Here is a 113,422-nt window from a genome sequence, read left to right on the forward strand (position 1 = left end):
CTCAGACCGCCTGCTGCTCTCCGGCACCAAGGTGCGCGAGATGCTCCGCCGCGGCGAGGCTCCCCCGCCAGAGTTCACCCGCCCCGAAATCGCCGCCATCCTCCTGCGCGCCATGCGCGACCCCGCCTAGATCCCCGCGGCAGACAAACGTGAGAGGTCTCAACAGGACCGGCAAGCTGGCCCTGTCGGCACTGGCGTTGCTGATACTGCTGGCGCCGCTGCCGGAGGGTTCTGCCTATCCGTGGGCGCTCGCGATTGTCGAAGCGTCTATCTTCGTAACGGCGGCGCTCTGCGGCGCGGCGCTCGCGCTCGGCAAAGGAAGGGCGGTGCCGCCATCGCACAGCGGCGTTGCGCTGGCGCTTGTATTCGTGGCGCTGGTCGCCATTCAGTTGGTGCCTCTGCCACCCGCGTTGCTCAAGGTTGTGTCGCCCAACACCTACCGGCTGTATGCGCTGAGCATGCCCGGATGGCCGCATGCGCGAGCCGGCGAGCTCCCCGCCGCATCGCGACCATCGCCGTCTGCATCGGGCGCGTGGACCGTACTGCCCACAATGGGCGAAATCGCGGCCGGCGCTGCGGTTGCGTTTGCGCCCTTGGCACGGGCCGCTGCTGCTCGCTCGGCGAACCACTCTCTGAACCTTGGCGCTGGGCGTGGCGGATGGCGTGGGATTTCGATCGCGCCCTCGATTACGCGGCCCGCGCTGCTCGAGATGGTGGCATACTTGACGCTGTTCCTGGTGGTTTTTCTCTGTCCGGTTGGGGCCGACGCTCAAAGCGAGCGGGCTGTCGCCAGGACGGTCATGTTAGCGGCGCTGATCAGCGGGCTGATTGTCGCTGTGGTCGGCGTGGTCGAATTTTTCGACTGGAACGGGAAAATCCTCTGGCTGTTCGTTCCCTATGACTGGGGCGCGCCGCAGCTCGGCGCTCCGGCGCGGGCGTTCGGGCCGTTCGTCAGCCCCGACCATTTCGGCGACTATCTCGTGCAGGTGCTGCCGCTGGCGGTCGGCGGCGCCATGTTTCGCTCGGACCTGTTCTCAAAGCTGCGGGCATTTCGCGTATTCAGCGCACTGACGGCGTTTTTCGTGGTATGCGCCCTGCTGCTGAGCCTCTCGCGCGGCGCATGGATCGCGGGTGCGATCGCGCTCGCCGCGTTATTTGTGCTCTCGGCGCGTATGCCTGCGCGCGCGAGGCCGCGCCTGCCGGGCTTCGCCCGTGCAGGGATGCCCTCCGCGGCCGGGGTCCTTGCCGCCGCGCTGGTCGTCTCCGCGTTCGTTTTCATCGGCGCGCCGGGGCGCCGGCAGATCGATCTCCGGCTGCAGGAAACGGTTTACGACGACAGCGGCTTCGGCGGCCGGCTGGGGCTGGCCGCCGACACGCTTGCGATGGCGCGCGACTATCCGGTGCTCGGCGTGGGCCTCGGATGCTGGCCGGAGCTGTTTCCGCACTATCGCCGTCCGCCATGGGCGCCGGTGATGTACCGCGAGGCGCACAACGACTATGCACAGCTGCTTGCCGAGACGGGCATTGCGGGCTTTGCGCTGGTTGCCTGCTTCTTCGCCGCGCTCGGGCGGCAGCTCTACCGGGGGCTCGCCAATGGAGCGCCGCTCTCACCGGAACTCGCGGCCGTATGCGCCGCGCTCGCGGCGGTCGCGTTCCACGAGTTTTTCGATTTCAGCCTGCGCACTCCGGCCAACGCGATACTGTTCACGACTCTGCTCGCGCTGGCTGCCCGGATGGCGGGCGGAGGACGCACCGCTGCAGGAGTTAATGCAGGGAATTGCCCGCGCTCGCGGCGGATTGCCGGCGCATGTGCGACGGCAGCGGCAGCGGGCTTGGCCTTGTGCGCTCTCGCTCAGGAGAAAACTCCGTATCCGTACAACATCGCGCGGCCGGCGTCGCAGCAACAGGCGCTAGCGCTGATTTCGGCGCATCCCGCCGAATCCACGCCACATCTGGAGCTGCTCGCGATGGCTGGCGCGCGGATGTCCCAGCGCCGGCGCCTTGAAGAGCTTGATACGGCGTTGTGGTTGGACCCGACCAATCCATATCCGCGCGACCTCCATGCGCAAGCGCTCTTGCGGCGGGGGATGGGCGCCCGGGCGCTCGACGATATTACTCGATCGGTTGCGGACTCGCCCTCGCTCTCGACGCATTCCTATCTCAACCGGAGGTTAATCCAGTGGCTCTCGGCCGCCGAGCGGGCTGCGGTGGAGCGGGGATTCAAGGAAGCCGTCGGGCGCGGGTATGACGGCGCCGTCCCGGCAATGGCGGATTTCTACGGAGCGCTCGACCGCTTTGGCGACGCCGCGCAGCTCTACCGCAAGGCGGCGGACCGGCAGCACGATCCGGACGTGCGCGAGAGCTACCTGCTCGGCGCGGGCGTTTCGTACGCTCGCGCCGGCAATCCGCAGGCGGCCCGGGAATCCCTCGCGGCGGCAATCCGCGTCGATCCCGCCGACACCCGGCCGTACGAGTATTTGGTGACGATGGTTTACGGGCCGCGCGATCAGCTGGGAGCGGCGCGCAACGTTGTCGCGAAAGGCATCCGCGCCGGGGCCGACGGCGGGGTGCTCTACCAGGCGCTGGCGGACGCGGCACAGCACGAGGGCAACACGCGGATGGTGGAGATTGCGCTGCGCGGCGCCGTCGATTCGCGGCCGACTTACAATGCGCTTCTGCGGCTCGGCATCTTCTATCTCAATCAAAAAAAATACGACCGCGCGGCCCTCAACCTGCGCCGCGCAACCGAAGTTAGGTCCGCGGCGGCGGAGGCGCACTTTTACCTGGGCCTCGCCGAGGAAAGCGACTATCGATTTTCGGATGCTGAGCGCGATCTCGCTCGCGCGCTGCAGCTGGCGCCCGCCAACCCCGGCTATCGGGCGCACTATCTGGATTTTCAGCGCAGGGTGGCCCAAGGGCTGGGGCGCCCACTTTCAACGGATCGCTAGTTCGGCGTCTTTAAGCCGCGAACGGCTCGGCCCGCGCGACAAATTAATTTTCGGACTGTGGGATGCTGGTAGCGCGCAGAAAGCTGATGCGCAGCGCACTCGCGCTGCTCGACGCGGCGACCCTAGCCGCCAGCTTCGCCGCCGCCTACTTTGCTATCGGTACAATTTTCGGCCGCGCGTTCGTTGCCTTTTCGCCGTATCTGTGGGTGCTCGCGCTGAGCGTCGGAATCTGGCTGATATGCCTGCGCGCCTGCGGCCTCTATCGCTCGGCGACCTACACTGCGGCCGGGCGCCTGCTGGCGCGTCTGCTCCAGTGCCATTTCGTCGCCGGCCTCGCGCTGCTCAGCGCGATGTACCTCAGCAAGTCAGCCGGCATAAGCAGGCTGCTCCTTCAGACCTTCATCGCGCTGAGTTTCGTCGCGCTGGCGGCGCAGAAATTCGCCCTGCGCAGCTGGCTCGAACGGATGCGCAGGTGCCCCGGTCCCGGTCGGCGCAAGCTGCTCTTGGTGGCATCGCCTGCCGAAGCCCGGCGTTGGCTGGAACTCATCGCCGGCCATGCGTCGATGCTCGCCGACATCGTTGGAATCGTCGCTCCTGCGGAGGGCGCGGCGCCCGCTGCGCCGACGCTGCCAGACATGCCGCCGCTGCTCGGCGGGCTCGACGACGTGTCGGCGCTGATGCGCACGCACGTGATCGACGAAGTGATGGTTGCCGCGACGCTCGATGGCCGCGCGCTCGAGCGGCTCGGCCGACTGTGCGCGATGCGCGGGGTGGTGATGCGAGTGCTGGTCGAGACGCCGCGGCCACCACTCGGCGTTTGGACGGCCGAGCACTTTGGCGACGGCGCGTTCGTGCTTTCGCTGGCCGCTGTGCCGCAGAACCCGCTCCATCTGGCGGCCAAGCGCGCGCTCGACATAACCGGTGCCGTGCCCGGGCTGCTCGCCTGCGGATGCGCCTGGCTGTGGTACGGGCGGCGGCTGAGCCGGGAGAGCGGTGGCTCGACGCTCTTTCGCCAGCAGCGCGTCGGCTGCAACGGGCGGCGCTTTACGCTGTTCAAGTTCCGCACGATGCACACCCGTGCCGAGGAGCTGAAGCTCGGGCTTAGCGCATACAACGAGATGCGCGGGCCGATCTTCAAGCTCAGCAACGACCCACGCGTCACCCCGACCGGGCAGAAGCTACGCCGCCGCCATCTCGACGAACTGCCGCAGTTCTGGAACGTCTTGCGCGGCGAGATGAGCCTGGTCGGCACGCGTCCGCCGACCGAGGACGAGGTCTCAGCCTACGACGAGCATCACCATCGCCGGCTCAGCATGAGGCCCGGGCTGACCGGGCTCTGGCAGCTCAATGGCAACGGCGCGGTCAAGGATTTCGAAGAGGTCGTGAAGCTCGACTGCGAGTACCTCGACAACTGGTCGCTGTGGCTGGACCTCAAGATCATGGCGCGCACGATGGCCAAGGTGATGCGCGGCGACGGCTGGTAGCGGGTAGGCCGCGCCTGCTGAGCGGGGCAAAGCGTCGCAGCCCACGACGAAGGTTCGAAACCCGCGGCTAACTGGGATGCAGACCGAGCGGACGTTGCACGAGAATGCGTGCGCGGGCGTCCGCGCGCGCCAGCTCTCGTTCTACGACGAGGGGTGCGATGCGGAGTTCGAGATCACGCGGCCGCACGGATGCGGGCGGCTGTACGAATTCCTCATCGAGTACCGGTTCCGCGCCGGGATGCGGGTGCTCGGGCTGCCACTTGGTGGGCGCTCCGTGCTCGAGGTCTGTTGCGGGTCGGGCATGATGGCTGAGAAGCTCGCCCGCGCCGGCGCCGCCGTCACCGGCGTCGACTTCTCATCCGCGGCCGTCGCGCGCGCGCGCGAACGCGCGCGCCGCTACGGCTTTGCGGCGAAATTCTTCGTCGGCGACGCCGAAAACCTGGCCCTTGCCGACGGCGCTTTCGACGTCGTCGCGGTCCACGACGGCTTGCACCATCTCGATCGCCCGCAGCGCGCGATCCGAGAGATGGCGCGGGTCGCCCGCGAGGCGGTGCTGATTCTGGACCCTGCGCGCGCGGCGCTGACCCGGCTCGCGGTCCGGCTCGGAATCGCGGTGGACGTCGAGCAAGCTGGAAACAAGGTCAAGCGGCTGGTTCCGCGCGAGGTGGCGGGGATCCTGCGCGGCGCCGGCTACCGTGAACTGCGCTGGGAGCGCACGCTGATGTACTACCCGCATCAGCCGCCCGCATGGTGGCGGCGGTTCGACCGTGCGCCGGCCTTTGCCGGCTGCCGCGCGGCGTTCTGGGCCGCCAACCTCGCATGCGGGCACTGGGGGAACAAGCTGGCGCTGGCCGCGCGGCGCTGCTAACGCAAGTGCCTCGCGCCTGCCCGCCGAGGCGTCCCAAAATCCGGGAAACGTTCAGCCCGACGCATAAAGCCCTTCCGCGAGAAGGGCTTTATGCTGTCGGGCGCTTCGCTTTGCCGGCCGCCGCGGCGCTACTGAAGCAGCATCGGCGATCCGCTGCCAAAGCTGCCGCCGCTGGAGGGGATATCGTCCAGGGAGATGGTGCCCAGGAAGACGGCGTTGAGCGTCTTCTGCGACCCCTGGCTGGTATAGGAGTCGATCCACATGATCGCCATCTTAACGACCGGCACCGTGACCGAGGAGCCGGTGACGCCGGTGAAATCTATCATCGGCACTGCCACCAGCCGCGGATCGTAGGCCGGCGCGTCGCTGAGCGAGGTCGGTGGGGTGGTCACCTGAGGGTTGATCGCCTGGCCCATCGCGACCCGGTAGCCGACGCCGGTGGCGGTGGGGCCGTTGACCTGTCCGGTCTCGACATCGATCGCGCTCAGATTGAGCGCTCCCTGATAGCCATTTTCGAGGTTGTTCAGAAACTGGTTCGCTCCAGAGCTGCCGAGCGCAAGCCGGCCCCAGTTGCCGGGTCCAACATTCCAGCTGCCGCCGTTGCCGTTGGCTCCAGCCTGCACCAGCTGGTATTCGGTGCCCTCAGTGTAGTTGCACGAAGTGGTGGAGCAAGGCAGCCCCACGGGAATCAAACCGCGCGTGCCCCAGGTGTTCTGCTTGATTCCCGCCTTTGCAAACGCGGTCGCTGTGCCCGAGCTCAGCCCGACCATCGGCAGAAAGTAGTAGGGCACCCGGCGCGTGGTGCTCATGCTGATCGACATGTTGTCGGCGGCGACCGAGGTCGATGCGATCTCGGCATTCTTGACGCCGTCGGTATTGGCGTAGGTGTTGGCGGTAGATTGCGCCCGGGACGGGTTGCCAGGCAAGTAGCCGGCGCCGGCGAGCACTGCGGCGTCCGAGGCCTTCTGCAGCTGGCCCCAGTTGAAGTAGAGCAGCGCAATGTCGGAGGCGAGGCCACCGACACCAATGAGCGTGCCAATCACAAGGGTCGTGACCACGATCATCTGGCCGCGACTTAGACGCTTTTGGCTCATAAGACCCCTTTCGACATCTTTATTAATTCATTTTCACCTTTAGATAGCAGATCTGGGTGACAGCATCAAGCATGCCATTTGATTTTAAACGATAAATCTTATGTTTTTTCGTCTTGTACTATCTAAACACAGCTTTAGACGTGGCAGAGGCACAACGCAGCTTGGGCGCCGCTGCCACGTAAGGGGTTCCGACCCGCTTGAGCAGACTTCTAAAAGCACCGCGAAAACAAAGCCATTTTTTCGCTCGTAACCTTCGGCAGGAGCTCCCTGGGGAGCGGCTACCTCAAAGGTGGGCAGGCCGCTGGTCATCGCTCATGAACCAATAGACCGAAGCATAGGCCATCGCGAGCGAGACGAAGCCGCCCTCGGCAGCCGCGATGAAAATGGCGCTGGTCGAGTGCGGTCCGAAGCGTCCTCTGAGGTCCATCGAAGCCGCGATCATCAGATAGCTCCCCGCCGCCATCCACAGCGCCCGGCCGCTTGCGCTTCTGCGCTGGGCGGCCGCGACCATCCCGGCGAACGGGAGCAGCATCAGAACGAAGTAGTGCACCCAGGCCGTCGGCGCCAGCATCACCGACGCCACCACCCACAGATCGAATGCCCCCAACTCGGGGTCACCCTCTGCGGCGCGCCGCGCCGTCGCGCCGACGGTGGCGGCGAGCAAGCCGAGCTCCGCCAGCCCAATTGCGCACAGGCGCAACGCCTCGAAGCCCGTGCCCGCAGTCAGATTCAGAGCAAGCGCGCCGTACCACAAAATCTGGGAGACGAAGGCGGACAGTGCCAGATTGATCGGCTCGGCCATAAAGCGCTGCAAGGTGGCCTCGCGCAGGCCCATGGAGAGGAAACCCACTGACGCCGGCACACCCGCTATCGCGACCGTCACCACCGCGCCCGCCGCAGTACCTGCCATCGCGAAGCCGAGCGCGCGCCATCGCCGGCCCAACACGAGGTAGCCGACGAGAATGAACGGGAAGCCGCGCCAGAGTCCCGCTACCGCCAGAGTGAGCCCCGCCGCCGCGTCGCGCCGCTGCTGCATCCATCGCGCCATCAGAACCAGCAAGAGCAGCACGAGCAACTTGTTCTGCGCCCAGAAAAAATGGTCGCCCACCGGCGGGTAGAGCAAGGCCAGCGCCCCCAACGCCAATCCGAGCCGCGAATCGATGCCCGACGGCGCCCCGAGCAGCAGCCGGAGCGCGGCGAGCAGCGCTGCCAAATTCAGCGCGATCCACACCCAGTACGCCGCACGCACGGGCAGCAACGTCAGCGGCTCGAAGCAAACCAGGAATGCTGGCGGGTCGGTCGCATGTTCGATTGGCGCCGTCTCCAGGCCGAGCGGCGCTCCGATCCGTGCCAGGTTGATCCGGTAGGGATTGAGATTTTGGCGCAGCGCGAGCGCCGAAGCGTAGTAGATGCTGAAGTCGAAACGCCCGGCGCGTGCGGGAAGCTCGGCGGCGGTCAGCCCAACGTGGACAAGTGCCGCCGCCCACAGGATCGCGATCATGCTCGGGCGCCTGAGCGTGGCCCCCAGGCCCGCGCCCGAAACCCATGCCTGCGGCGCGCCAGCCGCAGCTATCTGAATACTGTCGACGCCGTTCATGTTGCGCCGACGGGCGGCGTATCTCCCCGCCATCCGTCGACTGCGAACCAGTAGCCGGCGGCGTACGCGGCGAGCATCGATACCGAGCCGAGTTCCTCCAGACCCAGCCTGAGCCACGCCGAAGTCCCGTCCGGCAGCACCGAGACCGCCGCCATCGCGCCCGCGATCGTCAGGTAACTCGCAACGGCCACCGGCGCCGCGTGCGACACGTTCTCGCCGCGCGCGGCCGCCGCGGCGATAAGCGCGAACGGGACGAGCAGCAGCACCATGTAATGGAGCCAAGCGGTCGGCGCGAGGAGGATCGCCGCCGAGATCCATAGCGCAACGGCGCGGCCAACGCCGACGCCGCCGCCGCCGCAGTGATGCGAGCGCAGTGTCGCCCGCACGGTCAACGCGAGCAGCCCGATCTCGGCGAGGATCGCGGCCGGTAGCCGGAGCGTGAGAAAGCCTTCTCCAAATCCGACCGCCCACCCGTACCAGCAAAGACGCGAGACAAATGATCCCAGCGCGACGTTCGCCGGCACCGCGACGAATTGCGCGCTGGTGATGAGCTTGATCGCGCGGGTAAAGCCGACAGCGCGCGCCAGGCCGAACGCAATCGCGGTTGCAAAAGCGCCGATGGCAAACGCGCCCATGGCGTATCCCAGCGCGCGCCATCGTTTCAGCGTAACCAGGCATCCTGCCATGATCAGCGGAAACCCGCGCAGCAGGCCGGCCAGCGCAAGCGCGAGCCCCGCCGTCGCGTCGCGCCCGCGCTCCAGCGCGCGCAGCATCAGCACCAGCAGCGCAAGCACGACGATCTGGCTCTGGGCGTATTGGAAATGCACCTCCAACGGAGGATAGAGAAGCGCCAGCGCCGCCATCGCCGAGCGGCTCCGCCAGCCCAGCCCGCGCTCGGCGCCGATCAGCGTCACAAGCGCGGCTACGAGAAGGAAAAAGTTGATGCCGGTCCACGCCCGATACGCCGCCTGCGGCGAGAGCAGAGTCAGTGGCTCAAAGCATAGAATGAAGCTGGGCGTCCCGGTGGCGCTTACGGTGCGGCCGACGTCGAGACTGCGGGCGGCGGCGAAGCGCTTCAAATCGATCGTGTAAGGATCGAGCCCCTTGCGCGCGGCGAGCGCCGCGGCGTAATAGTGGCTGAAATCGGGGCGTCCGGCGCCGCCGCCGAGCTTTGCGCCGACGGCCAGCAGATGCAGCAGCACCGCGACCCAGATTGCTGCCACAACCGCGGGACGAAGCGCGGCGCGTGCAAGCCCCTCGAGCGAGAGGCGACCGCAGACGACGGCAGGCGGCGCGACAACGGGCAGACCGCGCGCGGGCGGACGACCGCCGCGCGGCGGTGCGGCGGCAATTTGTTGTCCTTCCAACGAGCGCACGCGCGCGTCGGCCGGGGCGATGAATCAGGTCATCGTGGCGCTTGAGATGCTGGTCTCGGTCAGATGCGCCATGACCCAGTCGATCACTTCCCTGACCGCCAACTCATTGGAGTTCGTGAAGACAAGTTTGCAGCCGACACTGGCGCCCTTGGGCGAATCGAAGACGTGCGTAACCAAATCGCTGTTTGCCCATACGGTTGCGCCGGTCGCCTGTTCGGTAAGCCTTAGCCACATCGCGGTTGCGTCCTCATTTCTTTGCCTGCCTCGGGCCGCAAGCATCAGGTCGCATCAGTTGTGCCAACCGCGTGTGCAACGGCGCCATGTGTGACCAGAGGCATCGAGCTGGCGCCAATGGAACCAGTGATGGCGCCGGCGGGCGAGCAGCACGTCGATATCCGCCAGAATCCGACCGTGCAGCGCCGGCGCGAGGCGCTGGGATCAGCGGTGCGGCGCGGGCGGTTTGCCGGTGCGCAGGAAGTGCAGATAGTCGGCGAGGATCTCGGCGTGGTCGAAGGCGAGCGGCGCGGGAGGCGCGTCGGGAGCGAAAAGGGCGACGCCCTTGGCGTCGTCGGCAGCGCGCGGGATGCCGCGTGCGCGTCCGACATACACCACGCTTATCGTGTGTCCGCGCGGGTCGCGGTCGGGCCGCGAATAGACGCCGAGCAGCGCGCGCAGTTCGACCTCCAGCGACGTCTCCTCGCGCGCCTCGCGAATAGCGGCCTCCTCAACCCGCTCGCCGACCTCGACGAAGCCGCCCGGAATCGCCCATCCGAGGGGAAAGTTGCGCCGCTCGATCAGCACGATCCGGTCGCCGATCTCGGCGATCACGTCGGCGGCGATTGGCGGGCACACGGGCCGCGGCATGCCGTGAGCCTAACACTTCGTCCGCGCCCGCGCACCCGCGCGGCGCGCGCGCCGGCGGGATTTGACATCGCGCGCCGCGGGAAACAAAGTCTCATCCTGACATGCAAGTTGCACGGCTCTACGATTTTGGCGATATCCGCGTCGAGGAGGATCCGCGCCCGGCGCCCGGCCCCGACGAGATTCTGGTGCGCGCGCGTGCCTGCGGCATCTGCTCGGGCGACATCATGCCCTGGTACATCCGGCGCAAGGCGCCGCTGGTGCTCGGCCACGAGCCGGTCGGCGTGGTCGAGGAAGTCGGCGCCGCCGTCACCGCGTTTCGTCCGGGCGAGCGCGTCTTCGTTCACCATCACGCGCCGTGCTTCGAATGCGCGGCGTGCCGGCGCGGCGAGTTCGTGCAGTGCGCAACCTGGCGCGCAACCAAGCTGCTGCCGGGCGGGATGGCCGAATATTTCGTGGTCGGCGCGCACAACCAGCGCGACACACTGCGCCTGCCGCGCGGCGTCGATGACGCGGCGGGAGTGCTGATCGAGCCGGCGGCCTGCGTGGTCAAGTCGCTGCGCCGCTCGGGGCTCAAGCCGGGCGAGACCGTTTTGATAATCGGTCTCGGGATCATGGGTATGATGCACGTCATGCTCGCGCGCCATCTCGGCGCCGGCCGGATCATCGGCGCCGACCTGTTCGAGGCGCGCGCGCGCCGTGCGGTCGAACTCGGCGCCGACACCGGCGTGGTGGTCGCCGGTGACAACCTCGCCGAACAAGTGCGCGCGGCGACTGGTGGCGCGATGGCCGACGTCGTGATCGTCGGGCCCGGCACGAGCAAGGCGATCGCCCAGGGCCTGGCCGCGGCGGGTAAGGGAGCGACCGTGGTGCAGTTCACCGCAACCCCGCCGGAGGACGAGCTGATGCTGCGGCCACACGATCTGTACTTCAATGAGACGCGTCTGGTGCCGAGCTACTCGTGCGGACCGGACGACACCCGCCAGGCGCTCGAGCTGGTCGAGCGCGGCGTGCTGCGCGCGACCGACCTGATCACGCATCGTTTTCCGTTGCGCCGTGTGGCCGAGGCGTATGCGGCCGCGCAGAAGCCCGAATCGCTCAAGGTGATCGTAACATTCGGCGAGTAGCGCCCAGCGGACCGATAGAGCCATCCGGTCACTGACGCCTCGCGAGGTTTAGGCGAATGCGTGGCGCACGCATCAGCGGCAGGCGAAGCAGGCGGGCACGGCGCGCGAGCACAAGCGTGTTCAAGCCTGGTTCACGAAAACGGCGGGCGCCGCGCGGGCGCAGCTCGCGCGCGGGCGGCGGATCGATGCCCACCGAGCATGTGCAGGGCCGTATTCCCGTCCTGCGGCGGTTCATCGCGGGCTATCGATGGGACGGAATCGAAGTGGAGCCGTACAAGCTGCGCACGTATCGCGGCGGCGAGTTTCGCGGCGCGTCGCGCCAGGTGCTGGTCGGCAAGCGCGGCGAGCGCGTGCGTTTCCACGTGCGCTACTTCGAGCTCGAGCCGCGCGGATTCACCAGCTTCGAACTCCATCGTCACTCGCACGTAGTAATCGCGTTGCGCGGGCGCGGACGCGTGCGCGTGGGAGAGAGGCAGTACCAAATGAGGCGGCTCGACACGATCTACATCGGGCCCGAACAGCCTCATCAGTTGGCCGCGCTGGGGCGCGGGCCGTTTGGCTTCCTGTGTATAGTCGATGCACGCCGCGACCGGCCCCGTGCGGTGATCGAATAGTCAGTCGCAGGCGAGCTCCCTATACACAGGAGCCAACACAAAGAAAAGGGCGACTATCAACAAGCCGCCCTTTCCCTGTGTCCGTCGCGAAAAACTACGGAGTGCCCGCGGGCGCCGGAGCCGCAGGGGCCGCCGGAGCCGCAGGCGCGGCCGCCGCCGGCGCGCCCTCGGCCGCCTTCTTCATCGCGCGATGATGCGCGCGGTGATGGCGGACCATGCGATGGTACCGCCGCTTCATGGTCGTGGTCTTGGCGGCGATCGCCTCAGCACGATCCGCAGCCGCCTTCGCGTCGGAAGCGGCCTGCTCAGTGCGGGTCGCGGCAGCCTGTGCCGCGGCCGCCGACTGCTGTGCCGAATTGGCGGCGGCCTCCGCGCTCTGCGCTGAGGAGGCAGCCTGCTGTGCCGCCTGCTGTGCACGCTGAGCGGCGTCCTGGCCGGTGCATCCGGCGAGCAGCGTAAGCGCCAGTGCAGCCCCGGCAAGTCCGACGAGCTTCGAAGTCCTTGTTAACCCTTCCATCCTGATGTTCCTTCCTCCTTCAAGGCTTGCGGCGCCGTTGAAGAATCTCACCGCATTCTGGATCCGGAGCGAAACTGATTTCCGGGGCCGAGAAAAACTCTACACAAGTTGGAAAGCCCTCGCAATCAAAAGTTCTTATATCTGAATAATCAAGGCGCAATGAAAATTTACTTACGCCACGGCGCTTCAACTAGCTAGAGTATGCCAGTTAAAAGTCATCTTCGCCGCCAAGGTCGTCCATGCCGCCCATGCCGCCCATGCCGCCCATGCCGCCACCCATTCCCGGCGCACCCATCCCTGGCATCCCACCGCCCGCGCCGGCCGGTAGCGTCGGGGACACTGGCTTGCGCGGCCGTTCAGCGATCGCGGCTTCGGTAGTAATCATCATCGCCGCCGCGCTCGCCGCATTCTCGAGCGCCGCGCGCACGACTTTGGCCGGGTCGATGACGCCCGCCTTGACCAGATCCTCGAATTCCTCGGTGAACGCGTTGAAACCCCAGTCGCCCTTGCCGTCGAGCACCTGGTGATAAACTATCGCCGGCTCGCGGCCGGCGTTGGCGACGATCTGGCGCAGCGGCTCGCTCATCGCGCGCGCGATGATGTCGGCGCCAGCCTTGCGCTCTTCGCTCAACTTGAGCGCCTGCACATCCTTAATCGCGCGCACCAGCGCGACGCCGCCGCCCGCCACCACGCCCTCCTCGACCGCCGCGCGCAGCGCGTGGACCGCGTCATCGACGCGCGCCTTGCGCTCCTTGAGCTCGACCTCGGTGGCCGCGCCGACCTTGATCACGGCGACGCCGCCGGCAAGCTTGGCCAGGCGCTCTTCGAGCTTTTCGCGATCGTAGTCGGAGGTGGTTTCGGCGATCTGCTTGCGCAGCTGCTCCATGCGGCCGTGGATCTCGGACTTCTTGCCCGCACCGCCGACCAGCGTGGTGTTGTCCTTGTCGATGATTACGCGGCGGCATCGGCCGAGCGCGCTCAGCTGGACGTTTTCCAGCTTCAGCCCCATCTCCTCGGCGATCGCCTGGCCGCCGGTGAGAATCGCCATGTCCGTCAGCATCTCCTTGCGCCGATCGCCGAAGCCCGGCGCCTTGACCGCGGCGACGCGCAGCGTGCCGCGCAGCTTGTTGACCACCAGCGTGGCGAGCGCTTCGCCCTCGACATCTTCGGCGATAATCAGCAGCGGGCGGCCGGCGTGAACCACGCGCTCGAGCACCGGCAGCAACTCGCGCATGTTGGAGATCTTCTTTTCGTGAAAGAGCACCAGCGGCTCCTCGAGCTCGACCGTCATCCGCTCGGGGTTGGTGATGAAGTAGGGCGAGAGATAGCCGCGGTCGAAGCGCATTCCCTCGACCAGGTCGAGCGTGGTGTCCAGCCCGCGCGCCTCCTCGACCGTGATCACGCCCTCCTTGCCGACTTTATCCATGGCGTCGGCGATGATCTTGCCCATCGCGCGGTCGCCGTTGGCGGCGATCGTGGCCACCTGCACCATCCGCTCATAATCCCTTACCGGCTTGGCCATCGCCTTGATCGTCGCGACAGCCTTGGCCACCGCGGCCTCGATTCCGCGCTTGAGTTCCATCGGCGCGATGCCCGCGGCGAGCAGGCGCATGCCCTCGCGCACAATCGCGCGTGCGAGGACGGTAGCGGTGGTGGTGCCGTCGCCGGCGACGTCGGAGGTTTTCTGGGCGACCTCGCGGATGAGCTTAGCGCCCATGTTCTCGAATTTGTCCTCGAGCTCGATCTCCTTGACCACGGTGACGCCGTCCTTGGTGATGACGGGGGCGGCGAAGCTCTTCTGGAGCATGACGTGGCGGCCCTTCGGTCCGAGGGTGACGCGTGCGGCGTCGGCGACCAGGCAGGCGCCGGCGACGATTCCGGCACGCGCCTTCTCGTGTAACTCAACGACTTTGGCTGGCATCGATCAAATTCTCCGTACGGGATAGTTGAATTGGCCACACACTGCTCCGCCGAGTCACGGGCGGGCGACCGCAACCAAGATAAGCACGCCCGCCGCCATTGCAACAGCCGCCGTCGCTTTGTGCGGCGCGGCGCGCCGTGCAAGGATACCCGCAGTGGGGAGTGCGCGATGAACAAGCCGACAGGACTGCGCGGGATGGCCGCACTCGCCGCCGCGGCTTGCGCCGGGGCGGCCTATCTCGCGCTGGCGAGCGCGGCAGCGGCAACGCTCGGCGCCGCGCTTGACGGCGCGCCGTCCTCGGCCGCGGCGCGCCGCGCGCTTGCGCCCTCAGCCGTGCTCGCACAGAACGACCAGGACGTATCGTCCGCCGACATCGAAAAGTACGTCGCGGTGTATCGGGCGATGCAGCACAACCACAGCCTCGATGTCGAGCAGGCGGCCGCCGCCCAAGGGCTTAAGCTGCACGCCTTTCGTGAGCTCGAGGAGCGGATCGAACGCAACGACGCAGCCCGCGAACAGGCGCGCCGCGAACTGGCGCATGGCGCTGAGCGATCGGAGCCGTCAACACACGGCTCCGGCACGGCCCCGCAGCCCTAGGCGCCGCGCACTATTCGCTAAGCGGCGGGTGGAAAAGCGGCGGAAGCGGCTCAGCCACCGCTTCCGCCGGTACAGAATTCCTACTTGGTGACCGAGGTCGAGAAGGCCGCTTCGAGGCGGGCAACCGCATCGTTGGCGCGCTTGAGCGAATCCTGCGCGCCAGAGGCCGCTTCCTCAGCCTTCTTAGCTGCCTCGGACGCCTGATTCGCTGAATTCTGCGCGTTGGTCGCCGCAGTGGCCGCCGACTGCGCACTACCTTCAGCCTGCTGAGTCGACTGGTCGATTTGGCTCTGGTAACTGCACGCCGCCATGAAGAGCGCGAGTGTCAGGATTCCGAGCGCGCTGGCCAACTTCTTCATCCGAAACCACCTCCTGCTAGAACCGGTTCACTATGTGGCAGCAATCAAACAGCTTCAGACAGCGGCGGAAAAGACCATGCGCCGCGCAAACCGAGACCATCGTTACAAATCAATTCCGGTCAGGCAAGCAAAAGTAGCAGCGCGTATCGGATCGCCGCCCGTCAGTAGATAATCGTCTCGAGCCAGGGACAGCGCGATTGACATCCAAAACTCGGCGCCGCTATGGTCAGGCGGGCTCAGTACTCAGTATTCGGCTTCTTTGAGTCCAGATCGAGGACAGCGTTTTGCCAGTCGCGCGCAATGATTACCAATACTGTGCTGGATGTGTCTAAGTCGAGCGGAATCGCGGATTCGACCGCCACCGAAACCGCCGCTCCGTCAGCCGCTGGTAGCGCGCCAGACTCTTTGCGGGCAAGCGCACCCGCGCGCGGGCCGGTGGCGATGACGGCGCTTCCCCCCGGCCTCGACCACGCGCTGCCCGGGCCGCTGCCCGAGAAGCACTTCGCCGGCGAGATGGAGTGCGACTTCGACTCCGCGCTCAGAATGGTGCGCGCGGCCGACGCCGCGCCGACCCGGAGCGCCACTAGCGCGCGGTCGTGGCTCAAGCGGCTGTTCGGCGGCGCTCGCGACGGCAGGATAACGACCCGCCAGGACCGTCACGTCGCGTTCGACGGCTTTCGCAACCCGCTCCACGATGAGAAAACCGAGCGCGACCGCCGCTACGGTACCGTTTACACCGTTGTCGAGCACGGCAACGCGTACCTCGTCAGTCTCGAGTTGCCGCGACGTATTCCGGCGTCGTCGCTCAAAGAGCTCTGGCATCTGCCCGACGAGATGCCCGATTACGATTACAGCATCACGCTGCATTGCAACGTACTCGGGATACGCGCAGGCGTGAGAGGCGAGGCGATGCGGCGACTGTCCTACATCTCAGCATCATTCCCCGCCGATTTCCTGACCCGGATCGAGTTCGAACGTCCCGTCACGGCCTTCAAGCATCGCCTGCGCAACAAGGTGCTGGAGATCGTGGTGATGAAGGCCGGGGCGGAATCCGCCAGCGGAGTTGCCTGAGTACGTTTGACGAGTTGCCAGCGCGGTTTGGGCATGCGCCGACCGGCGCAGGGACTCGGGGGCAGGGATGATGCGGGTCAGGGAGGCGACGGAGCGCGACCTCCCACGTATCCTTGAGATCGAGCGGCTGTGTTTTGCGCAGCCTTGGACGCTGGAGTCGTTCAGGCGCGAGCTGCTGCTTCCCTTCTCGCGTATCCTGGTGGCGGTCGAAAACGGCGCAGGCGGTCAGCCCGTCGGATTCCTTTGCCGATGGCTGGTGGCCGACGAATGCCATATCCTCAACGTGGCGGTCCACCCCGACTATCGCCGCAGTGGCATCGCAACGATGCTTTTGAACGAGTCAATTGGCGAAGCAAAGACGAAACACAGCCATTTTGTGACTCTCGAGGTTCGGCGTTCAAATCTTGCCGCGCGTAGTCTCTATCGGAAGCTGCACTTTGAAGAACAGCGTTTGAGGCGGAACTACTACGGACCCGGCGAGGATGCGATAGTGATGGAGCTAAGCCTCGAAAAGAGGCGCTGAGGCCTCCCCCGTAGCAGTTTTCGTTCCTCGTGCCCCAGTTACAAAGGACGCCCGGATGTGCCATAATGTGCGCAGGAGCCGGCGCAAATCGGGTGGCAGTGAACTGCGGTCACCAACCGTCCGAAATCCCCGCGCCTGAGAGCTCGAGCGGAAGCACAGATGGTGAATCAGCCGTTCAAGAAGGGCGAGAAGGTGGTATATCCGGCCCACGGAGTGGCCGTAATCGAGGATATTCAGAGTCGCGTCATTTCCGGAACCGAACGCCGGTTCTACATGCTCAAGATTCTCGGCACCGAGAAGATGACGATCATGATCCCGACCGAGAACGTCACTCAGGTCGGCCTGCGCCGGGTGATCGGCAAGGACGTGGTCGACAAGATCTATCGCATTTTGCGCCAGCGCAAGGTTGACGGCGACACCCAGACCTGGAACCGCCGCTATCGCGAATACACTGAGAAGATCAAGACCGGATCGCCGCTGGAGATCGCCAAGGTGCTGCGCGATCTGCTGGTGCTCAAGGGCGACAAGGAGCTGTCGTTCGGCGAGCGCAAGATGCTCGACACCGCGCGCAGCTTGCTGGTTAAGGAGCTCTCCATCGCCAAGGCCCATCCCGAGGAGAAGATCATGGAAGAGCTCAAGACGATCTTCGCCAACTGAACGTTCGCTTTTGCTGACGCGCATAAAGTCGGGGGATCGGAAGTAATTCCGGTCCCCCGACTTGCATTTGCCGCGAGCGCTTTGCGCTCCGGGCGTGTCGCCCGATAAGCTGGCCGCCATCGCCGATGCGCGCTTCATCCATCATCGTCGCCGCCGGCAGCGGCACGCGCCTGGGGATGAGCGTTCCCAAGGCGTTCGTGCCGCTTGGGGGCCGCTGCCTCCTTTACTACTCGTTGCGCGCGGTCACCTCGGTCGAGGAGATAGGTGAGGCGGTCGTGACCGTGCCCGCAGGCGGTGAAGCCCAGGCGCGCGCCGAGGCCTCGCGCGCCGGCCTGGCGATTCCGCTCAAGGTCGTGACGGGCGGCGCGGAGCGCCAGGACTCGGTACGAATCGGCCTTGCGCTGACCAGCGCGGAGGCGGAGGTCGTAATCGTGCACGACGCGGCGCGCCCGTTCGCACCGCCCGCGCTCTTCGCGGTCTGCATCGAAACGGCGCGGCGGTCGGGCGGAGCGATCGCGGCGATTCCGGTCGCCGACACGCTCAAACGCATGCAGGACCGCACGATCGTTGCGACGATTCCGCGCACCGGGCTATGGCAGGCGCAGACGCCGCAGGCCTTTCGCCGCGATCTGCTCGTCGCCGCGCACGAGCGCGCGACGCGCGAGCGATGGGCCGCGACCGACGACGCCGAGCTGGTAGAGCGATGCGGCGGGCGGGTCGAAGTCGTCGATGGCTCGCCGGCGAACCTCAAGATCACGACGACGGCCGACCTTGAGATCGCCGAACTCCTGGCGAGGCGCTCTTCAACGCAAGGGTGAAACGAAGCCGCGCGTCACGGGCGGACACGTGGGCGCGCAGCGCCTGATTCGGCCGCGGCGAGGCCCTCATTGAGCGAGCCAGAGCGGAAGCCGCGCAGATCGACGGTCACGAAACGAAAGCCGAGCTTGCGCAGCTCGCGATCGACGGCCTCGCGCGTTGCCGGCTCGAGCAGGCGCGCGATCTCGTTCGCCTCGACCTCCAGCCGCGCGACGTCGCCGTGATGGCGCACGCGAACGATCCGGAAGCCCATCTCGTGCAGCGCGTGCTCGCCGCGCTCGACCTGGCTCAGACCCTCCGGTGTGATGCGCGCGCCGTAGGGAAAGCGCGAGGAGAGACAGGGCGAAGCCGGCCGGTCCCAGGTTGGCAGCCCCAGCGCGCGCGACAACTCGCGCACCGCGGCCTTGCCCATCTCGGCTTCGACCAGCGGATGGCGCACGCGCTTTTCCGAGGCCGCCTTCATCCCGGGACGGTAGTCGTGCAGGTCGTCGAGGTTGAGCCCGTCAACGATTTCGTCGATCCCGAGCTCGGCCGCCTTGGCCTCGCATACGCTGAACAGGTTGTGTTTGCACAGGTAGCACCGGTTGAGCGGATTCTGCGCGTAGCCGGGAATGTCCAATTCGTTGGAATCGATCACCAGATGGCGCGCGCCAATCGCGCGGGCCATCGCCAACGCCGAGCGACGGTCGTCCTCGGGCATCGTCGGCGAGGTGGTCGTGAGCGCGAGCACGCGCTCGCCCAGGGTGTCGTGGGCGACGCGCAGGACCAGAGTCGAATCCACGCCGCCCGAAAAGGCGACCATCACCGAGCGCATCGGCGCGAAGATCGCCCGCAGCCGTTCGAGCCCGAGCGCGCTCTCGCCGCTCGTCACCGTCGCGCTCATCGTTCAGATCCCTTCGGCCTGGAAAAGATCGGTGGTCAGGTAACGCTCGCCGGTGTCGCAGAAGATCGTCGCCACCAGCTTGCCTCGCCCGAGCCGTTTGGCGATCTGGAGCGCCGCACAGCATGCCGCGCCCGACGAGATCCCGACCAGCAGTCCCTCTTCGCGCGCCAGGCGACGCGAATGGATCGTGGCCTCCTCGTCGCTGACCGCGATCACCTCGTCGTAAACGCGGGTGTCAAGGTTCTCGGGCACGAAGCCCGCGCCGATGCCCTGGATCTTGTGAAATCCCGGCTCGCCGCCCGAGAGCACCGGCGAGCTTTTCGGCTCGACCGCCACAATCAGCGGCCGGTTGCCCAGATGCTCGCGCAGATAGCGGCCGACGCCGGTTATCGTGCCGCCGGTGCCGACGCCGGCGACGAAGGCGTCTATCCGTTCAAGCTGTTTGAGCAGTTCGGGCCCGGTGGTCCGGTAATGGACCTCGGGGTTGGCGTGGTTATTGAACTGCTGCGGCATGAAGAAGCCTGGGTTGTCGCGCACCAGCTCCTGCGCCTTGGCGATCGCCCCGTGCATCCCGCGCGTGTCCGGCGTCAGCACTAGGCGCGCACCATAGGCGGCCAGCAACGAGCGCCGCTCCTCGCTCATCGTGTCGGGCATCGTGAGGATCAGCCGGTAGCCCTTGACCGCGGCGACCAGCGCAAGCCCGATCCCGGTGTTGCCGGAGGTGGGTTCGATAATCGTGTCGCCGGGACGCAGCCGGCCCTCACGCTCAGCCGCCTCGACCATCGCAAGACAGATGCGGTCCTTGACGCTGCCGCCTGGATTGAAGCTTTCCAGCTTCGCCCAGACCTCGGCGTCGTCACGGCCGGGCAGCCGATTGAGCCGCACTACCGGGGTGTGACCGATCAGATCGAGCGGCGAGTGCGCTACGCTATTGGGCATAGCGCGATATTAGCGGGATTCGCGTCCGTTTTGCGACTGTTTTTGAAGCCGGGCCTGCACCGTGCCATCCGAGGCTCAGCGGCGGTGCGCGCGCGGCGATGTTAAAGTGGTGGGGCGATGGCCGCCGATGCTTCGGATGAACGCGCGCGGGTACTGGTGATCTTTCCGGGCGCGCTCGGCGATTTAATCTGCCTTCTGCCGACGCTGCGCGCGCTGGCCCGGCGTCATCGCGGCACCGCGCTGGAATTGATGGCGCGTGAGGAGCTGGCGCGCCTTGCGATTGGCCGGATCGGGGTCGCGCGCGCGCACTCGATCGACCGCCGCGAAATCGCGGCGCTGTTCGCCGGCGGCACGCTTGCCGAGTCCGCCGCGCAATTCTTCCGCGGCTTCGCACGTATCTATTCGTTCTTCGCGTCGGGCGACGAACGTTTTCGGCGCGCGCTCGAAGAGGCGGCGGCGCCGGCCGCGGTCAGCTTCCATGCCTTCAGGCCGGCGCGGCCGGGACATGTTGCGGCGGCCTACCTCGAAGAAATCGGTGAGTACGCCGGGCCCGACGCATCGCTCGAAGCGCGAATCGACCTGCTTGACACCGACGCCACCGAGGCGCAGCAGGCGCTTGCGCGATGCGGCCTCGACCCGGCCCGCGCGTTGCTGCTTTTTCCGGGTAGCGGCGGTGCACATAAGAACTGGCCGTTGGAAAAATTCGTCGCCCTGGCCACGGCCCTGCCGGCGGGTTTGCGTCCCCTCGCCGTGCTCGGCCCGGCCGAGACGGGGATGGCGCCGCTGTTTGCCACGCGCCGAGTCGCGATGGTGAGCGGCCTCGCGCTTGGCGCGGTGGCCGGGCTCGCGTCGATGGCGTCCGGATTCGTGGGCAACGATTCCGGCGTTTCGCATCTGGCGGCTGCCGCGGGCGCTCGCGGGGTAGCGATCTTCGGGCCGACCGAGCCCGGGCGATGGCGTCCGCTCGGGCGCGTGAGGGTCCTGCGCGCCGATTCCCTCGACCGCCTCGGTGTGGAGAGCGTGGCGTCGGCGCTCGCCGAGCATATCGGCCAGGTCGAATTTTGCCCCGCTCCGTCCGTCTCTCATTGGAGGGCGCCGACGGGCGCACACGGAGATGGCCGAGGGCGATGAATTCGGTTCGAGTGATGGTTAGCTTATGAGAAAAGCAAGGGCAAAAAAGGCGCCGCGTTGACTACCGGAAATGCCTGGCGTAGCTTCAAACTGTCCCCGCAGCCGGCTCCTCGGCAGTGGAAATGCCGCCAAAATCCTTGCATTTTCCGGCTTCGTGAAGGAGGTCATCGGAGGGCACGCTGTTTGCCTGAAGGTTGAATCATGAGCGCAATCAAAACCACGCTGCTGTTGGGTGCGATGACCGGGCTGCTGCTTCTGATCGGTGGCACGCTCGGCGGCGCCAGCGGCCTTGAAATCGCCTTCATTTTGGCGCTGGTGATGAACTTCACCAGCTACTGGTTTTCCGACAAGCTGGTCCTGCGCGCGTACGGGGCGCAGGAGCTCGAGGCCACCTCGGCACCCGAGCTTTACTCGATCGTCAGCGAGCTCGCCCACGACGCGCATATTCCGGTGCCGCGGATGTACCTGATTGACACCGACACCCCCAACGCGTTCGCGACCGGACGCAACCCGAGCCACGCGGCCGTCGCGGTGACGCGCGGAATTCTGCGCATTTGCAGCCGCGACGAGCTCAAGGGCGTGCTCGGCCACGAGCTTTCGCACGTGATCAACCGCGATATCCTGACCAGCTCGATCGCGGCGACGCTGGCGGGGGCGATCATGATGATCTCCTCGATGATTAGGTGGGGCGCAATTTTCGGCGGTTTCGGCGGCCGCGACGGCGAAGATCGCGGCAGCTTCTTCGATCTGCTGGTGATGGCGATTATCGCGCCGGTCGCGGCGACGCTGATTCAGCTCGCGGTCTCGCGCACGCGCGAGTACCAGGCCGACGCCAGCGGCGCGCAGCTCACGCACAACCCGCTCTACCTCGCCAGCGCGCTGCGCAAGCTGGAGGCGGCCAACCAACGGCTGCCGATGGACGCGGGTCCGGCGACCGCGCACCTGTTCATCGTCAACCCGCTCAGCGCGCAAGGACTCGCGCGCCTGTTCTCGACCCATCCGCCGATCGAGGAGCGTATCCGGCGCCTGGAGCGGATGGCGGTGAGCGGACAAGTGGCCTGAGCCATGAGCCGATCGGAAGAGGAACAACCCGCCAAGGGGTTCAAGGTCGAAGACCGCCGCCGCTTCTCGGCCGAGGGCGAGCTTAAACCCGAGTTCAGCGGCACCGAGGAGCCGTCGGCGCCGCCGCCCGGCGTCAAGGGTGCCGGGGCCGCGGCGTCGGCTCCGCGAACTGCGCAGCCCCCTGGCGACGGCGGCGCGGCGGCGCGTTCGGCGCCCCGCGCCGCGGAAGAGATGCGCTCCGGCGCCGGCGCCCGGCAGGCGGGCGCGGTTGCGGAGATCAACTTCTCCGCCTTTCTGATGAGCCTTTCGACCGAGGCGCTGGTGCACCTGGGCGAGATGCCCGACCCGTCCAGCGGCGAGCAACGGCGCGATCTGGCGATGGCGCAGCAGATGATCGATATCCTGGGGATGCTGCGCGACAAGACGCGCGGCAATCTGGATCACGACGAACAGGCGCTGCTCGACGCCGTTCTCTTTGATCTCAGAATGAAATACGTTGAGATCGCACGCCGGGTCGGCTGAGCAGCGGGCCCGGCTCAGCCAGCGCGGATGTTCGTCAGGTTCTGGAACCTCGCTGTCATCGGCCTCGCCGCCGCCGGCCTGTTGTGCGGGACACCGGCTTCGCGCGCCCGCGCCGATCAGCTATGGGGCGAGCGGCCGGCCTCAGCGCGTCCGTCCAAGGCCGAAACTCTGCCCGACTTCGTTGGGCTTGCCGCTCAGCTCGGCCCCGCCGTCGTCAACATTTCGACCGAGCAGCGCGGCGCCCCGTCGCAGAGCGCGGAAGGCGAGGGCGGCGGCGCCGGCAGCGAGCCGTTCGGCGAATTCGGCGAGCCGTTCAGTGAGCCGCACGGGCGCAGCCTCGGCTCCGGCTTCATCATCCATCCCGCCGGCTACATTCTGACCAATGACCACGTGATCGAGAACGGGCGCAAGATCATCGTCACCACCAAGGACGGCAACCAGTACAAGGCGGCGGTGGTCGGGCGCGATCCCAAGAGCGACGTCGCGCTGCTCAAGATCGACGCGCGTCATGACCTGCCGACAGCGCCGCTGGGCAATTCCGACGAAGTCAAGGTCGGGCAATGGGTGATGGCGATCGGCGATCCGTTCGGCTTTGATCACACGGTGACCGCGGGAATCGTCAGCGCGCGCGGCCGCTTTATCCCCGGCAACTACGACGACTTCCTTCAGACCGACGCTTCGATAAATCCGGGCAACTCCGGAGGACCGCTGATCAACCTGCAGGGCGAGGTGGTCGGCGTCAACACCGCGATCTTCACCCGCACCGGCTCGAACACCGGGATCGGATTTGCGATCCCAATAAACCTGGTCAAGCAGGAGCTGCCGCAGCTCAAGGAGCACGGCAAGGTGGTGCGCGGATGGCTCGGCATCTACGTCCAGCGGGTCACGCCGGCGATTGCCGAGTCGATGGGGCTGCCCGGACCACGCGGCGCGTTGGTCGCCGAGGTCCTGCCCAACGGGCCGGCCAAGAGCGCCGGGCTCAAACGCGGCGACGTTATCGTGGCCTACGACGGCCGTCCGATCGGCGACTCGCGCGAGCTTCCGCTGATGGTTGGGCGGACGACGCTCGGCCGCAGCGCTACGCTCAGCGTGGTCCGCGACCGCAAGCAGATCGAGGTCGCGGTGACGATCACCGAGTCACACGAAACCCAGATCGCCGCGACCAGCGGTCGGCCGCTCAAGGCGGGCGCTTCCTTCGGACTCACGGTCAAGGATCTCAACCCCAAGCTTGCGCACGAGATGGGCCTGGACGAAACCCGGGGCGTGGTCGTGTACTCGGTCGATCCCGGCAGCATGGCGGAAGAGGCCGGAGTGCAGGCGCGCGACGTAATCCTTGAGGTCAATCGCCAGGCGGTGAGCGACGTTGACTCCTACAACCGCGCGCTGCGCGCGGGCGGCGCGGGCAAGGCAGTTCTGCTCCTCATCAAGCGCCGCAACAGCACCGTCTTCGTGCCGCTCGCGCCGGAGGGCTAGCCGATGAGCCGCGGCGGGCGGGGCTGGGATGCAGGGTCCAGAGCGGGCGTGGCGGCTGGGGACGGACGGGCCAGGCGGTGAAGCGCGCGATCAAAATAGCCCTGTTCAGCGTGGCGGCGCTCATCCTCTTCGCGGTGCCTCCGGCGATCTACCGGTTCGTCGGCTACTACCATGCGCTGGAGAACGAAGTCGTCGCCCGCTTTTCGGGCAAGCGATGGAATATCCCCTCGCGCATCTATTCAGACTCCTGCTTCGTCTATCCCGGGCAGAGCCTCGATGACCTCGGTTTCTTCCAGCGCCTGGCACGCCTCAACTACCATCAGGTGGCCCCGGGCAAGGTCGCCGCGCGCGGCGAGTACAGCCTCGACCCGGCCAAGCATCGCCTGACGGTCTTCCTGCATAGCTTCGCCTATCCCTACAGCCAGTTCCCTGGCGAACTCGTGCGGCTCACCCTGGGGCCGCACGATACGGTGCTTGCGATGCGCGATCTGGGCACCGGCAAGCCGCTCTATTCGATCGAGCTGGAACCCGAGCTTATCAGCGGAATCTTCGAAGGAAGCTGGCAGCAGCGCCGGCTGGTGCCGCTCTCGCAGGTGCCGCCCGCGCTAATCGACGCGATCCTCGCCGCCGAGGACCATCGCTTCTACGAGCATCACGGGATCGACCTGGTGCGCATCATCAAGGCCGCCTGGGTCGATTTGACCTCCCATCAGATTCGCCAGGGCGGCTCGACCTTGACCCAGCAGCTGATGAAGAACTTCTTCTTAACCAGCAAGCGCGACTGGCGGCGCAAGGCCAAGGAGGCGCTGATGGCGTACATCGCCGAGCAGCGCTACCCCAAGGACCAGATCCTGGAGAACTACATCAACGATATCTACCTCGGCCAGCGCGGACAGGAAGGCATTTACGGCGTGTGGGAGGCGTCCGAGTATTACTTCTCCAAGGAGCCGCGCGATCTCACGATCGGCGAGATGGCGACGATCGCGGGGATGATCCGCTCGCCCAACGCGCTCAACCCGCTGCGCCATCCCCGCCAGGCCGAACGGCGGCGCAACGAGGTGCTGGGCCAGATGCTCGCCGACGGTTACATCAGCAAGGCCGCCTACGACCAGGCGGTTATCGAGCCGCTTCATCCGCGGGAAACCTTCACCGAGAACAACGACTCGCCCTACTTCGTCGATTACGTCAAGCACGAGCTGGCCGAACGCTATCCGCCCGAAGTTCTGACCGGCGAAGGGCTCAGAATCTTCACCACCCTCGACGTTCATACGCAGAAGCTGGCCGAGCAGGCGGTGCATAACAACCTCGACTACCTCGAGAAGCGCTACCCCGCACTGCGCCGCAAGGAGAAGAAGGATCAGCTTGAGGAGGCGCTGGTAGCGCTCGAGCCCCAGAACGGCAAGATTCGCGCGATGGTGGGCGGGCGCTACTACCGCGAAAGCCAGTTTAACCGGATCACCCAGGCCAAGCGGCAGCCCGGCTCGGCCTTCAAGCCCGTCACCTATCTGGCCGCACTCCAGGAGACGCTCGACGGCGGTCCGGAGCGCTTTTTGCCGACCAGCTACCTGGACGACGAGCCGTTCACGTGGACCTACGGCGACATGAGCTGGAGCCCCAAGAACTACAAGGATCGCTACTTCGGGCGCGTGACTTTGGAGTTCGCGCTTCAGGAGTCGCTCAACTCGGCGACCTCGCGCCTGGCCAACCAGATCGGCCTCGACCGCATCCGGGCGATGGCCGAGAAGCTCGGCTTCGGCGACCTGCCGCCCTATCCGTCGATCATCCTGGGCGGTATCGAAGTCAGCCCGATGCAGATCGCGCGCGCCTACTCGATCATGGCCGACTACGGACTCGAAGTGCAGCCCTACGCGGTCACCGCCGTCGTGGACCAAAGCGGCAAGGTTATCGAGGGCCACGAGCTCCAGGCGCAGCAAGTGCTCTCGCCGCAGCTCGCCTATCTTATCGATTTCATGCTCGAGCAGGTGGTCAATCATGGCACCGGCTTCGGCGCCCGCCAGCACGGCTTTCTGCGCCCCGCCGCGGGCAAGACCGGCACCACCAACGACTCCAAAGACGCCTGGTTCGCGGGCTTCACGCCCAACCTGCTGGCCGTGGTATGGACCGGCTTCGACCAGAAAGAGGCGCTGGGCCTGACTGGCGCGGAAGCCTCACTGCCGGCGTGGACCGACTTCATGAAGGGCGCGACCGCCTCGCGGCCGACGCTGGACTTCGCGCCGCCGCCGGGTATCGTGGTGGAGAAGGTCGATCCGCTGACCGGCTACCTGGCGGGGCCGTATTGTCCGGTCGTGATGGAGGGCGCGTTCCCCAAGGAGCTGGCGCCAACCCAGACCTGCCCGTTCCATACGCATCCGGGAGTCACCTCGGTCGCGCCGGGTCCGGTTAATGCCCCCGATCACTCGGGAGTCGCGATTCAGCCGGGAGCGTCGGACAGACAGGCACCGCCGGCGGCAGCGACCGGATGGGAGCGGGTGCCAAGCGGCGACAGCGACTGATGCTTGTTTTTCGATGGAGCTCGACCGCCTCTGCGGGTATGCGCGCCGGGGCGCTTGTGGCGCTGGCTGGCGCGTTGGCGCTGGCGCCGGGCGCGAGCGCCAACGCGCTTGGCGTGCCACCGCTGAACGCGGCGCGGCACTGGACTGTCGGCGGCGGCGCGCCGGTCAGCATGGCTATCGGCGCCGATGTTCAACTGGCCGAGCTCTCCGAGGAGGACCTGCCGGCGGAGGAGATGCCCTCGCCGTCGGCAACGCCCGACGCCACGCCTGCGGCGGCTGGCGCTCCGCAGGCGCCTGCGCAAGGCGAAGGCGGCGGTGGAGAATGGACGCGCGTGCCGGCAGATAGTAATGGCGAATCGGCCAACGCAACGTCGGATGCGCCGCCATCGCAGGAGAGCGGCGCACCCGCGAGCAGCGCTGGTGGGGGGCCGCAGACGGTAGTGGTGCCCGGCGCGGAGCCCTCGGCGGGGGTGGTGCCTGCCCAGGCGGGCGCCAGCGCCTTGGCGGCTGGCGCCGCTACGCCTGAGCCCAGTGCGGCGGCGCTGCCGCCGCCGTACGACATAGGCTCCGTGCAGCCGGCGCCGCCGGTCAGCGACCAGCCGCTTACGCCACTTATCGACGCGGCGGCCAAGGACCAACCCGCGCTGAGTGCGTCGCTGCGCCTGGTCGAAAGTGCGCGCGGCGAGATCGAAAAGTCCAGGGCTGACGACGCGATTCGCTCGCTCGGCCGCGCGGTCTCGATCGATCCGACGGACCCGTACGCGTACTTCTATCTCGGCCGTGCCTACATGGCGAAAAACGATTATCCGCAGGCGCTCGCGTTCTTCGGTCGCTCCGAGGTCGGACTGCGCGCGACCCCTGTGTGGCTCGGCGAGGTCAAAAGCTTCGAGGGCGCCTGTTTGGAGCAGCAGGGCAAATTCGCCCAGGCCGCGCAGGCCTACAGGGACGCGTTGGAGGCGGCGCCCAACAATTTAATGGCGCGCGTGGGCTACGGCCGGCTGACTACCATCGCCGCCGACGCCAATGCCGGCAACGCGCCGCCGCCACCCGCGCCCGCCGTCGGGGCGGCGCTGCCGGCGCCCGACGCGGGCGCCACTGCCCCGCCGCCCGAGGACGGAAGCGCGGTTGCCGAGCCGCCTGACGAGCCACCGCCAGCGCCTGCGGGGTCCGCCACGTCGGGCAAAAGTTTCGATCAATCCGGCGGCAACTGAAGCGCCCGCGGAGAAGGCTGTTGAAGAAGGATGCTTGTTCTCGGAATTGAATCGTCATGCGACGACGCCGCCGCGGCGGTGCTGGAAACCGCAACCCCCGGCGTTGCGACGATCCGCTCAAGTATCATCGCGAACCAGGACGCGATCCATCGCCGCTACGGCGGAATCGTGCCCGAACTCGCTTCGCGCAACCACGTCGTCACGATCCTGCCGGTCATCGAGCAGGCGCTGGAGGCCGCGGGATGCGGCCTCGGCCAGATTGACAGCATCGCGGTAACCCGCGGCCCCGGGCTGGTCGGCTCGCTGCTGGTCGGCCTGATGTGCGCCAAGGGACTAGCGCAGAGCCTGAATGTTCCGATGGTCGGCGTGAATCATATCGAGGGCCATCTGCTCGCCCCGCTGCTCGAACACCGGCCGGCGATGCCGTTCCTTGCCCTGGTGGTTTCCGGGGGGCATACGGAGCTCTTCGTGGTCGAGGACTTTGGACGCTACCGTCGCCTGGGCCGCACGCGCGACGACGCGGCGGGCGAGGCTTTCGACAAGGTGGCCAAGCTGATGGGACTGGGCTATCCGGGCGGCAAAGTGATCGACGACCTCGCCCGGCGCGGCAATCGCAGGGCGGTACGGATTCCGCTCGCCCACGTGCGCGGCGCGCCCCTCGACTTCAGCTTCAGCGGGGTCAAGACCGCGGTGGCCGGGCTGTTGCGCACCGCCGACGGCGCTGCGCCGGCGCCCGAGGATCTCGCCGCGAGCTTCCAGGAGGCGGTCGTCGAGATGCTTATCCGGCCGACGCTGGCCGCGGCGCGCGATGTCGGCGCCGACGAGATCGTGCTCACCGGAGGCGTGGCCGCCAACTCGCGTCTGCGCGAGCGGCTGGCCGAGGTAGCCGCCGCCGAAGGGCGCAAGGTGATTGCGCCGTCGCTCAAGTACTGCACCGACAATGCGGCGATGATCGCAATGGCGGGGAGCTGGCGGCTGTTGCGCGGCGAGCGCGACGCGCTCACGATCGACGCGCAAGCCGCGCTCTCGCTGTAGAGGTTGCGAAAATCACCGGTTTCCCTCCCTTGGTCCAAGGGGAGGGTCAGGGAGAGGTCAAGCGCCCGCATGCAATCCGCGGCCCGCGGCCTGCCGCAAGCGCAATGAGACCCGCGACGCGCCGCCCGATACCAACCCGCGGGCGCAATCGCCGACCCGGCGGCCCGCGGGATGCGGAAATCCGCATCGCGCCGCTTGCCGTCGCTGACCAACTGGCGGCCGCCGGCGTGCGGCCGCGCAAGTCGCGCGGCCAGAACTTTCTCATCCAGCCTGCCGTCGCCGACCAGATCGTCGCCGCCGCGGAGCTCAGGCCCAACGACGAGGTGGTCGAAATCGGCCCCGGACTCGGCATCCTGAGCGACCGTATCGCGCGCGCGGGCGTGCGCCGGCTGTGGCTCGTCGAGCTCGACGCGGGCCTCGCGCGCCGGCTGGAAAGCGCCTTTGCGGGCCATCCCGCGGTGCGCGTCGTATGCCGCGACTTTCTTGACGTCGATCTCGCGGCGCTCGCTGAGCGACCGCCAGTCAAGGTCATCGGCAACCTGCCGTTCAGCGCGGCCGCCGCGATCCTGCGCCGGCTCGACGCAGCGCACGCGCTGATCGGGCGGATGGTCCTGATGTTTCAGCGCGAGGTCGCCGAGCGGATCCGCGCGCGCCCGGGCGAGCGCACCTGGTCGGCGCTCAGCGCGTTCACCGCGCTGTACTGGGAAACCGCGCTCCATTTTCGGGTCGCCGCAGGCAACTTCCGCCCAAAGCCCAAGGTGGACGCCGAAGTCATCGTTTTCTCGCCATCGTCCCGCATGCCTTTCGCCCCCGAGCATGAGAGGGCGGTCCTGAGCACGATTCGCGCGGCATTTTCGGCGCCGCGCAAAACCTTGCGCAATGCACTGGCGACGCTGCGCGCGCCGCAAGCAACCGTCGCGGCCGCGCTGGCCGAGGCCGGTATCGACCCAAGCGCGCGCCCCGCAACGTTGGGCGTGACGGACTTCGTGCGTCTTGCCCGGGAGCTCGCCGCGCGCGGCGCGCTGCCGTCCGCAGGGACGCCCAACGAGCCCGCCTTTCGGTCGGTCGAGGGGCCGCACGATGCCTGAGCTGCCGGAGGTCGAGTCGCTGCGCAGGATACTTGAGCGATCGCTGGTCGGGCGTACGATCGTCCGCGCGCGCGTCGCCGAGAAGCGGCTGCGGCGGACCGTCGCGGCCGACTTCGCTTCCCGCGTCGCCTTGCATCGGATCGTGCGCCTTTCGCGGCGCGCCAAGTACCTGATAATCGAGCTCGAAAGCACCCACGCCGGCGACGGTGCCGCGATGATCGTCCATCTCGGGATGAGCGGCAGCCTGACCCATCGCCAGAACGGCTTCAACGCGGCCGACTTCGACCCGCGCCACGACCACGTCGAGTTCCAGCTCGACGACCGCAGCCGGCTGGTGTACAACGACCCGCGCCGCTTCGGGCTGATCAGGCTGGTCGAGGCGGACGCGCTAGCCACGACGGTCGAGCTGCAACAACTCGGCCCCGAACCGCTGAGCGCGGACTTCAACGCCGACTACCTCGCACGAGTTGCGCGCGGGCGGCGCACCGCGATCAAGAATGTGATCATGGACCAGGCGGTGGTTGCGGGCATCGGCAACATCTACGCCTCCGAAATTCTCTTTCGCGCCGGAATCAGGCCGACGCGCCGCGCCGAGCGCGTCACCCGGCGCGAGATCGAGCGGATCGTCGCGGCGACCGCGCCCATCTTGCGCGCTGCGATCGGCAACCGCGGCACCACGTTTCGCAGCTATCGCGACTCGCGCGGCCGGCCGGGTCGTTTTGCCGAGCGCCTGATGGTTTACGGGCGTGAGGGCAAGCCGTGCCTCGTATGCGGGAGCCCGATCCGCGCGATTGTGGTCGGCCAGCGCGCGAGCTTCTACTGCCCGCACTGCCAGCGGTAGCCAGGCATCACGCCTGCCCCGCCAGTTCGCTAGAGATGACAGCGCGCGCGGTACGCCTGGCGGATCTGAGCGAGCACCGCTCGTCAGACCACGCAAATGGCGCGCTGCTACTAATTGCCGTGGCGGCGGGGGGCGATAGTGGGGGGAGCGAACGGGCCGCCGGGCTGTTCGGATATCGCGCCGATGTGGCGTGGATGCGGTGGGTTGGTGTCGAGATAGGCGCGCAGCGTTTCAAGGCCCCAGTCGCCAGCCACCGTCTGCCATCCGCCGGGTTCTTTCCGCTGCGCCAGCCAATGGGCGCTGTCAAGGCGTACGAACAGAAACCTGCCGTCGCCCATCGCAGCGCCGCCGCGGTTGCCCCAGTGCAGCAGGCGGATGCCGTACTCGCCGACCAGCCGGCGCCAATGGACCCACAGCGCGCTGACGACCGCCGTCAAATGCGTCGCGTTCTCGAGTTCGGACGGCGAGGCGGCGACTTCCGGCCGAACCCTCAGCATCTCCACCCTGAGCAAGGCGTCTTCGAGCTTCATCGGCCGGCCACTTTCCCTACTTGCGCGTCAACGAATACAGCCGCGGCCCGCTCTGCATCAGATACGCGCGCAGCGCTTCCACACCGTGGTCGCTCTTGATCGTTTCCCATCCGCTCGGCGACGTCCGCTGCACCTGCCATTGGCCCGAGTCGAGCCGGATAAAGACCAGCCGGCCGTCGCCGAGCGAGGCGTTGCCGCGCTTGCCAAAGTGGCGCAGCTTGATTCCGAAGTCCGCCATCAGATGCTGCCAGTACACCCAGCTCAGCCGCCGGCGCGACGCGGTTTCCGGATGGGTGTCGCCATTAGCGAGCGCGTAGCGCTCGATAATCGCATTGGCCAGACGCGCGGCGTTGTCGGCTTCGGCTGGGGAGGCGCCGTTCTCCAACCTGACCCGGCGCAACAGGCGTACCTTGCGCAGGGCGTCCTCGATTCTCATCGCCTTGCCTTACCTCCACCCGGCCGACGGGAGGATGCCTCCGCCGACAGATGACAGCAAAGGCGATGCCAAGTCGATATTTGATGTTTTTAGGCGAAATCTGATAGCCAGTGGCTAAGCGCCTTTAGCATCATGTTGCATAGTTGCTAAGGCAAATTAGCGGATTTGCGACGTCAGGCGATGGGGCTGATAGTGCGCCGGTAAAATTCCAGCGCATCCTCAAGCCGGTCGTTGCCCCAGAAGAGCTCGTTGCCGATGATGAATGTCGGCGCGCCAAAGATGCCCAGCGCCGCGGCCCAGCCGGTTTGTTCGCGCAGCCGCTGCTTGTTCTCTGACGACTCCGCGCGCGCGACCATCTCGCGCGGGTTTTGCCCGACTGAGGCGAGAATCTCGGCGACGGTTTCGAGGCGCGAGATGTCGCGGTCCTCGGCGAAGTTGGCGCGGTAGACGGCGCGCACGAAGCGCGGGCACCACGGCTCGGCTTCGGCGGCCAAGGCGACGCGCGCCGCGAGCAGGCCGCTTCGCGGGAACTTGCCCGGGCGGCGGAACGGTAGCCGATACTTCTCGCAGATCCGTTGCATGTCCCGCCACATGTAGCGGCCCTTGGCCGGGTAAAGGTTGAACGGCGAGTCGCCCCATCCCTGCGAAGCGAAGATCGGGCCGAGCAGGAACGGGCGCCATTTGAGCGGCACGCCAGCGGCGCCCGCCGCCTCCTCGATCCGCATCGCGGCTGGATAGGAGTAGGTGCTCGCAAATTCGAACCAGAATTCCAACCGTCCCTGTTCCATCGCAGTCCCCGCCGGGGAGCGCACGAAGCGGAATTGATGCCCCGCGGCCTGCGCTCGCCTGACACCATATCCGCTCGTGTCTGTCGGTGAAATGCCGAACGCTGGTCCGTCGCGGCGCACGGCTGCACGTGCTGGCAGTGCAACGCCAGCCGCCGTAAGATGGTCGGCGTGATGACGGATCTGGTGGTTCGGACTCACGCGCGCGTCGAGCTGGTCGATATCACGGACGAGGTTGCCCGCCTCGTCGCGCAAAGCGGCGTGCGCATGGGGCTGTGCAACCTGTTCGTGACGCATACGACGGCCGCTGTGATCGTTTCCGAGAATTGGGACCCGGACGTAACTTCCGACCTGCTGCGACAGCTCGAGCGGATGGTCCCGCGCGACGGCGGCTACCGCCATGCCGAGGGCAACGCGCAAGCGCATATCCTGTCTGTGATGCTGGGGACGTCGGTCAATCTCCCGGTGCGCGAGGCGCGGCTTGCACTGGGGCGATGGCAGGGCGTGATGCTTGCGGAGTTCGATGGTCCGCGCGAGCGCATGGTGGTGGTGAGCGTGGCGCCGCTTGGGCAATAGCTGCGCCGGCGCAGGCGGGGCGGACGGGGCAGGCGACGTGGATCAGGTTCCGGCGATAATCGGGGGGGCGCTGGCGCTCGCCGTCGGCGCCTGCCTGAGCAGTTTCGCAGTGACCGCCGCCTACCGTTTGCCGCGCGACATCTCACTGATCACTCCTGGCTCGTTCTGTGAGAGTTGCCAGCGGCCGGTCCCCTGGTGGGCCAATGTTCCGATCTTTGCGTACCTCGCCCTGCGCGGCCGCTGCCTCATGTGCGGCGCACCGATAGCGGCGCGCCATCTGGGCGCCGAGCTTCTGCTGGCGCTGGTCGCGCTGTACCTTTACGTCAGCTTTCCGCTCGCCGACGCGGTTGCGCGTCTGGTCTTTGTCACCGCCCTGGTTATCTGTTCGCTCGTCGATTACGACTGGCGGCTGATCCCTAACCTCGTGACTTTCGCCGGGGTGCCGGTGGGCTTTGCGTTTGCGTGGTTGGCGATGCCGGAGGTGGGATGGCGCGGCTCGCTAATCGGGATCGCGCTCGGCGGCGGTTTCCTGTACGTGACCGGCTTCGTCTATCAGCTGGTGCGTCATCAGGAGGGCGTCGGCTTGGGCGACGTTTTCCTGCTCGCGATGATCGGCGCGTTCATCGGATGGCCCGGCGTGCTGTTCACGCTGTTTTTCGGCGCGTTGCTTGGCTCGCTCGGCGGGCTTGCGGTCGGCCTGTTCGGCACGCCACGGGACGCACCCGAACCTCCTCCCGCGGCGCGCGAGTTCGCACGGGCGCCGCAGACGGCGGCCGCAAGCGGCGCGGACGTCCGCAGCGCCGCCGCCGAGCCTGCCGCTGCCGAGGCTGCCGCAGCGTCGGCGGAGCTTCAGGCCGCGGACACCGAGCGGAGCGTGTCGCTGCTGATGACTGCGGTGCCGTTCGGGCCGTTTTTGTCGATCGCGGCCGGCGTCTATGCCGTCTTTCAGCCGGTCCTTACAACTTGGTATTTTTCCCGTTGATGGGCGCCGGCATTTTCATCACGCTCGAAGGCGTCGAGGGCTCGGGCAAGACCACCCAGGCGGCGCTGCTCGCCGACGAGCTGCGCCGGCGCGGACGGCGCGTGACGCTTACCCGCGAGCCCGGGGGGACCCGCGCGGGCGAAGCGATCCGCGCGATCTTTCTCGATCCCACGATATCGCTGGGTATCGCGGCCGAGCTTCTGCTGGTGCTGGCCGACCGCGCCCAGCACGTGCGCGAGAAGCTGCGTCCCGCACTTGCGGCAGGCGAGATCGTGATCTCCGACCGCTACTCCGATTCGACCATCGCCTACCAGGGTTACGGCCGCGGTTTCGACCTCGAGCTGCTGGCCGAACTCAACCATCTCGCCAGCAACGGCGCGCAGCCCGACCTTACGATCGTGCTCGACTGTCCCGCGGAGATGGGGCTTGCGCGCGCGCGCACCCGGGTGCGCGGCGACGCGCGCGGCTACGACCGTTTCGAGGGCGAGGACATCGACTTCCACCGCCGGGTCCGCCAGGGTTTCCTGGCGATCGCGCACTCCGAGCCGGAGCGGGTCAAGCTGATTGACTCGACGCGCGAACTCTCGGTGGTCACCACCGAGATCCTGCTCGCGGTGGAAAGCCTGGTGGGTCACTGATGGGGCTGGGCGGCGTTCGCGGCAATCGCGAGACCATCGCGCAGCTTGAAACCGAGCTTCTGACGCGACCCGCACACGCATACCTGCTGGCCGGCCCACGCGGCGTCGGCAAGGGGCTGATCGCGCGCGGTCTGGCGCACGCGACGCTGTGCGAGCGCGCGCCCGGCGCCGAGTTCTGCTGCACGCCCGAGGCTTGCCCGGTGCGTCTATCGCCGCCGGTGACCGGGCGCGGCGCAGGGCGAAGCGCCACGCGCGCCGGCGCCGCGCGTGGGGCGGCTTCGGCTCCGCGATGCGAGTGCTGCGCGGGGTGCGTACAGGTCGCCTCGGGAGTCCATCCAGACTTCACCTGCGTGGTGCGCGCAGAGGGCCGCACCGAAGTGCTGATCGAGCAGGTGCGTGAGCTCATCGCGGGCTTGGGTATCCGGCCGGGCCGTGCCCCGCGGCGGGTCGCGATTATCGACGACGCCGAGACGCTCGGAGCGCCGGCCCAGAACGCGCTGCTCAAAACGCTCGAAGAGCCGCCCGGCCATGCGCTGATCTTCATGGTCGCCGAGAGCGAGCGCGCGCTGCTCGATACCGTGCGCTCGCGCCTGCGCCTGGTGCGCTTCGCGCCGCTGGAGACGGCGGACGTCGAGGCGGTCCTGCGCGCGCGCGCCGCGGTCGAGCCCGAACGTGCGGCCGCCCTTGCGCGGCTTGCCCGGGGCAGCGCCGGGCGCGCGCTTAGGCTGGCGGCGGGCGCTGAGCCGCCGATCCGCGAGCTGCTCGGTGCGCTGGCGGACGCGCGGCGTATCGACTTCGCCCGCGCGCAGGCGCTCGCGCAAGAGTTTTTCGCCGGCCGCGAGCAGGCGGCGGAGAACTTCGAGTTGATCGCGCGCCTGCTGGAAGAAATACTATGCCTCAAGCTCTTGCGGACGCCGCCTGCGGAAGCGGTGCCCGAAGTCGCGCAGGCGATGGTGAAAATGGCCGACAGCTTCGAACTCGACGCGCTGCTCAGCAGCCTCGGCGGCGTGGTCGAGGCCGGGGCGGCGGTTGACGCGATGGCCAATCCGCGGCTGCAGGCCGAGCAGTGGTGGATGGCGCTGGGCGCTGCGATGGGGAGCGGGTAGTGGCGGGCGAGATCGATCCTTTCCAGGGCGCGCCGGAGCCGCCGCGGATCGTCGCGGTCAGCTTCCTGCCCGTCGGCCATCTCCACAACTATCTCGCCGGCGAGCTTGCGCTCAAGCGCGGCGACCGCGTGGTGGTCGAGGGCGAGTCGGGGCTGCGGATCGGTACGGTCGAGATCGAACCGCATGAGCCAGCGCGGACGCTCGATCCCGCTTCAATACCGCCGGTGCTGCGTCTGGCGCGCGACGACGACCTCGATTTCGAGGCCGAGAACCTCGAGCGCGAGGCGGCCGCGCGCCGCATCTGCTTCCATCGTATCCGCGAGCGCAACCTGCCGATGAAGCTGGTTAGCGTCGAGTACGTCCTCGACGGGCGCAAGGCGGTCTTCTATTTCGCGGCCGAGAGCCGCGTCGATTTCCGCGAGCTGGTGCGCGACCTCGCCACCACGCTGCGCGTGCGGGTCGAGATGAAGCAGATTGGCGCGCGCGACGAGACCAAGGTGGTGGGCGCGGTGGGCCCGTGCGGCCGTGAGCTGTGCTGCTCGTCGTGGTTGCGCGACTTCGAGGCGGTGACGGTCAAGATGGCGCGTGAGCAGGGGCTGGCGCTCAACCCCTCGCGGCTGGCCGGGATGTGCGGGCGGCTGAAGTGCTGCCTGCGCTACGAATACGCGACCTACGTCGAGCTGCGGCGCGGGCTGCCCAACGTCGGCAAGCGCGTGCAGTCGGTCAAGGGCGACGGCAAGGTGGTCCGCCAGAACATCCTCAAGCAGACCGTGCTGATCCAGCGCGACGAGGACGGTGGCGTGGTCGAGGCGGCGATGGAAGACCTGGTCGCCGCCCGCCCGCAGGCTTGAGCGGCCAGGCGCGCGCAAGTAGCATCGGAGCGCCAACCCGCACGCTGGCGCCGATGCGCGTATCGCAGGGCGCGCGGGCGCGGCCCCCACGATGGCCGACCGAATCCACATCACCACCGCGATTTTCTATTGCAATGGCACGCCGCACGTCGGCAGCGCGTACGAGGCGCTCGCCGCCGACGTCTTCGCCCGTCATCAGCGCCGCCGGCTCGGGCGCGACAACGTCAGCTTCCTGAGCGGCACCGACGAGCACGGCGACAAGATCCGCCGGGCGGCGCTCGCCGAGGGCCTTGCGCCCAAGGCCTACACCGATCGGATGAGCGCGCTGTTCGACGACGCCTTTCGCGGGCTCGGCGTGAGCTACGACTACTGGGTGCGCACCACCGACGAGGTCCACGAGCGCTGGGTGCAGGAGATGCTGCGGCGCACGCACGCCCGCGGCGACATCTACTTCAGAGACTACGAGGGCCTGTACTGCGTCGATTGCGAGCGCTTCTATACCGACAAGGAGCTGCTGCCGGGCAACCTCTGCCCGTCGCATAACCGCGCGGTCGAGCTGATCAGCGAGGGCAACTACTTCCTGCGGATCGAGAAGTACCGCGAGCAGGTCTTGCGCCACATCCGCGACCACCCCGACTTCATCCGCCCCGAGCGCTACCGCAACGAGGCGCTCAACATGCTGGCAGAGCCGCTCGCCGACCTCTGCATCTCGCGCCCCAAGGCGCGGCTGGACTGGGGAATCGAGCTGCCGTTCGATTCCAACTACGTCACCTACGTGTGGTATGACGCGTTCTGGGCCTACGTCAGCCATCCGGCGACGCGCGATCCCGCTTTCCTCGAACAGGCCTGGCCCAACACCGAGCACTTCATCGGCAAAGACATCTTGAAGACCCACGCGGTGTACTGGCCGCCGATCCTGCTCGCCGCCGGGCTGCCGCTGTTCCGCCATCTCAACGTCCACGGATGGCTCAACTTCGGCGGCGCGCGGATGTCGAAGAGCTCGGGCAACGTGCGCGACCCGCTCTCCTACGAGCGGGCGTTCGGCGCCGACGTCCTGCGCTATTTCGTGATGCGCGAGGTGGTGTACGGGCTCGACGGCGACTTTTCCGAAGAGCGGCTGGTCGAGCGCTACAACGCCGAGCTCGCCAACGACCTGGGCAACCTGGCGAGCCGAGTGCTCGCGATGGCGGCGCGGTACTTCGAGGGCGAGGTCCGTGCGGCGCCGGGAGCGGGCGCCCACGAGGCGGACCGCGCGCTGTGCGAGACGCTCGCTGCGGCGCCGGCGCGCGCAGGCAAGTTGGTTGATGAGCTCGCGTTCAATCGCGCGCTCGAAGCGATCTGGCAGGCGCTCGACGCCGCGAACAAGTATATCGTAGCGACCTCTCCGTTTTCGCTGGCCAAGGACAAGGACAAGCTACCGCGTGTCGCAGAGATTCTCGCCAACCTGCTAGAGGGGCTGCGCGTGATCGCGGCCGGGGTGGAGCCGTTCATGCCGCGCCAGGCGCAGAAGCTGTTCGACCTGCTCAACGTTGACGAGGCTGTGACGTCCGCGCCGTTCGGCGCCGGTCTCAGGCCGGGCCATCGCGTCAAGCCGCCGACGCCGCTCTTCCCCCGCATCGAAAAGAAAGACCGCGCGTAGTCGCAGGCCGCGCCCCAGGGCGGTTGCCCGGGCGCCGGGGGCGTGTAAATTGCGATCGGCGCGCCGACGGCGGCGCGCTGCGGCTGAGCGATGCAGGCCAGGGTGATTCCAATCGGCGCGGCGCGCGGCGTCGGCGAGCTGACCTACGCGATCCCGGCCGCGCTCGAGGGGCGCGTCGGACGCGGCCATCGCGTGATCGTCCCGCTGCGCGCGCGCCGGCTGACAGGAATCGTCACCGCAGTCGGCGAGGCGCTCGACAGCGGGGGCGCCGCGCCCAAGCCGATTCTGGAGCTGCCCGAGGCGCTCCCGCTCTACGACGATGCCCACCTGCGCCTGATCGAGTTCATGGCGTCGTACTACATGGCGCCGATCGGCGAGGCGATGCGCAGCGTGATCCCGGCGCTCGCCCGGATCGAGTCGCGCAAGGTCTATCGGCTTGCAGCGCCGCCCGATCCGCTCAGGCGCGCGACGATGTCGGCGGTCGAGCGCGCGATCGTCAATGCGCTGGCGCGCCGCGCGATGACGGCGCGCGAGCTCGCGCGGCTTGGCGAGCGGCGCGAGATCTCCGCCCTCCTCGGCCGCCTCGTCGCGGAGGGGATGGTCGAGGCGGCGGACGCCACCCGTGGACGCCATCGCGAGGCCCTTGCGGTGCGTCTTGCGCCAGACGCCGTCGGAGCGGCCGCGAACTTGCGCGGCGCACGGCAGCGCGCCGTGCTTGAAGCGCTTAACGAAGTGGCGCCGGAGCCGCTCGCCCTCGACGAACTGGAAGAGCGGATAGCCGGTGCGCGTGCGATCGTGCACGCGCTCAGGCGCCGCGGCCTCGTGGCGATCGAATCGGCCTCCGCGGCGGGCGCTTTGGCGCGAACGGACAGCGCGAAAGAGAGCGCTGTCGTCTCGGGAAGCAGCGAGCAGGCGTACGAACTGACGCCCGAACAGGCGCTCGTGCTGGAAACGATCACGCCGGCCGTCACACAGCGGCGTTTCGCAACCTATCTGCTGTGGGGCGTCACCGCGAGCGGCAAGACCGAGGTCTATCTGAAGCTCGCGGCGGCGGCGCTGGAGGCCGGGCGGCAGGTGCTGGTGCTGGTGCCCGAGATCGCGCTCGCCGATCAGATCGTCCGATCGTTCCGCGCCCGTTTCGGCCCGCTGGTCGCGGTCGCGCACAGTGCGCAGAACCTGTCCGAGCGATGGGCGAGCTGGATGGCGGCGCTTGGCGGGCAGGCGCGGCTCATGATCGGCCCGCGCTCGGCGATCTTCGCGCCGCTGAGCGGGCTTGGCCTTATCATCGTCGATGAAGAGCACGACCCCGCCTACAAGCAGGAGGAGGGAATCCGCTACCACGCGCGCGACCTCGCGGTGATGCTCGGACAGCTAGCCGGATGCCCGGTCGTGCTGGGTTCGGCCACGCCGTCAGCGGAGTCGTTCTTCAACGCGCGGCGCGGCCGCTACCGGCTGGTGCGGATGACACGGCGGGTGATGGAGCGCGCGATGGCCGAGGTCGAGATCGTTGATCTGCGCCAGGAATTCGCGCGCAGGGAGGCGGCCGAGGCGCGCGGCAAAAAGGACGGCACGGGCGAGGCGCGCGGACCCCAGGCGGTGCCGCTTTCCACTCCGCTGCTCAATGCGCTGCGCGCCAATCTGGCCGCTGGCGGACAGAGCGTCGTCTTTCTCAACCGGCGCGGCTTCCACAATTTCCTCCAATGCCATCTCTGCGGGGTGGTCCTGTCCTGCGCGAATTGCAGCGTCAGCATGACCTTCCATCTGCGCGACCGTTCGCTCAGATGCCATTGGTGCGGCGCGCGCCAGCCCGCGCCGGAGAGATGTCCCGAATGCGGCGGCTGGGGCCTCGTTGGCCAGGGCTTTGGCACCGAGCGTCTGGCGGCCGCGCTCAGCGAGGCGCTCGAAGGGGCGCGGATTGAGCGGATGGACAGCGACACCAGCGGGCGGCGCGGGGTGCGGCTGAGCATGGTCGAGCGGCTGCGCCGCGGTGAGATCGACGTGATGGTCGGCACGCAGATGATCACCAAGGGTTTCGACCTGCCCGGAGTGACGCTCGTCGGCGTGGTGCTCGCCGACTTGGGCCTCAATTTGCCCGACTTCCGCTCGGCCGAGCGGACGTTCCAGTTGCTGACCCAGGTGGCAGGGCGGGCCGGGCGCGGCGAGCGACCGGGCCGCGTGCTGATACAGACCTACGCGCCGCATCATTACAGCATCCGCGCCGCGCGCGACCAGGATTACGAGCGCTTCATCCGGCGTGAGCTGCGCCTGCGGCAAGAATTGGGATGGCCGCCGTTTGCGCGGATGGCACTGGTGCGAATCGAGGGGGCGGAGGCGGCAGCGGTGGCCGCGACGGCGCAACGGGCGGCGGCCGCGCTGCGGGCGCAGGTTAAGGACGACGCGATGCGCGTGCTGGGGCCCGCGCCGGCGCCGATCGAACGGCTGCGCGCGCGCTACCGATGGCAGGTCGTGGTGAAATCGCAGGAGCAGGCCGCGATGCGCGCGGCGCTCGGCGCGATGCTTGCGCGGCTGGGCCCACGCGAAGCACGCGCGGGCATCCTCGTCGGCGTCGACATCGACCCGGTCAATATGCTGTAAGGCGCGCCGTGCTCCTCAGGGCACGCGATGCGGCGCCGCGCGCTCTAGAGCTTCTCGATCCGGACCGCTGTGCCGTAGGCGGCGATCTCGCTCATGATGTTGCCGATCTCGTTGCAGTCGAAGCGCATCGCGACCACCGCGTTGGCGCCCTTCTCCAGCGCCGCCAGGCGCAGCCGCTCAATCGCCTGGACCCGGCTGTCCGAAAGCAGCTGGGTATAGGCGCCGACCTCGCCGCCGAAGAGCGTGCGCAATCCGGCGCCGACGTTGGAGAAGACATTGCGCGCCCGGCAGATGAGGCCGAAGACTTCGCCGTAAACGGCGACGATCCTGTAGCCGGGAGCGTCGTTGGTGGTGGTGACCAAGACCGCGTCGTTGTCCATTGAACGAGGGTAATCATGCGCGCTCGGCGCGGCAATGCGGAGGGATGCGCGGGCTGTGGGCCGGCCAATCCAACGTGAAGCCCCGCGCAAAAGCTGCTAAGTTCGGGCGCGATGGTTGCTCAAGAGCGGGCGGCGATTCCGCAGCCGAATACGGTGGTCGATGCCGTGATGGACGACGGCGCGGTAATTCGCCTGCGCCGCTACGGCGTGGCGGAGGGGCCGCGGCTTGCGCTCAGCCACGGCAACGGGCTGGCGATCGACGGCTACTTCCCTTTTTGGCGGCTGCTGCTCGACCGCTACGACCTCATCCTTTACGATTTTCGCAACCACGGCCGGAATCCCGTTCACGACCCGCCCAACCATCACTGGCGCCAATTCATTCGCGACGACGAGCGCGTCTGGGATACGATCCGCGACCGCTTTGGCGCCCGGCCGGTTGCCGGCGTCTTTCACTCGCTGTCGGCGGTCACCGCCGTGATGCATACGCTGGAAATGGGCCGGCGGTGGGATCCGCTGGTGCTCTTCGATCCGCCGATCCATCCACGCGAGGGCCACCCCTTGCAGCCGATTCAGAAGGAGCACGAGGACGATATCGCCGAACGCGCGCGCCGCCGCACCGAACGCTACGGCGATCCCTCCGAGCTCGCGGCCACCTTCGCCCGCCTGCCGCAGTTCCGGCTATGGCGGCCGGAAGCGTACGAGCTGATGGCGCGTGCGACGCTCAGGCGCGACGAGCGCGCGGGTGACTGGACCCTGGCGTGCCCGCGCGAGTTGGAGGCGCACGTCTTCTCGAGTAACCGCGACCCCACGATCTGGCCGCGGATGGCGAATTTGCCCGTGCCGTGCAAGCTCATCTGCGGCGACCCCGAAAGCGATTTCAAGCAACCGCCGGCGCTTATCGGGCGCGCGATTGCCGGCGAGACGCCGTGCGAGTACGAGGCGATCCCCGGCACCACGCACTTTCTGCAAATCGAACGTCCTGAGGAATGCGTGCGCGCGATGGAGTCGTTTTTGCGCAAGCATCGGTTTGTTGACTAGCGCGGCTGCCTCGCCTTCGCGCGCTCGGGATTGGCGCGGCGCGGCTGCCGTACTTTTGGCGCGGCGGCCCCTCTGATAGATTTTTTTCTGGACCCTATGGCGCTGCTCAAGATCCTCAAGTTTCCGGACCCGGCGCTCAAGGAGCCTGCGCGGGCGGTGGAAAACATCGACGGCGGGCTCGCCGGCTTTATCGACAGCATGGTGCAGACCATGTACGCGGCGCCTGGGGTGGGTCTTGCCGCGCCTCAGGTCGGTGACCATCGCCGCTTGATCGTGCTCGACACCGATCACGACAACCCCGGCAAGCATCTGCTCAAACTTATCAACCCGCGAATCGTCGAGGCCGAAGGTTCGATCACCTGGGAAGAGGGATGCCTGTCGGTGATCGATTTCACCGCCGACGTCAAACGCGCGGCGCGCGTGCTGGTGCGCGCATGGACGCCGGAGGAGAAGGAGATCGAAGTCGAAGGCTCCGACCTGCTCGCGGTCGCGCTCCAGCACGAGCTCGACCATCTCGACGGCAAGCTCTTCATCGACCGCATCAGCCGCCTCAAGCGCGAACTGTACCGGCGCAAGCTGGCCAAGCTGATAAAGGAGGGCAAGGCCGATGGCCAGCGGCCCTCCAGCCTCCGGATCTGACATCGGCGCGCCGCTGAGAATCGTTTTCATGGGCACGCCTGCGCTGGCGGCCCATATCCTCAAGCGCCTGGCCGCCGAAGCCGCGCGCGGATTCGAGATCGTCGGCGTCGTTACGCGTCCCGATCAGCCGCGCGGACGGGGACTCAAGCTGGAACCGAGCGAGGTCGGAGCGGCGGCCGAGCATCTCGGTCTGACCATCCTGAAGCCGGCGAAGATCCGTTCGCCGGAATTCCTCGCCGAACTGCGTGGCCTCGATCCAGACCTGCTCGTGGTGGCTGCCTACGGACGCATTCTTCCCGATGCCGTGCTCGAAGCGGCGCGAATCATGCCGATCAACGTGCACGCCTCACTCCTGCCGCGCCATCGCGGCGCCGCGCCGATCGAGGGCGCGATCCTGGCGGGCGATGCGGAGACCGGCGTCACGATCATGCGGATCACTGCGCGCATGGATGCGGGTCCGATACTGCTCAAGCGGGCGATTCCGATAGCGCCCGATGAAACCCAGGGTACGCTCAAGGACAAGCTGGCGGAACTCGGCGCGCAGGCGCTGCTCGAAGCGCTCGAGAAGCTGCGACGCGGCGAGCTGACCGAAACGCCGCAGGACGAGAACCTTGCGACCTATACCGCTCCGGTCACCAAGCAGGACGCGGTGATTGACTGGAACGCCGATGCCGCGCGGATCGAGCGGATGGTGCGGGCGTACGATCCGTGGCCGGTTGCACGCACGCGTCTGGGCGCGGACGAGCTTCTGATCTGGCGCGTCGCCATCGATAGCGTGGACGCCTCAGGCCAAGCGCCTGGCACGATCGTGCGGGTCCGCCCTGATGTCGCAGTACAATGCGGGCGCGGACGAGTGCTGCTGGTCGAGGTGCAGGCGCCGGGTCGCAAGCGGATGAGTGCGGTGGAGTACATGCGCGGGCGACGAGTCGTCGCGGGCCAGCGGCTGGGATGAAGCGGCGGGGGCCTCGCCGAGCGCCCGGGCGCGGCGGCGCGCAGGCGCCGCAGGCGCGAGCGCCGACCCGGAGCGGGCAATCCGGCGCATTGGCGGCCGCAGGCGGCGCGGCCGGCCTTGCGGCCCGCCGCGCTGCCTGCGACATCCTCGTCGCCGTCGAGACCCGCCGCGCCTTCGCTGACGTCCTGCTCGGTCGCCGACTCGGCGCGCTCGCGCCGGTCGACCGGCGGCTGGTGACTCGGCTCGTGCTCGGCACGCTCGCCTGGCGCGGCCGGCTGGATTACGAGTTGGCGCACATTTGCGCCCTGCCGTTGGACCGGCTCGATCCGACACTCCTTGCCGTTCTTCGGCTCGGGCTTTTTCAGATGCGCCAGCTTTCGCGCGTGCCCGCGCATGCCGCGGTGGATACCGCCGTTACGCTTGCGCGCGGGGCGCGCGGACGCGGGGCCGCTGGACTCGTCAACGCGGTGCTGCGACGCGCCGCGCGCGGTGCGCTCGCGATGCCGGAACGGGCGCGTGATGAGGGCGCCTACCTCAGCGTCGCCTGCTCGCATCCGCGATGGCTCGTCGGACGCTTCATCGAATGGTTCGGCGTCGCGCGCGCCGAGGCGCTCATGGCGGCCAACAACGAGGCTGCACCCAATGTCGTGCGCCTCAACCTCGCGCGCGGAACGCGCGAGGAGGTTATCGCGCGGATGGCGGCCGACGGTGTGGAGGTCGTGCCTGGCGGCTGCCTGCCCGAGACAGCGATCCTCGCGGCGACGCCGGATTTTGACGCCGCGTCGTATCGCGAGGGATGGTTCCATCCGCAATCGGAGGCATCACAGATGGTCGCCCGGATGCTGTCGCCCGCGCCGGGGGCGACCGTCATCGATTGCGCTGCCGCGCCCGGCGGCAAGGCGACTCATCTCGCGGAGCTGGTCGGCCCGCACGGGCGCATCGTCGCCTTCGACCTCAATCTGCGCGGGCTTTGCGCGGCGCGCGCCGTAGCCCAAACCCTCGGCCATCGCAACCTCGACTTCGCTCGCGCCGATGTCGCGGCGGCTGCGCCGGTGCGGCCGGAGGCCGCCCAATTCGTTCTTCTCGACGCACCGTGCACGGGAACCGGCACGCTGCGCGAGCATCCAGAGATACGATGGCGCCTGGACCCGGACGACTTCCGGCGGATGGCCCTCGTTCAGCGCCGAATGCTGGAAAGCGCCGCGACGCTCGTCCGCCCGGGCGGGGTTATTGTCTATGCGGTGTGCAGCCTCGCACACGACGAGGGGCCGGGCGCACTGCGCGATTTTCTCCAAGCCCATCCGGAGTTCGCGCTCGAACGTCCGCCGGTAGCAGAGCTCGCGCCCTGGCTTGCCTCGGACGGGACGCTTGCTACCAGCCCCGAGCGCGGCGGGCTTGACGGCTTTTACGCCGCCCGGATGCGCCGTTGTCCCAAGGGGTGACGCTGCAAGTTGGTCCCTCCGTCGGGCCACGGCCGCGCCAGCGGCTTTTGCCGCGCTTCACACAAGGCGGTAGTGTTGAGCCATGGCCTTCGAACACAAGATTGCGCCGTCGATCCTGTCGGCCGATTTCGCGCGGCTGGGCGAGGAGATCCGCCGCGTCGAGGAGGCCGGCGCGGACCTGATCCACTTCGACGTGATGGACGGCCATTTCGTGCCCAACCTGTCGATCGGCGTGCCGGTGCTAAAGTCGGTGCGCAAGATTACCCGGCTCCCGCTCGACGCCCATCTGATGATCTCCGATCCCGCCCGCTACCTCGACGCTTTCGTCGAGGCCGGCGCCAACTTGATCTCGGTGCATGCCGAGGTCTGCGAAGACCTGGGCGAAATCGCCGGCCGGATCCGCGCCCTCGGCGCGCGCGCTTCGGTCGCGATCAATCCCGAGACGCCGCCCGATCGCGTGCTCGCGGCCGCCGCGCATCTGGACATGATTCTCGTGATGAGCGTGCATCCGGGCTTCGGTGGCCAAGGCTTCATCCCCGATAGCCTCGAGAAGCTGCGCACGGTGCGGCGCGAGATTGAGCGCCGCCGGCTCGAGGTGGACATTGAGGTTGACGGCGGGATCAAGGTCGACAATATTGCGGCGGTGGCCCAAGCGGGAGCCAACGTTTTCGTCTCCGGCTCGGGGATTTTCGGCCGCGGCGACTACCGCAGGATAATCGCGGACATGCGCGAGCGCGCGGCGCGCGCCTGAGGCCGGCGGGTATCTCGCAATCGTCCGCGCGGCGATGCTATAAGTGTTGGCCGGTTCGGAACCGTAGCGTACGGGGTGTAGCTCAGCCTGGCTAGAGCACTGCGTTCGGGACGCAGGAGTCGCTGGTTCAAATCCAGTCACCCCGACCAACTTTAGCGCGCGAAAGGCCCACCCTTGCTGAGCGTCGCGCTCGTTCTTCTCGCCGCTTACCTGATCGGATCGATCCCCGTCGGCGTGCTGGTTGGACGGGCGCGCGGCTTCGACCCGCGCACGGTCGGCTCGGGCAATATCGGGATGACCAACGTGGCCCGCGCCGGCGGCAAGGGCGCCGCCGCGCTGACTTTCGCCGGCGACCTGCTCAAGGGGCTGATTCCGGTTGAGGCGGCACGGATTGCAGGGTTCGCTCCCGAAGTCGTCGCGCTCACCGGACTGCTCGCCTTTGTCGGCGCGATCTGCTCGGTTTTCCTTGGGTTTAGGGGCGGCAAGGGGGTCGCGGCGTCGCTCGGAGTTTGGCTTGCGATCGCGCCCGTGCCGGTGCTGATCGCGCTTGGCGTCTTCGTCGCCGTCTTCGCGGCCTGGCGCACCGTCTCGCTCGCCTCGATATGCGCATCGATCGCGCTGCCGCCGGCCGTCGCGGCACTCGGCCTGCCGCGCCCGTACGTTGGGCTGGCGATCGTGATGACGGCGCTTGTCATCCTACGCCATCGGGAGAACATCGCGCGCCTGCTGAGAGGCGAGGAGCCAAGCGCCGCTAAGGCGCAGCTTCGACCTGAATGACCCGCAACGCCAACGCCGCCGGCGATGCTGCCTCAACAGGCAGCGGTACGGACATCGCACGGAGCGCCGGCTTGATTAGCGGCGGGCAAAATCGGCCTTGTTACGGGAGCCATCGGGCACGCGGCATGCTAGCCGACAGTCAGGCGATCGAGACCGCCGGGGGTCCGGCCAAACCCAGGGGCTTGCGCATGGCGACGCTTATCTGGAACAGATAAGCTTAAACCAACGGGGAAAATTCCGTCCGGCGCGCGCGCCGGGAGGAGCCATATGAAGAAGGTCGAGGCGATCATCAAGCCGTTCAAACTCGACGAGGTCAAGGAAGCTCTGTCGAGCATCGGGGTGCAGGGGCTGACGGTCAGCGAAGTGAAGGGCTTCGGTCGCCAGAAGGGCCATACGGAGCTCTACCGCGGGGCGGAATATGTGGTCGATTTTCTGCCCAAAGTGAAGTTGGAAATAATTGTGTCAGACGAATTGACGGCGCAGGTGGTCGAGACGATCGAGCGCGCGGCGCGCACCGGCCGGATCGGCGACGGCAAGATCTTCGTTATGCCGATGGAAGAGGTGGTGCGGATCCGCACCGGAGAGCGCGGCGCGGCGGCGCTGTAGAACTTTGCGACACCCGTCGGGTAGGCGCTTATCGCGCGCCGCGTCCCGCGACCGCCTCAGTTAACGTTCTGGCGCGGTACAAACCCCTTCAGCCCCTTGAACGGACCGTCGATGACCTCGATTTCAGAGCCCTCGTCGTTACTCGATACGATCCGTACGGGCGTGCGGTCATCGACTTCCTTGGCCGCGATGTTCTGACCGATCCCGCCCAACATCCCCATCGCGCCGCCCTCCGCCTTGAGCTTGGCCAGCTTGTCGAAGGTCGCCTGGTCAGGATAGACCTTGACCGTGTGCTCGCCGGCGTTGGCGACCAGCTTATGGCCGCATCCGGCAAGTATCAGCGCCGCCGTGAGCGCAAGTCCCAGCATCTTTAGCCGCGCGCCGCCGTTCGTTTCTGCCGTCCGATTTTTCATAGCGCTCCGAATTCCTCTTCGCCTCGCATCGATCCGCCGCAGCCGAAGCCTATGGGCGCAATATATCCCACTTTCAATCTGATCGTCAGGGTTTGCGATACAGGCCGATCGCCGGCCCCGAACTTGTGCTTACAATTGGGGCAAATTTGCCGATCCCGACAGGGCGTGGTACGTTTCTAGGCTCACGCTGAACGGATTTTACGGCGATACGCCGCCGAGGGTGGCGAGCGCCGGCGCCAGCGACGATGCGAATCGGGCTAATCTCCGACACCCATATTCCCGAGGCATGCGAACATCTGCCCGCCGCGGTGTTTGAAGCATTCAGCGGCGTCGACCTCGTGATGCATGCGGGCGACGTTTACGTCAGCCGCGTCCTCGATGAACTGGCCCGCATCGCGCCGGTCCTTGCGGCACTTGGCAACGGCGACGAGGGCCAGGGCGGCCATCGCTTCCGGCTGGAGCCCGACGAGCGCGTGCGCCTCGCGCACGTGCTCGAAGTCGAGGGCGTGCGGGTGGGGCTTGCGCATGCCTTGCCGACGCCGGACGAGACCTCGCAGTCGGTTTTCGAGCGGGCGATGCGCGAGTATTTCGGCGGCCCGGTGGACGTCCTGGTGATGGGTCACAGCCATATTGAAGGTGTCGTGCGCTTCGGTGCGACCCTGGTGGTCAACCCGGGCAGCGCGACGTTGCCGCACAATCTGGTCGACGTCCCGGGCACCGTCGGCGTGCTCGAGATCGGCCCGGGCGGCGCGCTCTCGGCCAAAATCATCCGGCTCGGCGGGAAGAGCGCATAGCTGTTGCGAGGCGGCCGCCGACGTTTTGGGCCGCGGCGCTTCGCGGGAGGTATTTTCGTTTGTCCGGACAGAATCCACAGCAGGCGCCGGCCGCAAGCGCGGAGCGCGCGGTCACGATGGAGAAGCTGGTTAATCTCTGCAAACGGCGCGGCATCGTCTTCCCCGCCAGCGACATCTACGGCGGGCTCGGCTCGACCTGGGACTACGGCCCGCTCGGCGTCGAGCTCAAGCGCAACGTCAAGGAGGCGTGGTGGCGCGCGATGGTGATCGGGCGCAGCGACATTGTCGGCCTCGACAGCGCCATCCTCCAGCATCCGCGCACCTGGGAAGCGTCGGGCCATCTGCAAAGCTTTACCGACCCGCTGGTCGACTGCAAAAGCTGCAAGCAGCGCTTTCGCGCCGATCACGTGGGCGGCAGTCGCTGTCCCGAATGCGGCGGCGAACTGACCGAGGCGCGGCAGTTCAACCTCATGTTCAAGACCTTCATCGGTCCGGTCGAGGACAGCGCGAGCACGGTGTACCTGCGGCCGGAGACCGCGCAGGGCATCTTTCTCAACTTCGCCAATATCGTCGATACCCAGCGGGTCAAGCTACCCTTCGGCGTCGCCCAGATAGGCAAATCGTTCCGCAACGAAATCACTCCTGGCAACTTCATCTTCCGCACCCGCGAGTTCGAGCAGATGGAGATGGAGTTCTTCTTCAAGCCCGATCCGCAAGAGGAGAAGCGATGGTTCGACTACTGGGTCGAGCAGCGCTTCAACTGGTACACGGAGTACGGTGTGCGCCGCGAGCATCTGCGCCTGCGGCCCCATTCGACCGAAGAACTCTCGCACTACTCGCGCGGAACCACCGACGTCGAGTATCTCTACCCGTTCGGCTGGGGCGAGCTGGAGGGCATTGCCAAGCGCGGCAGCTTCGATCTCGACCAGCACGCGCAGTACAGCGGCAGGGACCTGACCTATTTCGACGAGGAGGCCAGGGCACGCTACCGGCCGTGGGTAATCGAGCCCGCCGCCGGTGTCGACCGCGCGATGCTCGCCTTTCTGCTCGATGCCTATGACGAGGATGTCGTCGAGGGCGAGGAGCGGATCGTGTTGCGGCTGGACCCGCGGCTCGCGCCGATCAAGGTCGCGGTGCTGCCGCTGCTGCGCAAAGGCGGGCAGCCGGAGAAGGCGCAGGAGGTATTGCGGATGCTCCAGCGCCATTTCCCGGCGACGTACGATCAGGCCGGCTCGATTGGCCGGCGCTACCGGCGCCAGGACGAGGTTGGCACGCCCTACGGCGTGACGATCGATCATCAGACGATGGAAGACGACACGGTAACGCTGCGCGATCGCGATTCGACCGGGCAGGTGCGCTTCAAGATCGGCGCGCTCGCGGCCGAGCTGACCGCACGCATCGGCTGGCACCGCTAAGCCCCACGGCTGGCGCGGCGTAAAATGTGATTTTCAGGCCCCGCCATGGGCGGGTAGGGGAGCATCGGTTCCGAGATGGCGCGAGTTCATCCTGAAATCTACTTTTTCGGCGCGGGCGTGGCCGAGGGACGCGCCGGGATGCGCGAGCTGCTGGGCGGCAAGGGTGCCGGCCTGCACGAGATGGCGTCGCTCAAGCTGCCGGTGCCGCCTGGCTTCACCATCTCGACCCGCGTATGCACCTATTTCTACGCGCACGGCCGCAAGTATCCGTCCGGTCTCAAGGAGGGCGTGGCGAGGAGCGTCGCGCGGATCGAAAGGGCGCTCGGCAAGCGCTTCGGCGATCCGCACAATCCGCTGCTGGTCTCGGTCCGCTCGGGCGCGCGGGTCTCGATGCCGGGGATGATGGACACCGTCCTCAACCTCGGGCTGACAGACGAGAGCGTCAAGGGGCTGGAGGCGGCGAGCAAGAATGCGCGCTTCGCGTGGGATTCCTACCGCCGGTTCTGCCAGATGTACGGCGACGTGGTACTCGGGCTCAAGCCCGAGGACAAGAACGCGCGCGATCCGTTCGAGGAGCTGATCGACCGCAAGAAGGCGCTGCGCGGCGTGGTCCAGGACGTCGATCTCACCGCCGACGATTTGAAGGAGCTGGTCGGCGAGTTCCGCGACCTGATTCGCGCGCGCACGGGCCGCGACCTGCCGCAGGATCCGTGGGAACAGCTATGGGCCGCGATCGGCGCGGTGTTCGAGTCGTGGAACAACGAGCGCGCGATCGTGTACCGCCGGATCAACAACATCCCGGGCGACTGGGGCACTGCGGTCAACGTGCAGTCGATGGTCTTCGGCAACCTCGGCCCCGATTGCGCGACCGGCGTCGCCTTTACCCGTAATCCGGCCACCGGCGAGAAGGGCATCTACGGCGAGTTCCTGCCCAACGCTCAGGGCGAGGACGTCGTCGCAGGCATCCGCACTCCGCGCCAGATAAGCCTCGCCGCCGGACGCGTGTGGGCCGCCCGCAATGGCGTCAGCGAGGCGGAGCGCCGCGCGAAGCACGCCACGCTCGAGGAGAGCTTCCCGGCCGTCTATCGCGAGCTGCTGCGGGTCGCCCAGCGCCTGGAGCGCCACTTCCGCGACATGCAGGACCTCGAGTTCACCGTCGAGCGCGGCAAGCTCTACATGCTCCAGACCCGCACCGGCAAACGCACGGCCGAGGCCGCGGTGCGGGTGGCGGTCGAGATGGCCGGCGAGCGGCTGATCGACCGCGCCACCGCGCTCCTCCGCGTTGAGCCGGTCCAGCTCGAGCAGCTGCTCCATCCGCGGCTCGACCCCAACGCGCCCAAGCGCGTGCTCGCGCGCGGACTGCCGGCGTCGCCGGGCGCGGTGGCGGGGGAGGCCGTGTTCTCGGCCGACGAGGCGCTCGCCGTGACCGCCGCCGGACGCAAGGTGATCCTGGTGCGCCAGGAGACTTCGCCGGAGGACATCCACGGGATGCAGGTGGCGGAGGGGATCCTGACCGCGCGGGGCGGGATGACCAGCCATGCGGCGGTCGTTGCGCGCGGGATGGGCAAGTGCTGCGTGGCCGGATGCTCGGAGATCGAAATCGACTACGCCGGCGGCACGCTCAGCGCCAACGGCACGGTGATCCACCGCGGCGAGTACCTGACGCTCGACGGCACCACCGGCGAGGTTATCGAGGGGCGCGTGCCGACGGTCGAGCCGGTGATGTCGCCGTTCTTCAAGAAGTTTCTCGCGTGGGCCGACGCCGAGCGCCGCCTCGGCGTGCGCGCCAATGCCGACACCCCACACGACGCGCAGGTGGCGCGCGAGTTCGGCGCCGAGGGGATCGGGCTCTGCCGTACCGAACACATGTTCTTCGCGCCCGACCGGATCGATGCCATGCGCGAGATGATCCTGGCGAGCAACGCCGAGCAGCGCGCACGCGCGCTGGCCAAGATTGTGCCGATGCAGCGCGCCGACTTCGTCGCCATCCTGCGCGAGATGAAGGGCCTGCCGGTGACGATCCGCCTGCTCGACCCGCCGCTGCATGAGTTCCTGCCGCACCAGGACTCCGAGCTGCGCGAGTTGGCGTCCAAGATGGGCGTCAGCGCCGAGCAGCTGCGCCAGGTGCGCGACAGCCTGTTCGAGTTCAATCCGATGCTCGGCCATCGCGGCTCCCGCCTCGGCATCAGCTACCCCGAGATCTACAAGGCGCAGGCGCAGGCAATCCTGGAAGCCGCCGCCGAGCTGCGCGCGAAGGGCGTGCGTGCGATTCCCGAGATCATGCTGCCGCTCATCGGCGAACGCCGCGAGTTCGAGGTTCTGGCCTCCGAAATCCGCGAGGTGGCGCAGCATCTGGCAAGCACCAACGGAACGCGCCTGACCTTTTCAATCGGCACCATGATCGAGGTACCCCGCGCCTGCATCCAGGCCGACCAGATCGCCGCGGTCGCCGATTTCTTCTCCTTCGGCACCAACGATCTGACGCAGATGACCTACGGGCTGTCGCGTGACGATTCGGCCAAGTTTCTCGGCGACTACCTCGAACGCCACATCTACCCCGTCGATCCCTTCGCCCAGCTCGACCCCGACGGGGTCGGCGGCCTGATGAAGATCGCGATCGAGCGCGGACGCAGGGCGAACCGCAAGCTCAAGCTCGGAATCTGCGGCGAGCACGGCGGCGATCCGGCAAGCGTCAAGCTCTGCCACCGATTGGGCCTGGATTACGTCTCATGCTCACCGTACCGCATTCCGGTCGCGCGCCTCGCCGCGGCCCAGGCTGCGATCGAGGAGCGCCGCAGCAGACGCGATTTCAAGGACGTGTGAGGCGAATCAGGCTAGCCCAGGTAGTCCTCAACCCGGATCGCGGTAACCGGGATCGAGCGGACCTGGTTGTTGCGCAGGATCTTGAGCGTAACGGTTTCGCCCGGACGATGGCGGTTGACGGCTTCGTAGAGGGTGCGGCGGTCGCGGATCTCGCGCTCGTCGGCGGCCAGCACCACGTCGCCCTGCCGCAGCCCGGCCTTGGCGCCCGGGCTGCCCGGCACCACGTCGGCGATCACGACGTGCTCGCGCAGCGTGTAGGAGAGCACCCCCAGCCATAACCGCGACGGCACGCTGACCCGTTTGCCGTGGCGTAACAGCTCGTCGCGGCTGCTGATAAAGCACTCGCCCGGGATCGCCAGGACCGCGCGGTTGAGATCGGCGAAGTTGAGGTACGAGACCCCAACTATCTGTCCGCGCGAGTTGCAGATCGGGCCGCCGTTGAGCCCGATGTTGAGCGCCGAGGCGGTGACGCAGATGCAGCGCTCGAGCACGAACTCCCACGCGGCGTCGAACGGCCCGAGATAGGTGATGTGCCCCACGTCGGCGCATCGCCGCTCTCCGCCCAGGCTCGATACCATGAAGATCTGCTGGCCGAGCGAACACTCGAGCGACGAAACCGCCTGGAGGAAGGGCAGGTCGTGGCCGTCGATCTTGAGCAGCGCCAGGTTGGTCGTGAAGTCCTGCGCCACGATCGCCGCCGGCAGCTCCTGGCCGCTGGTCAGCGTGACCGACACCTGCTGCGCCCCCATCAGCATGTAGTTGACCGTGATGATGAGGCCGTCGGAGCTGACTAGGGTGCCGGTGCCGCGGCGGTCGGTACCCAGCCCGATACCGGCCGACGGATGCGAAGAGGGCACGGCCGAATGGATACCCACCGTCGCGTGCGCAACCTTCTCCAGCAAGAACAGCGTCGCGTTCACAACTCCGCTCCGTCCGACTGCGTCTGATCGTACGCGTTATGCGCGGGACGCGCTCACACCCGGCGCGCCTGAGAGAATTTGAGCATTGTGACGGCCCGATTCAAGCCTCGGCTCCCCCGCCGATTCACATCAAGCGGCGCCCGCTTCGGCCTCTGCTGCGCCACCCGCGCTTGACTTTTGACGTACGGCGGGCCTACCCAACAATCCAGACGGAGCGCGCGCGGAGGTAGCGATGCCCCACGACCTGCTCATCAAAGGCGGCGCCATCGTTGACGGCACCGGCGCGCCGCGTTTCACCGCCGACCTCGCGGTTTCCCGCGGCCGCATCACGGCTATCGGCAGGCTCGAGGGCGCCGCGCGGCGTACGATCGACGCCGACGGGCTGGTCGTCGCGCCCGGCTTTATCGATCCGCATACCCATTACGACGCGCAGATATGCTGGGACCCGCTGGTCACGTGCTCGTCATGGCACGGCGTGACCACGGTGATCATGGGCAACTGCGGCGTGGGGCTCGCTCCGTGCAAGCCCGACGAGCACGAGGTCGCAACCTGGAACCTGGTCCACGTCGAGGCAATCCCGTACGAGGTTCTGAGCCGCGGTCTCACCTGGGATTGGGCGAGTTTTCCCGACTATATGGAGGCGGCGCGGCGGCGCGGATGCGGAATCAATCTGGGATTCCTCGCCGCGCTGAGCCCGTTTCGCCATTTCGTGATGGGCGACGAGGCGATGAGCCGCGCGGCCAGCGAGGAGGAAACGCGCGCGATTCGCGAGTTGCTGCGCGAGGCGATGGCGGCCGGCGCCTTTGGCTTCTCGCTGACCGTGATGCCGCAGCATCTGGGCTACCAGAGCCAGCCGCTGGCCTGCCGGCTTGCCGGCGACGACGAGTTGCGCGCGTATGCCGGAGTGCTCAAAGAGGCCGGCCGCGGCGCGATCGAGATCGCGCTCACTCGCCAGCCGAGCACAGTTTCCGAGCGTGAGGCCGCGCTGCTCGATCTGCTGCTCGACGCGAGCGGCCGCCCGGTGACATGGCTCAATCTGCGCGACCGCAGCGACGATCCCACCGCCTGCATGGAGACGCTGCGCAAGCTGGAGCCGCTGCTTAGGCGCGGCGCCCGTCCGCAGGTCGCGGTGCGCCCGCTCATCGTCGAGTTCCATCTGCGCAACCCTTTCCTGTTCGGCAGCATGCCGTCGGTCAAGCCGATTTTCGGCCAGCCGGTCGAGGCGCAGAAGAAGATGTACGCCGACCCCGCCTTCCGGCGCGCGTTCGCCGCCGAACTGCAACGGCGCACCGTGTTCGCCAACATCTGGGAGCGCGCGCAAATCAAGGAAGCGGTGAGCCCGGCGCTGCAATCACTGATATGGAAGACGGTGGCCGAGGCCGCGCGCGAGCGCGGGCGTGCGCACGCGGCGCTGGAGGTCTTCTTCGACCTCGCGATCGAGGACAATCTCGACATCGTTTACATGATGCCGCTGCTCGATATGGACGAGGAGCGGGTGGCGGCGAAGTTCGCCGACCCGCGCACAATGATCGGGATCTCAGACGGCGGCGCGCACGTGGATATGCTGTGCAACGCTGGCTATCCCACCTACCTGCTCGGGACCTTCGTGCGCGAGAAGCGGGCGCTAACGGTCGAGCACGCGATCAAGCGCATCACCTCGGAACCGGCTGACTTCTTCGGAATCGCCGGCCGCGGCCGGCTCGCGCCGGGGATGGCGGCCGACGTCGTGATCTTCGATCCCGACACCGTCGCGTCCGCCATCCGGCCTGAGATTCGTCGCGACCTGCCCGGCGGCGGCCGCCGTCTCGTCACCCAGGCGGAGGGAATCCATTGCACGATTGTGAACGGCCAGATTCTGTTCGAAGCGGGACAACATAGCGGCGCCTTGCCGGGACGGGTATTGCGCTGCGCTGAGCTCGAACCGCAAGGCTGAGGAGGAAGTTGCCAGCAATGGAAGCGATGAAGGTCGTATCTGCCGACTCGCACATGACTGAACCCGCCGACCTGTGGGTCGAGCGGCTGGATAAAAAGTATCGCGACGACGCGCCGCGCGTGATCAGGAATCCCAGGTCCACCGGCCCGGCCTACCTGTTCGTCGGCCCGGGAATCCATCCGCTCGCCGTCGCCGCGGCGTTCGCCGCTGGCAAGGGCGGCGAGGCGCTGCGCGAGCACATGAAGCACGGCTACGAGGCCGCGCGGCCAAGCGGATGGGATCCGGTGGAGCGGCTGAAGGACCAGGACCTCGACGGCGTGAAGGCCGAAGTCCTGTACTCGACGCTCGGGATTGCGGTCTTCAACATGCCCGACGTCGAGCTTCAACAAGCCTGCCTGCGCGCATACAACGACTGGCTGGCCGAGTTCTGCCGGCACGATCCGCACCGGCTGATCGGCATCGGACTCTACTCGCTCAAGGCGCTGCCCGACGTCTCCGAGATCGAGCGCTGCGCGAAGATGGGGCTCAAGGGGATCCTGATCCTCGCTTCGGACAGCAATGACAAGCCGTACAGCGCGCCGGGGTTCGATCCGCTATGGCGAGCGTGCTCGGAAGCCGGGCTGCCGATTTCGCTGCACAAGCCGCTGGTGTCGGGGATGCCGCTTACGTCGGCGATGCCGACGATGGCGGACTTGCAGATCCACGTGATCCACGTCGTCGAGCAGTGCATCACGCGCCTTGTCTATGGCGGCGTGTTCGAGCGGTTTCCGAAGCTGAAGATCGTGTCGGCGGAGAACGACGTGGGATGGATTCCCAACTGGGTGCATCGCCTCGACCACGTCTTCTCCAAGGTCGCCAACGCGGCGCAGCTGCCGCTTAAGCCCAGCGACTACGTGCGGCGCAACGTGTGGGCGACCTTCCAGGACGATCCGCTGGGGCCGCGGACCTGGGAGTTCTTCGGCGCCAACAATTACATGTGGGCCTCCGACTTCCCCCACGCCGACTCGACTTTCCCCAACTCGCAGCAGGTGATCCGCGAGAACTTCGCCGGCGTGCCCGAGCAGATCACTCACGCGATCGTTTTCGAGAACGCCAACCGGCTGTATAACATGGGGCTGAATTAACCCGGCGGCGGCGCGCAGCCCTCGGCTTTGCGCCGCCGCCGGATCACGCTCCCGAGCGCGGGGTTCGCCGCCTCAGCTCACGTAGCGCTGCTCCAGCTCGCGGATCTTGCCCAGGCCGAGCACGGCGAAGAAGTCGTTGACGAAGTCGTAGGTGCGGTTGCGCACCGCACCGACCATGCCCGATGCCTTCAGCTCCGTCATCGACGATTGCAGCGTGCGGAACATCACTTCGAGGATCGTCGCGTTGACATTGAGCCGGAAGGGATAGCGCGCCAGTTCGGGCACTGGCAGCAACTGGCCGTTGTACAGCAGCGGAAGGTCGCCAAGCCGCCGGGCGTAGGCGTCGAGGTCGTCACGCGTCTTGATCCCGTCAACAAAGAGCAGGTCGGCGCCGGCGGCGCGATAGGCGCGGCATCGCCGCTCCGTCTCGTCCCATCCGGCGACCGCCAGCGCGTCGCAGCGCGCGATGATTACCAGATTGGGATCGCGCCGCGCGTCGCATGCCGCCCGCACCTTGGCGATCATCTCGGCTTGCGGGATCACCTGCTTGCCGGCGAGGAAGCCGCAACGTTTGGGGAAGACCTGGTCCTCGATGTGGAGCGCCGCGGCGCCCGCGTCCTCGTACTCGCGCACGGTGCGCCAGACGTTGAGCGGGTTGCCATAGCCGGTGTCGGCGTCGGAAACCACCGGAACGTCCACCGCCGCCGCGATGTAGCGCAGGTTGGCGACCATCTCGCTCATCGTGATCAGCCCGACGTCGGGATAGCCGCGCGCGGCGGCGGTTCCTGCCCCCGACATGTAAACCAGCGGGAAGCCCGCCGCCTCGGCGATCTTTGCCTGCAAGCCATCGTACAGCAGCGGTCCGACCGCCATCGCGCCGCCGCCCAGCAGCTCGCGCAGCCGCGCTCTCATCTTCGCCCCGTCGCCCATCGCGAATAATCCTCCGGGCGCGACCTGGATCGCGCCGCCATGAAGATTGCACGCCGCGCGCAAAGGTCAAGCGGCGCGGCCGCCCGCAGCCTTGCCCACAGCGCACAACTGGCGATAACGTCCGCATCGTGGACCGGGTCAATCGAAACGCTGCCGCCGGCGCGGCGTGAGGCGACGGGGGACCGACGCGATGGGCGTTGAGCTGCACGCGATCGAGCGCTTCCTTTACCGCGAGGCACGCCTGATGGACAGCCATCGGTACGAAGACTGGCTGGGCTTGTGGGCCGAGGAGGGGCCGATTACCTACTGGGTGCCGTGCAACGACGACGACATCGATCCCAGGGTCAACGTGTCGATCATCTACGATACGCGCACGCCGCTGCGTAACCGGATCATCCGGCTGCGCGAGACCTTGTGGCTGCGCGAGCAGGCGCCGCGCCTGCGCCGACTCATCTCGAATGTCGAGATCGAAAACGAGACGCTGAGCGAGGTCACGGTCAGCTCCAATTTCATCCTCGCCGAGCTGCATCGGCACAACCAGTACCTGTGGGCGGGGACCTCGCTGCACAAGCTGGAGCCGGCAGGCGACGGCTTCAGGATCCGCTCGAAGAAGGTCGTCCTGATCAACAACAATGAACCGCTGCCAAACCTGATGTTTCTGATTTGATGATGACGGACAACACCAATCATGCGGCCGGCGCGGTACTTCGGCTCGCCAGCGAGTTCGCCGCCGTCGACGTGGCGCGCGACGATCGCGGCAACGGCCCGCGCCTGATGATCCGCGACGCCCGCAGCGGGCGCTGCGTATTTCTCGATCCGCTCGAACTGGCGGCGCTTGCATGGGCGCGCCACGAGGAGCTCGCGCCATTCCTCGACCCGTCACGGATGGAACGTCGCGGCTGAGCGCGCGGCCGGTACGGCGATGACGAAGGTTGGCTTCATCGGACTCGGCGAGCAGGGCAAACCGCTCGCAATAAATGTCGCGAAGGGCGGCTTGGATCTGATGGTCTACGACCTGCGGCCCGAGCCGGTCGAAGAACTGAGCCTCGCGCTCGAACTGGGCGGCGAGTTGGAGATGGAGCTGCCGGCGGCGGCGCTCACCCGGCGGATGATCGTTCAGATGCTGGGCGAGCGCGGGGAAAAGGCGAGGGATAGCACGGGATTGCGGATTGATCGGAGTCGCCGTATATGAGGTCATAAGATAACGAGCGGCGGCGAAGATCGGAGAATTTCAGGAGGTCAAGCGGAGAGTATGGCGACGATGCTTTCGACGCGGACCGACTACAGCGAACTCGTCCAGGACGACCGCGTGAGCGGACGCCTGTACTACGATTGTGCGATCTTCGAGGAAGAGCTCGCGAAGATCTGGTATCGGGACTGGATATACGTTGCGCACGAAAGTGAGATTCCGGAGCCCGGCGACTATGTAACACGGCAGATCGGACTCCAGCCCGTAATCGTCTCGCGCGACGAAGACCACCGAATACACCTGCTGCTCAACCGCTGCACCCATCGCGGCAACACCGTATGTCAGGGCGAGCGCGGCAACGCGCACGCCTTCCGTTGCGCCTATCACGGATGGACCTTCAACAATCGCGGCGCGCTGGTCGGGGTGCCATACGCCGCCGGCTACGACGGCTCGTTCCGCCGCGAGGAGTACGCGCTCGCATGCGTGCCCCGGATGGCGACCTATCGCGGGCTCATCTTCGGCAGCATGAGCGCGGCCGGGCCGAGCCTGGAAGAGAAGCTGGGCAACGCCGCCCGCCTTATCGACCAGTTCTGCGACCTTTCGCCCGAGGGCGAGGTCGTGCTTCGCTCGGGCGTGCTCAAGCATTCGTACAAGGGCAACTGGAAGATGGCGCTGGAGAATTCGGTCGACGGCTACCATCCGAATATCCTGCATCACGCCGCGATGACGCTGATCACCAAGGGGCGCAAGGTTGACATGGATGCGGTCTTCGGCGAGCGCACCGACGCGCTCGCGCGCGACCTCGGCGGCGGCAGCGCCCAACTGGATCTCACTACGATCAACCGCAAGCACGGCGGACGCACGGTGCCGCACGGATGGAGCCCCGAGGCATGGCGCGAATACCTTGAAGGGATGGAGCGACGCTACGGCGCAGAACGCGCGCAAGAGGTAATCGCCAACGGGCCCCCGCACTTCTGCATATTCCCGAATATCATTTTCATCCTTAATCAGTTTCGCGTGATCCAGCCGGTGAGCGTCAACGAGACGAACATCTATTACTATCCGACAATGCTCAAGGGCGCGCCGCAGGAGATGAACCAGCGGCGGCTCGCCGAGACCTACCTGATTCACGGACCTGCCGGGCGCGTTGCGCCAGACGATTTCGAAGCCTACGAGCGCAACCAGGTCGGCTTCCAGGCGCGGGTCAACGAATGGTTGGTGCTGCGCCGCGGGCTCCATCGCGAGCATCGCGAGGACGGCGGCACGCGCGCCGGCCATGAGACCGACGAAACCACCCAGCGCGGCATCTGGCGCCACTATCGCGAGATGATGAGCGCGTAGCGCACGGGGTAGGAAGGAGCTGCTCGGCCAGGAAGGTCGCTTCCCTCGATCTCAATTCCGTCCCCAGGCTCACTTCGCTCAGGATGGAATTGGCTTTCGCTGTCATTGTGAGCGAAGCGAAGATGTACGCCAAGCGATTTACCCCTTCTGGCTGAACAGGCAACGCTCCAGGGCGCGTTGCGTCGGAAGAGCGCGATCAGCGCGACGCGCGATGCAGGATTGCAGCGCGTTCGAGTTCGCGCACGCGCTCGCGCGGGTAGCCGAGGTAGCGGCCGAGGACGTCCTCGTTGTGCTCGCCCAAAAGCGGCGCGCCGCCGCCGGCCGGCTCGGGGAAATTCGAGAAGTGCAGCGGAAAGCCGGGCAACTCGAACTCGCCCAGGATCGGATCGTTGACCGTCGTCAGCGTTCCGCGCTCGCGCAGATGCGGCAGCGCCATCGCTTCGTCGGGCGAGAGCACCGGCGCGACCGGCACGCGGTATTCGGCAAGCCGCGCGATCGCCGCTTCGTCGTCCGGCATCTCGGCGATCCACCCCTCGATGATGCGCACCAGCTCGGAGAGGTTCTCGGTCCGCCGTTGATTGTTCGCGAAGCGCTCGTCGCTCTTGAGCTCCGGCCGGCCCATCGCGTCGCACAGCTGGTTCCATTGATGGTCCACGCCGGCGACGATTATCAGGTAGCGGCGATGACCTTTGAACATCCCGCACGGCGCGCCGTAGGAGATGTGATGGCCGGTGCGGCGCGGCTTAATCCTGCCGCCGCTCAAGCTGTACATCTGGATCGCCGTGTGATGGCAGTGGAAGTAGGCGTCGAGCAGCGCGACGTCGAGATGCTGGCCCTCGCCGGTGCGTTCGCGATGGAGCAGCGCGGCGACCACCGCCAGCGCGCCGTGCACGCCGGTGCTGACGTCGCCGAGCGCCGCGGTCGGGAAGTAGGGCGGGCCGTCCTCTTCGCCGATCATGTGGGTGATGCCGGAATAGGCCTGGGCGATGAAGTCGTAGCCAGGCAGATGGGCGAGCGGGCCCTGCTGACCGAAGGTTGACACCGAGCACATCACCGCGCGCGGATTGAGCGCGCGGACGACCTCATAGCCGAGACCCATCCGCGCGATGACTCCCGGCGCGAAATTCTCCACCACCACGTCCACCTTGGGCACCAGCTCCTTTACGATCGCGAGCCCGGCGGAGTTTTTGAGGTCGACGCAGAGGCTCAGCTTGCCGAGGTTCTGCTGGACGAAGTAGCCGCTGCGGCCGTCGCGGACCAGGGGCAGCTCGCGCGTGCGATCGCCGCCGGGAGCGATCTCGACCTTGATCACCTCGGCGCCCATCTGCGCCATCATCCGCGTGACCGTGGGGCCGGCGATAAACTGGGTGAAATCGAGGATTTTGTAGCCGTCGAGAACGTGCGTCGGATGGCTCGTGCCCATGCGATGACCCGGAGCCGATGGGCGCTGCCGCGCGCCGCTGCCAGTCAGCAGTAAGACAAGCGCGTTCGGGTTGTCAAGTTTGGCCGCTTTGATCCACGCTCCCATCGGCGCGTCGCTCCGCGGCGGTGTGCAGTCCGAGGCGGCGCCCGCGCGGGAGAAACGTCATGGCGAATTTCAGGCTCGAAAAGGACGGCCGGGTGGGAAGAACCCGGTCGCGGTGATGGGCGCGAAGGCGACGGTTGACGCGCTGCGCGGCGGCGGCCGTGCGCTCAGGCTCGATTTGCTGCTCGACCGGAGTTGAGCGCGCGGCGCGTCGGCGCCTCACTCAAAAGGTATTTGCCCTCACCCGCGGATAGCCGGACGAGTTGGCGGCGAAGCTGTCGATGAAGCCGGCGTTGATCGCCAGCGTATCCGGCGCCATCGCGTCGTAGTCGCCCATGTAATTGGTGACGAGCAGCACGTCCTGGGCAACCACGGAGGAGAAGTTGCGCGCGGTTATTCGGGTATTGGTCCAGGTTGCACCGCCGTCGGTCGAATTGGCGCAGTAGCGGTCGATCAGGAAGTTGAGCGGATCGTTGCGCCGGTCGTAGAAACAGACCGCGATCCTGCCGCTGCCGACCGCGACCGTCGGTTCGAAGTGGTCCCTGAAGGAAGATGCCGGGTTGGTGTTTACCCGAACCGGGCTGGACCAGGTCCCGCCGCCGTCGTTCGACCTGGAGAACTTGATGTCGGTGAAGCCGTAGCTGCTCGATAAGCCACCGCTGGTCAATGGTGCCAGGGCGTCGGGCACCTGAAAGTCGCCGTCATTCCAGACCATGAACAGTTTGCCCTTGGTGTTCACGGCAAGGCTCGGAAATTCATTGGTCCGAATCATCCCCTGGAGCTGGGAACAGTCGCCCGCGCATCCGACACCGGCAACCTTGACCGGCGCGCCGAACGAAATGCCCCCGTCGCTCGATTTGGCGACATCGATTTCGCGCGTGACGCCGTCAACCGCGATTTTCTCCCAGGCGACGTAAATCGTTCCATCGGGCGCCACCACCACCTGCGAACCTTGCAGCGTCTCATTGCACTGGCCGACCGCCACTTCGACGGGTGTCGCGGTTGCAAAACCGGAAAGGCCGGTGGTGGAAGCGAGCAGTTTGATTGAAACCAGGACGTCGAACGGATTGCTGCATCCCTGGTTCGACTCGGTGACGTCGAAATCCGTATAAGTAACGAAGATGTTGTTGGGATTTTTCGGATCGACTGTCATCCAGTCCTTGTCCACGATATGTTGAGTCATATCCTGGCTGACGGCCTCAACCGGAGTCCCGAAAGAAGCCCCACCATCGCTGGAGGCCCATACGGTGACGCCGTTGGTGGCGGTCAGGCAGAACGCGTCGGCGCAATCCTGGAAGATCGACGAGAGCAGGAAGTCACGCCTGCTGGTGCATTTGACCACCGGATCGCCGATGACCATGCTCAGGGTATCGCTAAGCGGCGGCGGAGTGCCTAAATCGTTGAATGAGGTTCCCGCGTCCGTCGAACGCGAATATCCAACGAGGCTCGCGCCTTCGGAGAGTGTGGTTTCGAGCAGGCTTCCGCTGTCGTTGAACGCGACTACTGCGTTGCTGCCGCACCATGCGGTTGAAGTCTCACTCGTGCTGAAAGTCGAAAAGCGCGTAACTCCGAGATCGGGCGGCGACGAGACCGGGCCGAAGTGGCCGGCCGGCGCCGAGACTGCTGGAGCGGCTATCTCGGCCAGGCTCGGCTTGAGCCCCAGCGCCGTGAGCTGATCGAAGCGGTTGGAGACGCCGATTGCGGTCTGCCATGCGGCCGACAGGTAGCGCACGCGCGGCCCCATCGCGCGCTTGACGCGGGCGCCGACCGCGTTCATCCGCTCCAGCCGCGTAAGCTGCGGCTGCGCATGCCCCGGCCGTGACACCGCCAACCCCAGCGACGCGGTCAGAGCAGCGGCCGCGACGGTCCCCCAGGCGATTGCCCTTGTCCTCATCAGTGTGATTCTCCCTTGGGACGACTAAACTTTGGGAAATCATCCCACACGGCGCGGCTAGCTCAAGCGTGTTTTTTAAAGAGAAGGCTGTGTGAGATGGTGCCGCTTTTGAAATGCATACTTTTTCCAGGTGTCCCATGAAGTTCGGCCTGTTCGGAGTCAACATGCATCCGTGCACGACGCCCGAGGCGATCGCGCGTGCCGCGCATGCGGCGGAGGCGGCCGGCTTCGACAGCTTGTGGGGCGGCGAGCACATCGTGCTCGCCGACCCGCAGGCGCCGCCGTCGCCGATGCCGCCGCGCACGCAGTTCGTCGATCTGTGCGCGGCGATGGCGTACGCCGCCGCCCATACGCGCGCCCTGCGCCTCGCCACCGGCATCATCATCCTGCCTCTGCGCAACCCGGTCGTACTTGCCAAGCAGCTCGCCTCGGTTGACGTCGTTTCGAACGGGCGCCTGATGTTCGGGGTCGGAATCGGCAACCTGCGCTTCGAGTTCGACGCGGTCGGGATGCCTTTCGATCGCAAGGGGCTGCGCGCCGAGGAGGCGCTGGGCGTGATCAAGGCGCTGTGGACGATGGAACGCCCGCGCTATGCGGGCCGTTTCTTCCGCCTCGACGGGGTGCGCGCCGAGCCGCGTCCGCTCCAGCGGCCGCATCCGCCGATTATCTTCGGCGGCAAGACCACGCACGCGTTCAGCCGCACCGCGCGGCTGGGCGACGGGTGGTTCGGCTATGGGCTTGGCCTCGAGGCTGCCGCGCAATGTATCGAGGGGATCCGGCGCGCCTGTGCCGAGCACGGCCGCGAGTTCGAGCGGATCGAGATCAGCGTAACGCCCAGGGACAGACCAGACCGCGAACTCGTGCGGCGCTACGCCGAGCTCGGGGTGAGTCGAATCGTCGTAGCCCCGCGCGTACGCGGCATCGATGAGTTTGTTCGCGCAATCGAGGAGGCGGCGGACGAACTGGTCCGCTGAGCCAAGCCGCTATCCACCGCCGAACAGTGGGCGCGTGCCGATGATCTTATCCGCTTCCAAGCGCGCGATCTCGCCGTCGCCGAGCCCGAGAATCTGCGAGAGCACGTAGCGGTTGTCCTGCCCGAGCATCGGTCCGACCCGTTTGATCGGCGGATACTCGCCGTCGAAACGCGCCGGGTAGGACGGGTACGGATGGCGTCCGGCGACCGGATGGTCCACGTGCTGGAAGAAGCCCGCCGCCTCAAGCTGCGGATCCTTGATCAGGTCAGCCGGGGCGAGCACCGGCGCCGCCGGCACGCCGCGCGCCTGGAGGTCGCGCGCAAGCTCGTGGCGGTCGAAGCGCACGGTCCATTGCGCGAGCAGCGCGTTGAGCGCCTCGCGATTGTGGCGGCGCGCAAGCGCTGTCGCGAAGCGCGCCTCGCGCGTCCACGCCGGAGCGCCCATCGCCGCGCCGAGCGCACGCCATTGTTCGTCCGTCGCGACGCTTATCGTTATCCAGGCGTCGTCGCCGCGCGCCGGAAATGCTCCGTGCGGCGCCATCGCGGGATCGTCGTTGGCGGCGCGCTCGCGCACGCCTCCGGTGAACTCGCACTCGATGAGCGCGTCCGCGATGTACTGCATGCTCGCCTCAAGCTGCGAGACGTCAACGTGCTGTCCCTGCCCGGTCGCGCGCGCGTGATGGACGGCGGCGAGCGTCGCGAAGGCCGCGAGATAGCCCGCGAACGGGTCGGAGACGCCGACGCCGTGGATCAGCGCCCCCTCGCCGTCATAGCCGCTCAGTCCCGAGATGCCCGAGAGCGCCTCGCCGATGGCGGCGAACGAGACGTAGTCGCGCCACGGCCCCTCCTGGCCGAAGCCCGACACCGAGGTCAGCACGATCGCCGGATTAGCCTCGCGCAGACGTTCGTAGGAGAGCCCGAGCTGCGGCATCACGCGCGGCGAGTAATTCTGCACCACTGCGTCGCTGCGCCGCACCAGCGCGAGGAACAGGCGCACCCCCTCGGCGCGCGTCAAGTCGAGGGTCAGCCCGAGCTTGTTGCGGTTGGTTGCGTTGAACGGCGCCGAACGCTCGTAGACCTCGGCCGGGTCGCCGGCCACTGCGACGATCCGGAACTGATCGGGGCGCTGGATCGACTCGACCTTGATAACTTCCGCGCCGAGGTCGGCCATGATCGCGCTCGGTAGCGGCCCCGCCCAGTAGGCGGTGAAGTCGATCACTCGGATTCCCTCAAGCGGCATCGCCAGCGCGTTCATATAACACCCATCGCGGCGAGCGCCGCCACGTCCTCGCCCGAGCATCCGAGCTCGCCGCGCAGGATTTCCGCCGTATGCTCACCAAGTATCGGTGGGCGCCGCACGCGCGGCCACTCGCCGCCGAACTTCGCCGGGCCGCCAGGCATTCGCCGGCGCCCCGCGACCGGATGCTCGACTTGTTCGAAAAAGCCGCGCGCTTTGACCTGCTCCATCTCGGGCACTTCGTCCACGCGGCTGACCTTGCCCATCGGGACGCGGTTCTCCTGGCAGACCTTGAAGACGTGCTCGCGGCTGTGCGCCGCGATCCACTTTCCGACGGCGACGCCGAACTCGTCGATGCGCGACTCGCGGTCCTTGCGCGTGGCGAAGCGCGGATCGCCGGCGACGCCCGCCAGCTCCATCAGCTTTTCGATTTGCGCGTCGGTGGCGGCGGCCGCGGTGACGTCGCCGTCGGCGGCTTTGAACGTGCGATAGGCGGCCCATCCCGTGAAGCGGTCGCCAGCGCGTTTGATCTCGATCCCGGTCGAGGAGAGGAAGGTTTCGTTGAAGCGCGTGGTGAAGAGCAGCGCCTCCTGCGCGGCAACGTCAATCCGCCGGCCGCGCCCGCCTGCGCGCGCGCCGCGCACTGCCGCCAGCGCCGCGATCGCGCCGACCACGCCCGGCACGAACGCGGTCATCGTGCGGCTGTTGCTGACCAGCGGTGTGCGCCGCGGTTCGCCTAGCTGCGCCATCCATCCGCCGAGCGCGGCGAGCTGAAGCTCGCCCGCAAGCCACTTTTCGTAAGGGCCGCCGGGCGTGAAGTTGCGGAAGACGAGATGAACGAGCCGCGGGTTGGCCTTCGCCGGGGACCCGGTGTCGGCAGCAGCGCCGCGGTCGTCGATCAGGACGTCGGCGCGTTCGAGCAGGCGGCCGAGAAGCGTTGCGCCGTCGGGATGCGAGGTGTCGAGCGTCATGCTGCGCTTGCCGGCGGCGGTGAACATGAAGAGCCCGCCGCGCTCGGTGCCCGGTTGGTCGTCGAGAAACGGCGGTTCCCAGCGCACCGCGCTGCCGCCGCGCGGGCGTTCGACCAGCACTACGTCGGCGCCGCATCGCGCGAACAGCCTTCCGCAGAAAGCGGCCGCGCATCCGTCGCTCAGCTCAACCACGCGGATGTCTCTCAGCAGATCGGTCATGGTGTAGCAAACTATACGCGCAAGCGTCCTCGCGTGCGCAACCTTGCCCCTATTCCGGGCGGGGGCCGGGCATCCCGGTCCACGCGGTGGCGCCGCCGTCGGCGACCACGATGCTCCCGGTCATAAACGACGAGTCGTCGCTCGCGAGGAACAGCACCACCCTGGCGATTTCCTCGGGCTTGCCCAGGCGACCGATAGGATGATGCTCCTCGGCGATGCGCCGGGCGCGCTCGGGGTCGGGCGCGGCGGCGAGTGCGCCGAGCACCGGCGGCGTCTCGATTCCGCCCGGGCATACGGCGTTGATCCGGATATTCTTGCGCGCGTACTCGATGGCCGCGGCCCGCGTCAGGTTGACCACGCCGCCTTTGGCTGCGTTGTAGGCGGCCAGACGATAGTCGCCGTAGAGTCCCGAGATCGACGCGGTGTTGACGATCACGCCGCCGCCCTGTGCGATCATCCGCGGGATCGCGAAGCGCATCCCGTAGAATGTGCCCGAAAGCGTGACCGCGAGCGTGGTCAGCCAGCCCTCGATCGAGGTTTCGCCGACCGCGCCCCAGGTCGCGTAGAAGGCGTTGTTGTGCAGGATGTCGAGGCGGCCGAAATGCTCGACCGCGTATTTCACCATCGCATCGACCTCGCGCGGATTGCGCACGTCGGTGCGCAGGAAGGTGGCGGCGGCGCCGATCTCGCCGGCGACGTGGCGCCCGCTGCCCTCGTTGATGTCGGCGATAATCACGCGCGCGCCCTCGGCGGCGAACAGGCGCGCGGTGGCGGCGCCGATCCCCGACGCGGCGCCGGTGATGCACGCGATCTTGCCCTCCAGCTTGCCCATCGATGCGGCTTCTCCTTTAGGCAACGAGCGGGTTTTGCCTGCGGCCGGCGCGGCTCAACAGCGGCCGCAGCGCAACACCATTCCCGGCCGCGCCTCGCTGGGGCGGCCGTCGCGGTAGAGCACCCGCCCGTTGACGATCGTGCAGTACACTCCGTGCGCTTCCATCACCAGCCGCCGTCCGCCGCCCGGCAGGTCGTCGCGCATTGTGCCGCGCAGCGCCGAGCCGACGGTATTGGGGTCGAAGATCGAGACGTCGGCCGCCAGTCCGGGCTTGAGCCGGCCGCGGCCGCGGATGCCGAAGAAGTCGGCGGGTTCGGACGTGATGCGCTGGACCGCGCGCTCGAGCGTCAGCGCCTGGCGCTCGCGGACCCAGGTCCCGAGCAGGTAGGTCGGGTAGCCAGCGTCGATCAGCATGTCAACGTGGGCCCCGCCGTCGGAGAGCCCGATCATCGTGCGCGGGTCGCGCAGCAGTTCTGGAATCCGTGCTTCGTCGGCGTTGAACAGCGGACAAGTGAACTCCGTGCGCAGGCCGTCCGCGATCCCGATATCGAGGAAGGTATCCATCCCGTCGCAGCCGCGTGCGCGCGCGATCTCACCGACCGTGCGGCCTTCAAGCGTGCGCATCGCGGGATCGCCCACGGCCTTGATCTCCAGCCGGTCCCATCGCGCGCAAAAGATCCCCGGGCGCGCAAGGTCGGCGCGGAACGCCGCGCGGAAGTCGCGATTGCGATAGAGCTCAATCTGTACCTCGGGCGGCTGGTTGAAGACCGGATTGGTGCTGCGCAGGTTGGCGAAGATGAACGGCTCGCGCAGGTTGAACTGCACGATCAGCGGGCGGCAGGTCACCTGCGGGACCGCGCCGCGGCGGACCAGCGGCTCGGCGCGATCGAGCGACCTCATACAGGCGTCAGGATCGTCGTCGCGTCCGAGCAGGGCGAGCCATGTCACCGGGCGTCCGCCCGCGCGCAGCAAAAGATCGAGAAATTCGTACTCGTCGTCAGCGAGGATCCCGGGCGCCTTGGTCAGCGCGACCTCTATCGCGCCCGTCTGCAGTTCGCCGAGCACGCCGGCGTAGGTCTTCAGCTCCTCGCGGCTCGCGTTGCGGCATGCGAGCGGCCGCCCCTTGTAGCCGATATGCTGGGGCACGGCGGTGGTTGAAAAGCCCATCGCGCCCGCGCCCACCGCCTCGCGCAGCAGCGCTGCGATTTGCGCGGTTTCCTCTGCGGTCGCCGCCCGTTCCATCGATTCCTCGCCCATCACGAAATGGCGAAACGGCGTGAGCGGGGCGAGGAAGCCCACGTTGATTCCGACGCCGCGCCGTTCGGCCGCATCCATGAACTCGGGAAAACTGACCCAGTCCCAGGTGATTCCGCGGCTGAGCACCGCGAACGGGATCGCCTCCACGTTGACCAGATCCCATGCTGCGATCTCGCGCACCGCGGGCTTGCACGGCGCGATTCCCACCCCGCAGTTGCCCATCACGACCGAGGTCACGCCGTGCCAGGAGGACGACGTGAGGAGCGGGTCCCAGCAGATCTGGGCATCGTAGTGGGTATGCGGATCGACAAAGCCGGGCGCGACGACGAGGCCGCCCGCGTCGATGGTGTCACGTGCGCCGTCGGTGACGCGCCCGACCTCGGCGATCTTCCCAGCCGCGATCGCAACGTCCGCGCGGAACCCCGGCGCACCGGTGCCGTCGACGATCGTGCCGCCCTTGATAACGATGTCGTAAGCCATCGATGGTCTCCCTCGGCCACGGCGATGCGCGCCCTTCCAGCTAATCGCACGGCGCGGCGCATCCCGACAAGAGCCGCGGCGCCGTCGCTTGACAGGCGATGGCATGCGCCGCTACGGTCGGCGGCGAATCATCGCTCGGCTGAAACGGCGCCCGATGGGCGCGGGAGTACCATGGGAGCATGGAACGTTCAGCCCTCAAGCCTCCGCATTTTCCCTGGTACGACTACTCGCGCTACACGTTCTCGCTCGGACTGAACGTCGGCAGACGCACACTGCTCTCGGGACATTCGGCCTCCGAGCACGACCCGGCGACGCGCGCGATGGAGGTGCGCGGCGGAATGCGCGAGCAGGCGCGCACCGCATGGGCCAAGATTGCCGCAATTCTCGAAGCCGGCGGCCGCAGTCTCGCCGACGTCGTCCGCGTGGTCGAGTACGTCACGCCCGCGGGAATCGAGCGCTACGCCGAGGCGGCCGCGGTGCGCGGCGAGTTGTTCGGCGCCAACCGCCCGGCCGTCAACACCGTGGTTGTGAACAGCCTGCTCCGCCCGCAGGCGTTAATCGAAGTCGAAATCGAAGCCGAGCCCGACGCGCCGGGATCGAGCGGCGATCGGGGATGGCCGCCGGCGTGGGCGCCGGCGCGCGCGGTTGACGGCTTCGTCTATCTATCGTCGATTCTGCCGCTCGACGATACGGGCGCTCTGATCGCGCCCGGCGACCCCGTCGCGCAGACCCGCGCGGTCTACGAGCGCGCTGCCCGGGTGCTCGAAGCGTTTGGCCTCGGGCTCCATCGCGTGGTCAAGACGGTCGATTACCTGACGCCCGCCGCGTTGCCCGATTACAGGCACACCGGGCGCGTGCGCCGCGAGATGCTCGGCCCGGTCTTTCCCGCCGCGACCGGGATCATCATGCGCCGTATCGCAGATCCGCGGGCGCTAATCCAGATCGATCTGATCGCCTCGCGGCATCAGCCGCGCCCGGTCAATCCCGGATGGGGCCGCTACGCGGAGCTGACCTACAACCCCGCTGTGGGCGCGGGCGACCTGCTGTTCCTCGCCGGGCAGGCCGCACTTGATCCGGCAAGCGCCAGGGCGGTGTATCCGGGCGACGTCGCCGCCCAGGCTGCACACATTTACGAGAACATCCTGCGCGTGGTCGCGGCAGCGGGCGGCGGGCCGGAGAACCTGGTGAAGACGGTTGAGTACGTTACGCCGGCCGCGCTCGAGCGCTATCGCGAAGTCGCTGGTGTGCGCTCGCGGATGTTCCAGGCGCCGTTTCCGGTTTCCACCGGATGCGTATGCGAGACGCTGCTGCGTCCCGAGTTCATGATCGAAGTCGATTCGCTCGCGATCATCCCTTCGGAGTAAGCCCCATCGCCACGCTTCTGAATGACGAGCTCAGGCATTGGATCGGGCGCGAGTTCCACTACACCGCGCCCGAGGAGATCGGCCGCGCCTCGCTCCGCTACTTCGCGCTTGCGATCGGCGACGACAACCCGCTCTACGTGGACGACGAATACGCGCGGGCGGTCGGCTATCCGTCGGTGATCGCGCCGCCGACCCTGGTGTGCGAAACCAACCAGTATGCGCGTCGCACACCCGACACTGACGGCTATATCGGGCATGCGTGGGAGTTGCCGATAAGCGGATGCCGGATGATCCGCGGTGGCCACGAGTACGAATTCTTCCGGCCGCTCCTGCCTACCGACCGGCTAAGCGTCACTTGGCGGCTCGAGGATATCTCGGAGCACGTCTCGCCGCGCAGCGGGCCGTTACTGGTAGCGATCGCGACCGCGACTTACACCAACCAGCGCGGCGAGCTGCTCGCGCGCAATCGCGAGACGCTCATCTACCAGCCGCTGGAGGAGTCGCGATGAGCTCCGAAAAGCGGTTCGGCGACGCCGCGGCGCGGGTTGGCGACGAAGTCCCGCCGCTCGAGCGCACGCTCGACCAGGTGCGGATGGTTGCCTACGCGGGCGCGACCTGGGATTGGCATCGCCTGCACTACGAACCGGCGTACGCCGCCGCGCGCAACTTCAAGGCGCCGGTGGTTGACGGCCAGATGCTCGGTGCGCTGCTCGCCGAGGCGTTGCTCGACTGGCTCGGCCCGCGTGCATTCATCCGCCGGATGAACTTTCGGCTGCGCGGGATGGTGTTTGCCGGTGACACCGTGCGATGCGAGGGCGAGGTTGTTGCGGTTGTGGCGGAAAGGGATTGTCACGTTATCCGCGTCGCCCAGCGCGTGCGCGTCGGCGAGCTCGTCGTGGTCGAGCCCGCCGGCGCCGAGATTGCGGTGCCGTGCGCCAGCACCGCGCCACCATCCGCTTCCTAAGCCGCGCGGCGGCGTTCCCTAAAGCCTTATCCGAAGCGTGATGCGGCTGAATTGCCGCCGGGCGCAAAACGTTTTGGCTCTGCGGACACACCCGTTCACGATGGAACAGGAGGAGCGCGCCCTGAACATCTTCAACATAGCGCCAGGCGACAAGCTCGAAAGGCCCGCGCCTGCCGAGCGCCGTAGCCATCTGCGGCTGTGGGAGTACGGCGCGCTCGTAATGGCGGGCTTCGTTGGATGGACGTTGTGCTCGCCGATTCTGCCGATTCCGCCGGACAAGCATCTGCGCGCCGTTACGATCGCTCTCATCGAGACCGCGATCGTTGCGGGACTGGGATGCCTGGCGGCGCGCCGGCTCGACTTCGCCCCCACGGCGACGCGGCGGCGATGGGCCGCCGGCGATGCGGAGGCAGGCCTGCGCACGGTCATGTTCGCGGGAATCGCGGCCGGTGTAGTCAGCGTCGGCGGTACCGAGTTGGTGGGAACCATTATCGTCAAGTTGCTGTGGTCGCCGGCGGCCGCCGCTGCCCACGCCAGCGCCAAGCAGGCGGGCAGGGAGGTCGTGGGCCTGCTCAAGACCCATCCGCTGGCCGTCGGCGTCGGCTTTCCGATTATTGAGGAGCTCCACTTCCGACTGCTCGTCGTGACCGCGCTCGCGTGGCTCGCCGCAAAGCTGATGCGTGGGCCGGCGGTCTGGTGGACGGCGATCGTAATCCAGGCGCTGATGTTCGGCGCGATGCACGCGCTATCGGGCGAGAGCCCGCTGTGGTGGGAGCCGCGCTCGGTGCAGGTGATGCTTGATCCGCGGATCGTCGCCGGCGCGGTGCTCGGCTATGCGTACTGGCGCTGGGGCGTCGAAAGTTCGCTAATCGCGCACATCCTGACCAACCTATCCGTTCTGCTGCTTGCGCTCATTCGCGGCCACTGAACGCGAACGTCCGCCGCCCGGCGTCGCTCAGCGGTCACCGCGCATCAGAACCCCCGCCTGCTCGAGTTCGCGGACGCGGGCCTGCGGGTAGCCGAGCCCGGCGAGGATCTCGCCGTTATGCTCGCCGAGAAGCGGCGCTTGCAGGTCGAGGTCCGTCGGAAAATCCGAGAAGCGCAGCGGGACGCCCGGGATGTCGTACTCGCCGAGTATACGGTCGCGGATCTTGCGCACGGTGCGGCGCTCGCGCAGGTGCGGATGGTTGACCGCCTCCTCGATCGAGAGGATCGGCGCACATGGGATCCGATTCTGCTCCAGCTTGCGGATAACCGTGGCGTCGTCGGGCTGCGAATCGACCCACGCCTGAACGACATTGGTGATCTCGGCGAGGTTGGCGGCGCGCGCGACGACCGTCGAAAAGCGCGGGTCCTGCGCGAGCTCCGGCCGCCCCATAGTGCGGCACAGCGCAGCGAACTGGTGGTCCACGGGCGCCATGATGAACAGGTAGCTGTCGGGCGCGCGCCCCTTGAAAATTCCGATGATCGGCACCGAGGTGTGATGTGAGCCGGGGCGCTTGGGTTTAATCTGGCCGCGGCTCATGCTGTAGATCTGCACGTTGAGCTCGTGGCAGTGGAAGTAGCTGTCGAGCAGCGAGATGTCGAGGTGCTGCCCGCGCCCGGACTTGTCGCGGTACAGCAATGCACAGGCGATCGCGGCCAGCGCATGGACGCCGGTCGAGACGTCGCCCACGCCAAGCATCGGAAACGCCGGCGGCCCGTTGGGGTCGCCGATCATGTAGGTCACCGCCGCGTAGCTCATCCCGATATAGTCGTAGCCGGGCAAATGGGCGAGCGGACCGGTCTGGCCGAAACCCGAGACTGAGCACATGATGAGGCGCGGATTGATCTTGCTCACGACGTCCCATCCCAGGCCCATCCGCGCGATCGCACCCGGCGAATAGTTCTCGACCAGCACGTCCGCTTTCGGCAGGAGTTGCTTGAGGATCGCGAGCCCCTCGGGCTTCTTGGGGTCGAGGCAGAGGCTCTTCTTGCCGCGATTCTGCTGCACGAAGTAGGCGCTGCGGCCGTCCTTGAGAAAGGGGAAGGCGCGCGAGAAATCGCCCTTGGGCGGAATTTCGACCTTGATGACCTCGGCGCCGAGCTCCGCCATCAGGCGCGTCACGGTCGGTCCAGCGAGCGCCTGGGTGAAGTCGAGCACCTTGTAGCCGTCGAGCACGTGTTTGGATGCGGGCATCCCGGTATGTCCCCCGTAAGCTGTGCGCCGCCGGCCTCTTGCGTGGCCCGGCGGGCGTCAGATTTGTTTGTTCGCCGAGCGCGGCCGCAGAGAATCCGCTCAGTACGCTTTGGCGAAGAACGCGCGCTCTTTGGCCGCTTGGCCGCACACGATGCATCGGCCGGGCGCGCCGTTCTGGCCCAGCGGTATAGCACGGCAGGTCGCGCGAGTCTCCTCCCGGACACGGATTTCGCATGCCGCGCTTCCGCACCAGTACACGTCTGCCATCCCGCCACCGCCCTCACCTTCCATCTGCGCGCGCAGCCTGGCGTAGTCATCGAACTGCCGCGTATTGGCGCGCATCGCGTCGCGCGCCTGCGCGTAGAGGCTCTTCTGGATCTCGTCGAGCAACTTGCTGACGTGCGTGGCGATCGCGTCGAGCGAGGCCGGCGCCTTGCCCTGCTTGCCCAACTGGTCGCGTCGCGCGAGCATCGCGCTGCCCGCGGCGACGTCGCGCGGCCCGATTTCGATCCTGACCGGCACCCCGCGCATCTCCCAATCGTTGAACTTGAAGCCCGGCGTCAGCCCCTCGCGATCGTCGAGCTTGACCCGCACCGCTGCGCGCTCCAGCACCTCGCGCACCGCGCGCGCCGCGCCGAGCACGGCCTGGCGTTCCTCGTCCTTGCGCCAGATCGGCACGACCGCCGCCTGCCAGGGCGCAACCGCGGGCGGTAGGCGCAGGCCCTGGTCGTCGCCGTGGGTCATGATGATCGCGCCGAGCAGGCGGGTCGAAACGCCCCAGCTCGTTTGATGCGGATGCTGGAGCTGGTTGTGCTCGTCGAGGAAGCGGATCTCGAAGGCGCGCGCGAAGTTCTGCCCCAGGTAATGCGAAGTGCCGCATTGCAGCGCCCGCCCGTCGGCCATCAGCGACTCGATCGCATAGGTCTCCTCGGCGCCCGGGAAGCGCTCGGCTGCGCTCTTGCGCCCGCTCACCAGCGGCACCGCGAGGTAGTCCTCGACGAAGCCGCGGTAAACCTCGAGCATCGTGAGCGCCTCCTCCTCGGCCTCCGTGCGGGTGGCGTGCGCGGTATGGCCCTCCTGCCAGAGGAACTCGGCGGTGCGCAGGAACGGCCGCGTGCGCATCTCCCATCGCACGACGTTGCACCACTGGTTGATCATCAGGGGCAGGTCGCGATGCGAGTGAATCCACTGCGCGAACATGTGGTTGATGATCGTCTCCGAGGTCGGGCGCACGATCAGCGGCTCTTCCAGTTCCTTGCCCCCGCCGTGGGTGACCACCGCGACCTCGGGCGCGAAGCCCTCGACGTGTTGCGCCTCCTTTTGCAGAAAGCTCTGCGGGATGAAGAGCGGGAAGTAGGCGTTGCGCGCGCCGGTGCGCTTGATGCGGCGGTCGAGCTCGTCGCGCAGCGCCTCCCAGATCGCGAAACCGTCGGGACGGAAGACGATACAGCCGCGCACCGGCGAATAGTCGGCAAGTTCGGCGCGCGCGATTACTTCGTTGTACCAGGCGGCGAAGTCCTGGCTGCGCGGAGTGACCTTCTTTTCGTCTTGTTTGTCGGCCATGCTGCTCTATCCAGGCGCCCAGAATACACCGCGCCGCGACCCAAAGCATCGCCGCGCGCCTTGACGGCGGCGGCGCGCTCGACTTCAATTCCCCGCAACGTCCCGTCGCGCGTCGCCGCCGCGCCCGGCGTCGCGCAACCGCGCGGCTGAGGGGAGGCCTGAGGTGCCGAGCAAACTGCTTCCGATTGCGCACCCATACCGGCAGCGAAAGTTCGCCACGCCCGGCCGCCTCGTCGCAGTGCTTGCGGCGGTGCTTCTGACCGCCGCGCCCGCGGGCGCGATTGCCGCCCGGGCGCTGCCGCTGCCGCCACCACCGTCGCCCGCCCCCGTGCCGCTGAACCACTCGCGCACGATCGAGGTCAGTGGCAACGGCGAGGCGCACGTCGCTCCCGACGTCGCTTTTCTGAATCTCGCAATCGAGACCCACGCCGCGACCGCGCAGGAAAGCGCGGGCCAGAACGCGGCACTCGCGCAGAAGGTGGTCGAGGCGCTAACCAAGAAGCTCGAGGGCAAAGGCAAGGTTTGGACCGGCGGCTACTCGCTCTATCCCGAATACAACGAACCCAGACCCAACGAAAAGCCGGTCGTGACCGGCTACCGGGCGGAGAACTCGATCACCGTGCGCACCGGCGAGATCGGGATGCTGGGCGGCCTGATCGACACCGCGATCGGCGCCGGCGCCAATCGGATCAACTATCTCAACTTCACCCTGCGCGACGAGAGCCAGGCGCGCGCCGAAGCGATCGCGCTCGCCGCCAAGGACGCCCAGGCACAGGCCGAGTCACTGGCCAAGGCGCTCGGCGTCAAGCTCGGCCCGATCGTCAAGGCGACCACGGTGGCCGAGGTGCGGCCGATGCCAGTGATGCGGATGGGCGGTGCGATGACGGCGCAGGGCGTGCCGACCCCGGTGCAGCCCAACGAGGTAAGCGTGCCGGCGACCGTGTCGGTCACCTACCAGATCGAGTAGGGTTGCGCGGGGCCGGGCGGCCGTCCGGCACCCTGACAGGCTGCACCACAACCGAATACGCAGCGGCGATTTCAAGCTGCGCGGGCCCACCCTTTTTGCTCAAGATAGCGTGCCTTCGGCCCGCGCTGCGCGCATCATCTCGCCGAGTTCGATAGTTTGCGGCAACGATGGCTATTCCGCTGGTTGAACTGTCCGGCGGCCGAACCGCCGCCGCTTCTCCCGAGCGCGCCGGCGCCCATCCGCAGCGCGAGTCTCGCGACGAACGCAATTCCCAGGCGCCAGCCGCGCTTGCGGCCCCAAGCCTGCTCCGGCTGCCGGCACTGCCCTCTGCGGTCGGGTCGGAGCCTCGAACGGCGGCGTCCGCCGCTGAAACCTTGCCGCTACGCACGCTGGAGGTCGTCGGCAGCGGCGAGGCGCGGGTCCAGCCCGACCACGCGCTGCTCAGCCTTGGGGTCCATACGCGCGCGCTGAGCGCGCGCCAGGGCGCGAGCGAGAACCACGCCCTGGTCCGGCGCGTGATCAACGCCCTCGATGCCGAGCTCGATGGGCGTGGCCGGGTATGGGTCGGCGCCTGCACCCTGCAACCCGAGATCGAGCACGCTCGCGGACGCGAGAAGCCGGTGGTGATCGGCTACCACGCGTCCAACTCGGTCAACGTCGAGACCGGCGCGATCGATCAGCTCGGCCCCCTGATCGACGCCGCGCTCGCCGCCGGCGCCAGCGCCATCAATTCCCTGGACTTCACCTCGGTCGAGGACGCGCAGGCGCGCGGCGCCGCAATCCAGCGCGCTTGCTGCGAGGCACAGGCACAGGCCGACGCGCTCGCGCGTTCGCTCGCGATCCGGCTGGAACGGATCATCAAGGCGACAACCAAGGCCGGCGTGCGCCGCATTCACGCGCCGGCGGACGAAAGCACGGCGAGTTTTGCGGCGACCGGCGGCGCTCCGGTCGTGTACGCCCAGCCCGGCGAGATAACGATCGCCGCGACCGTTTCGATCATCTATCAAATCGAGTAGCCTTTAACCCCGGACTCGTGCGCGCGATGCTCAAGCCCGGGGACAGCGTGCCGCCCTTCGATCTGCCATGCGCGTCTGGCGACCGCGTCGGACGCCTGCGGCTGTCTCAGCTCGAATCCGAACTGGTCGTGCTCTTCTTCTATCCGCGAGATTTTTCCTTCATCTGTCCGACCGAGGTCGTCGGCTTCCATAAGGCGCGTGAGCAGTTCGCCGCCGAACAAGCGGCGATCGTCGGGGTGAGCGTTGACGACGCCGAGACGCATCGCCGATGGGCCCGCGAGCTCGGCGGGATCGGCTATCCGCTGCTTGCCGATACCGGCGGCACGCTCGCGCGCGGCTACGGCGTGTTCGACGAGGCCGAGCAGGTCGCCCTGCGCGCGACCTTCGTCCTCAACGCGCGCCGCGTCGTCGCCTATTGTGTGGCCAGTCCGATCAACGTCGGCCGCAGCGTTAGCGAAACCCTGCGCGTCGTGCGCGCTTTGCGATCGGGGCGGTTGTGTCCGGCGGATTGGGAACCGGGTGCCGACTTCGGTCCCGCAGACCGCAAATATTAACCGCAACCTGAGTCAGCGTGGCGGTCTTCGACCCAGCCGAAAAGCAACGCCTGCTTGAGCGCCTCTCCGGCATCCGCGAGATCGTCTTCGGCATGCAGGACGGGATTTTGACCACTGCGGGCGTACTCGCCGGACTCAGCGGCGCGGTCTCGGGCCATCGCCAGGTCATCCTGGCCGCGCTCGCCTCGACCGCGGCCGGCGCGCTTTCGATGGGCGCCGGAGCCTATCTCGGCACGCGGGCGCAGACCGAAGTCCTCGGCTCGGAGCTCGAGCGCACGCGCAGGGAAGCTGCCGCCCAGCCGTACGTTCTCCAGGAGGGCCTGCTCAACCAGCTTGCGCGCGAGGGGCTCAGCCGCGAGGCCTCCTACCGGGTGGTCAAGCTGCTGAGCTCGGCGCCGCAGGCGCTGCTCTCGACCGCCGAGGTCAAGATCTACGGACTCAGCCGTCAGGCGCTCGGCTCCCCGGTGGTTGACGGGCTGACGATGACGGTGGCGTTCCTCGTCGGGGCGCTCGTTCCGCTGCTGCCCTACATTCTTATTCCGCCCGCCAAACCCGACGATTATCTGGGGCTGGTCGTGGCGATGGTGACGACGGCGCTGGCCCTGTTCGGCGTCGGCTACTTGCAGGGATGGCTGTCGGAGCGCAGGCGGCGTTGGATGTCGGGAATGCGGTTTCTGCTGATCGCGATGGGCGCGGCGGTCGCCGGTTACCTGATCGGGCTTGCGATCGCGCCGCTCGGCGGCGGCGCGACGGTGATGCCGTGAAGCTGGAGACTTATTCCTCGCTGGCCGCGTTCCTCGCCCACTGGCGGACGTTGGCGCGGGCGGGTGCTCTGGAGGCCGGCGAGCGCGCCCGGCTCGCGGCAATGCGGGAACTTGTGGCCACGCTAAGGCCCGAAGAGCAGGCCGCGCTCGCGGCGCCCGCCGCCGATGGCGCCTCCGCACGCCATCGCGAGCGCGCCGAGTTGCGGCTTGCGCGCGAACTGCGCATCCGCGGTTTGCTCGCGCCGTAGGGGCGGCGCGGCGCCGATGGCTGCTGCCGGAAACCTCGCATGATCGCCTACATCGTCCGCCGGATCATTTTCGGCGCGGCAGTCCTCCTCGGCACCTCGATCATCACCTTCACCATCGCCTTTGTGATCCCCGCCGATCCGGCGGTTGCGATGGCGGGCGCCAAGGCTGACCCGCAGACGCTCGCGGCCATCCGCCATCAGCTCGGCCTCGACCAGCCGCTCCACCTCCAGTACATCCGCTACCTCGACCGCGCGCTCCACGGCGACCTCGGCCGCTCGTACATCCGGCGCGAGAGCGTCACCGGGCTTATCCTGAGTCGCTTTCCGGCCACCGCGATTCTGGCCGTTTGCGCGATGGCGCTATCGCTCGCGCTGGGGATCCCGATGGGGATGGTCGCGGCGGCGTGGCGCGCGCGCGCTCCCGACAACGCCTTGTTGATCGTGTCGCTGGCGTTGCTCTCGATACCGGTGTTCTGGCTCGGCACGATGCTGCTGATCGCGGGCGGCCTCTACCTGCGTTCCTTTCCGCTGGGCGGCTTCAGCGGCGCACGCAGCCTGATCCTGCCCACGCTCACGCTCGGGCTGGGCGCCGCCGGCTACTACTCGCGCATCCTGCATACCAATCTGGTCGAGGCGCTGGAGCAGGACTACATCCGCACGGCGCGCGGCAAAGGTCTGTCGGCCGCGCAGGCCCTGGTTCGCCATGCGATGGCCAATGCGATGCTGCCGCTGGTGACGCTGGCCGGGCTCGACCTCGCCGGACTGCTCTCGGGCGTCGTGCTTACAGAGACCGTCTTCAACTGGCCGGGGATCGGACGGCTTGCCTACGAAGCGGTCTTCAACCTCGATATCCCGCTTATCATGGGCACGGTGCTGTTCGCCGCCTTTCTCGTGGTCGCGGCCAATCTGGTGGTCGACCTGCTTTACGCCTGGCTCGACCCCCGGATCCGGCTGGGAGAGCGGCAATGAGCCGGCGGTTCAACGCGATGGAGATGGTGGGCGGCGCGATGGTGTTCGCCCTGGTCGTGACCGCCATTTTCGCGCCCGAGCTTGCGCCCTACGACCCGACGCGCGCGGTCGCCACGACCTACGGCGACCCCGGCGCACCGTCGGCCGCCTTCGTTCTTGGCACCGACGAGCTGGGCCGCGACGTGTTCTCGCGGATCATCTGGGGCGCGCGGATCTCGCTCACGGTCGGGGTGGCGGCGATGGCGATCACGATGACGATCGGCGTTGCGATCGGGCTGTGCTCGGGCTTCTTCGGCGGCGTGGTGGATTTTCTGCTGATGCGGTTTACCGACGTGATGCTGACGTTGCCGGCGCTGCTGCTGGCGATGGCCTTCGTCGCCGTGCTCCATCCGAGCCTGCTCAACGTGCTGCTGGTGATCGGTCTCGTGTCATGGACGCAGGTGGCGCGGGTGGTGCGGGCCGAGACGCTGTCGATGGCCGAGCGGGACTTCGTGATGGCGGCGCGCGCGCTCGGCGGCACGTCGGCGCGGATGATCGCGCGCCACGTGCTGCCCAACGTGATGCCGATTATCATCGTGATGGCGGTGCTGGGGACGTCCAGCACGCTGCTGCTCGACGCGGGGCTGAGTTTTCTGAGCCTCGGGGTGCCGCCGCCCACCCCGAGCTGGGGCAGGATGGTCGAAGAGGCGCTGATCTACTTCCGCACCGCGCCGTGGCTGGTCGCCTTTCCAGGTTTGGCAATCTTCTACGCGGTGCTTGCCTTCAACCTGCTCGGCTACGGCTACCTGCGCGCGCGCGGGGAGAGAGGCGGGGGATGAGGCGGCGCCGCGCCATGCGCCGCTCGCTCGAGGCCGCGGCACACGCGGCCGGCGCGCTTTTGTGGTTTGCCGCGCTAGCCGGCGCCGCCGTCCTCGGCGGCGCCGGATGCCGCGGCGCGGGGCCGCCGGCCAAGGTGCGCTTCGCGCCCGGCGCCCAGGTGCTGCGCCTCGCCGTCCAGGACGACGTCCCTACGCTGGACCCCGCCGCCGGTTACGACACCGCCTCGTGGACCTTCGAGCAGATGATCTTCGACACCTTGGTGCGCTATAGCGACGCCGGCGTCGAGCTCGTGCCGGACGTTGCGACCGGCTGGAGCGCTTCGCCCGACGCGACGACGTTTACGTTTCATCTGCGGCGCAACGCCCGTTTCACCAACGGCCGCGCGGTCACCGCCGCCGACTTCAAGTACGCGATCCAGCGCGTGCTCGATCCGAAGACCCGCTCCAAGGGGATGGAATACTTCCGCGAGATCGTCGGCGCCGCCGACTTTCAGAGCGGGCGTGCACGCGAGGTCGGCGGCATCGAGGTCCCGGATCCGTGGACGATGGTGTTCCATCTCGTCGCGCCGGATCCGATCTTCGTGCAGAAGCTCGCGATGCCGTTCGCCGCGGCGGTGCCGCGCGAGGTCGTCGCGCGATGGGGCGAGGACTTCTCGCGCCACGTCGTCGGCAGCGGCGCTTTCATGCTCAAGCAATGGATCGGCGGCCAGCGCCTGATCCTGGTGCGCAACCCGGACTACTTCGTCAAGGGCGTGCCACGCCTGGACGCGATCGTCGAGCAGATCGGGGTCAACGACGAACTGCAATGGCTCAAGTTCGAGGCCGGCGATATCGACGTCGCCAATATTCCACCGGCGGAGTTTCCCTACGTGATGAAGACGCCGCGCCTTAAGGCGCTGACCACCAACGTCGTGGAGTTGGCGACCGACTATCTCGGGATGAACTGCCGGATGAAGCCGTTCGACGACGTGCGCGTGCGCCGCGCGTTCAACTACGCGATCGACAAGCGCAAGATTATCGCCCTGCTCAACGGGCGTGGCGTGATCGCCCGCGGCGTGCTGCCGCCCGGCCTGCCGGGCTACGATGCGAACGCGGCCGGCTATCCGTACGATCCCGCCCGCGCGCGCCGTTTGCTCGAAGCGGCCGGCGTCGGCAAGAATTTTTCGCCCACGCTCTGGATGCGCGCCGACCGCACCGAGATGATGATCGGGCAGTCGATCCAGCAGGATCTTGCGCTGGTGGGCGTCCACGTGGCGCTCAAGCCGGTGGCCTGGGCGCCGCTGCTCGAGGCGATTCGCCAGCCCGACACCGCCGAGCTGTTCAGCCTCGGATGGGAGGCCGACTTTCCCGACCCGCAGAACTTCCTCGACGTGCTCCTCACACGCAAGCAGTGGGGCGCCAACAACGACACCTTCTACTACAACCCCGAGGTGGACCGGCTGCTGAGCGAGGCGGCGCCACTGAGCGATCGGCGCCAACGATTCGCGCTCTACGATCGCGCGGAGAAGATGGTGATCGCTGACGCTCCCTGGGTCTTTCTCTACCATCCGGTGGTCTACGTGATCCGCCAGCCTTGGGTGCACGACTATGCGCTCAACCCGATCCGCCCCCCGCGCCTGGAGCGCGTCTGGCTCTCTCCGCATCGCGGCGGCCGCTAAACCAGGATGCCGTGTCGCCGGTGCGGGCGGCTCGGCTATAATGCGCGCGCGATGAAGACGGCCCTACCCGTCTGGGCGCGCGCGGCGGTGGCCCATCTGCGTCGCGCCGACCCGGTGCTCGCGCGGGTGATCGATTCGGTCGGCCCGTTTGAGCTCCGCCTGCGGCGCGAGCGTTTCCCGGCGCTCTGCCGCGCGATTATCTTTCAGCAGCTCGCCGGCGCTGCCGCGCGCACGATTTATGACCGCTTCGTCGCGCTCTTCGGCGAGCGCGGCTTTCCCTCGCCGCGCCAGGTGCTCGCCGCCTCTGAGGCGGCGCTGCGCGCGGCCGGGCTTTCGCGCCAGAAGATCCGCTATCTGCGCGACCTCGCGGAGCACGTCGCCGCCGGCAAAATTAACTTCCATCGCTTCCCGCGGATGAGCGACGAAGAGGTGATCGCGGAACTGGTCCGCGTGCACGGGGTAGGGCGATGGACCGCCGAGATGTTCCTGATGTTTAATCTCGGGCGGCCCGACGTCCTGCCGGTGGACGACCTCGGCGTGCGCAACGCGGTGCGCCGGCTGTACCGGATGCGCAAGCTGCCCGACGCACGGCGGCTGCGCGCGTTGGGCGAGCGCTGGCGGCCGTACCGCTCGGTCGCGTCGTGGTATCTGTGGCGCAGCGCCGACATTATTTTGCCCGACAACGGCGCGCCGGCGCGTCAAATCTCCGGTCGTCCCGCCCGCAAAAGACTGACAAAGGGCAAGCAATCCTCAGCGAGTCCGGTCAACTAGCTTTCCTTGGTCTAGTCTGAAATTTGCTCTGCGGCGATCAAGCCCCGCGCCGGGGGCAGCGGTCGCTGCGCTGCGATCGTTTGCATTTCCGCCTTCTCGGCGCGGGCGCACGGTCCCTAGTCTGGCGCGGGCGCTCGCCCGCGCAGGAGGAGCTTATGGCGCGCATGAGCCGGCTTGGGGGTTCGCCACATTCATCACTCGCTATCGTCGGCGCGATAGTCATTATGCTGACGCAGGCCGCGCCGGCGCGGGCAACTAACAATTGCATGCAGAACGAATACGATCTGCGAACCGGCACGACCAAGACCCTGACCTGCACGGCCAATGACGTCCGGATCGCCTTTGCGCGCAATCCCCGGGACCTCAACGGTAATCCGCTGACCTCGTGCAATGCAGGACAGACATTCTCCTTCATCGCCGACTTCGTGGTGGTGACCACCGCAACCGCGCGCGAGAACATCGGTCTGTATTTCGCTATCGCCGGCCAAAAGGCCGCGCTCACCGGCACTTGTGCGGATAACATCATTTCGCCCGTGCATCCGCCCAACTGTTCGACCGCCGCCGGACAGAGTCCGCAATGCCTGGGAACCTCTCAGTATGAAGAGCTCGATCCGTCGTCGGACAATTGCGGCGATATCAGCACCGACGACAACAACCAAGTGGTGACGGTCGAAGTCGATAACGTGCTATGCAAGGCCGCGCCTGACTCGAACCAACTGATCCTGCCCAACTGCACGAGCTGGCAGCAGCCGGGCGGGACGCTGCTGTGCCAAAGCCCGGCGCCCGACTATCCCTACGTCAGCGCAGCGATTCCCGGCTCGCCCTCGAAGTGCAATTGCGATTCGGGATTTACCGTCCCGATCACGGTTCAGAATCCGACTATCGCGGTCAGCAAGACGCCGAATCCGAGCTCGATCACTGACGCAGGCGGCCCGGTGAATTATACAGTCGCAGTGACCAACACCTCGAACTTCGGCGGGGTCACGATTAACCAGATCTGCGATGACAAGTATGGCAATATCGCGACCGCCGCGGGTGCCAAGGCAACCTGTCCGGCGGGCAGCCTCTGCGCTGCTCCCAACAACGTGGCGGGAACCACGTGTGCCACCAATGTCTCGTGCGCGTTGCCCGCGGCGCTGTCCTCGCCCCAGAGCAGCCTGACCTGCACCTTCACGGGCAACTTGCCGGAGATCCCAAGCCTGACCGACACGGTGACCGTCAACGGCGTAGCGCAGGACGGGACCACGCCGATTTCGGGCACTGCGAGCGCCACGGTGACGGTCGGCGAGGCGCCGGCCACGGCAGCCGACGTCGTGACCTCAGCCTCGGCGGCGCCAAGCTATGGGTGCGCCGACGTGAAGTACAACGTCGAGGTCGAAAACACCAGCCGCTCAGCCGGCGACGAATCAGAGACGCTGAGCGCGCTCAACGACAGCTACTACGGCGATATCACCAAGGTTCAGGGCAACGTCCTCGGCACGACCTGTGGCGTGGCCACCAACGCGGCAGGCCTCGGCGTGCTCTCCGGTGCCAGCGGAGCGGGCGTGCTGCCGGCGACGATCGCGGTCGGCGGAAACTACAGCTGCCAGTTCGTCGGCAAATTCTGCGGCAGCGCCGGCGCCCTTCAGAATCCGCCCAACGCGACCAACTGCCCGGCCGGTATCGAGGTTATCGACACGGTATCGGGAACCCTGACCGGCGACGACAGCGAGGCAGTCACACAGCAGGTCGCGACGCTTACAGTTGACGTTTGCTTCGCGGCCACCGAGACGACCAAGTAGGCGCACAGCACCGATTGCTCGGCGGCATAGGGCGGCGTAGGAAATTCTTAAAATCGTCGAGGTGCTGAACAGCGCCGACTTTGACATGTGTTTGAATTCGGGCCGCTACGAGCGGCGCGTTAAGGCCGACGAGAACGCGGGCCAAAAGCTCGGCATTTCAGGCACGCCCAGCTTCGCGATCGGAACTGAGCGACTCTAAAGATCCTTCGCGCGTAAAAGCGAGCAGCCTGATCCGCGGCGCCCAACCCTGCGCTGAGTTCAAGCGGACAATCGATAGCTTACCGGCGAAGGATAACTGCGGCGATGGGGTTTTCCGGGCAATGGGTCTGCAAGCAGTAACCCCTGGCGAAGCAGCGGGTGCAAGGTTGCCGCCGCATCGCGGGCGTATCGGCGGCGATCAAAGCCGCAAACAGACAGAAGGAGCCCGGGTCGGGGTCCTCCCTCGGCGCTCATCCTTTCATCCTGTCTCGTGCACCACCCCAATAAATCAGCGCGGCGCCAGCGCTTCGAGCGCGCGAAGGTCGGGTCGATGGCCGCCGGTGGAGCCGATCGCATTGACGATGACGTGGTTGGCGCCAGCCGCCAGATGGTCGTCGAGGCATCGGCGCAGCTTCGCTGTGTCGCCCCACACCACCAGCGCATCGACCAGCCGATCGCTGCCGTCGCCACCAAGGTCGTTGTCAGTAAAACCAAGCGCGCGGAGATGGGTATGGTAGGTCGGTGAGCCGAGATAGAAGTGGAGGAACTTGCGCGCGGCGGCGCGCGCCAGCGCCGCGTCGGATTCGAGCATCACCACTTGCTGCGCGCAGATCCGCGTGTCGGGGCCGAGCGCGGCGCGCACCCGCGCGATCGCCTCGGGCGGCATCAGCGCGGTGATTGTGCCGGTGGTTTCGCGCGCCGCCAGTTCCAACATCTTCGGCCTCAGTGCCGCAAGCATCAGTGGCGGCTCTTCGCCGGGCCGCGGCCCGTAGTAGGGCGCCGCGCGCATCGCGGCTAGGTACTCGCGCATCGCGCTCAGCGGACGGCCATAGTCGAGCCCGTGGCGTTTCATGAACGGCCCTCCGCTGACGCCCATCCCGAGCACGAAGCGGTCCGGGAACATTTCAGCGATCGTGTGCGCCGCGCCCGCCATCGCCGCGGCCGCGCGTTTCCAGATGATCGCCACCGCGGCGCCCGCGACGAGCTGCTCCGTGGCGCCGAGCACATGCGCCGCGCATACGAAGGGGTCGCGCCCGAAGGTCTCGGGGAACCACAGCGCGCCGTAGCCCATGCGCTCGAGCGCGCGGGCGAACTCGGCCGCTTGCGCCGCGTCGAGCGTGTCGAGATAAGAAAAGACGCCGAGCTTTCCAAGTTCCATTCGCGCGCTCTCTCCTCTATGAAGCCGGGTGACTCGGCGGAAACTACCGCGAAACGGCGGCTGCTTCAAAACGCAGTCGCTGCGGGCGGGCGTCGCGCGCGCCGCGATTCTCATCGCGCGCCGCATTGTGCGATGATGCTTCGGCAATGGACTATTTCTCGGAACGGCTGCTCGAAGCGCAGCGCCGCAAGCGCAGTATCGCGATGCTCGGGGTTGACCCGCAGCTCGATACCGCCAGCGCGCCGGGGGTGCCCCCGGGCCAGACACTCGCACGGTTCTGCTGCGCAATCGTCGAGGCGTGCGCCGCTTCAGTCGTCGCGATAAAGCCGCAGCTTGCGTTTTTCGAGGCGCGCGGGTTGGAGGGGATGCGCGCGCTTGTTGAAGTGGTGCGAACCGCGCGCCGGCTCGGGCTGCTGACGGTGGCCGACGCCAAGCGCGGCGATATCGGCTCGACCTCGGCCGCCTATGCCGAGGCGTTCCTGGGCGACGGCGATTTCGGATGCGACGCAGTGACCGTCAATCCCTACCTCGGGAGCGACGCGCTGGCGCCGTTCGTCGCCCGGGTGCGCGCCGGGCGCGGCGTCTTTGTGCTGGTGAAGACTTCCAATCCGTCCTCGGGCGAATTCCAGGACCGAACGGCTGAGGGCGCGCCGCTATGGGAGTGGGTGGCGCGGCGGGTCGAGGGATGGGGCAGCGATTTCGTTGGGCCGAGCGGATTGAGCCCGGTGGGCGCGGTGGTTGGCGCGACATATCCCGAGCATGCGGTCCGCGCACGCGAACTGATGCCCCATGCGACGATGCTTGTGCCCGGCTACGGTGTGCAGGGGGCGAACGCCACCGACGCGGTGCGCGCGGCACGTCAGGACGGTAGCGGTGTGGTCGTCAACGCGAGTCGCAGCCTGATGTACGCCTGGCGCAAGCGTCCGGGAACGACGCCTGCGGAGGCGGCAGCCGCGGCGGCCGAGGCGATGCGAACGGAACTGAACGCGGCGCTGCAGGCGCGGCGTTGACGGGCCGGCCCAATATGCGCAAGGGCCGGTCGTAAACTTGGAAGGTGTGGGGGAAGGATGCGGCCGGATCAGGTGCGCATCAGTTCCGCTTCGTCGGCGGCCAGCGTCGCGTAAACCTCGCGCTCGATAGCGCGGTAGCGTTCGAGCGCCTCGTCCGCCTTAGCCTCGCCGCCGTCCTCGCGCGCCATCTCGCGCATCTTCTTCTCGATCCACGAAAGGTGCCAGGATTCGTCCTCGGTGACGGCCTTAAGCACCTCGCGGGTGGCCTCATCGACGTTGGGCAGCGCGGCATGGGCCATGTAGCGGCTTTGTGCGCGCTCCTCGACGACCACGGTCAGCGCGAGCAGCTCGACTACCGTCTTGGGCACGCCGGTGCGCAGGCCGAGTCGGCGCTGGTAGCCGTCGGAGAGCACCAGCGGGGTGCCGCCGAGGTCGGCGATCCGCCGCGTCCAGAGCCATGCATGGCGTGTCTCGTCGGCTAGATGCTTGGCCATCTTGAGCTGCGCGTCGCCGTCCTTGAGATGGCCGAGCAGGTTAAACAGCAGGCGTGCGCCGCGTAACTCGGCGTCGCGGTACACACTGAAGATAAGAACCTGCTTGTCGACAGCCGACATCCGGCTTGAATCCATCTACCTCTTACTCCTCCGCCCACCCATGGCCGGGCCACAATCTATTCGCCGGCGAACCGTTGGACAAACGGATGGCGCAATGGGCATCAGACGAAGCGGTTCGCTTTTAACTATTTGATCGAGCGTGCTCGGTCAAGATAACGGACGCGCGGTTGGTCACCACCTCGAGCCTCTACTATACCTATACGAAGGGCGCCGACCGCGGTTTCACGCCCGTTAATGCCGCTGTTTCACGGCTCGGTCTGCGCGTCGCGACCTTTCGCATGCCCACCATCGACGCCTACTGGCTCGCCTTGCGCCGGGTCCATGGCGCAGGCCCGCGCACCTGTCGCCTGCTGCTCGAGCGCTTTGGCTCCGCAGAGCAGGTCTTCAAGGCTGCGCAGGCCGAGATCACCGAGGCGGGCGTGCCACGCTCGCTCGCGCGGGCCATTGCGAGCTTCGCCGACTTCGCGCCGATCGAGAAAGAGCTTTGCGAGCTGCCCCGGATAGGCGCGCGACTGGTGCGATGGACCGACGCCGATTATCCGCCCAACCTCAAGCATATAGCGGATCCGCCTCCCTATCTTTTTGTTCGCGGTGCCGTAACGCCCGAGGACCGGGCGGCGGTCGCAGTGGTTGGCGCGCGGGCCGCGAGTGAGGTTGGGCTCAGGATGGCCGAACGGTTGGGCTTCGAGCTCGCCACCCATGGCGTTATCGTGGTCAGCGGGCTGGCCCGCGGAATCGACGCAGCGGCCCATCGCGGGGCGCTTGAGGCTGGCGGGCGGACGATAGCCGTGCTCGGATGCGGGGTCGATGTAATCTACCCGCCCGAGCATCGCGAGCTCGCCGAAAAAATACTCGGGCACCGCGGGGCGCTGATGAGCGAGCTGCCATTGGGTACTGCGCCGATTCCGGAGAATTTCCCCAGCCGCAACCGCATCCTGTCCGGTCTGTCCTTGGGCGTGGTCATTGTCGAAGCGGCCGAAAAGAGTGGCTCTCTGATAACCGCCCGGCTGGCACTGGAACAGGATCGCCAGGTCTTCGCCGTTCCCGGCAGTCCCCTGACCGGCAAGACTCGGGGCAGCAATCGCTTGATAAAGGAGGGCGCCAGGCTGGTCGAGTGCGTCGAGGACGTTATGGAGGACCTTGCGCCGCAGATGGCCGGGATTGCATTGCGAAGCGGCAACGGCGCAGCGCTGCTACATGAGGCGGCAGGCGCGGAACATGGGTTCAGCGAATCGACAGTGTCAACCTCGAGCGCCGTCAAGGCGAGCTTGGCAAACACCGCAACGTCGGCGGCCTCGCCTGCGGGCATGCGGGTTGCTCCACTGGTCGAGCCACGAAGAGTCGGGCCCCGAACCGAAGTCGCAGCAGGGGACGGCCAGGAATCAGAGCAGGTCCAGGCAATTTTGAATTGTCTATTAGATGCTAAGAGACTTCATATTGACGCAGTCATTGAAAGCTGTCAGCTCAGTCCGCAAACTGTGCTTAAATTATTGTTGGAGCTTGAGCTGCGGGGGCTGGTCGTTCAGCATCCAGGCAAGCTCTTTTCACTTCCCTAGGTCCGGCCTTTGCGCCCGAACCGGCCGGACGGCTCTGGGGCCGAATTACCGGAGGCTGGAGGAAGGGTGGCAAAGAACCTCGTAATAGTCGAATCGCCCGCCAAGGCTAAAACCATCAAGCGCTATCTTGGGCCCGATTTTCAGGTGACCCCCTCGGTGGGTCATGTGATGGACCTTCCAAAGAGCACGCTCGGAGTCGAGATCGACAACGACTTCAAGCCCGAGTACCACGTGATCGCCGGCAAGGCGAAGGTGCTCAAGGAAATCGAGGCGCTGGCAAAGAAGGCTGACAACGTTTACCTCGCGACCGACCCCGACCGCGAGGGCGAGGCGATCGCTTGGCATATCGCGGGCAAGCTCGGCAAGGTCAAGGGCGGCGTTCATCGGATACTGCTCCACGAAATAACCCCAGGTGCTGTGCGCGAGGCGGTGGCTCATCCGGCCGAGCTCGACCACCATCTGTTCGACGCCCAGCAGGCGCGCCGCGTGCTCGACCGGCTGGTCGGCTATCAGGTAAGCCCGCTCCTGTGGGACAAGGTCAAGCGCGGTATCAGCGCCGGGCGCGTGCAGTCGGTGGCGCTGCGGATAATCGTTGAGCGCGAGAAGGAACGCGAGGCGTTCCGCCCCGAGGAGTACTGGACGCTCGACGCGCGACTGGAGGCGAGCAGCCCGCCACCTTTTAAGGCGCGGCTGTACAGTTATCGCGACCAGCGCATCGACAACAAGTCCTACAAGCTGCCTGAGGCCGAGGCGCGCGCGATCATCGCGGCATGCGAGCACGCACCCTTCGTCGTTCGCAAGGTCGAACGCAAGGAGGTGCGGCGCACTCCCACGCCGCCCTTCATCACCTCGCGCCTGCAACAGGAGGCCTCGCGCAAGCTGTATTTCTCGCCCTCGCGCACGATGAAGATCGCGCAGCGCCTGTACGAGGGCGTCGAGCTCGGCGACCAGGGCGCGGTCGGCCTCATCACTTATATGCGCACCGACTCGCCCCGGGTCTCCGAGCAGGCGCTGGCCGCGGTGCGCGAATATATCGGCAAGCGCTATGGTGCCGATTACGTGCCCGAGAAGCCCAACTTCTACCGCTCGGGCAAGTCCGCCCAGGAGGCGCATGAAGCGATTCGCCCGACCGCCGTCGAGCGCGACCCCGAATCGATCGCGCGCTATCTCGACAAAGACGAGCTCGCGCTCTACACGCTGATTTTCAACCGTTTCGTCTCCAGCCAGATGACGCCCGCGGTCTATGACCGCACTACGGTCGATATCGAGGCCCGCGAGGCGGTCTTCCGCGCCACCGGCCAGGTCGTCAAGTTCGACGGCTTCATGCGCGTCTATACCGAGGGCCAGGACGAAGCGGCGAGCGACGACGAGGAGGCGGCGACGCTGCCCGCGATGAACGAAGGCGAGCCGCTCAAGCTCTTGGGCTTCGACCCCGAGCAGCATTTCACCCAGCCGCCGCCCCGCTTCACCCAGGCCACGCTCATCAAAGAGCTCGAAGACAAAGGCATCGGCCGCCCCTCGACCTATGCCGCGATCATGACTTCGATCCTCAACCGCGAGTACGTTGAGGAGGATCAAAGCAAGCGACTGCGCCCGACCTCACTCGGCCGTATCGTCGCCGAGCTTCTGGTCCAGGCATTCCCGGACATCCTCGAGGTCGGCTTCACCGCACAGCTCGAGGAAGAGCTTGACGAGATAGAGGCGGGGCGCGAGAACTGGGTCAAGACGCTGCGCCGCTTCTACGGGCCATTCCAGAAGCGACTCGGCGAAGCCAAGAAGAAGATGCCGGTGGTCAAGCGCAAGGGGCTGCCCACCGGGATCAAGTGCGAGCTCGACGGCGGCGAGATGGTGATCAAGTGGGGTCGCAGCGGCGAGTTCCTGGCCTGCTCCAACTACCCCAAGTGCACCAATACCAAGGAGTTCAGCCGCGACGAGCAGGGCAACATCGTGCCCCAAGAGCGCGCGCCGGCCGCCGAGCCGACCGACGAAGTATGTGAGAAGTGTGGTAAGCCGATGGTGCGTCGGCGCTCGCGCTTCGGCGAGTTTCTGGGATGCTCGGGCTACCCCGAGTGCGACGGCATCAAACGCTTGCGCTCGGAGCCGGTGCGCACGGGCGTCGCCTGTCCGGAGTGCAAGGAGGGCGAGATCCTAGAGCGGCGCAGCCGGCGCGGCAAGCTGTTCTTCGGCTGCGGGCGCTACCCCAAGTGCAAGTTCGCGAGCTGGGACCGCGTCGTCGCGCAGCCGTGTCCGCAGTGCGGCGCGCCCTACCTGATCGAGAAGGTGACCAAGCGCGAGGGTGCGCGATGGCAGTGCTCGAACAAGGATTGCGGTTACCGCGCCCCGGCGCCGGCCGCCCCAGTCGCCGAGAGCAACGCCGCCGCCCCCGCCAGTGCCTGACGAGCTGCTGCGTGGGCCGCGGTTCGAATCGTCGGGCGATCGCAAAAGACGGCCAACCAACTCTTTCCGCCGCCTTTTGTCAGACGGGAAGGTCAGGACGGAGTTCGGAGCGGAATCGCCGATGCGGCTTGCCCTCGGACTCGTGGCCAAGCTACGCTTCGTTACACGTCCCCGGTGAGTCTTCCAGTCGTAAACGTAATCGGTGCGGGGCTGGCCGGCAGCGAGGCGGCCTTCGCGCTGGCGCGCCGCGGCGTGCGCGTGCGGCTGCACGAGATGCGTCCGCTGCGCATGACCGAGGCCCATCGCACCGCGCTCTTCGCCGAACTGGTGTGCTCGAACTCGCTGCGCAGCGCTTCGATGGAGACCGCGGTCGGCGTGCTCAAGGAGGAGATGCGCCGGCTCGGCTCGCTCGTCATCGCGGCGGCGGAGCGCAGCCGCGTCCCCGCAGGCGCCGCGCTCGCGGTTGACCGCGACGAGTTCGCGCACACGATAACCGACGCGCTGAGCGCCGACCCGCTGATCGAAGTCGTCCGCGCGGAGGTCGCCGCGTTGCCCGCAGGCGTGACCATTCTCGCCACCGGCCCGCTTACCAGCCCCGCGCTGGAGGCCGAGCTCAACCGCTTAGTCGGCGCGCGCCATCTCTATTTCTACGACGCGATCGCGCCGGTCGTGACCGCCGAGTCGATCGACATGAACCTCGCCTTCCGCGCCTCGCGATGGGGCCACGGCGGCGAGGACTATATCAACTGTCCGATGAGCGAGGCGGAGTACGACGCTTTCGTTGCCGCGCTGCTCGCCGCTGAGAAGGTCGCGGCGCATCCGTTCGAGCGCCCGGTCTATTTCGAGGGTTGCATGCCGATCGAGGAGATGGCGCGGCGGGGGCCGCGCACGCTCGCCTTCGGCCCGATGCGCCCGGTGGGGCTGCGCGATCCACGAACGGAGCGGCGCCCCTTCGCCGTGGTCCAGCTCCGCCAGGACGACCGCGCCGGCCGGCTTTACAACATGGTGGGCTTCCAGACCAAGATGACGCACCCCGAGCAGCGCCGCGTGCTGCGGATGATTCCCGGGCTCCAGCGCGCCGAGTTCGTCCGCCTCGGCTCGCTCCATCGCAACACGTTTATCGACTCGCCGCGTCTGCTGCGTCCCACGCTCCAGCTTCGCGGACGCGATGACCTTTTTCTCGCCGGCCAGATAATTGGGGTCGAGGGCTACGTCGAGTCGGCGGCGATGGGTTTGCTCGCCGCGCTCAACGCGGCAAGCCTCGTGCGCGGGCGCGAGCCGATGGTCCCGCCGGCGGAGACGGCGCTCGGCTCGCTCGTCGCTTACGTCAGCGATCCGAACCGGCGCGACTTTCAACCGATGAACGCGAACTACGGGCTGATGCCCGAACCGGAGTCGCGGATGCGCGGGCGCGAGAAGAAGCTTGCGATGGCGAAGCGCGCGCTGGACGCGCTGGACGATTTCATCGCGCGCAATGCGCTGGCGCCGGCGGAGGAGCCGCCCGCGGCGCGCGCCGCGGGCGCGGGGAGCTGAGCATGCGGCTGGCCGCGCTCGACGTAGGAACCAACACGGTCCTGATGCTGGTCGCAGAGTCGCAGGCCGACGGCAGCGTGCGCCGCGTCCTCGACCTCCAGCGCATCACGCGGCTCGGCCAGGGCGTTGACAGCAACCATCGCCTCGATCCGCAGGCGGCGCTGCGCACCCTCGACGCGATCGCAGAGTTCGCCGAGCAGGCGCGCGCCGCGGGCGCGGAGAGGATCCTCGCCGCCGGCACCGCGACCCTGCGCGACGCCGCCGACGGCGAGAGCTTTATCCGCCGCGTGCGCGAGCGCGCGAGCGTCGAACTGGAGATCATCTCGGGCGAGGCCGAGGCGTGGCTGTCGTATCTGGCGGTGACGCACGGATTGCGGCTCGATCCCGCCAGGCGGGTGCTGATCATCGATATCGGCGGCGGCTCCACCGAGTTCATCCGCGCCGAGCCCGGCGCCAAGCTCCAGACGGCGAGCCTCCAGATCGGATCGGTGCGCCTCACCGAGCGGATCATGCGCAGCGACCCACCGACTACGCACGAGGCCGCCGATTTGCGGCTCGCGATCGACGCCGAGCTGCAGGGGCTTGGCTGGGAGCTCAAGCCCGAGGAACTGGTCGGAATTGCGGGTACGGTGACCACCGTATGCGCGGTCGCGCTCGAGATGGAACCTTACGATGCCGACCGCGTGCACGGCTATCGGCTGTCGCGCGCGGAGGTCGAGCGCGTGCTCAAACTGTTCGGCTCGATGCCGCTGGCCGAGCGGCGCAAGCTCAAGGGCCTCGAACCCGCGCGCGCCGACGTCATCTTCGCAGGCGCCGCGATCCTCGAGCGGGTGATGAGCAAATGCGGCGTGGACCACGTGGTGGTCAGCGACCAGGGTGTGCGATGGGGTCTAATCTGGCGCGAGCTGGCCGTGCAGGGCTCAGCGGGGTCGAACGCGCCCTGAGCGCGTGCGCGGCTGGCGATTCGCTCTTGCGCGCTCCCGCGCTATAACAGGCGGCGCGGGAGGCTGACAGGCGATGACCAAGGCCGAGCTTATCGAGACCGTCGCACGCTCGACGCATTTGGAGAAGAAGACCGTCGCGCGCACTATCGAGCTGACCTTCGACCAGATCGCGCGTGCAATCCGCAAGGACAAGCGCTTCTGGGTGCCCGGCTTCGGCACCTTCTCGGTCCGCCGCCGCCGCTCGCGGCCGGGCTTCAATCCGCGCACGCATACCGCGATGACGATTCCGGCCGCGCGCACCGTCGGCTTTCGTCCCGCGCCCAAGCTCAAGAAGGGCCTCTAGACGCGCTCTTGCGCCGCTGCGCTTTGAACCGCTGCGATTTCGGATGCGCCTGGCAGCGACAGCCAAGGCCGTCTTGCCAATGACGATTGCGCAACCGGCGGACGCCTGCGCGCGCGCCGCACCCGCGGCGCGCGCCGCGACCTCTGCGTCGGGACGGCTTGTGACCGCCGGGCTGCTCCTGGCCGCGCTCGCGCTCGGCGCCTCGCTGCGCTTCTCCGGACTCGGCGCGCGCGAAATGTCGGCCGACGAAGGCGCGACCTGGGCCGCTGCCGCGGCGCCGAGCGTCGCCGCGGTCGTACGCAGGCAGGCGATCCTGAATCCGGGCAAGCTCGCGCTCCAGGAAGTCGCGCTGCACGGTTGGATGAAAATTTTCGGCAACGGGCTTGCCGCGATGCGCGCGCTCTCGGCGGCGCTTGACACCTTCGCGATTCTTGTCGTGTTCCTTGTCGCCCGCGAGCTGTTCGACGAGCCGGGCTTCGCGCGCGCGGCCGACATGGTTGCGGCTCTCGCGGCGATGCTTTTCGCCGGCAACCTGGTGACGATCAAGTACGCGCAGGAGCTGAGGATGTACGCGCTCGCGCTGCTCCTGGTCACGGTGCAGGTGTGGTTCTTCCTGCGCGCGGCGCGTCGCGGCGGACGGTTCAATTTGGTCGCGCTGGCGACGCTGACCGCGCTCGCGATCGGCGCGCATTTCACTGCCGCCTTCATGGTCGCGGCGGAGGGGCTTTGTATGCCCTTCCTGCCCGAGACGCGCTTGCGGGTGGGCGCCGCACGCTCGCGCACAGCGGCGGATCGCTGTCGGTTGGGCGTCCCGCTTGCGCTTGCCGCCTCATTGGGCGCGGGCATCGCTATCTTTTTGGTGGTCGCCGCGCCCGCACTGCGCATCGGCGCCGGCGCCTTCGCGCACGGCGCAACGAGCTGGATCGAGCGGCCCCGATGGTGGGCGCCGCTCGCGTTGTTCAACAAAGGCACGGGCACGTTCGCCTTTCCGGTGATGGGCGCGCTGGCGGGATGGGGCGCGTGGCGCAGATGGCGCCGTGCGCGCGGTGCGGTCGCGTTCGCCCTTGCCTGGATGTGGCTGCCGCCGATGTTGCTTCTCGCCGCTTCATGGGCGTTCTCGCCAATGTTCGTCGAGCGTTACGCGCTGTGGTGCTTCGTGCCATTTTTCATCCTCACCGCGCTTGGCATCCAGGAATTGCCGGCGCCGCCGGCGCGGGCAAGTGCGCTTGCTTTCGCCCTCGCGCTCGCGCTCGGCCATCTGTACAGCTATCGCCATCGCCCGCACGGCGCCCAGTGGCGTGAGGCCGCGCACACGGCGGCCGACGGTCTGACGCTCGGCGCCAAGATCGCAATCGCTCCGCCCTACGCGGTCAATGTGATCCGTTACTACTTGCGCAACAGCGCGGCGGCAGACGCCGCGGTCCCCGCCGACGGTGCGAAGGCCGAAGTGTTGGTCATCGACGAGCACTGGATTGCGCAGGGCAAAGCTGCAAAGCTGCTCGCGGATTACCCGCGGCCGGTCGCACGCCTGCGCGGCGTCCGCGTGCAGCGTCGCGCCCTGCGCCGCGATTGAGCAAGACCGCGAAAGGAACCACGATGAGCGAGCAGCGCCCTTCCAGGGAACAGATCAAGCAGCAGCAGCGCGCCGACTGGGATTCCGCCGCCGCCGGATGGCGGCGATGGTGGAGCAGCTTCGAGCGCTCGGCGCAGCACGTCAGCGACCGTCTGATCGAGCTCGCCGCTGTGCGTCCGGGCGCGACCGTGATTGACCTGGCCACCGGTATCGGCGAGCCCGCGGTCACCGCGGCGCGCCGGGTGGGCCCGTCGGGCCGGGTGGTCGCGCTCGATCAGTCCCCCGGAATGCTTGCGATGGCGCGCGAGCGCGCCAGAGAGCTTGGCCTTGGCAACGTCGATTTCCGCGAGGGCGACCTTGAAGCCTTCGCCGTCGGCGAGCGCAGCTTCGACGCCGCGCTCTGCCGATGGGGTCTGATGTTTGTGCCCGACCTCGACGCGGCCGTGCGCGCGGTCCGTCGCACACTCAAGCCCGGCGCGCGCTTCGCCACCGCGGTATGGGCCGCGCCCGAGCGCGTGGCGATGATCGCGCTGGGTGCTGACGCGATGCGCAGGCTGGCGGGGCTGCCGCCGCGCCAGCCTGACGCGCTCGATCCGTTCCGGCTCGCCGACATTTCGATCCTCACTCGCGCGCTGGAGGGCGCAGGTTTCAGCGAAGTCCGCAGCGAGCCGCTGGAAGTCGTTTTCGAATTTGCCTCGGTCGATCAGTTCATGCAATTCCGCTACGACGTCTCGGCACCGCTGCGCGCCACGCTCTCGCGCTGCACGCCCGAGGTGCGCGCGCAGATCGAGCGCGCCACCGCGGAGGCGGCCGCGGCCTACTGTCGGGCCGACGGCTCGCTCAGCCTGCCCAACGAGGCGATCTGCGTGGGCGCGCGCGCCTAGCGCGGCGACGCAATGCGGCGCGGCCGCGAATCTGCTAGCCTCCGGAAGGGGAGGCGTTCGCGATGGAACCGATTGCCTACGTGACGCGACTCAACGAGCACTACCGCAGCCAGGGCTTTCCGCCCTACAAGTGGTCGGTGTACGAAAACGCGCCGCTGACCGCTCTGAGCAAGCCGCTTGCGCAATGTCGCGTCGCGCTGCTGACCTCGGGCGGCGTGTCGTATCGCGACGCCCAGCCGTTCAACCCGCAGGCGCGCAACGACCTGCGCGTGGACGCGATCGCGTCGGGCACACGGCCGGCGATGCTGGTGATTAACGACGACTACTACAGCCATCGCGACGCTGACCGCGACGTCAACTGCATCTTCCCCATCGACCCTCTGCGCGAGCTGGTGGCCGAGGGCGTGGTCGGCGCGGTCGCCGACAATCACTACAGCGGGTTCATGGGGCGCATCTACACGCGCGACGCCGTGATCAACCGGGCCGCGCCCGCGCTGGCGCATCGCCTGCGCGCGGAGCTGGTTGACGCCGCCGTCCTGGTGCCTGCCTGACCGCTCGACCACCAGACCGTCGGTCTGGTCGCGCGCGTGCTCGAAGAAGCCGGAATTCCCACCGTGGTCGTTTCCACCGCCCGCGACATAAGCGCACAGGTAAAACCGCCGCGCACCGTGTTCGTCAATGCCCCAATGGGCAACACGTTTGGCAAGCCGTTCGACCGCGCGCGCCAACGGGCGATCCTGCTCGACGCGATGCGCGCGCTCGAAAGGGTAACGGTCGGCGGGACGCTTATCGACCTGCCCTACGAATGGGACGCGGAGTTCGATCTCGACTTGGGCGGCGCTCGGGCCAGCCAGGCCGCCGCCACCTGACGTTGACGGGTGCGGCGGCCGCCGCTCGGCGAGCCTGGTGATGGGGTTCGGGGGGAAGGAGGCGCTTTCGACGGCCGCGGCCGCCGCCGGCCACGCGATGGCGGAGCCCTGTGCTGCGGCCGCGCCGCCGGTGCACGCGCGGCTTTTGCGCTATTCGCCGGCGATGGTCCTGCTCGCCGCGCTCATCGCCGACTCCAACCGCCATACCGATCCCGACCTGTGGGGTCATCTCCGCTTCGGCCGCGATTTTATCGCCGCGCATGGGCTGCTCCGCCACGACAGCTACTCGTACAGCGCGGCGGGCCATCTCTGGCGCGACCATGAATGGCTGGCCGAGGTGGTAATGGCGCTGGTGTACGACGCCGCCGGCCTGGTCGGGCTCAAGCTGTGGAAGTTCGCCTGCAGCGCGCTGACGATCGTGCTCATGGCCGAGAGCGAGGCCGAAACCGGCGCCGGCGTCCGGCTCCAGTTCTTCGTGACGCTGATCGCGGCGCTCGGCCTCATCCTCCAGTCGCAGTTCCGGCCGCAGATGTTCAGCTTCGTGATGCTGGCCGGCCTGCTCACGCTGCTCGCGCGCGAGAACTACCGGCGCGACGCGCCGCTGTGGTTTGTGATCCCGCTCTTTGCGCTGTGGGCGAACTTGCACGGCGGGTTTTTCATCGGCGTCGCGGCGCTTGCGCTTTATACTGTCGTCGCCGCGATAAGCGATCTTGCCGCGGGTGCCGGAGCGCGGCGCGGCCTGCGGCTCGGCTCGTTCACCGCCGCGGCCGCCGCCGCCACGCTGCTCAATCCGTACGGCGTCGGGATGTGGGAGACGGTCGCGCACGCGCTGCGCAATCCATATACACGCGCGGTCGTCACCGACTGGCAGCCTTCATTCCACGCGATGATCTCGCAGTGGCATTCGGCGCATTCGGGGGTGCTGCTTTACCTCGTAGTCTTCGGGATGGTGGTCGGGCTGGGTGTGGCGTTCGTGGCGCAGCCACGGGGAGATGACCTGCCGCTAGTGGCGGTAGCCGCGATGATGGCCGCGGCGGCGCTGGTATCGGTTCGCAACCTGGCGCTGGCCGTGATCGCCCTCAGCGGCCCGCTCGCACGCCATCTGACCCTGGTACTCGAGCGCCGGCGAGGCGGCTTCGAATCGCAGCGGCACCCTCGAGTAAATCACTGGGTAGTGCTTGCGCTATGTGCTGGACTTGCTATTCAGGGCGGGCTTTTCTCGACGCGCCTCGCGTCCGACCAGCCATATCCGGCCGGCGCGCTCGCCTTCATGGGCGCGCATGATCTGAGCGGTAACGTGCTCGCCGATTTCGGATGGGGCGAGTACGTAATCTGGCACGCGGTCCCACCCGATCGCGTCTTCATCGACGGCCGCTATGACACGCTGTATCCCCTGCACGTCATCCGCGACTATCTCGAATTCTACTTCGATCGGCCTGGCGCGCATGCGACGCTCAATTCGTATCCCCACGACTTTGTGCTAATCGGGCCGCATACGCCCGCAGCGAAGCTGATGGCCCGCCGCGGCGACTGGACGCTCCTTTATCGTGATTCCGCCGCGCTGCTTTACGCCCGCGCTAACTCGCCCGCGGCGCGCATCCCGGGACTGCCGGTAAACGGCGTCGCACTCGCAGCGCAATTCCCCTGAATGCGGGCCAAAGCCCGCGAGCGGCCGCATCATGTCTGAGGCCTCGAATGAGATGTTCGGCGCGGCTTCCGCGCCGGCGCCGCGTCCGCTTTCGCTGTTGCGTTGCTCGCCCGCGTTCTTCGCCTTTCTCGTGGTGGCCGCGGACGCCGGCCGCTGGGCCGATCCGGATCTATGGGGCCATATCGCCTTTGGCCGCCTCTTTCTGCATCTTGGCCGTCTGCCGCCGCGCGATATCTATTCCTACAGCGCATTCGGACATCCCTGGCACGACCACGAATGGCTATCCGAAGTGATCCTCGCGCTCGCCTACGACGCGGGCGGCGTGCTGGGGCTCAAATTGTTGAAGCTGGCCTGCACGGCGACGACGATGACGCTCCTAGCTATTGCAGCGGCGGAAACCGGCGCGGCAATCGGTCTTCAACAGCTCGTACTGGCGACGGCTGCGGTAGGGCTGGGGCCGATGATGCAGTTTCGGCCCCAGCTCTTCGACTTCATCGGGCTGAGCGCGCTGCTTCTGATCCTCGCGCGGCAGAGCTATCGGCGGAGCGGGCCGCTGTGGCCCGCGGTCCCGCTACTTGGGCTGTGGGCGAATCTGCATGGCGGGTTCTTCATCGGACTGGCGGCACTTGCCGTATATACCGCGGCTACGGCGGTCGAAGATTGGTTCAGCGGCGATGGATATCGTCGCGCCGGGCGACTGAGTATAGCGTTTGCAGTGTGCCTTCTGGCTACGCTGGTTAATCCATATGGAATCATGAACTGGGCGACGGTGTTTCACACGCTCCACCATCCGATAACACGTGCGATCGTGAGCGAATGGCAGCCGCTTACGTTCAGGATCGCTGAGGACTGGCGCAAGTCGCCGCTCACCGCAATTAATTTCGCGCTCGCGCTCGCGCCGCTGATCGCGCTGGCAGGGTGTTTCGTCGCGCGGCCGCGCGGCGGCGACCTGCCGCTGGTCGCGGTCGCCGCACTGATGGGCGCCGGCGCGTGGGTTGCCGTGCGCAACCTCGCTCTGGCCGTGATCGCCTCGACGGTGCCGTTATGCCGTCACGCCGAGCTCGTAGGGGAGCGTCGGGGCTGGCGGCGCGCAGCCGCAGGGGAGCGTACGGATCCGTTGCCGCATGCGGCCAACCAGTGGCTGATCGGCGCGATCGCGGCGGGTCTCGCCGCATGGACCGGGCTGTTCTCGCACGCGCTGCGCCCAGGCTTCGCCGTTCCGCAGGGCGCAGTCGCCTTCATGCGCGCGCACCGGCTCAAAGGCAACGTGCTATGTGATTTTGCCTGGGGTGAATATGTAATCTTCCACCTGGCGCCGGCCGCGAAGGTCTTCATCGATGCCCGCTACGACATGGTCTATCCGCGCCGTGTGATCGAGGATTATCTCAACTTCTTCCTCGACCGATCGCACGGGGCGCAAGTGCTTGCTGGCTATCCGCACGACTTCGTCCTGATCCGGCCGGACGCGCCGGCGCGGGCGCTGATTGAGCGCGGCGCCGGGTGGGAGCTGATCTACAGCGACTCCGCGGCCATGCTTTTTGCGCGCGCCGGCGCGCGCGCCGCGCAAATCGACGGCGTGCCTATCCGCGGGAAATCGCGGCCTGCGTTCTTTCCGTAGCGCTGCGGCCGGAGGGCTCACGCGGCCGCCGCGCGCTGGGCCAGTGGCAGGGCCGATTGCACGCATGGCATACTGGCCTTTCCGCGCGGAGAGGTGGCCGAGCCCGGTTTAAGGCGCACGCCTGGAGAGCGTGTAAACTCGAAAGGGTTTCGGGGGTTCAAATCCCCCCCTCTCCGCCAGCCAGTCAAATCGCCACGCCAAGGCCCACGGCCACCGGGTGAATCGCCCGATTGCTTCGGCGAACCTCGTTGTTTGCGCTCGCGGCCGCGACGGCGATAAGTTTCAAACCGACATCGCGGCTTCGGGACGCTCGTCCGAGGAGGCAGACCATGAGCGCAGAAGATAACAAGAAGGTCGTACTCGGGTTCTTCGAGAACATGAACGTGGGTAACGGCGCGGCCGTACTCGGCGCATTGGCCGACTCCGCCACCTGGTGGGTGGCGGGAAATTTCGCGTTGTCGGGCACCAAGACCAAGGCGCAATTCGCTCAGCTCATCGGTGAGCTCGGCGCGAGGATCGACGGCGCGCTCAGGGTCACTCCGGTCGGAGTGACGGCCGAAGGCGACCGGGTCGCGGTCGAGGCGGAGTCGTACGCGCGGATGAAGAACGGCAAGACCTATCAGAACAAGTACCATTTCCTGTTCGTGGTGCGCGACGGCAAGATCCAGCAGGTCAAGGAATACCTCGATACCATGCACGCGAACGAAGTGCTGTGCAGTTGATCTTGCCGAGCGCGGTTGTGAGCGATGAGCACCGACGAAGCTCGGCTTGAACCCAGGCGTCGCATCCGGTTTGCTTTCAGCGACGAGCAGGAGCAGTTTCGCTCGGCGTTGCGGCGATTTCTGAAGGATCGATCTCCGACGACCGAAATCCGGCGGCTGATGGCCACGGCCGAAGGGTACGATCCCGCGGTATGGCGGCAGATGAGCCAGGACCTGGCGTTGCCCGGCATCCATGTACCCCAGCCCTACGGCGGTGCGGGGTTCGGGATGGTGGAGCTTTGCATCGTCACCGAGGAGATGGGCCGCGCGCTGCTCTGCGCGCCCTACTTCTCGACCGCCGTGCTCGCCGCCAACGCGATCATGAATGCCGGCAGCGAAGCGCAGAAATCAAAGCTGCTGCCCGCGGTCGCCAACGGCACGCGGCTGGCGACGCTGGCGATAACCGAGCCCGACGGGAATTGGGACCCGGATTCCATCAGGACCGTCGCGACTCGGGAGGCTGGCGGTTACCGTATCGACGGAGCCAAAAGCTACGTCGTGGACGGCCACCTGGCGGACCTGCTGGTCGTTGCCGCTCGCCTGGCGGGGAGCTCGGGCAGTGAGGGGCTGGCGCTGTTTACGCTCGCGGCCGACGCCGGCGGCGTGGAGCGGCGGCTCCTGGAATCAATGGATCCCACGCGCAAGATTGCGCGCGTCGAGTTTCGCGGCGCGCGCGCGGGCCTTTTGGGCGGACTCGGTGAAGGCGCGGCGTCGATCGTGCGCACGCTCGATCAGGCCGCTATCGCGCTCGCCAACGAGATGATGGGCGGCGCCCAGACGATGCTCGACTCGGCGGTAAGTTATGCGAAGCTGCGGGTGCAGTTCGGCCGCACTATTGGCTCCTTCCAGGCGATCAAGCACAAGCTCGCCGATATGCTGCTCGACGTGGAACTCGGCAAGTCCGCAGCCTATTACGCCGCCCAGGCCGCCGCGCTCGATGATCCCGAATGGCCCGCGCTCGCCAGCCTGGCCAAGGCCGCGGCCTCGGAAACCTACCTGCACACCGCGGCCGAATGCATCCAGATTCACGGCGGCATCGGTTTCACCTGGGACAACGATACGCATCTGTGGTTCAAGCGCGCCAAGAGCTCCGAGGTCTTTCTCGGCCAGCCGAGCTACCATCGCGAGCTTCTGATGCGCCGCTGGGGGGTCTGAGCGATGAGCGAGATCAGCGAGGCCGAGGTACGCGCCGATGTGCGCCGCTGGCTGGCGGCGAACTGGGACCCGGACCTGTCGCTGCTGGAATGGCGCAGCAGGCTCGCCGATTCCGGGTGGGGCATGTCGCAGTGGCCGAGAGAATGGTATGGGCGCGGCCTGTCGCACGCGCTCGCACGCGTGGTGGAGGAGGAGTTCGCCAGTGTCGGGGCGGTCGGAGTTGCGAAATCGGGAGTGCGGCTGCTCGCGGCCGCCACCTTGCTCGAGCACGGGACCGATGAGCAAAGGCGCAAGTTCCTGCGCCGGATTCTCACTGGCGAGGATACCTGGTGCCAGTTCTTCAGCGAGCCGGGCAGCGGCTCCGACCTCGCTGGCGCGACCACCCGCGCCGAGCTCAAGGGTGATTTCTGGATCATCAACGGGCAGAAGGTGTGGACGACGAGCGCACATCATGCCGACTACGGCATGCTGCTCGCCCGCACCGATTGGGACGCGCCCAAGCACGAGGGGCTCTCGTATTTCGTCATCGAGGTCAAACAACCCGGCGTCGAGGTGCGGCCGCTTAAGCAGATGAACGGCCATGCGTCCTTCAACCAGGTGTTCTTCACCGACGCTCGGGTTCCCAAGGAAAACCTCGTCGGGCGGGTCGGCGAAGGATGGAAGGTCGCGATGACGACGCTCGCGCACGAGCGGCGCGGCGCCGACGGGCTGGCGCCGCCACACAAGCGCGCGGTACGGCTCGGCCGCGTCCACGCCGAAGAGCGGGCCGAGACCGAGAAGGCCAATCAGCCCTACCGATGGTATCCGCAACGCGCCGGCCGCGTGGACCTTGTCCTCGAGCGCGCGAAGGAGACCGGCGCCAACGCGGATCCCTACGTGCGCCAGCAGATCGCGCGGCTCATGATCCTGGCGAAGTCGGCCGAGTGGACCGCCCGCCGTGCACGGGCCGCGCAGCAGCAGGGGCGCCCGCAAGGGCCGGAAGGCTCGCTGGGCAAGCTCGCCGCCAGCCACGTCGCGCGCGCCTGCTCCCGCGTCCATACCCTGATCACCGGCACGGCCGCGATGTTGACCGGGCCCGAAAGCCCGCGCGAGGGAGTGATCGCCGAGATCCTGGTCTCGGTGCCCGCGGTCTCCATCGCCGGAGGCACCGACGAGATTCAGCGCAACATCATTGCGGAGCGCGTGCTCGGTCTGCCCAAGGAGCCGCGGTTCGACACCGGACCGTTCCGCAACGTGCGAAGGAATTAAGCGGGGCGGAGCGCCTTGACGAATTCCGCGACACGCGCGATGGCCGTGCCGAGATTCGCGGCTGCGCTGCGGCCCGAGCGTGGGCGCGGCTTGAACGAATGATCGCCATCCTCGAGCCATTCGATCTGGATCGCGACCGATAGTTTGTATTTGCCGACTTCCTCGGGCCGTCCGAACGGATCGCGGGTTCCCTGGATGAGCAGCGCAGGCGTGCGCAGTTGGCCGAGGTGGCGCACGCGCAGCCGCTCGGACTTGCCCGGCGGATGGAAGGGGTAGCCGAGACACACCAGTCCGCGCGCTTCCGCTTCATCGGCAATCATGCTTGCGATTCGGCCGCCCAGAGATTTGCCGCCGATCACGAGAGCCCTGCCGCCGCCGAGTTGCGCGATCGCGTCGCGCCATGACTGCATCAGCACCGGCTCGGAATCGGGCGCGCTGCGGGAGCCGGTTTCCCGTCGCCGCCGCATGTAAGGAAACTCGAATCGCGCGACGCGGATTCCGGAACCCGCGAGTCCGCCCGCGATTGTCTCCATGAACGGCGAGTCCATCGGGCCGCCCGCGCCGTGCGCGAGGACCAGCGTGAGCGGCGCGGCGTCCGGCCCGTTGAAAAGAAACTCAGTCATTGCATTCGATAATCGAGCGCAGGACTCATCCGCGCAAGCCGTCTGCCTTCCCGCCAGATCCAGCTCGTTTGCGCGCAGATCGGGCAAGCGCTAATAGTCGCAAATTGGCAACTGGCGGCTTCTTTACGGCCGGCGAGACCGCCGCCGGGGTGTGCCGCCGAAGTCAGTCGCGACGCTTGCGCGCGCGAACCAATGCGGAGGGCCGCCAATGTTGGACTATCGCCTGATTTCAGCCGATTCGCACTTCGTCGAGCCGCCCGCGATGTGGGGCGAGCGTATCGACCGGCGCTTTCGCGATCGCGCGCCGCGCACGGTCAGGAACCTCAACGGTCGCCAGGGCGAATTCTTCGTCTGCGAGAACATCACGCCGATGCCCGTCGCTGGCTTCTTCGGTGCCGGCGTGCCGTCGGCCGAGTTGCCCGAGCATAACAAACGAGGCTTCGAGGCGGCGCCCCAGAGCGTGTGGGACCCATCCTATCGAATCAAGGATCAGGATCGCGACGGAGTCGCCGCCGAAGTCATCTACACCTCGATGGGGATGCCGCTGTTCGGGCTGGACGACGCCGAACTGCGCGCCGCCTGCTTCCGCGCGTTCAACGATTGGGCGGCCGAGTATTGCTCCTACGACCTCAAGCGGCTGGTTCCGCTCGGCCTCATAACCCTGGAGGATATCCCGGGCGCGGTCGCGGAACTTCAGCGAATCGCCAAGCTTGGGATGCGTGGCGCCATGATCTGGGCGGAGGCGCCGCGAGAACGCCCCTACGACCATCCCGACTACGAGCCCTTCTGGGCCGCCGCGCAGGACCTCGAGATGCCGCTGTCGCTGCACATCCTGACCGCGCGTCAGGGCACCGGCGCAAGTCCCGGTGCCGGGCGCGGTTTCCTGCTCGCGCTCGCCAATCTCCATCATCAGATTGAGCGCTCGATCTCGGTGCTGGTCTATGGCGGAGTGCTCGAAAAATTCCCGCGTCTGCGGATCGTTTCGGCCGAGAACGACGTCGGCTGGATGGCTTATTTCATGTACCGGCTCGACACGGTGCAAAACCGCCTCGGCGCGGTGGGCGGGATGAAGCTGCCGTTGCGCGCCAGTGAGTACATCAAGCGCCAGGTTTACGCGACCTTTATCGCGGATCCGGTGTTCGTCGATTCGCTCGGTCGCTATGGCGCGGACAACGTGATGTGGTCGTCGGACTATCCGCATACTGCGGCGACCTTTCCGCGCTCGCAGGAGATCGTGACCAAGCGCTTCGGCGCTCTGCCCGAGGAGCAGCGCCGCAAGATCGTCCACGACACCGCGGCCCGCATCTATCGCCTGAACTGAGCGGCTGCGCGATGCTGGTCGGTTCTCGCAACGGGTTGCCCCCTTGCGCCGCGGCCACCTGGTAGGTGTTTTTGCTATTTGCCAGCATCAGACGCCGCGAGCGCCATGGCACTCGCGCTACGCACGCCGGCCGGATTACAATGGCGCGCAGTTAACGCGGCGGTCCCCGATAAGGAGAGTATCCTGATGCCGGCAACCGTGATCTATGACGAGGCACCCCGTGACGCGCGTAGCGCGTCCGCGGACGGCGCCAATCTCTGGCTCTCGCTCGACGACTTAAGAGCGACGACTGGATGGGAGCTTAAACCGCAGGGGTTGTGCCGCGGCGAACGCTGCGTGCCAATCCCGCCGCCTCGCGAGGCAGAATTTCTCGCGGCCGACCGGCGGTTCAATCTCGCCGCCTTCGCGCGCCATCTCGCCCAACCGGTCGTGCACGACGACGCCAATGGCGTGTGGCTGTTCGGCGAGGCGGCAACCGTGCGGCGCGACGCGCTGATGTCGCTGGAAGCGCCGGACTTCACGCTGCCCGACCTCGACGGCCGGATGCATTCGCTTTCGCAGTATCGCGGCCGCAAAGTGCTCCTGCTTTCGTGGGCGTCGTGGTGAGGATGCCGCTTCGACCTGCCGGTCTGGCAGGCAATCTACGACGAGCTTCGCGACCGCAACTTCGTCATCGTCTCGGTAGCATTCGACACCGGCGGCGTCGCGGCTGTGCGCAGCTGGATCAAGCCCGCCGCACCGATCGAAATCCCGCCTCCGTTGCAGGACATCATGGGCTGGAGCGCCGAGGAGTGCCGGCGCGCCGCGCCTCCAACGTATCCGTGCTTGCTCGACGAGAAGCACGTCGTCGCCGAACTCTACAACATGACGAACGTGCCGATGGGAGTCTGGATCGACGAGCGCGCGCGGATCGTGCGGCCGGCCGAGCCGGCAGGCGCGAGCGACGGCTTCCGCTCGATGGATCGGAGCACGTTCCAGATGCCGCCCGAGGTTGCCGAAAAGGGAAGGGCGGCGCGCAAGCGCTACGTCGATGCGCTGCGCGACTGGGTCGCAAAGGGCGGCGCCAGCGAGTACGCGCTCGCGCCCGACGAGATACGTCGACGGGTCGCCGGAATGTCGGAAACCGACGCGCTCGCCGCGGCCAATTTCCGCCTCGGCCAGTATCTCCGCGAGCACGGTCATCCGGCGGATGCGCGCCGCTACTTTGAAGAGGCCCGGCGGCTTTGCCCCAAGCGATGGCATTACGTCCGCCAGGCCCTTGAGCTGGATGAGCCCGGCAAGGCGTCGGGCCCGGAGTTTTTCGCCGCCGTCGATGCGCTCGGCGAGCGGCCTTACTATCCGCCGGTCGTTTACAAGTGAGGGGCCGGTTTGGCTAGAGTGGAAGCATGGCTTGGAGCGGGATCGAAAACCCGTCGTAGTACGAGCGCACTCAAGGAGGCGTAACGTGAGCTACACGATAATTGACGCTGACACCCATGTGACCGAAAGCCCCGACCTGTGGACCAGCCGCGCGCCGGCTTCGATTCGCGATCGCGTGCCGCAGATTAAGACCTTTCCCGACGGCTCCCAGCGCTGGGTGCTGGGGAACCGTACCCTGGCGAGCGCCGGCATGACCGCCACCGCAGGCGTCGGCAGCTTCAAGCATCCGCCCAAGACCTACGACCAGATGCATCCGGGCGCCTATGACGCCAAGGCGCGACTGAAGTACATGGACGAGATGGGCATCTGGGCGATGGTGATGTATCCGAATGTCGGCGGGTTCGGCGCCCAGCAGTTCCTCAAACTGGGCGAGCCCGAACTGATGCTCACCTGCGTGCAGATCTACAACGACTGGCAGACCGAATGGGCATCAGCCGATTCGCGCCGCCTGCTGCCGATTACCTCCACGCCGTTCTGGGACGTCCCCGCCGCGGTGAAGGAGATTCGCCGCTGCGCCGCGATGGGCCACAAGGGGATTCTGTTCACCGGCGAACCGCAGTATTATGGCCAGCCGCTGCTCGGCGACCCGCATTGGAACCCGCTGTGGGAAGTCGCATGCGAGCTCGATCTGCCGATCAGCTTCCACATCGGCTCGGGCGACATGGCCGAAGGTTTGCTCAAGCCGCGAGTCGCGACGTACGGCAAGATGGCGGCGTTCACCGAATTGGCGGTCGATATCTTTCTGCGCAACGGCCTCCAGCTCAACGACCTTCTGATGTCAGGCGTGCTGGTGCGCTATCCGAAGATCAAATTCGTCTCCGTCGAAAGCGGCATCGGATGGATCCCGTTTGTGCTCGAGGCGATGGACTACCAATTCCGCGGCAACAGCGTGACGGAGGAGCACCCGGAATTCGAGATGCTTCCCTCGGAATACTTCGCGCGAAACGTCTATGCCTGCTACTGGTTCGAACAGGTCGCGCCGCGCCGACTGATCGACAAGATCGGCACCGATAATATCCTGTTCGAGACCGACTTCCCGCATCCGACTTCGCTCTACGGCGAAGAGGTCCACGCGCGGATCAAGGGTGGCCTTTCAGACTGCGACGAAACCGTGCGCCGCAAGATCTTGTGGGAGAACGCGCGCAAGCTCTACAAGGTTGCCGGACCGACCGCCGCCGACGAGGCGAGGCAGGCCGCCGCGGCCAGCGCCTGAGCGGGCGCGCAATCGACAGGTTCTGCGGCTAGTCGGAGGCGAACGGCATGGGCGAGCGGATAATCCTGTGCGACGTGGCGCCGCGCGATGGTATCCAGAACGAAAAGGTGATGCTGTCGACGGCGCAGAAGCTCGAATTGATCCGCCGACTCGCCGCCGCCGGCATGCCTTGGATCGAGGTCGCCTCCTTCGCGAGTCCGAAGTGGGTGCCGCAGATGGCCGACGCCGAAGAGGTGTTCGGCGCGGCGTCGCGGATTCCAGGCATCCGTCCGATCGTACTGGTGCTCAACGACCGCGGCTACGAGCGCGCCGTGCGCGCGGGCGCACGCTACCTCCGGCTCGTCGTTGCCTCGACCGATACGATGAACCAGAAAAACGCCAACGCCTTGCCCGACGCGACGATGGCGGCGTATCGGCCGATTTTCGAGCGCGCGCGCGGCGACGGCGTCGAGCTGACCGGTACGATCGCGACGGCCTTCGGATGCCCGTTCGAAGGCGCGGTGGACCCGGACAGGGTGCTCAGGCTGGCGGCGCAATTCCTCGCGGCGGGCGCGGCCGAGGTCGACTTCGCCGATACCGTGGGTATGGCGGTGCCGCCGCAAATCGAGCGAATGCTGGCGCGCGCGCGAAAGGAATTTCCAGGCGCGAGAATCGGTATCCATCTCCACAACACGCGCAACGTCGGGCTCGCCAATGCCTATGCCGCGGTGTGCGGCGGCGCCGATGTGCTCGACGCGTCTACCGGCGGAGCGGGCGGCTGTCCATTCGCGCCGCGGGCGACCGGCAATATACCGATGGATGACCTTGTCTTCATGCTCGAAGGAATGGGAGTCCACACCGGGATCGACCTGGGCAAGCTGATCGAGACGTCGCGCTGGCTCGAGGAAGTGCTGCAACATGCGCTTCCTGCGATGCTGCCCAAGGCCGGTCCGTGCTGGGATTCACCTCCGCCGCTTGCGTGAGTGCAACGCAAGTCCGTCCCCGGTATCCCGCGCCAGCCGGTCGCTCCAATCTGAAAACGTAACACTGCAAAACATTCCGTCTGACCGTTTCGTCCTTTTCCACGGATTGCTGTCGACTAGGGCGATAATCCATGCGCGCCGTGCATGATTTCGGCGGGCATGACGCCTGCTCCGTCAAAACGATGTCCACACGGAGCTACTCAATTCGCTCGGCCTCATGAACCATTCGCCGAGAAGTGTGCCAACCGACCAGGTGTTGAAAAGGGCACGCGAGGACGACCGAAAGAGCAAGCCTCCCTCTACTCAGGCGAGAGAGTTCGTCCGCGAAGAAATCGAGCACGTGCGCGAAGGCAGGCTCGACGCCAGTCAACAAAGCAGGCGATCGCAATCGGCCTTTCGAAAGCGCGCCGGCTAGCACGCGCGTAATTTCCGCAACGCCCTCAGGGTACGAATGCGTAAAGCCGCCCGTCGCCTGCGATGAACAGGCGTCCATCCGCGGCGAGGATCGTGCTGAAGCGTGCGACTCCCTGGACGCGATCGGCGGCCCGATCGCCGGCGAAGATTGGCGTGCCATTATCGCCGCGAAAGCCGTGCAGGCGGTTGTCGCCCTCCGCGCCCGCTATCCAGACGATCGGATTTGAACTACCATCGGTTGTGGTGACGATTGGAGCTGCCCGACCTTCGAACGTGCCGCACCATGCGATCGAGATCGACGGTGACGGACGCGCCGCAATCCGGAGCGCAAGCACGTCTGGGTTTGCCACCGGCCGCGGACATCCGACGGCGCGCGCCTGCACGGCGACGAATACTGCATTACCGGCCGGGAAGCTCGCCGGAGCGGTGCGGATCGGGGCCCTCGCGATCTGTTTGACCGCAAGCGCTCCGCCGATACCACCCAGGTCCTTGCGGTTCAGCAGATACGCGTTACCGTCCTTGCCGAGCGCGAGCACGAACTGGGTTTTGCCGTTGGCGCTCGGTACGTCGAGCGGCAGCGGATTCGTGGCGCCGAGGTCCTGATCTGCGCGGTCCATGAACTTCCAGTTGGCGGGCGCGAAGAAGTCGCGCGAACTGGTCGGCGGAGCGAGGTCCGTGTGCAGGCGGAAGACCGCTTCTCCGTCGGACCACTGCTGGGCGCCCATCGTGTTGCCGGTCGCGACGAACATCGACCGGCCGTCGTAGCTGATTCCACCGGGCGCCCAGATTCCGCCGCCTTCGGCGCGCGTCGCCCATGCGCTCACCTTGGCGGGACTCGCCAAGTCGATTCCAACCACCCATCCGTGATACGGCCCGCAATCGCCGTAGTGCCCACCGTAAGGGATGAATAGCTTGTCGTTAACGATCAGAAGCGCGCCGCGCTGATTCTGGATCGCCGAGATGAAGCGCATCCCGAGCGCCTTGAGCGCGCGCGGAATATCGACCGGGAATCCGGGAAGGATGGAGCCGTCGCCGAGCGACAGGCCGAATATCATGTGGCGTGGCTTGTCTTCTCCCGCAACCATCGCGTCGAAGTAAACCGCGCGGCGACCTTCGTCGATAACCGGCGTTCCGGTGATCCCGAGCGGATCGATATTGCCGCACGGCAGCGCCGAGCGCGGAACCGGACGTCCGACCGATCTGCGCCAGACCGTCTTTCCCGTCTTTGCATCGAACGCATAAATGACATTCTCTTCGGTGGCTACGACCAGAAGGCCGGTTGGTCCAGAGCGCCACAAGAGCGGCTGCGCGTAAACTTGTCCTTCGAAGCGTCCGTCGAAGGTCGGGTCGCGATGCAGTCCGGGCGCACGCTCCCACGTAAGGCCGGGCATTACGTAGTTGCCGCTTCTGTCCGGCGATCGGTGGTAGGTCGGCACCGACTGCGCCCGCGCCGGGTCCCAGACCAGCAGCGCCGCGCCCAGAGCGACGCACGACAGGACGACGAGCAGGCGGTTGCGCATCGTAAGTATTGACGAGGCTGCCCGTTTGCGCTGACGCGGCCTGGCACCAACCTCACCGGGTAACGTCGATGAGATGAACGCTCTCGAAGACTCGCCTGTGTATATCCCCATTGCAAATCCCGACGCTCCTCGATCCGCAATGGGAGGTGCCGAGGCAGGCGTCATGCTCCGGGCCGGTGCGTGACGGTGATGGCGGCGCTCTATCTGAACCGCGGCATCACTTCCTTCGCAAACAGTTCCATCGAGCGGCGCGCCTTACGCGCTGGCATCCCGGGCATTTGCATCCACATCACTAGGTGACTGACACGCGTCTCCTTCTGGTAACGCTCGATTTCGCTGGCGACGTCGTCAGGAGTTCCGATCGCCAGCGGCGCCTGGAAAAAGCTGAGACCGGGTGTCTTGCGCATTTCGCCCGGGGGAGGCACCTCCGGGCGCGAGAATACCGCCTTGCTCCACGGCAGGTCGTTGGCCTGCTTAAAACGACGATCATACGCGGTCATCATATAGTACAGATGATGTTCGGCGTCGTCCCATGCTCGCTCTCGAGTCTCCGCGACGTAGACCGCGCGTAACTGGGCGACGTAGTAATTGGCCGGATCGTGGCCGAAGCGTCGCAAGGCCGAGTCGTACATCTGTTGAAGATCGGCGCCACCGCTGCCCGCAAGATGGTAGCCCAGCCGCGCGACCCGCGTTACAGACTTCT

Annotated in this window: 107 protein-coding genes and 2 tRNA genes (1 of these 109 cut by a window edge); 79 read left to right on the plus strand and 30 right to left on the minus strand. The window is 67.2% G+C overall.

Features of this window, described 5'->3' with window-relative positions; genetic code table 11:
• Positions 1-149: 149 nt before the first annotated feature.
• From VFB33_10170 to VFB33_10180, 3 genes are all read left to right on the plus strand, one after another.
• Positions 150-2,948, plus strand: coding sequence for an O-antigen ligase family protein (locus VFB33_10170; GenBank protein HZO82045.1), 2,799 nt, complete (start codon positions 150-152; stop codon positions 2,946-2,948).
• Between the two features lie 86 nt (positions 2,949-3,034).
• Complete coding sequence (locus tag VFB33_10175) at positions 3,035-4,432, plus strand: sugar transferase (GenBank protein ID HZO82046.1); 1,398 nt, start codon at positions 3,035-3,037, stop codon at positions 4,430-4,432.
• A gap of 76 nt (positions 4,433-4,508) precedes the next feature.
• Positions 4,509-5,300, plus strand: coding sequence for a class I SAM-dependent methyltransferase (locus VFB33_10180; GenBank protein ID HZO82047.1), 792 nt, complete (start codon positions 4,509-4,511; stop codon positions 5,298-5,300).
• Between the two features lie 128 nt (positions 5,301-5,428).
• On the opposite strand, the gene VFB33_10185 is transcribed toward VFB33_10180, so the two are convergent.
• From VFB33_10185 to VFB33_10205, 5 genes are all read right to left on the minus strand, one after another.
• Positions 5,429-6,394, minus strand: a complete 966-nt coding sequence (locus tag VFB33_10185; protein ID HZO82048.1) for a hypothetical protein — start codon at positions 6,392-6,394, stop codon at positions 5,429-5,431.
• A 283-nt stretch (positions 6,395-6,677) separates the two neighbouring features.
• Positions 6,678-8,024: a glycosyltransferase family 87 protein gene (locus tag VFB33_10190; protein HZO82049.1), complete on the minus strand. Its 1,347-nt coding sequence runs from the start codon at positions 8,022-8,024 to the stop codon at positions 6,678-6,680.
• Positions 7,988-9,214 (minus strand): glycosyltransferase 87 family protein, encoded by a 1,227-nt coding sequence (locus VFB33_10195; GenBank protein HZO82050.1) that lies wholly within the window; start codon positions 9,212-9,214, stop codon positions 7,988-7,990. The genes VFB33_10190 and VFB33_10195 overlap by 37 nt, the downstream gene beginning before the upstream one ends.
• 177 nt (positions 9,215-9,391) lie before the next feature.
• Positions 9,392-9,601: a hypothetical protein gene (locus tag VFB33_10200; GenBank protein ID HZO82051.1), complete on the minus strand. Its 210-nt coding sequence runs from the start codon at positions 9,599-9,601 to the stop codon at positions 9,392-9,394.
• Positions 9,602-9,805: 204 nt separating this feature from the next.
• A complete protein-coding gene (locus VFB33_10205; protein HZO82052.1) occupies positions 9,806-10,231 on the minus strand; it encodes an NUDIX hydrolase in 426 nt (141 codons plus the stop codon).
• 101 nt (positions 10,232-10,332) lie between these two features.
• On the opposite strand from VFB33_10205, the gene VFB33_10210 reads away from it, so the two are divergent.
• Positions 10,333-11,355 carry an alcohol dehydrogenase catalytic domain-containing protein gene (locus VFB33_10210; protein ID HZO82053.1) on the plus strand — a complete coding sequence of 341 codons (1,023 nt, stop codon included), beginning with the start codon at positions 10,333-10,335 and terminating at the stop codon, positions 11,353-11,355.
• Between the two features lie 185 nt (positions 11,356-11,540).
• Positions 11,541-11,969, plus strand: coding sequence for a cupin domain-containing protein (locus VFB33_10215; GenBank protein ID HZO82054.1), 429 nt, complete (start codon positions 11,541-11,543; stop codon positions 11,967-11,969).
• 94 nt (positions 11,970-12,063) lie between these two features.
• Here the strand turns inward: VFB33_10215 and VFB33_10220 are convergent, their stop codons facing one another.
• Both VFB33_10220 and groL read right to left on the minus strand, forming a co-directional pair.
• On the minus strand, positions 12,064-12,486 hold the full coding sequence (locus VFB33_10220) for a hypothetical protein (GenBank protein ID HZO82055.1): 423 nt from the start codon (positions 12,484-12,486) through the stop codon (positions 12,064-12,066).
• 208 nt (positions 12,487-12,694) lie between these two features.
• Positions 12,695-14,407, minus strand: coding sequence for a chaperonin GroEL (groL, locus tag VFB33_10225; protein HZO82056.1), 1,713 nt, complete (start codon positions 14,405-14,407; stop codon positions 12,695-12,697).
• Between the two features lie 168 nt (positions 14,408-14,575).
• On the opposite strand from groL, the gene VFB33_10230 reads away from it, so the two are divergent.
• Entirely contained in the window at positions 14,576-15,004 is a 429-nt protein-coding gene (locus tag VFB33_10230; protein ID HZO82057.1) for a hypothetical protein, read from the plus strand.
• A gap of 80 nt (positions 15,005-15,084) precedes the next feature.
• On the opposite strand, the gene VFB33_10235 is transcribed toward VFB33_10230, so the two are convergent.
• A complete protein-coding gene (locus VFB33_10235; GenBank protein ID HZO82058.1) occupies positions 15,085-15,363 on the minus strand; it encodes a hypothetical protein in 279 nt (92 codons plus the stop codon).
• A gap of 441 nt (positions 15,364-15,804) precedes the next feature.
• Between VFB33_10235 and VFB33_10240 the strand changes: the two genes are divergently transcribed.
• The 4 genes from VFB33_10240 to ispD all read left to right on the plus strand — a co-directional run bounded on the left by VFB33_10240 (position 15,805) and on the right by ispD (position 18,432).
• The gene (locus VFB33_10240) at positions 15,805-16,434 is read left to right on the plus strand and encodes a hypothetical protein (GenBank protein HZO82059.1); all 630 of its coding nucleotides are present in this window, start codon (positions 15,805-15,807) and stop codon (positions 16,432-16,434) included.
• A gap of 67 nt (positions 16,435-16,501) precedes the next feature.
• Positions 16,502-16,957 carry a ribosomal protein S18-alanine N-acetyltransferase gene (rimI, locus tag VFB33_10245; GenBank protein HZO82060.1) on the plus strand — a complete coding sequence of 152 codons (456 nt, stop codon included), beginning with the start codon at positions 16,502-16,504 and terminating at the stop codon, positions 16,955-16,957.
• Positions 16,958-17,116: 159 nt separating this feature from the next.
• A complete protein-coding gene (locus tag VFB33_10250) occupies positions 17,117-17,614 on the plus strand; it encodes a CarD family transcriptional regulator (GenBank protein ID HZO82061.1) in 498 nt (165 codons plus the stop codon).
• 125 nt (positions 17,615-17,739) lie between these two features.
• Positions 17,740-18,432: a 2-C-methyl-D-erythritol 4-phosphate cytidylyltransferase gene (ispD, locus tag VFB33_10255; GenBank protein ID HZO82062.1), complete on the plus strand. Its 693-nt coding sequence runs from the start codon at positions 17,740-17,742 to the stop codon at positions 18,430-18,432.
• 14 nt (positions 18,433-18,446) lie between these two features.
• On the opposite strand, the gene larE is transcribed toward ispD, so the two are convergent.
• On the minus strand, positions 18,447-19,313 hold the full coding sequence (larE, locus tag VFB33_10260; GenBank protein HZO82063.1) for an ATP-dependent sacrificial sulfur transferase LarE: 867 nt from the start codon (positions 19,311-19,313) through the stop codon (positions 18,447-18,449).
• 3 nt (positions 19,314-19,316) lie between these two features.
• Positions 19,317-20,252 carry a cysteine synthase A gene (cysK, locus tag VFB33_10265; GenBank protein HZO82064.1) on the minus strand — a complete coding sequence of 312 codons (936 nt, stop codon included), beginning with the start codon at positions 20,250-20,252 and terminating at the stop codon, positions 19,317-19,319.
• Between the two features lie 117 nt (positions 20,253-20,369).
• Here cysK and VFB33_10270 point away from each other — a divergent pair, with 117 nt between their 5' ends.
• The 9 genes from VFB33_10270 to mutM all read left to right on the plus strand — a co-directional run bounded on the left by VFB33_10270 (position 20,370) and on the right by mutM (position 31,128).
• A complete protein-coding gene (locus tag VFB33_10270) occupies positions 20,370-21,383 on the plus strand; it encodes a glycosyltransferase family 9 protein (protein HZO82065.1) in 1,014 nt (337 codons plus the stop codon).
• A 201-nt stretch (positions 21,384-21,584) separates the two neighbouring features.
• Entirely contained in the window at positions 21,585-22,445 is an 861-nt protein-coding gene (htpX, locus tag VFB33_10275) for a zinc metalloprotease HtpX (protein ID HZO82066.1), read from the plus strand.
• Between the two features lie 3 nt (positions 22,446-22,448).
• Positions 22,449-22,967, plus strand: coding sequence for a DUF1844 domain-containing protein (locus VFB33_10280; protein ID HZO82067.1), 519 nt, complete (start codon positions 22,449-22,451; stop codon positions 22,965-22,967).
• A gap of 27 nt (positions 22,968-22,994) precedes the next feature.
• Positions 22,995-24,440: a DegQ family serine endoprotease gene (locus VFB33_10285; protein HZO82068.1), complete on the plus strand. Its 1,446-nt coding sequence runs from the start codon at positions 22,995-22,997 to the stop codon at positions 24,438-24,440.
• A 77-nt stretch (positions 24,441-24,517) separates the two neighbouring features.
• Positions 24,518-26,953, plus strand: a complete 2,436-nt coding sequence (locus VFB33_10290) for a PBP1A family penicillin-binding protein (protein HZO82069.1) — start codon at positions 24,518-24,520, stop codon at positions 26,951-26,953.
• Positions 26,953-28,164: a tetratricopeptide repeat protein gene (locus VFB33_10295; protein HZO82070.1), complete on the plus strand. Its 1,212-nt coding sequence runs from the start codon at positions 26,953-26,955 to the stop codon at positions 28,162-28,164. The genes VFB33_10290 and VFB33_10295 overlap by 1 nt, the downstream gene beginning before the upstream one ends.
• 30 nt (positions 28,165-28,194) lie before the next feature.
• Positions 28,195-29,199, plus strand: a complete 1,005-nt coding sequence (gene tsaD / locus VFB33_10300; protein HZO82071.1) for a tRNA (adenosine(37)-N6)-threonylcarbamoyltransferase complex transferase subunit TsaD — start codon at positions 28,195-28,197, stop codon at positions 29,197-29,199.
• 104 nt (positions 29,200-29,303) lie between these two features.
• On the plus strand, positions 29,304-30,287 hold the full coding sequence (gene rsmA, locus VFB33_10305; protein HZO82072.1) for a 16S rRNA (adenine(1518)-N(6)/adenine(1519)-N(6))-dimethyltransferase RsmA: 984 nt from the start codon (positions 29,304-29,306) through the stop codon (positions 30,285-30,287).
• A complete protein-coding gene (mutM, locus tag VFB33_10310) occupies positions 30,280-31,128 on the plus strand; it encodes a bifunctional DNA-formamidopyrimidine glycosylase/DNA-(apurinic or apyrimidinic site) lyase (GenBank protein HZO82073.1) in 849 nt (282 codons plus the stop codon). The genes rsmA and mutM overlap by 8 nt, the downstream gene beginning before the upstream one ends.
• A 110-nt stretch (positions 31,129-31,238) precedes the next feature.
• Here the strand turns inward: mutM and VFB33_10315 are convergent, their stop codons facing one another.
• The 3 genes from VFB33_10315 to VFB33_10325 all read right to left on the minus strand — a co-directional run bounded on the left by VFB33_10315 (position 31,239) and on the right by VFB33_10325 (position 32,882).
• Complete coding sequence (locus VFB33_10315) at positions 31,239-31,658, minus strand: hypothetical protein (GenBank protein ID HZO82074.1); 420 nt, start codon at positions 31,656-31,658, stop codon at positions 31,239-31,241.
• Between the two features lie 16 nt (positions 31,659-31,674).
• The gene (locus tag VFB33_10320) at positions 31,675-32,094 is read right to left on the minus strand and encodes a hypothetical protein (protein ID HZO82075.1); all 420 of its coding nucleotides are present in this window, start codon (positions 32,092-32,094) and stop codon (positions 31,675-31,677) included.
• Between the two features lie 173 nt (positions 32,095-32,267).
• Complete coding sequence (locus VFB33_10325; protein ID HZO82076.1) at positions 32,268-32,882, minus strand: 2-hydroxychromene-2-carboxylate isomerase; 615 nt, start codon at positions 32,880-32,882, stop codon at positions 32,268-32,270.
• A gap of 171 nt (positions 32,883-33,053) precedes the next feature.
• Here VFB33_10325 and VFB33_10330 point away from each other — a divergent pair, with 171 nt between their 5' ends.
• The 7 genes from VFB33_10330 to priA all read left to right on the plus strand — a co-directional run bounded on the left by VFB33_10330 (position 33,054) and on the right by priA (position 41,266).
• On the plus strand, positions 33,054-33,455 hold the full coding sequence (locus tag VFB33_10330) for a secondary thiamine-phosphate synthase enzyme YjbQ (GenBank protein ID HZO82077.1): 402 nt from the start codon (positions 33,054-33,056) through the stop codon (positions 33,453-33,455).
• Between the two features lie 37 nt (positions 33,456-33,492).
• Complete coding sequence (locus VFB33_10335) at positions 33,493-34,437, plus strand: prepilin peptidase (protein HZO82078.1); 945 nt, start codon at positions 33,493-33,495, stop codon at positions 34,435-34,437.
• On the plus strand, positions 34,437-35,075 hold the full coding sequence (gene tmk / locus VFB33_10340) for a dTMP kinase (GenBank protein HZO82079.1): 639 nt from the start codon (positions 34,437-34,439) through the stop codon (positions 35,073-35,075). The genes VFB33_10335 and tmk overlap by 1 nt, the downstream gene beginning before the upstream one ends.
• The gene (locus tag VFB33_10345; protein ID HZO82080.1) at positions 35,075-36,181 is read left to right on the plus strand and encodes a hypothetical protein; all 1,107 of its coding nucleotides are present in this window, start codon (positions 35,075-35,077) and stop codon (positions 36,179-36,181) included. The genes tmk and VFB33_10345 overlap by 1 nt, the downstream gene beginning before the upstream one ends.
• The gene (gene ricT, locus VFB33_10350) at positions 36,181-37,032 is read left to right on the plus strand and encodes a regulatory iron-sulfur-containing complex subunit RicT (protein ID HZO82081.1); all 852 of its coding nucleotides are present in this window, start codon (positions 36,181-36,183) and stop codon (positions 37,030-37,032) included. Before VFB33_10345 ends, ricT begins: the two co-directional genes overlap by 1 nt.
• Positions 37,033-37,123: 91 nt before the next feature.
• Positions 37,124-38,671, plus strand: a complete 1,548-nt coding sequence (gene metG, locus VFB33_10355; GenBank protein HZO82082.1) for a methionine--tRNA ligase — start codon at positions 37,124-37,126, stop codon at positions 38,669-38,671.
• Positions 38,672-38,761: 90 nt separating this feature from the next.
• A complete protein-coding gene (gene priA / locus VFB33_10360; GenBank protein HZO82083.1) occupies positions 38,762-41,266 on the plus strand; it encodes a primosomal protein N' in 2,505 nt (834 codons plus the stop codon).
• A 44-nt stretch (positions 41,267-41,310) separates the two neighbouring features.
• Here priA and VFB33_10365 read toward each other — a convergent pair whose 3' ends face one another.
• On the minus strand, positions 41,311-41,646 hold the full coding sequence (locus VFB33_10365; GenBank protein ID HZO82084.1) for a heavy metal-binding domain-containing protein: 336 nt from the start codon (positions 41,644-41,646) through the stop codon (positions 41,311-41,313).
• Positions 41,647-41,757: 111 nt separating this feature from the next.
• Here VFB33_10365 and VFB33_10370 point away from each other — a divergent pair, with 111 nt between their 5' ends.
• From VFB33_10370 to VFB33_10405, 8 genes are all read left to right on the plus strand, one after another.
• Positions 41,758-42,684, plus strand: a complete 927-nt coding sequence (locus VFB33_10370) for an alpha/beta hydrolase (GenBank protein ID HZO82085.1) — start codon at positions 41,758-41,760, stop codon at positions 42,682-42,684.
• A gap of 96 nt (positions 42,685-42,780) precedes the next feature.
• Positions 42,781-43,323 (plus strand): peptide deformylase, encoded by a 543-nt coding sequence (def, locus tag VFB33_10375; GenBank protein HZO82086.1) that lies wholly within the window; start codon positions 42,781-42,783, stop codon positions 43,321-43,323.
• Entirely contained in the window at positions 43,292-44,275 is a 984-nt protein-coding gene (gene fmt, locus VFB33_10380; protein HZO82087.1) for a methionyl-tRNA formyltransferase, read from the plus strand. Before def ends, fmt begins: the two co-directional genes overlap by 32 nt.
• 89 nt (positions 44,276-44,364) lie before the next feature.
• The gene (gene rsmB, locus VFB33_10385) at positions 44,365-45,717 is read left to right on the plus strand and encodes a 16S rRNA (cytosine(967)-C(5))-methyltransferase RsmB (protein HZO82088.1); all 1,353 of its coding nucleotides are present in this window, start codon (positions 44,365-44,367) and stop codon (positions 45,715-45,717) included.
• Between the two features lie 82 nt (positions 45,718-45,799).
• Complete coding sequence (rpe, locus tag VFB33_10390; protein ID HZO82089.1) at positions 45,800-46,468, plus strand: ribulose-phosphate 3-epimerase; 669 nt, start codon at positions 45,800-45,802, stop codon at positions 46,466-46,468.
• A 71-nt stretch (positions 46,469-46,539) separates the two neighbouring features.
• A tRNA-Pro gene (locus VFB33_10395) sits at positions 46,540-46,617 on the plus strand.
• A gap of 25 nt (positions 46,618-46,642) precedes the next feature.
• A complete protein-coding gene (gene plsY / locus VFB33_10400; GenBank protein ID HZO82090.1) occupies positions 46,643-47,245 on the plus strand; it encodes a glycerol-3-phosphate 1-O-acyltransferase PlsY in 603 nt (200 codons plus the stop codon).
• A 267-nt stretch (positions 47,246-47,512) separates the two neighbouring features.
• Positions 47,513-47,851, plus strand: coding sequence for a P-II family nitrogen regulator (locus VFB33_10405; GenBank protein ID HZO82091.1), 339 nt, complete (start codon positions 47,513-47,515; stop codon positions 47,849-47,851).
• A gap of 56 nt (positions 47,852-47,907) precedes the next feature.
• On the opposite strand, the gene VFB33_10410 is transcribed toward VFB33_10405, so the two are convergent.
• The gene (locus VFB33_10410) at positions 47,908-48,264 is read right to left on the minus strand and encodes a hypothetical protein (protein ID HZO82092.1); all 357 of its coding nucleotides are present in this window, start codon (positions 48,262-48,264) and stop codon (positions 47,908-47,910) included.
• Between the two features lie 245 nt (positions 48,265-48,509).
• On the opposite strand from VFB33_10410, the gene VFB33_10415 reads away from it, so the two are divergent.
• The 3 genes from VFB33_10415 to ppdK all read left to right on the plus strand — a co-directional run bounded on the left by VFB33_10415 (position 48,510) and on the right by ppdK (position 53,296).
• Complete coding sequence (locus VFB33_10415) at positions 48,510-49,058, plus strand: YfcE family phosphodiesterase (protein ID HZO82093.1); 549 nt, start codon at positions 48,510-48,512, stop codon at positions 49,056-49,058.
• Positions 49,059-49,174: 116 nt separating this feature from the next.
• A complete protein-coding gene (locus tag VFB33_10420) occupies positions 49,175-50,473 on the plus strand; it encodes a glycine--tRNA ligase (GenBank protein ID HZO82094.1) in 1,299 nt (432 codons plus the stop codon).
• A gap of 75 nt (positions 50,474-50,548) precedes the next feature.
• Positions 50,549-53,296, plus strand: a complete 2,748-nt coding sequence (gene ppdK, locus VFB33_10425; GenBank protein ID HZO82095.1) for a pyruvate, phosphate dikinase — start codon at positions 50,549-50,551, stop codon at positions 53,294-53,296.
• Positions 53,297-53,307: 11 nt separating this feature from the next.
• On the opposite strand, the gene VFB33_10430 is transcribed toward ppdK, so the two are convergent.
• On the minus strand, positions 53,308-54,216 hold the full coding sequence (locus VFB33_10430) for a S1C family serine protease (protein HZO82096.1): 909 nt from the start codon (positions 54,214-54,216) through the stop codon (positions 53,308-53,310).
• Positions 54,217-54,448: 232 nt separating this feature from the next.
• Between VFB33_10430 and VFB33_10435 the strand changes: the two genes are divergently transcribed.
• Entirely contained in the window at positions 54,449-56,149 is a 1,701-nt protein-coding gene (locus VFB33_10435) for an amidohydrolase family protein (protein ID HZO82097.1), read from the plus strand.
• 17 nt (positions 56,150-56,166) lie between these two features.
• Entirely contained in the window at positions 56,167-57,273 is a 1,107-nt protein-coding gene (locus VFB33_10440; GenBank protein ID HZO82098.1) for an amidohydrolase family protein, read from the plus strand.
• 72 nt (positions 57,274-57,345) lie between these two features.
• Here VFB33_10440 and VFB33_10445 read toward each other — a convergent pair whose 3' ends face one another.
• Positions 57,346-58,203 (minus strand): isocitrate lyase/PEP mutase family protein, encoded by an 858-nt coding sequence (locus tag VFB33_10445; protein ID HZO82099.1) that lies wholly within the window; start codon positions 58,201-58,203, stop codon positions 57,346-57,348.
• A 190-nt stretch (positions 58,204-58,393) separates the two neighbouring features.
• Between VFB33_10445 and VFB33_10450 the strand changes: the two genes are divergently transcribed.
• The 4 genes from VFB33_10450 to VFB33_10465 all read left to right on the plus strand — a co-directional run bounded on the left by VFB33_10450 (position 58,394) and on the right by VFB33_10465 (position 60,733).
• A complete protein-coding gene (locus tag VFB33_10450) occupies positions 58,394-58,870 on the plus strand; it encodes an aromatic-ring-hydroxylating dioxygenase subunit beta (GenBank protein ID HZO82100.1) in 477 nt (158 codons plus the stop codon).
• A complete protein-coding gene (locus VFB33_10455; protein ID HZO82101.1) occupies positions 58,870-59,106 on the plus strand; it encodes a hypothetical protein in 237 nt (78 codons plus the stop codon). The genes VFB33_10450 and VFB33_10455 overlap by 1 nt, the downstream gene beginning before the upstream one ends.
• Positions 59,107-59,125: 19 nt before the next feature.
• Positions 59,126-59,395: an NAD(P)-binding domain-containing protein gene (locus VFB33_10460; GenBank protein HZO82102.1), complete on the plus strand. Its 270-nt coding sequence runs from the start codon at positions 59,126-59,128 to the stop codon at positions 59,393-59,395.
• Between the two features lie 69 nt (positions 59,396-59,464).
• Complete coding sequence (locus VFB33_10465; protein ID HZO82103.1) at positions 59,465-60,733, plus strand: Rieske 2Fe-2S domain-containing protein; 1,269 nt, start codon at positions 59,465-59,467, stop codon at positions 60,731-60,733.
• Positions 60,734-60,929: 196 nt separating this feature from the next.
• On the opposite strand, the gene VFB33_10470 is transcribed toward VFB33_10465, so the two are convergent.
• The gene (locus VFB33_10470) at positions 60,930-62,156 is read right to left on the minus strand and encodes a CoA transferase (GenBank protein ID HZO82104.1); all 1,227 of its coding nucleotides are present in this window, start codon (positions 62,154-62,156) and stop codon (positions 60,930-60,932) included.
• A gap of 79 nt (positions 62,157-62,235) precedes the next feature.
• Between VFB33_10470 and VFB33_10475 the strand changes: the two genes are divergently transcribed.
• Entirely contained in the window at positions 62,236-62,457 is a 222-nt protein-coding gene (locus VFB33_10475) for a hypothetical protein (GenBank protein ID HZO82105.1), read from the plus strand.
• A 24-nt stretch (positions 62,458-62,481) separates the two neighbouring features.
• On the opposite strand, the gene VFB33_10480 is transcribed toward VFB33_10475, so the two are convergent.
• Positions 62,482-64,152 carry a sialidase family protein gene (locus tag VFB33_10480; GenBank protein HZO82106.1) on the minus strand — a complete coding sequence of 557 codons (1,671 nt, stop codon included), beginning with the start codon at positions 64,150-64,152 and terminating at the stop codon, positions 62,482-62,484.
• 137 nt (positions 64,153-64,289) lie between these two features.
• Between VFB33_10480 and VFB33_10485 the strand changes: the two genes are divergently transcribed.
• Positions 64,290-65,126: a TIGR03619 family F420-dependent LLM class oxidoreductase gene (locus VFB33_10485; GenBank protein ID HZO82107.1), complete on the plus strand. Its 837-nt coding sequence runs from the start codon at positions 64,290-64,292 to the stop codon at positions 65,124-65,126.
• 9 nt (positions 65,127-65,135) lie between these two features.
• Here VFB33_10485 and VFB33_10490 read toward each other — a convergent pair whose 3' ends face one another.
• The 4 genes from VFB33_10490 to VFB33_10505 are packed head-to-tail and all read right to left on the minus strand — an operon-like array spanning position 65,136 to position 70,121.
• Positions 65,136-66,380, minus strand: coding sequence for a CoA transferase (locus tag VFB33_10490; protein HZO82108.1), 1,245 nt, complete (start codon positions 66,378-66,380; stop codon positions 65,136-65,138).
• Positions 66,377-67,552, minus strand: a complete 1,176-nt coding sequence (locus VFB33_10495; protein ID HZO82109.1) for a CaiB/BaiF CoA-transferase family protein — start codon at positions 67,550-67,552, stop codon at positions 66,377-66,379. The genes VFB33_10490 and VFB33_10495 overlap by 4 nt, the downstream gene beginning before the upstream one ends.
• Positions 67,553-67,601: 49 nt before the next feature.
• Positions 67,602-68,384 carry a glucose 1-dehydrogenase gene (locus VFB33_10500; GenBank protein HZO82110.1) on the minus strand — a complete coding sequence of 261 codons (783 nt, stop codon included), beginning with the start codon at positions 68,382-68,384 and terminating at the stop codon, positions 67,602-67,604.
• 54 nt (positions 68,385-68,438) lie between these two features.
• Positions 68,439-70,121, minus strand: a complete 1,683-nt coding sequence (locus VFB33_10505) for an amidohydrolase family protein (protein ID HZO82111.1) — start codon at positions 70,119-70,121, stop codon at positions 68,439-68,441.
• 179 nt (positions 70,122-70,300) lie between these two features.
• Between VFB33_10505 and VFB33_10510 the strand changes: the two genes are divergently transcribed.
• From VFB33_10510 to VFB33_10525, 4 genes are all read left to right on the plus strand, one after another.
• The gene (locus tag VFB33_10510; GenBank protein ID HZO82112.1) at positions 70,301-71,485 is read left to right on the plus strand and encodes a RidA family protein; all 1,185 of its coding nucleotides are present in this window, start codon (positions 70,301-70,303) and stop codon (positions 71,483-71,485) included.
• A complete protein-coding gene (locus VFB33_10515; protein ID HZO82113.1) occupies positions 71,416-71,994 on the plus strand; it encodes a MaoC family dehydratase N-terminal domain-containing protein in 579 nt (192 codons plus the stop codon). The genes VFB33_10510 and VFB33_10515 overlap by 70 nt, the downstream gene beginning before the upstream one ends.
• The gene (locus tag VFB33_10520; protein ID HZO82114.1) at positions 71,991-72,449 is read left to right on the plus strand and encodes a MaoC/PaaZ C-terminal domain-containing protein; all 459 of its coding nucleotides are present in this window, start codon (positions 71,991-71,993) and stop codon (positions 72,447-72,449) included. The genes VFB33_10515 and VFB33_10520 overlap by 4 nt, the downstream gene beginning before the upstream one ends.
• Before the next feature lie 73 nt (positions 72,450-72,522).
• Positions 72,523-73,377: a CPBP family intramembrane glutamic endopeptidase gene (locus tag VFB33_10525; GenBank protein HZO82115.1), complete on the plus strand. Its 855-nt coding sequence runs from the start codon at positions 72,523-72,525 to the stop codon at positions 73,375-73,377.
• Positions 73,378-73,404: 27 nt separating this feature from the next.
• On the opposite strand, the gene VFB33_10530 is transcribed toward VFB33_10525, so the two are convergent.
• Both VFB33_10530 and proS read right to left on the minus strand, forming a co-directional pair.
• Complete coding sequence (locus tag VFB33_10530) at positions 73,405-74,628, minus strand: CoA transferase (protein HZO82116.1); 1,224 nt, start codon at positions 74,626-74,628, stop codon at positions 73,405-73,407.
• A gap of 99 nt (positions 74,629-74,727) precedes the next feature.
• Positions 74,728-76,191, minus strand: coding sequence for a proline--tRNA ligase (gene proS, locus VFB33_10535; GenBank protein ID HZO82117.1), 1,464 nt, complete (start codon positions 76,189-76,191; stop codon positions 74,728-74,730).
• 163 nt (positions 76,192-76,354) lie between these two features.
• On the opposite strand from proS, the gene VFB33_10540 reads away from it, so the two are divergent.
• The 10 genes from VFB33_10540 (at position 76,355) to VFB33_10585 (ending at position 85,737) form a co-directional block, all read left to right on the plus strand.
• Positions 76,355-77,158, plus strand: coding sequence for an SIMPL domain-containing protein (locus VFB33_10540; GenBank protein HZO82118.1), 804 nt, complete (start codon positions 76,355-76,357; stop codon positions 77,156-77,158).
• A gap of 167 nt (positions 77,159-77,325) precedes the next feature.
• Positions 77,326-78,174, plus strand: a complete 849-nt coding sequence (locus tag VFB33_10545) for an SIMPL domain-containing protein (GenBank protein HZO82119.1) — start codon at positions 77,326-77,328, stop codon at positions 78,172-78,174.
• Positions 78,175-78,200: 26 nt separating this feature from the next.
• Positions 78,201-78,728 (plus strand): redoxin domain-containing protein, encoded by a 528-nt coding sequence (locus VFB33_10550; GenBank protein HZO82120.1) that lies wholly within the window; start codon positions 78,201-78,203, stop codon positions 78,726-78,728.
• A 17-nt stretch (positions 78,729-78,745) separates the two neighbouring features.
• Positions 78,746-79,492 carry a VIT1/CCC1 transporter family protein gene (locus tag VFB33_10555; protein ID HZO82121.1) on the plus strand — a complete coding sequence of 249 codons (747 nt, stop codon included), beginning with the start codon at positions 78,746-78,748 and terminating at the stop codon, positions 79,490-79,492.
• Entirely contained in the window at positions 79,489-79,740 is a 252-nt protein-coding gene (locus tag VFB33_10560; GenBank protein HZO82122.1) for a hypothetical protein, read from the plus strand. Before VFB33_10555 ends, VFB33_10560 begins: the two co-directional genes overlap by 4 nt.
• Before the next feature lie 39 nt (positions 79,741-79,779).
• A complete protein-coding gene (locus tag VFB33_10565) occupies positions 79,780-80,709 on the plus strand; it encodes an ABC transporter permease (protein HZO82123.1) in 930 nt (309 codons plus the stop codon).
• Positions 80,706-81,527, plus strand: coding sequence for an ABC transporter permease (locus VFB33_10570; GenBank protein ID HZO82124.1), 822 nt, complete (start codon positions 80,706-80,708; stop codon positions 81,525-81,527). Before VFB33_10565 ends, VFB33_10570 begins: the two co-directional genes overlap by 4 nt.
• Complete coding sequence (locus VFB33_10575) at positions 81,524-83,185, plus strand: ABC transporter substrate-binding protein (protein ID HZO82125.1); 1,662 nt, start codon at positions 81,524-81,526, stop codon at positions 83,183-83,185. The genes VFB33_10570 and VFB33_10575 overlap by 4 nt, the downstream gene beginning before the upstream one ends.
• 51 nt (positions 83,186-83,236) lie before the next feature.
• Positions 83,237-83,956, plus strand: coding sequence for a DNA-3-methyladenine glycosylase (locus VFB33_10580; GenBank protein HZO82126.1), 720 nt, complete (start codon positions 83,237-83,239; stop codon positions 83,954-83,956).
• A gap of 266 nt (positions 83,957-84,222) precedes the next feature.
• On the plus strand, positions 84,223-85,737 hold the full coding sequence (locus VFB33_10585; protein HZO82127.1) for a hypothetical protein: 1,515 nt from the start codon (positions 84,223-84,225) through the stop codon (positions 85,735-85,737).
• 487 nt (positions 85,738-86,224) lie between these two features.
• Here the strand turns inward: VFB33_10585 and VFB33_10590 are convergent, their stop codons facing one another.
• Positions 86,225-87,094 carry a TIGR03620 family F420-dependent LLM class oxidoreductase gene (locus VFB33_10590; GenBank protein ID HZO82128.1) on the minus strand — a complete coding sequence of 290 codons (870 nt, stop codon included), beginning with the start codon at positions 87,092-87,094 and terminating at the stop codon, positions 86,225-86,227.
• A 146-nt stretch (positions 87,095-87,240) separates the two neighbouring features.
• Between VFB33_10590 and pyrF the strand changes: the two genes are divergently transcribed.
• Positions 87,241-88,104 carry an orotidine-5'-phosphate decarboxylase gene (gene pyrF / locus VFB33_10595; protein HZO82129.1) on the plus strand — a complete coding sequence of 288 codons (864 nt, stop codon included), beginning with the start codon at positions 87,241-87,243 and terminating at the stop codon, positions 88,102-88,104.
• 68 nt (positions 88,105-88,172) lie between these two features.
• Here pyrF and VFB33_10600 read toward each other — a convergent pair whose 3' ends face one another.
• Entirely contained in the window at positions 88,173-88,733 is a 561-nt protein-coding gene (locus tag VFB33_10600) for a ferritin-like domain-containing protein (GenBank protein ID HZO82130.1), read from the minus strand.
• Positions 88,734-88,996: 263 nt separating this feature from the next.
• On the opposite strand from VFB33_10600, the gene dprA reads away from it, so the two are divergent.
• The 15 genes from dprA (at position 88,997) to VFB33_10675 (ending at position 105,247) form a co-directional block, all read left to right on the plus strand.
• The gene (gene dprA, locus VFB33_10605) at positions 88,997-90,274 is read left to right on the plus strand and encodes a DNA-processing protein DprA (GenBank protein HZO82131.1); all 1,278 of its coding nucleotides are present in this window, start codon (positions 88,997-88,999) and stop codon (positions 90,272-90,274) included.
• Between the two features lie 66 nt (positions 90,275-90,340).
• Positions 90,341-92,671 carry a type I DNA topoisomerase gene (topA, locus tag VFB33_10610; protein ID HZO82132.1) on the plus strand — a complete coding sequence of 777 codons (2,331 nt, stop codon included), beginning with the start codon at positions 90,341-90,343 and terminating at the stop codon, positions 92,669-92,671.
• A 174-nt stretch (positions 92,672-92,845) separates the two neighbouring features.
• Positions 92,846-94,204: a methylenetetrahydrofolate--tRNA-(uracil(54)-C(5))-methyltransferase (FADH(2)-oxidizing) TrmFO gene (trmFO, locus tag VFB33_10615; protein HZO82133.1), complete on the plus strand. Its 1,359-nt coding sequence runs from the start codon at positions 92,846-92,848 to the stop codon at positions 94,202-94,204.
• Between the two features lie 2 nt (positions 94,205-94,206).
• Positions 94,207-95,148, plus strand: coding sequence for a Ppx/GppA phosphatase family protein (locus VFB33_10620; GenBank protein HZO82134.1), 942 nt, complete (start codon positions 94,207-94,209; stop codon positions 95,146-95,148).
• Positions 95,149-95,221: 73 nt separating this feature from the next.
• On the plus strand, positions 95,222-95,491 hold the full coding sequence (locus tag VFB33_10625; protein ID HZO82135.1) for an HU family DNA-binding protein: 270 nt from the start codon (positions 95,222-95,224) through the stop codon (positions 95,489-95,491).
• Between the two features lie 79 nt (positions 95,492-95,570).
• On the plus strand, positions 95,571-97,064 hold the full coding sequence (locus tag VFB33_10630; protein HZO82136.1) for a glycosyltransferase family 39 protein: 1,494 nt from the start codon (positions 95,571-95,573) through the stop codon (positions 97,062-97,064).
• A 23-nt stretch (positions 97,065-97,087) separates the two neighbouring features.
• Positions 97,088-97,948: a methyltransferase domain-containing protein gene (locus VFB33_10635; GenBank protein ID HZO82137.1), complete on the plus strand. Its 861-nt coding sequence runs from the start codon at positions 97,088-97,090 to the stop codon at positions 97,946-97,948.
• A gap of 62 nt (positions 97,949-98,010) precedes the next feature.
• Positions 98,011-98,499 carry a glycine/sarcosine/betaine reductase selenoprotein B family protein gene (locus VFB33_10640; GenBank protein ID HZO82138.1) on the plus strand — a complete coding sequence of 163 codons (489 nt, stop codon included), beginning with the start codon at positions 98,011-98,013 and terminating at the stop codon, positions 98,497-98,499.
• A 36-nt stretch (positions 98,500-98,535) separates the two neighbouring features.
• Positions 98,536-98,817 (plus strand): hypothetical protein, encoded by a 282-nt coding sequence (locus VFB33_10645; GenBank protein ID HZO82139.1) that lies wholly within the window; start codon positions 98,536-98,538, stop codon positions 98,815-98,817.
• Positions 98,818-98,857: 40 nt separating this feature from the next.
• Positions 98,858-100,465: a hypothetical protein gene (locus tag VFB33_10650; protein ID HZO82140.1), complete on the plus strand. Its 1,608-nt coding sequence runs from the start codon at positions 98,858-98,860 to the stop codon at positions 100,463-100,465.
• 31 nt (positions 100,466-100,496) lie between these two features.
• A complete protein-coding gene (locus VFB33_10655) occupies positions 100,497-102,083 on the plus strand; it encodes a hypothetical protein (GenBank protein HZO82141.1) in 1,587 nt (528 codons plus the stop codon).
• An 87-nt stretch (positions 102,084-102,170) separates the two neighbouring features.
• A tRNA-Ser gene (locus VFB33_10660) sits at positions 102,171-102,262 on the plus strand.
• Positions 102,263-102,412: 150 nt separating this feature from the next.
• Positions 102,413-102,805, plus strand: a complete 393-nt coding sequence (locus VFB33_10665) for a nuclear transport factor 2 family protein (protein ID HZO82142.1) — start codon at positions 102,413-102,415, stop codon at positions 102,803-102,805.
• A gap of 24 nt (positions 102,806-102,829) precedes the next feature.
• Positions 102,830-103,999, plus strand: a complete 1,170-nt coding sequence (locus tag VFB33_10670; protein HZO82143.1) for an acyl-CoA dehydrogenase family protein — start codon at positions 102,830-102,832, stop codon at positions 103,997-103,999.
• A gap of 3 nt (positions 104,000-104,002) precedes the next feature.
• Positions 104,003-105,247, plus strand: a complete 1,245-nt coding sequence (locus VFB33_10675) for an acyl-CoA dehydrogenase family protein (protein ID HZO82144.1) — start codon at positions 104,003-104,005, stop codon at positions 105,245-105,247.
• Here the strand turns inward: VFB33_10675 and VFB33_10680 are convergent.
• Complete coding sequence (locus VFB33_10680) at positions 105,244-105,870, minus strand: alpha/beta family hydrolase (protein ID HZO82145.1); 627 nt, start codon at positions 105,868-105,870, stop codon at positions 105,244-105,246. The two genes, VFB33_10675 and VFB33_10680, sit on opposite strands and share 4 nt — an antisense overlap.
• Positions 105,871-106,078: 208 nt before the next feature.
• Here VFB33_10680 and VFB33_10685 point away from each other — a divergent pair, with 208 nt between their 5' ends.
• The 4 genes from VFB33_10685 (at position 106,079) to VFB33_10700 (ending at position 110,785) form a co-directional block, all read left to right on the plus strand.
• A complete protein-coding gene (locus tag VFB33_10685) occupies positions 106,079-107,191 on the plus strand; it encodes an amidohydrolase family protein (protein HZO82146.1) in 1,113 nt (370 codons plus the stop codon).
• Positions 107,192-107,377: 186 nt separating this feature from the next.
• A complete protein-coding gene (locus VFB33_10690) occupies positions 107,378-108,550 on the plus strand; it encodes a redoxin domain-containing protein (protein ID HZO82147.1) in 1,173 nt (390 codons plus the stop codon).
• 85 nt (positions 108,551-108,635) lie between these two features.
• Positions 108,636-109,823, plus strand: coding sequence for an amidohydrolase family protein (locus tag VFB33_10695; protein ID HZO82148.1), 1,188 nt, complete (start codon positions 108,636-108,638; stop codon positions 109,821-109,823).
• Positions 109,824-109,870: 47 nt separating this feature from the next.
• Positions 109,871-110,785, plus strand: coding sequence for a hydroxymethylglutaryl-CoA lyase (locus VFB33_10700; GenBank protein ID HZO82149.1), 915 nt, complete (start codon positions 109,871-109,873; stop codon positions 110,783-110,785).
• A gap of 440 nt (positions 110,786-111,225) precedes the next feature.
• Here the strand turns inward: VFB33_10700 and VFB33_10705 are convergent, their stop codons facing one another.
• Both VFB33_10705 and VFB33_10710 read right to left on the minus strand, forming a co-directional pair.
• On the minus strand, positions 111,226-112,719 hold the full coding sequence (locus VFB33_10705; protein ID HZO82150.1) for a PQQ-binding-like beta-propeller repeat protein: 1,494 nt from the start codon (positions 112,717-112,719) through the stop codon (positions 111,226-111,228).
• A gap of 200 nt (positions 112,720-112,919) precedes the next feature.
• Positions 112,920-113,422 carry the end of an LLM class flavin-dependent oxidoreductase gene (locus tag VFB33_10710; protein HZO82151.1) on the minus strand. 535 nt of this gene lie beyond the right edge of the window, so the window shows 503 of its 1,038 coding nt (coding positions 536-1,038); its start codon lies beyond the right edge, outside the window; the stop codon is at positions 112,920-112,922.

The organism is Candidatus Binataceae bacterium (assembly GCA_035650475.1).
GTDB lineage: Bacteria > Desulfobacterota > Binatia > Binatales > Binataceae > JAKAVN01.

Coding starts and splice junctions, on each gene's coding strand:
- VFB33_10545 (HZO82119.1), top strand. CDS start 77,326: ATGGCTATTCCGCTGGTTGAACTGTCCGGCGGCCGAACCGCCGCCGCT.
- VFB33_10670 (HZO82143.1), top strand. CDS start 102,830: ATGAGCACCGACGAAGCTCGGCTTGAACCCAGGCGTCGCATCCGGTTT.
- VFB33_10480 (HZO82106.1), bottom strand. CDS start 64,152: ATGAGGACAAGGGCAATCGCCTGGGGGACCGTCGCGGCCGCTGCTCTG.
- VFB33_10405 (HZO82091.1), top strand. CDS start 47,513: ATGAAGAAGGTCGAGGCGATCATCAAGCCGTTCAAACTCGACGAGGTC.
- rimI (HZO82060.1), top strand. CDS start 16,502: ATGATGCGGGTCAGGGAGGCGACGGAGCGCGACCTCCCACGTATCCTT.
- VFB33_10470 (HZO82104.1), bottom strand. CDS start 62,156: ATGGGCACGAGCCATCCGACGCACGTTCTCGACGGCTACAAAATCCTC.
- priA (HZO82083.1), top strand. CDS start 38,762: ATGCAGGCCAGGGTGATTCCAATCGGCGCGGCGCGCGGCGTCGGCGAG.
- VFB33_10330 (HZO82077.1), top strand. CDS start 33,054: ATGACGGATCTGGTGGTTCGGACTCACGCGCGCGTCGAGCTGGTCGAT.
- VFB33_10630 (HZO82136.1), top strand. CDS start 95,571: ATGACGATTGCGCAACCGGCGGACGCCTGCGCGCGCGCCGCACCCGCG.
- VFB33_10590 (HZO82128.1), bottom strand. CDS start 87,094: ATGGAACTTGGAAAGCTCGGCGTCTTTTCTTATCTCGACACGCTCGAC.
- VFB33_10190 (HZO82049.1), bottom strand. CDS start 8,024: ATGGCGGGGAGATACGCCGCCCGTCGGCGCAACATGAACGGCGTCGAC.
- proS (HZO82117.1), bottom strand. CDS start 76,191: ATGGCCGACAAACAAGACGAAAAGAAGGTCACTCCGCGCAGCCAGGAC.
- VFB33_10180 (HZO82047.1), top strand. CDS start 4,509: ATGCAGACCGAGCGGACGTTGCACGAGAATGCGTGCGCGGGCGTCCGC.
- VFB33_10220 (HZO82055.1), bottom strand. CDS start 12,486: ATGGAAGGGTTAACAAGGACTTCGAAGCTCGTCGGACTTGCCGGGGCT.
- metG (HZO82082.1), top strand. CDS start 37,124: ATGGCCGACCGAATCCACATCACCACCGCGATTTTCTATTGCAATGGC.
- VFB33_10655 (HZO82141.1), top strand. CDS start 100,497: ATGTCTGAGGCCTCGAATGAGATGTTCGGCGCGGCTTCCGCGCCGGCG.
- VFB33_10200 (HZO82051.1), bottom strand. CDS start 9,601: ATGTGGCTAAGGCTTACCGAACAGGCGACCGGCGCAACCGTATGGGCA.
- VFB33_10700 (HZO82149.1), top strand. CDS start 109,871: ATGGGCGAGCGGATAATCCTGTGCGACGTGGCGCCGCGCGATGGTATC.
- rsmA (HZO82072.1), top strand. CDS start 29,304: ATGAGACCCGCGACGCGCCGCCCGATACCAACCCGCGGGCGCAATCGC.
- VFB33_10495 (HZO82109.1), bottom strand. CDS start 67,552: ATGACCGATCTGCTGAGAGACATCCGCGTGGTTGAGCTGAGCGACGGA.
- VFB33_10270 (HZO82065.1), top strand. CDS start 20,370: ATGGCCGCCGATGCTTCGGATGAACGCGCGCGGGTACTGGTGATCTTT.
- tmk (HZO82079.1), top strand. CDS start 34,437: ATGGGCGCCGGCATTTTCATCACGCTCGAAGGCGTCGAGGGCTCGGGC.
- VFB33_10650 (HZO82140.1), top strand. CDS start 98,858: ATGGGGTTCGGGGGGAAGGAGGCGCTTTCGACGGCCGCGGCCGCCGCC.
- VFB33_10420 (HZO82094.1), top strand. CDS start 49,175: ATGGAGAAGCTGGTTAATCTCTGCAAACGGCGCGGCATCGTCTTCCCC.
- VFB33_10465 (HZO82103.1), top strand. CDS start 59,465: ATGCTTTCGACGCGGACCGACTACAGCGAACTCGTCCAGGACGACCGC.
- VFB33_10515 (HZO82113.1), top strand. CDS start 71,416: ATGCGAGACGCTGCTGCGTCCCGAGTTCATGATCGAAGTCGATTCGCT.
- VFB33_10640 (HZO82138.1), top strand. CDS start 98,011: ATGGAACCGATTGCCTACGTGACGCGACTCAACGAGCACTACCGCAGC.
- VFB33_10665 (HZO82142.1), top strand. CDS start 102,413: ATGAGCGCAGAAGATAACAAGAAGGTCGTACTCGGGTTCTTCGAGAAC.
- VFB33_10600 (HZO82130.1), bottom strand. CDS start 88,733: ATGGATTCAAGCCGGATGTCGGCTGTCGACAAGCAGGTTCTTATCTTC.
- VFB33_10175 (HZO82046.1), top strand. CDS start 3,035: ATGCGCAGCGCACTCGCGCTGCTCGACGCGGCGACCCTAGCCGCCAGC.
- VFB33_10250 (HZO82061.1), top strand. CDS start 17,117: ATGGTGAATCAGCCGTTCAAGAAGGGCGAGAAGGTGGTATATCCGGCC.
- VFB33_10185 (HZO82048.1), bottom strand. CDS start 6,394: ATGAGCCAAAAGCGTCTAAGTCGCGGCCAGATGATCGTGGTCACGACC.
- VFB33_10410 (HZO82092.1), bottom strand. CDS start 48,264: ATGAAAAATCGGACGGCAGAAACGAACGGCGGCGCGCGGCTAAAGATG.
- VFB33_10510 (HZO82112.1), top strand. CDS start 70,301: ATGGAACGTTCAGCCCTCAAGCCTCCGCATTTTCCCTGGTACGACTAC.
- VFB33_10675 (HZO82144.1), top strand. CDS start 104,003: ATGAGCGAGATCAGCGAGGCCGAGGTACGCGCCGATGTGCGCCGCTGG.
- VFB33_10455 (HZO82101.1), top strand. CDS start 58,870: ATGATGACGGACAACACCAATCATGCGGCCGGCGCGGTACTTCGGCTC.
- VFB33_10585 (HZO82127.1), top strand. CDS start 84,223: ATGCAGAACGAATACGATCTGCGAACCGGCACGACCAAGACCCTGACC.
- VFB33_10625 (HZO82135.1), top strand. CDS start 95,222: ATGACCAAGGCCGAGCTTATCGAGACCGTCGCACGCTCGACGCATTTG.
- VFB33_10210 (HZO82053.1), top strand. CDS start 10,333: ATGCAAGTTGCACGGCTCTACGATTTTGGCGATATCCGCGTCGAGGAG.
- groL (HZO82056.1), bottom strand. CDS start 14,407: ATGCCAGCCAAAGTCGTTGAGTTACACGAGAAGGCGCGTGCCGGAATC.
- VFB33_10280 (HZO82067.1), top strand. CDS start 22,449: ATGAGCCGATCGGAAGAGGAACAACCCGCCAAGGGGTTCAAGGTCGAA.
- VFB33_10620 (HZO82134.1), top strand. CDS start 94,207: ATGCGGCTGGCCGCGCTCGACGTAGGAACCAACACGGTCCTGATGCTG.
- htpX (HZO82066.1), top strand. CDS start 21,585: ATGAGCGCAATCAAAACCACGCTGCTGTTGGGTGCGATGACCGGGCTG.
- rpe (HZO82089.1), top strand. CDS start 45,800: ATGGCCTTCGAACACAAGATTGCGCCGTCGATCCTGTCGGCCGATTTC.
- VFB33_10365 (HZO82084.1), bottom strand. CDS start 41,646: ATGGACAACGACGCGGTCTTGGTCACCACCACCAACGACGCTCCCGGC.
- VFB33_10285 (HZO82068.1), top strand. CDS start 22,995: ATGTTCGTCAGGTTCTGGAACCTCGCTGTCATCGGCCTCGCCGCCGCC.
- VFB33_10580 (HZO82126.1), top strand. CDS start 83,237: ATGAAGACGGCCCTACCCGTCTGGGCGCGCGCGGCGGTGGCCCATCTG.
- pyrF (HZO82129.1), top strand. CDS start 87,241: ATGGACTATTTCTCGGAACGGCTGCTCGAAGCGCAGCGCCGCAAGCGC.
- VFB33_10490 (HZO82108.1), bottom strand. CDS start 66,380: ATGAACGCGCTGGCGATGCCGCTTGAGGGAATCCGAGTGATCGACTTC.
- VFB33_10215 (HZO82054.1), top strand. CDS start 11,541: ATGCCCACCGAGCATGTGCAGGGCCGTATTCCCGTCCTGCGGCGGTTC.
- VFB33_10685 (HZO82146.1), top strand. CDS start 106,079: ATGTTGGACTATCGCCTGATTTCAGCCGATTCGCACTTCGTCGAGCCG.
- VFB33_10570 (HZO82124.1), top strand. CDS start 80,706: ATGAGCCGGCGGTTCAACGCGATGGAGATGGTGGGCGGCGCGATGGTG.
- VFB33_10680 (HZO82145.1), bottom strand. CDS start 105,870: ATGACTGAGTTTCTTTTCAACGGGCCGGACGCCGCGCCGCTCACGCTG.
- VFB33_10235 (HZO82058.1), bottom strand. CDS start 15,363: ATGAAGAAGTTGGCCAGCGCGCTCGGAATCCTGACACTCGCGCTCTTC.
- VFB33_10520 (HZO82114.1), top strand. CDS start 71,991: ATGAGCTCCGAAAAGCGGTTCGGCGACGCCGCGGCGCGGGTTGGCGAC.
- VFB33_10635 (HZO82137.1), top strand. CDS start 97,088: ATGAGCGAGCAGCGCCCTTCCAGGGAACAGATCAAGCAGCAGCAGCGC.
- dprA (HZO82131.1), top strand. CDS start 88,997: ATGCCCACCATCGACGCCTACTGGCTCGCCTTGCGCCGGGTCCATGGC.
- larE (HZO82063.1), bottom strand. CDS start 19,313: ATGAGCGCGACGGTGACGAGCGGCGAGAGCGCGCTCGGGCTCGAACGG.
- ispD (HZO82062.1), top strand. CDS start 17,740: ATGCGCGCTTCATCCATCATCGTCGCCGCCGGCAGCGGCACGCGCCTG.
- ppdK (HZO82095.1), top strand. CDS start 50,549: ATGGCGCGAGTTCATCCTGAAATCTACTTTTTCGGCGCGGGCGTGGCC.
- VFB33_10240 (HZO82059.1), top strand. CDS start 15,805: ATGACGGCGCTTCCCCCCGGCCTCGACCACGCGCTGCCCGGGCCGCTG.
- VFB33_10460 (HZO82102.1), top strand. CDS start 59,126: ATGACGAAGGTTGGCTTCATCGGACTCGGCGAGCAGGGCAAACCGCTC.
- VFB33_10565 (HZO82123.1), top strand. CDS start 79,780: ATGATCGCCTACATCGTCCGCCGGATCATTTTCGGCGCGGCAGTCCTC.
- def (HZO82086.1), top strand. CDS start 42,781: ATGGCGCTGCTCAAGATCCTCAAGTTTCCGGACCCGGCGCTCAAGGAG.
- VFB33_10230 (HZO82057.1), top strand. CDS start 14,576: ATGAACAAGCCGACAGGACTGCGCGGGATGGCCGCACTCGCCGCCGCG.
- VFB33_10435 (HZO82097.1), top strand. CDS start 54,449: ATGCCCCACGACCTGCTCATCAAAGGCGGCGCCATCGTTGACGGCACC.
- tsaD (HZO82071.1), top strand. CDS start 28,195: ATGCTTGTTCTCGGAATTGAATCGTCATGCGACGACGCCGCCGCGGCG.
- VFB33_10370 (HZO82085.1), top strand. CDS start 41,758: ATGGTTGCTCAAGAGCGGGCGGCGATTCCGCAGCCGAATACGGTGGTC.
- VFB33_10440 (HZO82098.1), top strand. CDS start 56,167: ATGGAAGCGATGAAGGTCGTATCTGCCGACTCGCACATGACTGAACCC.
- fmt (HZO82087.1), top strand. CDS start 43,292: ATGGCCAGCGGCCCTCCAGCCTCCGGATCTGACATCGGCGCGCCGCTG.
- VFB33_10575 (HZO82125.1), top strand. CDS start 81,524: ATGAGGCGGCGCCGCGCCATGCGCCGCTCGCTCGAGGCCGCGGCACAC.
- VFB33_10315 (HZO82074.1), bottom strand. CDS start 31,658: ATGAAGCTCGAAGACGCCTTGCTCAGGGTGGAGATGCTGAGGGTTCGG.
- VFB33_10450 (HZO82100.1), top strand. CDS start 58,394: ATGGGCGTTGAGCTGCACGCGATCGAGCGCTTCCTTTACCGCGAGGCA.
- VFB33_10345 (HZO82080.1), top strand. CDS start 35,075: ATGGGGCTGGGCGGCGTTCGCGGCAATCGCGAGACCATCGCGCAGCTT.
- mutM (HZO82073.1), top strand. CDS start 30,280: ATGCCTGAGCTGCCGGAGGTCGAGTCGCTGCGCAGGATACTTGAGCGA.
- VFB33_10485 (HZO82107.1), top strand. CDS start 64,290: ATGAAGTTCGGCCTGTTCGGAGTCAACATGCATCCGTGCACGACGCCC.
- VFB33_10550 (HZO82120.1), top strand. CDS start 78,201: ATGCTCAAGCCCGGGGACAGCGTGCCGCCCTTCGATCTGCCATGCGCG.
- VFB33_10705 (HZO82150.1), bottom strand. CDS start 112,719: ATGCGCAACCGCCTGCTCGTCGTCCTGTCGTGCGTCGCTCTGGGCGCG.
- VFB33_10445 (HZO82099.1), bottom strand. CDS start 58,203: ATGGGCGACGGGGCGAAGATGAGAGCGCGGCTGCGCGAGCTGCTGGGC.
- VFB33_10325 (HZO82076.1), bottom strand. CDS start 32,882: ATGGAACAGGGACGGTTGGAATTCTGGTTCGAATTTGCGAGCACCTAC.
- VFB33_10530 (HZO82116.1), bottom strand. CDS start 74,628: ATGCCCGCATCCAAACACGTGCTCGACGGCTACAAGGTGCTCGACTTC.
- VFB33_10205 (HZO82052.1), bottom strand. CDS start 10,231: ATGCCGCGGCCCGTGTGCCCGCCAATCGCCGCCGACGTGATCGCCGAG.
- VFB33_10295 (HZO82070.1), top strand. CDS start 26,953: ATGCTTGTTTTTCGATGGAGCTCGACCGCCTCTGCGGGTATGCGCGCC.
- VFB33_10320 (HZO82075.1), bottom strand. CDS start 32,094: ATGAGAATCGAGGACGCCCTGCGCAAGGTACGCCTGTTGCGCCGGGTC.
- VFB33_10505 (HZO82111.1), bottom strand. CDS start 70,121: ATGGCTTACGACATCGTTATCAAGGGCGGCACGATCGTCGACGGCACC.
- cysK (HZO82064.1), bottom strand. CDS start 20,252: ATGCCCAATAGCGTAGCGCACTCGCCGCTCGATCTGATCGGTCACACC.
- VFB33_10415 (HZO82093.1), top strand. CDS start 48,510: ATGCGAATCGGGCTAATCTCCGACACCCATATTCCCGAGGCATGCGAA.
- VFB33_10500 (HZO82110.1), bottom strand. CDS start 68,384: ATGGGCAAGCTGGAGGGCAAGATCGCGTGCATCACCGGCGCCGCGTCG.